Origin of the sequence: Pseudanabaena sp. UWO310 (assembly GCF_006861605.1) — a bacterium.
GTDB lineage: Bacteria > Cyanobacteriota > Cyanobacteriia > Pseudanabaenales > Pseudanabaenaceae > Pseudanabaena.
The window spans coordinates 1-86937 of the sequence record NZ_SELU01000012.1; the positions used below are offsets into that span (position 1 = coordinate 1).

The 86937-nt window shown below is 42.0% G+C and carries 63 protein-coding genes and 3 pseudogenes; 10 read left to right on the plus strand and 56 right to left on the minus strand.

The genetic code is table 11. From position 1 onward, the window contains the following. Window positions 1-1630: pseudogene (locus tag PseudUWO310_RS05670) on the minus strand (hypothetical protein); the annotation flags it as partial. 671 nt (window positions 1631-2301) lie between these two features. Here PseudUWO310_RS05670 and PseudUWO310_RS05685 point away from each other — a divergent pair. Next, window positions 2302-2493: a transposase gene (locus PseudUWO310_RS05685; RefSeq protein ID WP_142599783.1), complete on the plus strand. Its 192-nt coding sequence runs from the start codon at window positions 2302-2304 to the stop codon at window positions 2491-2493. A gap of 45 nt (window positions 2494-2538) precedes the next feature. Then, complete coding sequence (locus tag PseudUWO310_RS05690; RefSeq protein WP_142599784.1) at window positions 2539-3030, plus strand: hypothetical protein; 492 nt, start codon at window positions 2539-2541, stop codon at window positions 3028-3030. Between the two features lie 309 nt (window positions 3031-3339). Here PseudUWO310_RS05690 and PseudUWO310_RS05695 read toward each other — a convergent pair whose 3' ends face one another. The 4 genes from PseudUWO310_RS05695 to PseudUWO310_RS05710 form a co-directional block, all read right to left on the minus strand. Continuing rightward, window positions 3340-4767: an amidase gene (locus tag PseudUWO310_RS05695; RefSeq protein WP_142599785.1), complete on the minus strand. Its 1428-nt coding sequence runs from the start codon at window positions 4765-4767 to the stop codon at window positions 3340-3342. A gap of 54 nt (window positions 4768-4821) precedes the next feature. After that, window positions 4822-6648 carry a vanadium-dependent haloperoxidase gene (locus tag PseudUWO310_RS05700; RefSeq protein ID WP_142599786.1) on the minus strand — a complete coding sequence of 609 codons (1827 nt, stop codon included), beginning with the start codon at window positions 6646-6648 and terminating at the stop codon, window positions 4822-4824. A gap of 350 nt (window positions 6649-6998) precedes the next feature. Continuing rightward, entirely contained in the window at window positions 6999-8327 is a 1329-nt protein-coding gene (locus PseudUWO310_RS05705) for an LLM class flavin-dependent oxidoreductase (protein WP_142599787.1), read from the minus strand. Window positions 8328-8532: 205 nt separating this feature from the next. Further along, window positions 8533-9192: a dienelactone hydrolase family protein gene (locus PseudUWO310_RS05710; protein ID WP_142599788.1), complete on the minus strand. Its 660-nt coding sequence runs from the start codon at window positions 9190-9192 to the stop codon at window positions 8533-8535. A gap of 232 nt (window positions 9193-9424) precedes the next feature. Here PseudUWO310_RS05710 and PseudUWO310_RS05715 point away from each other — a divergent pair, with 232 nt between their 5' ends. Then, window positions 9425-10393, plus strand: coding sequence for a TauD/TfdA dioxygenase family protein (locus PseudUWO310_RS05715; protein ID WP_190315919.1), 969 nt, complete (start codon window positions 9425-9427; stop codon window positions 10391-10393). A 108-nt stretch (window positions 10394-10501) separates the two neighbouring features. Here PseudUWO310_RS05715 and PseudUWO310_RS05720 read toward each other — a convergent pair whose 3' ends face one another. From PseudUWO310_RS05720 to PseudUWO310_RS05730, 3 genes are all read right to left on the minus strand, one after another. Continuing rightward, complete coding sequence (locus PseudUWO310_RS05720; protein ID WP_142599790.1) at window positions 10502-10951, minus strand: GNAT family N-acetyltransferase; 450 nt, start codon at window positions 10949-10951, stop codon at window positions 10502-10504. 258 nt (window positions 10952-11209) lie between these two features. Further along, the gene (locus PseudUWO310_RS05725) at window positions 11210-12247 is read right to left on the minus strand and encodes a hypothetical protein (RefSeq protein ID WP_142599791.1); all 1038 of its coding nucleotides are present in this window, start codon (window positions 12245-12247) and stop codon (window positions 11210-11212) included. Window positions 12248-12750: 503 nt separating this feature from the next. Further along, a complete protein-coding gene (locus PseudUWO310_RS05730; protein WP_142599792.1) occupies window positions 12751-13476 on the minus strand; it encodes a GNAT family N-acetyltransferase in 726 nt (241 codons plus the stop codon). Window positions 13477-13770: 294 nt separating this feature from the next. On the opposite strand from PseudUWO310_RS05730, the gene PseudUWO310_RS05735 reads away from it, so the two are divergent. Beyond that, a complete protein-coding gene (locus PseudUWO310_RS05735) occupies window positions 13771-14646 on the plus strand; it encodes an NAD(P)-dependent oxidoreductase (RefSeq protein ID WP_142599793.1) in 876 nt (291 codons plus the stop codon). Window positions 14647-14913: 267 nt separating this feature from the next. Here the strand turns inward: PseudUWO310_RS05735 and PseudUWO310_RS05740 are convergent, their stop codons facing one another. The 28 genes and pseudogenes from PseudUWO310_RS05740 to PseudUWO310_RS05870 all read right to left on the minus strand — a co-directional run bounded on the left by PseudUWO310_RS05740 (window position 14914) and on the right by PseudUWO310_RS05870 (window position 59265). Further along, a complete protein-coding gene (locus PseudUWO310_RS05740) occupies window positions 14914-16500 on the minus strand; it encodes a cryptochrome/photolyase family protein (RefSeq protein ID WP_142599794.1) in 1587 nt (528 codons plus the stop codon). A gap of 13 nt (window positions 16501-16513) precedes the next feature. Then, complete coding sequence (gene modA, locus PseudUWO310_RS05745; RefSeq protein WP_142599795.1) at window positions 16514-17350, minus strand: molybdate ABC transporter substrate-binding protein; 837 nt, start codon at window positions 17348-17350, stop codon at window positions 16514-16516. Window positions 17351-17372: 22 nt separating this feature from the next. Continuing rightward, a pseudogene (locus tag PseudUWO310_RS23875) lies at window positions 17373-17581 on the minus strand (TOBE domain-containing protein). A gap of 72 nt (window positions 17582-17653) precedes the next feature. Further along, the gene (locus PseudUWO310_RS05755; protein ID WP_142599796.1) at window positions 17654-18289 is read right to left on the minus strand and encodes a class I SAM-dependent methyltransferase; all 636 of its coding nucleotides are present in this window, start codon (window positions 18287-18289) and stop codon (window positions 17654-17656) included. Between the two features lie 802 nt (window positions 18290-19091). Beyond that, the gene (locus PseudUWO310_RS05760; protein WP_142599797.1) at window positions 19092-21233 is read right to left on the minus strand and encodes an ATP-binding protein; all 2142 of its coding nucleotides are present in this window, start codon (window positions 21231-21233) and stop codon (window positions 19092-19094) included. A 13-nt stretch (window positions 21234-21246) separates the two neighbouring features. Continuing rightward, entirely contained in the window at window positions 21247-28395 is a 7149-nt protein-coding gene (locus PseudUWO310_RS05765; RefSeq protein WP_142599798.1) for a DUF4157 domain-containing protein, read from the minus strand. Window positions 28396-28506: 111 nt separating this feature from the next. After that, window positions 28507-28935: a hypothetical protein gene (locus tag PseudUWO310_RS05770; RefSeq protein ID WP_142599799.1), complete on the minus strand. Its 429-nt coding sequence runs from the start codon at window positions 28933-28935 to the stop codon at window positions 28507-28509. A 69-nt stretch (window positions 28936-29004) separates the two neighbouring features. Further along, on the minus strand, window positions 29005-30891 hold the full coding sequence (locus tag PseudUWO310_RS05775; RefSeq protein ID WP_142599800.1) for a phage tail protein: 1887 nt from the start codon (window positions 30889-30891) through the stop codon (window positions 29005-29007). Continuing rightward, window positions 30873-31859 (minus strand): baseplate protein J, encoded by a 987-nt coding sequence (locus tag PseudUWO310_RS05780; protein WP_142599801.1) that lies wholly within the window; start codon window positions 31857-31859, stop codon window positions 30873-30875. Before PseudUWO310_RS05780 ends, PseudUWO310_RS05775 begins: the two co-directional genes overlap by 19 nt. Before the next feature lie 3 nt (window positions 31860-31862). Further along, a complete protein-coding gene (locus PseudUWO310_RS05785; protein ID WP_142599802.1) occupies window positions 31863-35462 on the minus strand; it encodes a putative baseplate assembly protein in 3600 nt (1199 codons plus the stop codon). A gap of 48 nt (window positions 35463-35510) precedes the next feature. Further along, window positions 35511-35897: a GPW/gp25 family protein gene (locus PseudUWO310_RS05790; protein ID WP_009625249.1), complete on the minus strand. Its 387-nt coding sequence runs from the start codon at window positions 35895-35897 to the stop codon at window positions 35511-35513. After that, window positions 35897-36604, minus strand: a complete 708-nt coding sequence (locus PseudUWO310_RS05795; protein ID WP_142599803.1) for a phage baseplate assembly protein V — start codon at window positions 36602-36604, stop codon at window positions 35897-35899. The genes PseudUWO310_RS05790 and PseudUWO310_RS05795 overlap by 1 nt, the downstream gene beginning before the upstream one ends. Then, window positions 36601-37668 carry a phage late control D family protein gene (locus tag PseudUWO310_RS05800; RefSeq protein WP_142599804.1) on the minus strand — a complete coding sequence of 356 codons (1068 nt, stop codon included), beginning with the start codon at window positions 37666-37668 and terminating at the stop codon, window positions 36601-36603. The genes PseudUWO310_RS05795 and PseudUWO310_RS05800 overlap by 4 nt, the downstream gene beginning before the upstream one ends. 58 nt (window positions 37669-37726) lie before the next feature. Beyond that, window positions 37727-38374: a LysM peptidoglycan-binding domain-containing protein gene (locus tag PseudUWO310_RS05805; protein ID WP_009625246.1), complete on the minus strand. Its 648-nt coding sequence runs from the start codon at window positions 38372-38374 to the stop codon at window positions 37727-37729. After that, entirely contained in the window at window positions 38365-41406 is a 3042-nt protein-coding gene (locus tag PseudUWO310_RS05810) for a hypothetical protein (protein WP_142599805.1), read from the minus strand. The genes PseudUWO310_RS05805 and PseudUWO310_RS05810 overlap by 10 nt, the downstream gene beginning before the upstream one ends. A gap of 96 nt (window positions 41407-41502) precedes the next feature. Further along, window positions 41503-41961, minus strand: a complete 459-nt coding sequence (locus PseudUWO310_RS05815) for a phage tail protein (protein WP_142599806.1) — start codon at window positions 41959-41961, stop codon at window positions 41503-41505. 78 nt (window positions 41962-42039) lie between these two features. Next, window positions 42040-42216 (minus strand): DUF6760 family protein, encoded by a 177-nt coding sequence (locus PseudUWO310_RS23880; protein WP_411729016.1) that lies wholly within the window; start codon window positions 42214-42216, stop codon window positions 42040-42042. Beyond that, the gene (locus tag PseudUWO310_RS05820; RefSeq protein WP_142599807.1) at window positions 42213-42575 is read right to left on the minus strand and encodes a phage tail assembly protein; all 363 of its coding nucleotides are present in this window, start codon (window positions 42573-42575) and stop codon (window positions 42213-42215) included. Before PseudUWO310_RS05820 ends, PseudUWO310_RS23880 begins: the two co-directional genes overlap by 4 nt. A gap of 11 nt (window positions 42576-42586) precedes the next feature. Further along, on the minus strand, window positions 42587-43027 hold the full coding sequence (locus tag PseudUWO310_RS05825) for a phage tail protein (protein WP_142599808.1): 441 nt from the start codon (window positions 43025-43027) through the stop codon (window positions 42587-42589). 90 nt (window positions 43028-43117) lie between these two features. Next, window positions 43118-44302: a phage tail sheath family protein gene (locus PseudUWO310_RS05830; protein ID WP_142599809.1), complete on the minus strand. Its 1185-nt coding sequence runs from the start codon at window positions 44300-44302 to the stop codon at window positions 43118-43120. 82 nt (window positions 44303-44384) lie between these two features. Next, on the minus strand, window positions 44385-45707 hold the full coding sequence (locus PseudUWO310_RS05835; protein WP_142599810.1) for a phage tail sheath family protein: 1323 nt from the start codon (window positions 45705-45707) through the stop codon (window positions 44385-44387). A 70-nt stretch (window positions 45708-45777) separates the two neighbouring features. Further along, a complete protein-coding gene (locus PseudUWO310_RS05840) occupies window positions 45778-46665 on the minus strand; it encodes a carboxypeptidase-like regulatory domain-containing protein (protein WP_142599811.1) in 888 nt (295 codons plus the stop codon). 51 nt (window positions 46666-46716) lie between these two features. Next, window positions 46717-47298, minus strand: a complete 582-nt coding sequence (locus PseudUWO310_RS05845; protein WP_009625238.1) for a DUF4255 domain-containing protein — start codon at window positions 47296-47298, stop codon at window positions 46717-46719. Window positions 47299-47302: 4 nt separating this feature from the next. After that, window positions 47303-47515, minus strand: a complete 213-nt coding sequence (locus PseudUWO310_RS05850; protein WP_142599812.1) for a hypothetical protein — start codon at window positions 47513-47515, stop codon at window positions 47303-47305. A 389-nt stretch (window positions 47516-47904) separates the two neighbouring features. After that, window positions 47905-49866, minus strand: coding sequence for a hypothetical protein (locus PseudUWO310_RS05855; protein ID WP_142599813.1), 1962 nt, complete (start codon window positions 49864-49866; stop codon window positions 47905-47907). A 354-nt stretch (window positions 49867-50220) separates the two neighbouring features. Beyond that, window positions 50221-56103: an ATP-binding sensor histidine kinase gene (locus PseudUWO310_RS05860; protein WP_142599814.1), complete on the minus strand. Its 5883-nt coding sequence runs from the start codon at window positions 56101-56103 to the stop codon at window positions 50221-50223. Between the two features lie 169 nt (window positions 56104-56272). Further along, window positions 56273-58372, minus strand: a complete 2100-nt coding sequence (locus PseudUWO310_RS05865) for a PAS domain S-box protein (protein ID WP_223805552.1) — start codon at window positions 58370-58372, stop codon at window positions 56273-56275. A 314-nt stretch (window positions 58373-58686) separates the two neighbouring features. Then, the gene (locus tag PseudUWO310_RS05870; protein WP_142599816.1) at window positions 58687-59265 is read right to left on the minus strand and encodes a hypothetical protein; all 579 of its coding nucleotides are present in this window, start codon (window positions 59263-59265) and stop codon (window positions 58687-58689) included. Window positions 59266-59555: 290 nt separating this feature from the next. Between PseudUWO310_RS05870 and PseudUWO310_RS05875 the strand changes: the two genes are divergently transcribed. From PseudUWO310_RS05875 to PseudUWO310_RS05890, 4 genes are all read left to right on the plus strand, one after another. Next, window positions 59556-61367 carry a hypothetical protein gene (locus PseudUWO310_RS05875; protein WP_142599817.1) on the plus strand — a complete coding sequence of 604 codons (1812 nt, stop codon included), beginning with the start codon at window positions 59556-59558 and terminating at the stop codon, window positions 61365-61367. Between the two features lie 301 nt (window positions 61368-61668). Next, window positions 61669-62271: a Uma2 family endonuclease gene (locus PseudUWO310_RS05880; protein WP_190315921.1), complete on the plus strand. Its 603-nt coding sequence runs from the start codon at window positions 61669-61671 to the stop codon at window positions 62269-62271. 11 nt (window positions 62272-62282) lie between these two features. Next, window positions 62283-62897 carry a Uma2 family endonuclease gene (locus PseudUWO310_RS05885; RefSeq protein WP_142599818.1) on the plus strand — a complete coding sequence of 205 codons (615 nt, stop codon included), beginning with the start codon at window positions 62283-62285 and terminating at the stop codon, window positions 62895-62897. A 395-nt stretch (window positions 62898-63292) separates the two neighbouring features. Further along, window positions 63293-64771 (plus strand): HD domain-containing protein, encoded by a 1479-nt coding sequence (locus PseudUWO310_RS05890; protein ID WP_142599819.1) that lies wholly within the window; start codon window positions 63293-63295, stop codon window positions 64769-64771. Window positions 64772-65072: 301 nt separating this feature from the next. Here the strand turns inward: PseudUWO310_RS05890 and PseudUWO310_RS05895 are convergent, their stop codons facing one another. Together PseudUWO310_RS05895 and PseudUWO310_RS05900 are read right to left on the minus strand one after the other, a co-directional pair. Then, window positions 65073-65417 carry an HAD family hydrolase gene (locus PseudUWO310_RS05895; protein WP_263363394.1) on the minus strand — a complete coding sequence of 115 codons (345 nt, stop codon included), beginning with the start codon at window positions 65415-65417 and terminating at the stop codon, window positions 65073-65075. Beyond that, window positions 65407-66711, minus strand: coding sequence for an MFS transporter (locus tag PseudUWO310_RS05900; protein ID WP_142599820.1), 1305 nt, complete (start codon window positions 66709-66711; stop codon window positions 65407-65409). Before PseudUWO310_RS05900 ends, PseudUWO310_RS05895 begins: the two co-directional genes overlap by 11 nt. Window positions 66712-67101: 390 nt before the next feature. Here PseudUWO310_RS05900 and PseudUWO310_RS05905 point away from each other — a divergent pair, with 390 nt between their 5' ends. Next, window positions 67102-67800, plus strand: a complete 699-nt coding sequence (locus PseudUWO310_RS05905) for an SDR family NAD(P)-dependent oxidoreductase (protein WP_142599821.1) — start codon at window positions 67102-67104, stop codon at window positions 67798-67800. A 193-nt stretch (window positions 67801-67993) separates the two neighbouring features. Here the strand turns inward: PseudUWO310_RS05905 and PseudUWO310_RS23885 are convergent. From PseudUWO310_RS23885 to PseudUWO310_RS05925, 4 genes and pseudogenes are all read right to left on the minus strand, one after another. Then, window positions 67994-68098: pseudogene (locus tag PseudUWO310_RS23885) on the minus strand (2OG-Fe(II) oxygenase family protein); the annotation flags it as partial. A gap of 20 nt (window positions 68099-68118) precedes the next feature. Further along, on the minus strand, window positions 68119-68982 hold the full coding sequence (locus PseudUWO310_RS05915; protein WP_142599822.1) for a class I SAM-dependent methyltransferase: 864 nt from the start codon (window positions 68980-68982) through the stop codon (window positions 68119-68121). A gap of 24 nt (window positions 68983-69006) precedes the next feature. After that, window positions 69007-70794, minus strand: coding sequence for a SulP family inorganic anion transporter (locus PseudUWO310_RS05920; protein ID WP_142599823.1), 1788 nt, complete (start codon window positions 70792-70794; stop codon window positions 69007-69009). Between the two features lie 54 nt (window positions 70795-70848). Further along, the gene (locus PseudUWO310_RS05925) at window positions 70849-71922 is read right to left on the minus strand and encodes a sulfate ABC transporter substrate-binding protein (RefSeq protein WP_142599824.1); all 1074 of its coding nucleotides are present in this window, start codon (window positions 71920-71922) and stop codon (window positions 70849-70851) included. 162 nt (window positions 71923-72084) lie between these two features. On the opposite strand from PseudUWO310_RS05925, the gene PseudUWO310_RS05930 reads away from it, so the two are divergent. Next, window positions 72085-72294: a hypothetical protein gene (locus tag PseudUWO310_RS05930; RefSeq protein ID WP_142599825.1), complete on the plus strand. Its 210-nt coding sequence runs from the start codon at window positions 72085-72087 to the stop codon at window positions 72292-72294. Window positions 72295-72329: 35 nt separating this feature from the next. On the opposite strand, the gene PseudUWO310_RS05935 is transcribed toward PseudUWO310_RS05930, so the two are convergent. The 14 genes from PseudUWO310_RS05935 to PseudUWO310_RS05995 all read right to left on the minus strand — a co-directional run bounded on the left by PseudUWO310_RS05935 (window position 72330) and on the right by PseudUWO310_RS05995 (window position 86818). Then, on the minus strand, window positions 72330-73013 hold the full coding sequence (locus tag PseudUWO310_RS05935) for an SMI1/KNR4 family protein (protein ID WP_142599826.1): 684 nt from the start codon (window positions 73011-73013) through the stop codon (window positions 72330-72332). 282 nt (window positions 73014-73295) lie between these two features. Then, a complete protein-coding gene (locus tag PseudUWO310_RS05940) occupies window positions 73296-73775 on the minus strand; it encodes a hypothetical protein (RefSeq protein ID WP_142599827.1) in 480 nt (159 codons plus the stop codon). Between the two features lie 397 nt (window positions 73776-74172). Beyond that, the gene (locus PseudUWO310_RS23565; RefSeq protein WP_263363395.1) at window positions 74173-74301 is read right to left on the minus strand and encodes a hypothetical protein; all 129 of its coding nucleotides are present in this window, start codon (window positions 74299-74301) and stop codon (window positions 74173-74175) included. A 187-nt stretch (window positions 74302-74488) separates the two neighbouring features. Continuing rightward, window positions 74489-74836 (minus strand): type II toxin-antitoxin system RelE family toxin, encoded by a 348-nt coding sequence (locus tag PseudUWO310_RS05945; RefSeq protein ID WP_142599828.1) that lies wholly within the window; start codon window positions 74834-74836, stop codon window positions 74489-74491. Then, window positions 74826-75053, minus strand: coding sequence for a hypothetical protein (locus PseudUWO310_RS05950; protein ID WP_142599829.1), 228 nt, complete (start codon window positions 75051-75053; stop codon window positions 74826-74828). Before PseudUWO310_RS05950 ends, PseudUWO310_RS05945 begins: the two co-directional genes overlap by 11 nt. A gap of 201 nt (window positions 75054-75254) precedes the next feature. Continuing rightward, entirely contained in the window at window positions 75255-75596 is a 342-nt protein-coding gene (locus tag PseudUWO310_RS05955) for a 4Fe-4S binding protein (RefSeq protein ID WP_142599830.1), read from the minus strand. Next, window positions 75593-77245: an FAD-binding protein gene (locus tag PseudUWO310_RS05960; RefSeq protein WP_142599831.1), complete on the minus strand. Its 1653-nt coding sequence runs from the start codon at window positions 77243-77245 to the stop codon at window positions 75593-75595. Before PseudUWO310_RS05960 ends, PseudUWO310_RS05955 begins: the two co-directional genes overlap by 4 nt. 199 nt (window positions 77246-77444) lie before the next feature. Continuing rightward, entirely contained in the window at window positions 77445-78119 is a 675-nt protein-coding gene (locus tag PseudUWO310_RS05965) for a class I SAM-dependent methyltransferase family protein (protein WP_142599832.1), read from the minus strand. 138 nt (window positions 78120-78257) lie between these two features. Further along, entirely contained in the window at window positions 78258-79658 is a 1401-nt protein-coding gene (locus PseudUWO310_RS05970; RefSeq protein WP_142599833.1) for an MFS transporter, read from the minus strand. A gap of 12 nt (window positions 79659-79670) precedes the next feature. Next, window positions 79671-80954 carry an MFS transporter gene (locus tag PseudUWO310_RS05975; RefSeq protein ID WP_223805554.1) on the minus strand — a complete coding sequence of 428 codons (1284 nt, stop codon included), beginning with the start codon at window positions 80952-80954 and terminating at the stop codon, window positions 79671-79673. 271 nt (window positions 80955-81225) lie between these two features. After that, complete coding sequence (locus PseudUWO310_RS05980; protein ID WP_142599834.1) at window positions 81226-82062, minus strand: Rpn family recombination-promoting nuclease/putative transposase; 837 nt, start codon at window positions 82060-82062, stop codon at window positions 81226-81228. 78 nt (window positions 82063-82140) lie between these two features. Continuing rightward, complete coding sequence (locus tag PseudUWO310_RS05985) at window positions 82141-82338, minus strand: hypothetical protein (RefSeq protein ID WP_142599835.1); 198 nt, start codon at window positions 82336-82338, stop codon at window positions 82141-82143. Continuing rightward, window positions 82335-82892: a class I SAM-dependent methyltransferase gene (locus PseudUWO310_RS05990; RefSeq protein WP_142599836.1), complete on the minus strand. Its 558-nt coding sequence runs from the start codon at window positions 82890-82892 to the stop codon at window positions 82335-82337. The genes PseudUWO310_RS05985 and PseudUWO310_RS05990 overlap by 4 nt, the downstream gene beginning before the upstream one ends. A 170-nt stretch (window positions 82893-83062) precedes the next feature. Beyond that, complete coding sequence (locus tag PseudUWO310_RS05995) at window positions 83063-86818, minus strand: hypothetical protein (protein ID WP_142599837.1); 3756 nt, start codon at window positions 86816-86818, stop codon at window positions 83063-83065. Between the last annotated feature and the right edge of the window lie 119 nt (window positions 86819-86937).

Consider the following 86937-nt stretch of genomic DNA (forward strand, 5'->3'; position numbering starts at 1 on the left):
CAAACTCATTAGGACTAGGCAAACTAGCAGGATGAGAACGCAGGATTTTAGAATTAAAAGCGATCGCTCGTTTATGCTTAAAGCCAAACCCATCACCCGAACTACCACGGCAAGCATTGAGCAAAGGACAAGTCTCACAAATAATTTTCGTGTCAGCGATCGCCTTATCGCGCAGAGCAGCGATTGCCCCCGTCCGCGAGCAATTTGCCTGAGTATCTAAAGACTCACCCGATTTAGCACGACGTAACTTACCTGATTTATTAGTCAAGCCATTGTGACGAGCAGGCAAAATCGCCCAATCCTGCAAAGTGGAAGTCGTGACATTGCGCGAATCATTAGATATATAGATGATCCTTTCAACACCATCAAACATTTCAGGACGCAAGCGCCCCGCATCATAGCTTTTGCCCGTACCTGTTGCTGAAGCATCAAGGACATGTTTGTGAGTTAATAATGAATCACGCCAAGTTTCCAGCCTTGTCCCTGACTCATATTCCAATTGGGAGACTGGGGATTGAGGCGATCGCCTAACTTGAGATTTATTAGTAAACCCCTTAGCAGTCTTCTTCGGAAAAAGCTTGTCTTTCAACCATTGAAACGGTGAAAACTTTGGCTTAGGCTGGTAATTAGCAATTTGGAAAAACTGCTCGACCGTCAAAAGCTGAATTGCTGTCCCACTGGATAGCTCATCAATATCATTATCAGTTTTAGCAACCTGACCCCACCAGAGGATATCTACCGTAAAATCTAGCTCAGCCAGAAAAGCCAAATTCTTCTCATGGCGGCGCATTACGGAGGGGTTACCCACATCACCCGCATCGATCGCATATTCCAAACGAGTTAACTCAGGTTTAGCCCCAATTGCATCAAGGTAACTTTGTAAATTTTTTTTACTAGCCACAAACTGACCGCCCGAAGCACCGATCGCTATACAGCCACGCAGCTTAGAAGCAAGATAAGGCTTAACGCCAGTACCTTCAACCAAGACCACACGCTGACGATCGACCTGAATATCACCATGAAAAGCAAGGGGTAGCTCCCCATTTTGTTGTTGAGCCGAGATACCAAAAGGCTTATGCCACCGATAGCGCCCAGAACTAGCATCACGTAAACGGATTTGAAAACCGAGGATTTGACCATCAGGATTCTTAATGGGCAGAATATAGCCAGAATTAGTTGATTTAGCTCCCAGATTTTTGATTTCAGCATCAGATAAGCCACGACTAACTAAATCGGCTCTATCTAAATTGTCTAGATCCAGTTTCTGTAAATAACCTTGATAAAGGCGATCGCGTTGGGCATTATCAGGCAACTTCGCCAAACCATCCCGCTTTGCCTTTTGTTGAGCTAGCCGCAGTTTTAAATTGCGATCGCGACGCTCTTGGCGCTCCAATTCAGACTCAGGACGTTTGCGGACATATTTACCTGCAAAGTAACTGCCATTGGTTTCGCCCAGATATTTCCAATCCGCCAGACCGACATCGCTGGGATGGGTCATGCACAGCACAAAATCTTGGTTATCGGAGGCAATTCGACATTTACCTTTGATGTCATCACAGATTGGACAAGAATTATTTGCCTTAGTTGGTGAAAACTTTCTGGAAGAATACTGGTTATTTAAGGAAGTCATTATTTTTGACCTCCTTGGTGCTTGCCAAAGGAGATCTCAACAAAGAGAAGATCCTGCAAGAGATGAAAAATTAAAAACATCTAGATTGTCCTGATTGTAGGGTTTGTGGCGACTTCAATCAGAAAACAGACAGACTTTTTGAATTCAGTTCAATAATTAATTATTGGTTCTTGCAAAAAAATTAAAAAATTTGCAGCAAAAACTATTGCTAAACCTATATCTTGCGTTAAGATATAAGGAAGCACTGAACAAAATTGCGTTTCCAAAGCAACATCTGTCCATTTTCGGATATTAAATTTAAAAACCTTCGGGTTTACAAGAAAGCTGGTGAGGTGGAAGTCACTGGCTTTTTTGTGTTTGAAGGGAAAAACGAACTAAGTAATCTCCTAGATATAAAAAACTTCAATTTAAGCATACATCGATCGCTCTAGATCTGATCTATAAAAGATCAAAAAAAGATCAAAATTTTATTGAATTTATCCTGCATAGGATCGTCTCTTTTTCATACTGTCATCTGCGACACAATTTTTAAGCAATAGCATGGCTAATTCAGTGAAGGAAGAGAAGCAACACCTAGTGCAGGATGTATTGATAGTCAATCAACCAAAGTGGATTGTGGTTATAGTGGTAAAGCTTTCATTCTGGCGATTCTACATATTTTTTACTGATGTTTGCAGGTTGTCGTTCCTCCTGTGGGGCGAAAAGGCTTTGTTGTCCCACAAAAGCGCTGGGTAGTTGAAAGTACTTTTGCTTGGTTTTCTCGCTTTCGACGTTTGACAAAAGAGTACGAACTTTTACCTGAAACTGCTGAGGCTTTTTTCTATGTCGGCATGATTCACATTCTCCTCGAACGTCTCGCTTAACTTCTCAAACACGCTCTCAGTCAAAAATGCTTTGGAAGAAAATCAATGAAAATACATTCAGATTTAAAATATTTGCTAATTATCATTGGTAAAAAGTTGAATAAAACTTCATCTCTTAATTACTATTGTGATGAAGAACCAAATTCATTTTCAATTCAGGAAATCCAACTAGAGTTTGATGGATTAAAGTCGTTAAGGATATTCTGTGGAACTGATGGTTCATCAATTTGTTGGGATAATGGAGATCTTAAACCGATAAATATGGGAGAATATGGGAAAGTAGTAATTTCTAGCCTGTCTAAATATCATGAGGAGTTGAAAAATTTAGTTGATAAAAAACTTGAAAAAGTTTATTTAGTTACGTCAGAGATAGAAAAATGTATATTTGCAATTAAATTTGTCTTTAGTTATAACTTTGAATTAGTTGTCGCAAATGTTGGTGACGATTTGAAATTGCAAAAAAAACTTACACCAGAAATTATTAAAGAAGAAAAATCCCTATTTCTAGATATACAAGAAACTAGTCACCGACAATAGAATACAAAAAAAGAATACAAAAAAATTATCAGTATTAATCCCCATTCCTTTGAGTATTTCAGTAAGTGATTGGGAATGCCTCGTTTGATAGTGATTCAGTATTGTGGAAATATTTTCTTTTGCATTGATAAGCAATCGGTGTTTTAGAGATATGGAGGTGCTCGGAGATTTTGAATTGTAGTCTAACCACTGCTTGATCGTGTCAGCATCAACTGTTTATAAGCTTACAAGCGAGAATTAGGAATTTGCTTGTTCATAATTTGTTCGTAATATTGTCAACCTCTTTACTGTTGTGCTAGAAAGTAGGCGCTATTTTGCATAAAGATGTTTATTAGATTGTAATGGTAGAGCAAAAGGAGCAATATTTTCATAAGCTTTTGCTGCTTGCAATACTAATGCATCATTATATTTAGCCGCGACAATTTGGAGACCTACAGGTAATCCATCCTTGGTAAAACCAATGGGGATAGAAGCCGCAGGTTGTTGCGTGAGATTAAAAATATAGGTAAAAGGTGACCATTCTCTTTGTGAATCGGGAACATTGGCAGGAATTGAGGGTGGTTTGTTTAGTCCCACAGGGAAGGCGGCGATCGCTAAGGTTGGAGTTAATAGCAAATCATAATTTTGGTGGAACTTTTGTAAATGTCTTCCTAAGGCTTCACGGGCATCTTGGGCATTAATATATTCTGCAAGAGTGAGGCGATCGCCTGCTGCTGCTGTTGCTCGTAAACCTTCCTCAACTACCGCACGTTGTTCTGGGGTGAAGCTCCGTAATAATTTAGCTGCACCTGCTTGCCATAGGGTTTGAGAAATCTTACGCGGATTCGGAAAATTTGGATCAACCTCTTCGACGATCGCTCCTAACTGAGCAAATACTGCCACAGCTTTTTTTACTAAATCCGCAACCTCAGGATCAACATCGGCATAGCCCAAATTAGCGCTAAAAGCAATGCGTAAACCTGTGATGCTCTGATCTAGATTTGCGGTGTAGTCCAAATTTTGATCAGGTAAAGCATACCAATCGCGCACATCAGGATGGGCGATCGCATTTAAGGTCAGCGCCGCATCGGCAACAGTGCGTGAGAGAACCCCGACATGAAAAACCGTTCCCGTATGGGCGATCGGATAACCCGCCACTCTGCCAAACGTTGGTTTAATTCCGAATACTCCTGTTAAAGATGCAGGCGCTCTTACCGAGCCACCACCATCGGTTCCTAAATGGAGGATGCCAAATCCTAAAGCCGCTGCCACGGCTGCACCGCCACTACTTCCCCCTGGAGTAAGGTTGATATTCCAAGGATTGCGGGTAATTCCTGTCAAGGGGCTATCGGTGACCCCTTTATAGCCAAATTCGGAAGTCGTAGTTTTACCGAGCAGGATCGCACCTTGTTCGCGGAGTCGAGCGACGGCAGGAGCATCTTCATCCCATGCTTGATCGGGATTGATGGCTTTACTGCCACGTCTTGTCGGTAATCCTTTACTTAAAAGTAAATCCTTCGCCGTAAAGGGAATTCCATCTAAGGTTCCAAGGGGATTGCCCTCGCGCCAACGAGTTTCGGAGGCTTTTGCTTCAGCGATCGCAATTTCAGGATCAACGGCGATCGCAAAGGCATTCACCAAATCGTTGTAGTCCTCAATCCGTTGTAGAGATGCTTTAGTGACTTCCACTGGTGACAGTTCACCTTGGCGATATTGCGCTCCAATCTCTGCTGCTGATAAATCTGCTATTTCTGACATATGATTAAGTGATGATTAAAATCCCCCTCTCTCTTAGGAGAGGGGCAATAAACTCTAGATTGTCACCTTAGTTCCATCAAACTTAGTGAATGTGAAACCGCTAAACTTTTCACGGAAGGTTGAGCCTTCATCTCGGAGAATGGCGATCGCCACCGCTTCACCCAACGCCAACGAAGCCGAAGCATCAGTACGCCAGTGAATACCCGCACTATTGCGACCTAAGCCAATATTTGCCGCCAATTTATTCAACTCACCTTCTACGGTTAGCGGTGCGCCTTGATAGGGAATCAATTTCGTAGGATCTTTGGGATCGGGAATCACAGGATTAGGAATCACATAGCTACCATCAAATAGAGCTTTTAAAATGGTTACACTTGCTCCTGCGGCTACCGATGCGCCTCCTGGATAAGAGGAATGGGTTGGAGAGCCTTCGGGGAAGAACTGAGGCAATAGATAGCTCTTATTATTGCTATAGAGGCGATCGAGGATTTCGGAATTGAATACATCAGGATGAATGGGATAGTCAGTTTTCTTCACTTTGTTATTGTGAACCAAACCGCCAAAGGCTTCCGATCGCAGACGGCGATGGACATAATATTTCTGCCAATAGGCTGCCCGAATTGCATGGGCACTCACCGCAGCAATTAAGCCCTGAACATAGCCAGGTCCAAAAGTTCCTGAACCACCCACTTGAGTTTTCGATTTATTGTAGGGATTGCTAGGGTTATAAGGAGCACCCACACCACCTGCTAGAGGATTATCCTTAGCTGGTTTACCCAACAAAATTAGAGCTGCGTTAGTATATACGGGTGGCGGATTATGGGCGATTTCTCCTTGATCGCGTCCATTAATAAAGTAGCGGCGCACGGGATCAAATTTGATTTCGCGCCCAGAACTGCCTCCATTCTGGACAAGTAGCCACTCATCATAATTAACTTGGAAGCTATTGTCTGGAGTGGCAAGAGGGACACGATGAAGCTGAGCATAGGACTGAGTTCCTGCGGGAATAGGACGCAGTAGGAACTGTGACACATAGGGACCAGTATCGGCTCCTGACAGCGTGAAGTAAATAGTCCGTCCAGTCCCATCGGTATAGAAAGCGGAACCTCTAAATAGAAGTTCGGGTGTAATCCGACCATTTTCCTTAGGACTTTTAAATCCAGACAGGCGATTGAGATCCTGAACTGCGGCTAAGATCAGGGGATTATTCGTGTCATTGCGATATTCGCTAAAGGGAACATCCTGCAATAGCCCTTGCCAAGCAATTTCTACATATTCAGCGGCTTGTTCGGCACTATCGAGGGTAGGAGGAATTGGAATTGGGAATAGCGCAGGATTCAGCCCAGTCAAACTGACTGCTAAAGGGGTTAATGGTTGTACCAATTTGCGACCGCCGCCAAGAATGATCTGCTCATATTTGTCTGGATCACCCGATCGCAAAGCATTGATGAGAGATTGATAAGCCTTGAGATCAACTTCACCTAATTGATTATGTGGCAAGCCTCTAGTATCGGTAGCGATTTTGTTAGGATACTTGGCTTCATCGCCATTGGTGGGATGGTTAGGAATGGGTTGCTTGAGATGCTCTGCACATTTAATCCGCACTTGATAAGCCCTAGCAGGGAAGTCATTGCCTGTAAATTTTGAAATGGGCTCGGCTTGAGCAGTATTCTCTTGATTTTTGAATAGAGATGGTGTGATAACTCCTGCGACGGCTGTGGAAGCGGTGAAGAGTCCGACGCGACCGAGAAATTTGCGTCTACTTGCACCAAGACGTTCTTTGGGCGATCGCACTTTTTTTATTGATTCTGGATTAGATTCTGGGTTGAACTCGTGAACATAATCAGATGGTAGCGATGCATCTTGAGGATCATCCGACATAAATATCTCCTAAATATATCCTAAATGGCTTCTAAACTAATGAACAAGAGAAAAATCTAATCTACGGCAACTCGATAGGTTTTTAGTAGTTTTATGCATAGGCAAAACTATCTCATGAAGTAACCCAAAAAATTGGTATTCCACGATTCCAAAATCAATGATTTCAGATCGTTACCCCTAGCACATCTCCCTTGTTGGGAGATGTGAATAAGAAAATCTATAAAAAATCTCTTCTATAGCAATGAAGGTTTTGCTTAGAGCCTAAAACCCAAATAGACAAAGGCGGTGCTTCGCGCCGCCTTTGTCTATTTGGGTTTTGATTTTTCCTAACTATCTCTTGCATTGCTATATTAGCTCTGAAAAAATTGGTTAGGAGGTCGGGAAAGTCCCAGATTTTCGCGAAGGGTTTTGCCCTCGTACTCCTTCCGAAAAATTCCCCGTCGTTGCAGTTCAGGAACTACCTTTTCCACAAAATCATTTAGTCCTTCAGGCACAAACGGGAACATAATATTAAAACCATCGGAGCCCTCTTCAAATAGCCATTGCTCCATTTGATCGGCGATCGCTTTGGCAGTACCGACAAAGGCTAAGCCGCCATAACTACCAATCCGTTGCGCCAACTGGCGAATGGTGAGGTTTTCCCGCTGGGCGAGGGAGACGATGCGATCGCGGGCGCTACGGCTGCCATTAGACTGGGGAATTTCGGGTAAAGCACCATCGGGATCGAAACCTGAAACATCATAACCAAGGGCGCTATTTAGGCTGGCAATACCGCTATCGTAATGGACAAGACTATCTAAATGAGCGCGTTTAGCGATCGCTTCTTCGATAGTTTCACCCACAATTACCAAAACTCCTGGCAGAATTTTGATTGAATCAGGATCGCGTCCGATCGCCTTAGCCCTTCCCTTAATATCCGCAAAAAGCGCCTTACCCGCTTCCAAATTACTAGCAGGTGCAAATACAACTTCCGCTGTTTCCGCCGCCAACTGTCGCCCCGCATCCGATGCTCCCGCCTGAACGATTACGGGATAGCCCTGTACAGGTCGAGCAATATTTAAAGGACCTCTCACGGAGAGATATTTGCCCTTATGCCCAAGCACATGGAGTTTATCAGGATCGAAATAAATACCTGATTCCACATCACGAATGAAAGCATCATCCGCAAAGGAATCCCATAGCCCCGTCACCACATCATAGAATTCCCGCGCTCTGCGATAGCGTTCATCATGTTCTAGTTCTTCTTCTAATCCAAAGTTTAGCGCTGCATCGGGATTAGAAGTAGTGACAATATTCCATCCTGCCCGCCCCTCACTAATATGGTCAAGGGAAGCAAACCGACGAGCTATATGGAAAGGTGCATCATAGGTTGTCGAAGCTGTGGCAACTAAGCCAATATGTTCGGTAGCAGTAGCAAGGGCTGAAAGTAGGGTGAAGGGTTCAAAGGAGGTAACAGTGTGACTACGTTGCAAAGCGGCGATCGGCATATTCAATACAGCCAAGTGATCCGCCATAAAAAACGCATCGAACTTTCCCTGTTCTAATTTTTGAATAAGTTTTTTAATCGTGGGAAAGTTGAAATTAGCATCAGGCAAAGCATTGGGATAGCGCCATGCTCCTGTATGGATGCTGATGGGACGCATAAATGCGCCCAATTTTAATTGTTTCGTTTTGGTCATTGTCTCTTGTTTGCTGGCTGGCTAATATCCAATAATTCCAATTCCCAAAATGGCAACGTCATTGTGGGAATCTCAAAACCTTATAGGGTTTGCTTTTTAATTCACGAGAGTGTTGTCACACTTTCGTGAATTGGTATAAATCTTGGGAGATTCCTGAAGAGTGGAACTTTCCCAAGATTTATTTTTGTCAAGGTGATTTGCTTTCTTAAGCAGCGATCGCTAATTCACGACGAGTTTGCGAGATAAACCATTGCTGCAAATCTGGAGCGCTATATACCTGATCGGCAATAAAGTGATCGCCTTCGGGGAACACCGTCAAATTAACTGATACGCCCAGACCGCGCAAAGTCTCCACAAACTTTTCCACATCGGCAATGGGGATATTCGCGTCCTGTCCACCTTGGAACACCTGTACAGGAATATCCTTGAGTTTGGCTAGATCTTTCTCCGCGATCGCTTGAGGTACACGACCTGATACCGCAACCACACCCGCAAAGCGATCGGTATAGGCTGTGGCAATATGCCATGTACCTGCTGTACCGAGGCTAAACCCTGCGATGATCACCTGTGCTGGATTAATTGGATTATTGGCTAGCAAATGATCGAGAAACGCAATCACATCTTCAGCCCGTTCGACCCAAGTTTGATCCGCAGGCAGTTGAGGTGCAGCAAAAAAGTAGGGTAATGACTGCGATTCATTTACAAATAGTGGCAAGCCCCACTTCAGCAAAACATTCAAATCGTTACCGCGATCGCGAGCGCCATGCAGAAATAGCACCAAGGGGGCAGATTCACTCGCCGCAGGTGAAAACAAGTAGGGAAAAGTTCCGTGGGCAGTATCAAAAGAGCGTTGTTCGACGGTCATAGTCTTAACTCCTATAGGGTTGCTGGTGATTGCAGATATTGCGAACAAGGGGCTTAAGCCCTTTGTTTGTTTATCTAATTTGTTCATCTAATTTTATGAAATACAAATATTTAGTATCACTAATTACTTGACTCTAAAAATATGATAACTCTATACTACGGCTTGTCGATAGATTTACCGTAGTATTTTTAATCATCGACCAAATTTAGAGACATAACTCTGGAGAATTTACATGAGCAATCAGTCCATTGTCGTTAAGCCCACATCTACCTTCACTGGCGCAGAAATTGAAGGTGTAGATTTGTCTCAGCCTCTATCCGATGAAATCATCAAAGATATTCGTAATGCGCTTTTAAAATGGAAAGTCATTTTCTTCCGCAATCAAAATCTTGATCATGCAGGTCAAGTTGCTTTCACTTCCCGCTTTGGTGAAGTGACCTATGCCCATCCTCACGAAGATGAACCGATCACCGATCATCCTGAAATTCTCCCCATCGATCGCAGCCGCTACGAACGCCGCAATGGGTTACAACGCTCTAGTTATGAAAGCCGTTGGCACACCGATGTCACCGCCGCCGTTAATCCTCCCGCAGGTTCGATTTTGCGGGCGGTGAATGTTCCTAGTGTTGGTGGTGATACCACTTGGACTAATTTGGTTGCTGCCTATGAAGGATTATCGGAACCCATCCGCGAACTCGCCGATAAGCTCAAAGCGCAACATCATTTCAATGCAGGTTTGAATATTCCTGCCAATAGCAAACTTGCTCAACGTATTGCTGAGAATCCAATTGTTTCGATCCATCCTGTTGTGCGTGTGCATCCTGAAACTGGCGAAAAGGCTCTATTCGTCAATCCTGGATTCACCTCCCACATTATTGGTCTTTCTCGCAAAGAAAGTAAGCTCTTGCTAGAGTTATTCTTCAACCAAATCAAGAAACCCGCCTACACCACTCGCTTCCGTTGGAACAATGGCGATATTGCCTTCTGGGATAACCGTGCCACTGCTCACCTCGCGCCTCAAGATCTCGATCATCTAGATGTTGAGCGCATTCTCTATCGTACTACCATTACTGGTGATGTTCCCGTCGGTGCTGATGGATTCCGTTCCGAAATTGTTGAAGGTGAAGTATTTAACAGTAATTTGCCGAGCGTTTTGCAGCAAAAATCTGAAGAGCTGAAAGCAGAACCAGTTCTTGTCTAGAATCCTAACTAATTCAAATAGAGAGTTGCGGCGCTTCGCACCGCAACTCTCTATTGGGTTTGATGTCCTGACTTAAGTGACTATAGCTATAACATCAGACCTATAAGTTTATTGACTTTGCGATCGCCGATAGATGTTAGGATCATGCTTCTCCATAAATCTTTCAGGGTTGCCTAACGATACAAATCCGTATTGATGATACAGACCCTGTGCGTCAGCAGTGGCTAACATCCAACGTCGTAACCCTTGAAGCTGCGGATGTTTGATGATACATTCAATCAACCACTTCCCAAGTCCCTTTTTTCGATACTCTTCAACGACAAAGACATCTGCAAGGTAAGCAAAAGTAGCATAGTCTGTTACAACGCGACCAAAGCCAATTTGTTTGTTGCCTTGAAAGAGACCAAAACATAGAGAATTATCTAAAGATTTAACGACAACTTCTCTAGGTATATCTTTTGCCCAGTACGATAGACTGTTCAAGAAGTGGTAGATCAACTCAAAGTCTAAATTCTCTCGACAATCACTAACCGTAAATTTTTCCTGTTTCCATTCCATAAAGCAGTTTCTCCGAACTCAACAATCAAGTAGATTTATTATGTCCCGATCGCTTTTCAATTACTTGTACTTTGCGATCGCCAATAACTTCTCCGAACTCAGCAACGAAGTCAACCATTTGGAGTGCCTAATCTTGGCTAAAAATAAACAACTTTAATGGATGTATCACTTCGGGATAAAGGTTTGTGGTTCACAAGATAGCGATCTGTTCTGCGGGTAGCCGCTTGTTATAGAAGCGACTATTTATTTTTACATATTTTAATCTCCGCGTACTTGACCAAAATCGACTAATTCATATCGAAAATTTGTGCATCCATGTTTGGCTAGATAATTTACTATTGATGGAAATCCGTAAATGAAAGTATCAAAGGTAATCCAACCAAGGCTTAAGGTTTGGTCTTCAAAACATATGTCCATAGTGTTAGTAGATATTGGGATTTCTTCTGGAGCAATTCGCCAATTTTCATCTTGTTTCACAACTTGAAGTTGCCCAACGTGGGAACCGATATCAATGCCCCATGCACTAGCACTAGTGAAAGAAGATCGTTGCTTCAACTTTTTAGCAACTTCGGGATGATCATCAGGATGTTCTGCATCTCCTCCGTTAGAAAGTCTATTGAAAGTTTCTCTCGCTCGAACTTGATCAGGAGATATCCCTTTAGGATGCCAAGGAGGAAGAGCATACAGATTATAATCAAGGCAATTATATTGCCATAATTCCCTTTCTAAATGATTTCCTACCAGATCGCTACAAGAGCAGGTTAAGTCAGCTACAATCCCGTCATGTCCATTACAGTCGCCTTCTCCTAAAAACTCCGCTCCAAATTCTTCAAAAAAAACTACTAATGGATGATGTACATCATATTCTGCATCATAATAAAATTCTTGACCATTCGATAATTTTTTAAAGCAGGGTTTTAACCTATGTACACATAAAGAACTTCCAATTCTCACTACCGTATCCTTAGCTTCGGCTTCTTTTCCTAACCAGCCAATACCTACTGGAGGAATAGCTAGATTTCTTGCGGTTAGCCAATCGGCTATGGGTGGTTCTAAAGGTACTTCTACCTCCAAATCTGCATCTAACAATTGTGCTTGAGCTGATGACTCCGATGCATACCAAGCCGCGCATCGAGCAAGTATCTCTTGCAGTTCCTTAGCAGCATCCATCATCTTGTCTAAGTCGGCAAAAGTACCAACAATAGTCATGCTAAAGCGATCTTCAGGGATATAATTTGGGATCAAAAGGCTTTCAGTGTCAAGTGGAAATGTCGGTGGACGTTCCAATGCAAACATGAAATTATCCATAATTTTTGATTAAGCCCCTAGGAGGTAGCCCGACTATTTTGGCATAAGTGGTCAAACTTAATAGAAATTGCTCACCTTTGGAAGCATAACTTAAAGTTTTAACGCAATTGCGCTTTAATTACTTTACTAAGGGCAAAATACCGCAGGTTTCTACTTTAAGTCAAGTGCGATCACGGCTCTTGTAATGCTGTAGGTAATTTAATAAAAATGACCGACATTGCACGTATTTATAACGAAATGATAAAAGATATGACAATATTCTATTACGATTAGGGATTGAATTCGATCGCTTCCCACATTGCGATCGAGAAGAAAACGCATAAACTAAGCGGGAATAGCATATATTTTCTCAGACTTGATCGTACTAAATAGCTTGCTGTAAGCGATCGCATTTCAATTACTTGTACTTTGCGATCGCCAATAACTTCTCCGAACTCAACAACTAGGTATATTTTTTAGTCTCCGATCGCTTTTCATTTTGCCAATAGTGGTTAAGTTCCAATGCGATACCAGTAGTGGTAAGCATAACGAAACCCCAAACTCTCATAAAGACTGATAGCTGACGAATTTGCGGCAACAACTTGCACAAAAGCTACCTTCGCTCCCATCTGACCGCCCCATTGTAGTAGCCCTTCACATAGCTCTCTTGCAAGTCCCCTACGGCGATAATCAGGAGATGTAGCTACATCAAACAGTCCTAGTTGCCCTTGCTCCAATACACCCAGCCCACAGCTAGTAGGTACTCCATCTTGAGACTTCTTAATGGCGAAGGCACAGGGACTCTTAATGGATTGAAGCATCTTGAGGTGAATTGCTTGGGATGCTTCCAACTTGCCAGATATCTGCTGAAATATATTTAGCCACGACTCTGGGCTTGCAGCACAAGTTGGTAATTCAGCTTGACGTTGGATATCAAGAGATGTGGTCATCACCAATGACATATCTACAAACCGATAGCGTTTTTCTGCAAGTAAGCTATCAATTTGCGGTGGAGCAGATATGGATGTTAATCGAAATATTGGTTGTAGTCCACGATTCTGATAAATTTGCTTAATATGATCTACTTGGGATTCTGATAGTTCTTCCGAGTCTTGCGTACAATTAGCTGAGTTAGCTCGCTTGGTATAGCCATCGGCAAAACGTAGATGCCAACCATATAAATCTTGGCTATCAAGCGCAGGCCATGCTGAGAAAGCAGCAGATTCGATGGATTCCATATCTGAGCGCCCAACTTATTGTTTGAATAATGCAATTGCGATTAATTACTGGACAAACTATCGCAGAGTCCTAATTTAAGTCAAGTAAGTCAAGTGCGATCGCTACTCTTGTACTGTAGGTGCGCTTTCGATCGCTTCCCATAGGGCAACGCCATTTTGGGCATTGTTATGATTTGGGGCTTGCTTCAGGACGGGATCTAGTGGTAGGCTCATGGCAAGATAATCTACGATAATTTACAGTATTTACCGTAAATTAAATGCTGATCACTTAAACTCGCTTCTGCGGATTAATATATGACCATTCAAAAGGTTGGAATTTTGAGTCCAGGGGATATGGGACAGGCGATCGCCACAGTGCTTTCTCAACACGGATTGCATACCTTGGCAGCCCTAGACAGTCGCAGCGATCGCACTCGCCAGTTAGCGACTGAGGCAAAGATTGAGGATGTGGGTTCGCTCAAAAATCTGGTAATCGAAGCCGATCTGATCCTGTCGGTGCTGGTTCCAGCCGCCGCCACAGAAGCCGCAGAGCAAATTGCGCCGATAATTCGCGCTGTCGGTAAACCATTGCTCTATGTCGATGCCAATGCGATCGCCCCCGACCGTGTTAAACGAATTGGGCAAATTATCACCGCAGCAGGGGGGCAGTTTGTGGATGCATCGATTATTGGACCACCACCACGGGTTCCCGACCAGACCCGCATTTATGCCTCTGGCACTCAGGCAAATCAACTGCTTGCTCTCCGAGACTATGGACTGGATATTCGCGTCATTGGCGATGAAATTGGACAGGCTTCAGGACTCAAGATGTGTTATGCCGCCCTAACCAAGGGGTTAACCGCGATTGGAACCGAATTGCTAATTGCGGCGCATCAATTGGGCTTAGATGCTTCCCTAGAAGCGGAACTAACCAATAGTCAATCAGGATTGTTGAACCATTTAAGCCGATCGATTCCGAGCATGACACCAAAGGCGCATCGCTGGATTGGGGAAATGGAAGAGATTGCCGATACATTTAAAGCATTGGGATTAACGGAACAGATCTTCCAAGGTGCGGCGGATATCTATCGCCTAGTCAAAGATACCTCCCTCGGCAAAGAAACTCCTGAGGAACGCGATCGCGATCGCTCCCTTTCTCAAGTGATTACCACTCTTGCAAACGAAATATAGTGGGTTTCATGTTGCCTGCGGCAAAATAAAAACCGCAAATCCTGAGTGTGATTGTTTTTCGTTTTTCAAATGAGTATGCACTCGTTTGAAAAACGCTATGAAAAAATAAGGCTCAATAGGTGTTTCGGGGAGGTGCTTTATCTTAAATGACTGAAATGGTTGATGCACAATGGTTTTAGCATCGGAGGTATTCGATATCTGAAACACCCATCATGAAAAGCATTGGGCCGTTTATGATGTTTGACCTCCCCGAAACACCTATTGAGTCTACTTTATTTCATTAATAAACTTGGTTGCAGATAGATAAATTTCTTGCTTTTCATCTTCTGTCTTTTTATCATAGGCGTTAACCATGAGTGAGACTCTTCCATTATCAGTAAAGCTTTCACGATTCTTATCGACAAAGTGCCAATATAAATAGTTAAATGGACAAGCAGTTTCACCCGTTTTTTCCTTCACATTGTATCTGCACTGTGAGCAACAGTTGCTCATTTTATTGATATAGTTGCCAGCGGAGACATAGGGCTTAGATGCTAATATGCCTCCATCTGCAAAGGTAGACATTCCTAGTACATTCGGTAGTTCAACCCATTCATAGGCATCCACATAGGCGAGCCAAAACCAGCGGTTTAGATGGCGAGGATCGACGTTGATGAGATTGCTGAAATTGCTTAAAACCATCAAGCGTTGAATGTGATGGGAATAGCCATAATTTAAAACTTGAGCGATCGCATCTTTGAGACATAGCAGATCTGTATTTGCATCCCAATATAGCTGGGGCAGATTGTTATCAAATCCGAAATAGTTACTCTCGCGGACATCTGGCATTTTTGCTTCGTAATAAACGCGAATATACTCCCGCCATCCGAGGATCTGGCGGACAAATCCTTCAACGGAATTCAGCGGCGCTAATTCTTTTTCATAGGCAGCGAGCGCCATTTCACAAATCTCCCTTGGTAAGAGCAATCCATTATTTAGATATATCGATAACACTGAATGAAATAGAAATGGTTCGCCTACCTTGATTGCGTCTTCGTAAGCTCCAAATCTGGATAAGCGGGTTTCGACAAATAATTGAGCTAGCTCTAGGGCGCGATCGCGGGTGACAGCATAAATAAATTTATCTAATTTCCCAAATGTATTGGGTAGATATTTTTGGACTAGTGCAATTACTTCTTGAGTAATGGGATCGGGTTTAATTTCTGGGATCTCTGGAATTATTATTTGTTTAGGCAATGCCTTGCGGTTCTCTTTGTCGTAGTTCCAATTACCGCCAATGGGTTTACCTTCTTGCATCAGATAGCCTGTCTGTTTTCGTAATTCTCGGTAAAAAGTTTCTAGGCGATAACCTTTTTTGATTTTAGGTTTAAATTTCTCAACATCGGCAATGAAAAATTGATTGGGTAAAGCTTTAATGCGCTTACCAAATATATTTGGTAACTTTGCCATTTGCGATCGCGTGTTCCATTCAGAAGGCTGCATATAGGTTAATTCTATATGGGGATAACGCGTGAGAAATTCTTCTAAAGCATCGACATAAAACCCTTCGGTAAATAGATTGACAATGGGAAAACCCTTCTGATGGCAGCTAATTGCAAAGTGGCGCTGAGCGCTCAGCATATAAACCAATTTCTGTTTGTGATGCGGGATGGCGATCGCGTAGGCTAAAGATTCGACAAAGATTAAAATTGGCTTACGATCGAGCACCTCCTTAGGAAAGACATCAAGATTCAATTGGTCGTGGAGAATAAATAAAGCACGATCGCTATTTGCTATCTGTTTCTCTAGTCTTGATGCGATCGGATAATTCTCAATCTGAGAAAGAAACTCACGGGCATTCTCAATCATAATCATATTAGACCTCTTATCAGAGGGGGCTGAATCCATGTTTCTCGAAGATTGTTTTGGCTGGTTCGCTGGATAAGAATTCTAGATAGGATTTGGCGCTTGTTGGGTTGGCGCTTTTTTGTAAAACGGCGATCGGATAGACAATGGGTTTGTGAAGTTTAGCATCAATGACTTGTACTACTTTAACTTTAGTGGAAGTTTTGGCATCTGTTGCATAGACGATTCCTGCTTGAGCATTGCCCGATTCCACAAATTGCAGTACTTGACGCACGTTATTCACTAAGACAAGTTTTGATTGCACATCTTGCAATAGCTCTAATTTTGTCAAAACCTGCTCGGCATATTGCCCTGCGGGAACGCTGCGAGGATCGCCGATCGCAATTCGAGCAATACTGGCACTGGTTAAATCTTTTAATTCTTTAGCATCATCTTTATCCGCAGGCACAATTAGTACTAAACGATTGCTCAATAAATCGCGGCGGGTATCAGCAATGATTAAGTCCTTTTTCTGCAATTCATCCATTTGCTTGGCGGCGGCGGAAATGAAGATATCAACGGGAGCACCATTAATGATTTGTTGTTGTAAGTCGCCCGAACTTCCAAAGTTATTGCGAAGGGCGATATTCGATTGGGCTTTGCTATACAAAGGTGTGATTTCACCTAATGCGTCCTTGAGACTAGCTGCTGCTGAAACTGTTAATTGGATATTCTCCTGTTTGACTGGGGGAATTGCTGATGTACTAGCTATAGGTTTAATGCTTGGTTCGACTGTTGGAGAGAAGAAGCTACATCCTGCGATCGCGCATAGGGTAATGACAATCAGAGAAAGGAAAGTGATGACTTTTTTGAGGTTCATGTTAATAGAATTAAAAGTGGTACTAATCGATTGCAACAATCACATCTGAATCCTTAATCACAGCATAGGCTTCGCTACTCTCTTTCAATCCCAATGCTTAAGCAGATAATTTAGTGATGATTGATGTGATCTCAACACCAGCAGAAATCTCTATGGAGATTTCAACATTGACTGCACCAGTTCTGATTTTTTTAATACACCCTTGATGGAATTTCGAGTGCTAATTTTCATTTTTTTGCTTTGAGAATTGAAGATAAATATATTCTGACAAACGGTTTATATTTTGTCTCTAAGTATAGAGCCTTATCTTTCTTTTTTACAAGCTACGATATGGAAAATATGCCAGTATTTCTGTTCACCAATAGTAGTTTCACCATGATGTTCTTCTTCTTCAAAATATTCCACCTTAAAAGATTGAAGTAATTCCTCAACCTTTTCCTTGGGATAATGGGTCATATTGGGATAGGTTGTCGCCCAAGTATCGCGATCGCCAAATAATTGACCGCAAAATCTACCACCATTGCGCAAGGATGAAATTATTTTGTTCCACAAGTTAGGAAAGTCCTCAGGATGGCAAAAGGGTAAGGCAAAACTAGAATTAATTAGATCTACAGAATTTGGTAGAGCGATTGACTCAAAGCACATCACCTGAGTTTCTAGCCATGTCGAATCGATGTCCTTGCGATCGTATAGTTTAGCGATCGCTTGTTCATTGCCATCGATCGCTAAGACTTGCCATCTGCGCTTGAGCAATTCCACCGTATCGCGTCCATCGCCACAACCGAGATCGATCGCAAATCTCGGTGATTTTGACGAGTTCTCTAGATCAAAGAGATCTAGCGCTTTAAGCAAAGTATCGCGAGGCGGACGACCTGCCACAGCTTGATAATATGCTGACCAATCACGGTTAACTGTACTTTTTTCGGGAGAATCAATCATGAATTTAGCCTATGGTAATAACTACGCTACTTGTTGCAGAACCATGTGTGAGAACGATCTCTTGAGTCATGATATAAGATGTTTTCAACATAAAAGCTGACCTTTACTATCGACATCATTTAGCTTAATTCTTCTGAAGTAAATTTTGCATTTTCTACTGTATTTCTTAACTATATTCTGTATTAAAAATGGCAATAAATATAATAATTAAAAAACTTTGAAAGTAAGCAAAAAATAAGCGACTTAATCCCCTTAAATAATTAATTATGAATTACAAGTTAAATTTTGCAATTCGTAATTCGTAATTTGTAATTTGTAATTTGTAATTGTTTCACTAACTCCCTTGCTACATGGATTAAAAATTTTGCTGCATCCTGATTGTCATGGTGAGCATAATATAGCTACAGTCACTTGAATTAGGACAAATCAAACTCCAAGAATTGACTGGCGGCGCTTCGCGCCGCCAGTCAATTCTTGGAGTTTACGTCCTAGTAAATTTGGCGATCGCTATAAGTAGCCGTTTTATACCAATTCCCAAAATGGCAACGTCATTTTGGGAATCTCAAAACCTTACTGGGTTTGGTGTTTAATTCACAAAAGTGTTGTCACATTTTCGTGAATTGGTATTAATCAGCATTTTGACCAAACCTTCATCAAGAAGATTGCTATGGGAATTAAGTACTTCAGGCTCTCCTCCAGAGGGGCATAGCAATAATTTGTCAATTAAAGCGACCTACAAATTTTCACGATCTGATTGTTCTTTGGTTTGTTCTGTTTAGTTGATGAGCAGCTTCACCAATTTCTAGAGATATCCATGCTCGATGTTATCTTTTAAAATTTTACCCATTTTTTGATATTCTCGTCGAATTGATTGGATGATGTGTCGTCTTTCAACTATATTGCCTTCTCTCACAGCAAAAAATGCAGATCTTAAGGCAATATTACGAATATTGGCTCCTGTTAATTCAAAATTATGGGACAAGAAACTAAATCCCAGATCATCTTCACAGGGAGTATCTTTAGGAAATGCTTTTTGCCAAATTTGATATCTTTGCTTTTCATTTGGCAATGAAAAATCAATAATAAACTGTAGCCGTCTTGTGAAAGCTTCATCCATATTATTACGCAGATTTGTTGTTAAGATGGCTAGTCCTTCGTATTCTTCCATTTTTTGGAGAAGGTAGCTTACTTCAAGGTTTGCATAGCGATCGTGGGCATCTTTCACATTACTTCGTTTGCCAAATAAAGCATCTGCTTCATCAAAGAGTAAAATAGCATTTGCATTGGTCGCTGCCGTGAAAATCTGATTGAGATTCTTTTCTGTTTCACCAATATATTTATTGACAATTTGAGATAGATCGATTTTGTATAAATCCAGTTGCAATTCTTGAGCAATGATTTCGGCTGACATGGTTTTACCTGTGCCCGATATACCTGAAAATAGTACATTTAAGCCTTTGCCTAATGAATGTTTTTTATTAAATCCCCAGTTATTCCAAACTAAATTTTGGTATTTAATCTGATCACAAATCTCCCTAAGCTGAGCCTCTTGGTGATTGGCTAAAACGATATCGTCCCACACATATTTTGGTTGAATTTGTTGCGAAAGAGATTTAAGATTCTGACTTGATAAGCCTCTGGCTGCATTAAAAAGATGACTGACTTGGATTCTTTGAGTGGATAATGCAGATATTTTTTCTTGGTCTAAGTTATGCCATTGTTGATGATTTATTGCGATCGCTACAGCATTGGCTATTTGATCAGAAGTTAGGCGGAGGCGATCGCTCAGGTTTATGAGATCGTCACTATCCAAATGAATTTGAGCGGCTTGAAGATGTTTTTCCCAAAAATGCTGACGCTGTTCAACATTGAGCATGGGGAAAGAAATATTAACTACACCTTGAAGCCGAGTATTAATATTTTTCCATCCAGTAGCTCCACTGAGGATAGTTATTCCATTTTGATCAGCCAATAGATTAAGGATATCTTGATACTGATGCTCACAATCTGGCTGTTGTAGCCGATCTAATCCTTCTATATAAAGTAATATATTTTGAAATTTAGCTTGCCTCACAAGAATATTCAATGTTGATGGTAATTCTGATTTCATATCTGAAATATTGTTCAGATTAGCAATTATAATTGGCACATTTAGTGCATAAGCGATCGCTTCGCCTACGTCCTGTTTAATTGATTGATCTGCGCCATGAAAATACATTGTTAATGGAGTATGAGCCTCCCAATGATATTGGACAAGTTTGGGCAATGTGTGCTTAATTTTGTCGGCTAATGGTAAATGCTGCCCATTCTGTTTAGGTATAATTAACTTACAAAAATGACTCAGTCGTTCGTCTAAACTATGTTGTCCTAATAGTAAATTAACAACTAACGGATCGAGTTTAATGATATGGGATAGTAGCGAAGGGAATGATTGATAAGGATCGGCAATTAGCTGAATTAAACCATGACGAATAAGTGGAGAATCTGGACTAAAATGAATTCGTTGTGTAAGTTTTTCTAGGGCAGAATCGCATAATAAATTGAGACTTAAATCAACAGTTGGACGCTTTGCCCGCACATCATCTTGTAGGTATGCATATAGACGTTCATAGCGGCGATCGAGTTCGGGCGCTAAGGTGATCGCCAAAATACCCAGATCAAAGTGATCTAACCCAAATTGTTCCTGAAGCCAAATAAGTTTAGAAGTCTCCGCAGTACCCGACAATTCAAAGCGAAAATTATTCTGTACCGATGGTGAACCTGATGATGAAAAAAGAGGTTCAGAAGGGGCTTGTTTTAATAACCGTTCTACTTCTGGCTCTCCGATCTGAATACCCCGATAAGGATCAGCATCTATCCCCCCAGCAAATAATGTTTGAGCCGCTATAAATGCTGCCTCTAAACGTTGATCTAACTGATGTAAGAAATTAAGTAACTCATCCATATAAATTCTCAGACTAGCCTAAAGCCGCAGCTACCTCTTTTTCAATATCATCAATTTGCTTCATGAGATCATCCTCAAGTTTAACTTCTTCTTTATGTAATTCGTTTTTAGCATTCATAAATGCTTTTTCTTGCTCAGTCATCTCTGTAAGCTTGCTCATGCTTGTGCCTTCCTCTAGCTGTTGAGGATTAGCGATCGCTGCTTCTACATCCTTCAAGACTTTTTCCGCCTTAATCTTAGCCTCTATAGCGCTCTTAAGAAAATTGGAGTGCATCTCATGTTTTTTAGAATATTTGATTTGCAACTCTGTTAATTGCCCAATACGTTTTACAAAGCTTTGTGAATCTTTGATGCCAAGCTCTGTCAATTTAATCAAAGTTTTTTCTTTGATACTTTCCTTTATCTCAGCTTTCAAACTAGATGCTTTCTTAGTCAAAGCTGATGCGTTAGATTTTATTGTTGATGCCTTATCTGCAATCTTAGGAAAATGTTCTCTCGCCTCATTTTTTAGAGAAGCAAAAGACTCTTTCTTTTCATTCTTAAAGGCATCATACTTTATTCTCATTGAATCTCGCTTGGTATTAATAGCTTCTTTGACTTTGAGTTTTTTCTTCTCATACTTATCATCAATCTCATGATATTTGTCGCGTACTACATTAGGGATCAATTTATTTTTTAAGGTCTCTTTACCTTCTCTCACTGCCTGAGCAGCACTTTTTAACCCACTAAAAAATCCACGTTTATGCTCTGACTTTTCTTTATGAGTTTTGTCTTCATTTACTAAAGTTTCAACTTCAGTTTCCAATTGCCCATCCAACTTCGTCTCTTCATTCTCTAATTCGTTATTTAAGTCTGTTTCTTGACTATTTACAGAATCTTCTTCTTGCTCAAGATCCTTAGCAAGCTTAATCAATTCATTGTAACGAGCTATTTTTATGCTTATCTTTTCGAGGTTTTTAATGTATTTTTCGCTCTTTTCAGTTTCTTTATTAATCACTTGCTTGGCTTCATCGAGTGATCTGATATACCCAGCTTTAACTGCATTAATAATTTCCTCGCGTTTTTTTCCACTACCAGCAATCTTTTGTGCGGCATCCTTTAAAATTGCGTCAGCGTCTGCATCCTTAATTAATTCATAGGATTGTTCTTCTAATTTGATAGAAGTCTTATCAAATGTTCCTCCAATTACACCGCTAAACTTGGGTGGTTCTATACGAAATCCACCATTTTCGTCAAACACTAGCTTCCCTTCTAATTTGCCCGCACCCAAGCTACACTTTGCCCTGATTCGGTATAAATCTTTGCTGAAGAAGTAGAGGGCTTGAGCTTGGACTCCTGCGGAAAGCGATGCTTTAAACTCAGCATTTGCATAGTATTTTGATGTTAATTTAGTTGCGTCAACTTTCTTGGTTTCCTCGTCATATTTTAATGAGCCATTAAGTTCTAATCCACCATTAAAAGCAGCATCACAGCCACCAGAAACAAATGCTTGAATTGCAGCAATGTACGCGCTTCCTACACCCACCTTTGCTTTTAAATCAACTCCTAAAAAGCCATGGATCTCTGGGTTGACACCTAAATCCCAATCCTGCGCCGCTTGCTTAGCGATCGTGCCCTGTAAACTAGCGCCAATGCCTCCTTTTATGCCGAGTTCAAGCCCAGCTTCTACCCCCGGCACAATGGGATAGTCGAAACTAATATTTGGCCAAGAGAAGAAATCCCCAGGAAAAGTAATATCTCCTTTAGCTGCAAGCTTTGCTTCTTCAACTTGAATTTTGCCCTTGCCACTACCCTGACTGCGATCGAGTTTAATCTTTCCGCTACCTTCAGCAGTTAGATATTTACCAAAATTCAATCCCACACCACCACTTACTGTCGTGCTATATCTGCTCGTAGCTCCTTCAACAATGAGAGCAGGTTTCTTAATTGATAAAACTGTTCCTAGAGAAATATCGCCCGTTTGAGCTTTGATCGTGTCCCAATCAAGTCCATTGCTATCAATTCTTGCATTATCAATGCTGGCTTTAGTGTCGTTTAGCTGTTGAATGGTGATGCTGGCTTGACCGATAGTCACCTTTTTATCGGCATGGTGATATTGAATCTTGCTTGCTTCAAATTTTAGAACGTCAGCTATAGTTCCTTTAAGACTGACACTATTATTGGGACAACTCCACTGACCCTTCACGTTTTTGATAGTGAGTTGCCCCTCAGCATTAACTTCAGCTAGGTTGGATGTTCCAAGATTTACGCCCAAAGCGCCACTAAACTCAGATGCGTAATCCTGTTTTGCTCCACCAATAGTTGCAGAAACTGCATTGATTTTGGCATATTGTCCTAAAGCAATATCGGTGACACTGAGTTTAACTTTATCCCAATCTAATCCTTGACTGTCGATTCTTGCATTCTCGACAGTGGCGGTTGCATTATAAAGTTCAGGGATTGTGATGCCAGCTTGACCGATGGATACTCTGGTATTTTCGTGGTCGTATTGAATATCACTGGCATTGAAATCAAGGATATTAGCGATCGCGCCATTAAGTTTGACACCTTTCTGTGTGCTACCCCATTTGCCATCTTTATAGGTGACGGTGAGAGTGCCCTCTCCATTTACATTGATGATATCGCTTTTCCCAAGATTGACTTTAAAGTCTCCTGTGAACATGGAGCTATATTTGTCCTTTGCACCACTGATGACTGCTTTAGGTTTGTCGATATTTACATAACTGCCAAGGGCAATATGTTCAGCACTAAGATTAACTTTGTCCCAATCAAGTCCATTACTATCAATTCTTGCTTTTTCAACTGTGGCAGTGGCATCATTTAGTTTGGGAACAACGACACTAGCTTGACCGATTGATACTTTAGTATTTTCATGGTCGTATTGAATATCTCTGGCATTGAAATCAAGGATATTAGCGATCGCCCCATTTATGGTCACATCTTTATGCTCACTGCCCCAATTTCCATCTTGATAAGTGAGTGTGAGATGACCTTTCCCTTCTACCTTGACTAGTTCAGAGGAGCCAAGATTTACTCCAAAATCCCCATCAAATCTTGAGTTGTATTTGTCAGTTGCTCCTGCAATCTTAGTTTTAACATTCGAGATAGAAGCATATTCGCCTAGTTTGAGTTTAGGAACATCAAGAGTTACTTTGTCCCAATCAAGTCCCTTATTATCAATTCTTGCATTTTCGACTGTGGCTTTTGCCTTATTAAGTTTCGGAATAGTTATACTAGCTTCACCAATAGATACCTTAGTATTGTTATGGTCATATTGAATATTGCTGGCATTGAAATCAAGGATATTAGCGATCGCCCCATTTATGCCTACATCTTTATGCTCACTGCCCCAATTTCCATCTTGATAAGTGAGTGTGAGATGACCTTTCCCTTCTACCTTGACTAGTTCAGAGGAGCCAAGATTTACTCCAAAATCTCCATCAAATCTTGAGTTGTATTTGTCAGCTACTCCTGCAATCTTAGTTTTAACATTCGAGATAGAAGCATATTCGCCTAGTTTGAGTTTAGGAACATCAAGAGTTACTTTGTCCCAATCAAGTCCATTACTATCAATTCTTGCATTCTCGACTGTGGCTTTTGCCTTATTAAGTTTCGGAATAGTGATACTAGCTTCACCAATAGATACCTTAGTATTGTTATGGTCATATTGAATATTGCTGGCATTGAAATCAAGGATATTAGCGATCGCACCATTTATGCCTACATCTTTATGCTCACAGCCCCAATTTCCATCTTGATAAGTGAGTGTGAGATGACCTTTCCCTTCTACCTTGACTAGCTCAGAGGAGTCAAGATTTACTCCAAAATCTCCATCAAATCTTGAGTTGTATTTGTCAGTTGCTCCTGCAATCTTGGTTTTAACATTCGAGATAGAAGCATATTCGCCTAGTTTGAGTTTAGGAACATCAAGAGTTACTTTGTCCCAATCAAGTCCCTTACTATCAATTCTTGCATTCTCGACTGTGGCTTTTGCCTTATCAAGTTTCGGAATAGTGATACTAGCTTCACCAATAGATACCTTAGTGTTGTTATGGTCGTATTGAATATTGCTGGCATTGAAATCAAGGATATTAGCGATCGCACCATTTAGTTTTACATCTTGCTGTGTGCTACCCCATTTGCCATCTTGATACAGGACAGTGAGCTTGCCACTGCCGTTGACTTTGACAATGTCACTTTGTCCAAGGTTAACGCTAAAGTCGCCTGTGAACTTGGAGTTATATTTATCTTTTGCGCCACTGATAACTGCTTCGGGTTTGCTGATGTTGACATAGCTACCGAGAGCAATTTGGGTTGTGCTGAGGGTGACTTTATCCCAGTCAAGTCCATTACTATCAATTCTTGCATTTTCGACTGTGGCTTTTGCCTTATTAAGTTTCGGAATAGTGATACTAGCTTGACCGATTGATACCTTAGTGTTGTTATGGTCATATTGAATATTGCTGGCATTGAAATCAAGGATATTAGCGATCGCCCCATTTATGGTCACATCTTTATGCTCACAGCCCCAATTTCCATCTTGATAAGTGAGTGTGAGATGACCTTTCCCTTCTACCTTGACTAGTTCAGAGGAGCCAAGATTTACTCCAAAATCTCCATCAAATCTTGAGTTGTATTTGTCAGTTGCTCCTGCAATTTTGGTTTTAACATTCGAGATAGAAGCATATTCGCCTAGTTTGAGTTTAGGAACATCAAGAGTTACTTTGTCCCAATCAAGTCCCTTATTATCAATTCTTGCATTTTCGACTGTGGCTTTTGCTTTATCAAGTTTTGGAATAGTGATACTAGCTTCACCAATAGATATCTTAGTATTTTCATAGTCGTACTTAATGTTATTTGCGTCAAAGTTGAGGATATTGGCGATCGCGCCATTTAGCTTTACATCTTTTTGAGTACTACCCCATTTGCCATCTTTATAGGTGACGGTGAGAGTGCCCTCTCCATTTACATTGACGATATCGCTTTTCCCAAGATTGACTTTAAAGTCTCCTGTGAACATGGAGTTATATTTGTCCTTGGCTCCATTGATGACGGCTTTAGGTTTGTCGATATTTACATAACTACCAAGGGCAATATGTTCAGCACTAAGATTAACTTTGTCCCAATCAAGTCCATTGCTATCAATTCTTGCCTTTTCAACTGTGGCAGTAGCGTTACTCAACTGCGGAATGATGAGAGATGCTTGACCGATAGTGACCTTTTTATCGGCATGATGATACTGGATATTGCTTGCATCGAAGTTTAGAACTTTTGCTATAGTTCCTCCAAGACTGACTGTATTGTCAGGACAACTCCACTGACCTTTTTTATACTTGACGGTAAGTTGACCCTGAGCTTTAACTTCGACTAGGTTATCTGTTCCTAGGTTTGCGCCAAAATTACCCTTAAACTCGGATGCGTATTCCTGAGATGCTCCACCAATGGTTGCGGAAACTGCATTGATGTTGGCATATTGTCCTAAAGGAATATCTGTGGCATTAAGGGTTACGTTATCCCAATCAAGTCCATTACCATCAATTCTTGCCTTCTCAACTGTGGCATTGGCATTGTAAAGTTCAGGGATTGTGATGTCAGCTTTGCCAATTGACACCTTGGTATTCTCGTGGTCGTATTGAATATCACTGGCGCTGAAGTTTAGCGTGTTGGCGATCGCGCCATTTAGCTTTACATCTTTCTGAGTACTACCCCATTTGCCATCTTTATAGGTGACGGTGAGAGTGCCCTCTCCATTTACATTGACGATATCGCTTTTCCCAAGATTGACTTTAAAGTCTCCTGTGAACATGGAGCTATATTTATCCTTGGCTCCATTGATGACTGCTTTAGGTTTGTTGATATTTACATAACTACCAAGGGCAATATGTTCAGCACTAAGATTAACCTTGTCCCAATCAAGTCCATTGCTATCAATTCTTGCTTTCTCAACTGTGGCATTGGCATTACTCAATTGGGGAATAAGAAGATTTGCTTGTTTAATATTGAGCGCTTTATCAGCGCGACTATATTGAAGATCATCTGCCTTGAACTGGAAGATTTCGGCAAGCGTGACATCTAAATCAATATTTTCGCTCTTGTAATCCCATTTCTTAGATTGGCTTTGGTAATTGATCTTGAAGCTTCCCTTGGGCTGAATATTACCCAAATCAGAGCCAAAATTCAGTTCTGCCCTCCCTTGAATATCGAGACTGCAATTATCTGTTGTTTGCTCCATCTTGATAGTTGGGTTGACGATCTTAAACCAAGGAAATATTTCGATTTCTGATGGAGGAGAGTTAAGCCATGTATCTGAAAAGGATTGAATCTCTTGAGTAACGTCTTGAACAAAAATCGCAATTTCTGGAAACGGCTCATTACTAAACTGGATTTTCCCCGCTCCTTTCCGTTGAATGGCAGTTTTTTGAGAATTTTGTTGAACCACATGGGTCAATTCATGGGCGAGGAGTTCTTGCCCTTGACGGCTGCGGGGCTGGTATGCACCCTGCTTAAAAAAGATGTCGGTTCCTGTGGTAAAAGCGATCGCCTGAATTGAGTGGTTTAACTGATGGGATTGTTCATTGGTATGGACGCGCACATGTCTGAAATCGGCATTAAAGGCTTCCTCAAGGGGTTCGCGCACATCCTCTGGAATTGCTTGCCCCTGCCCCCTTTGCTGCTGAAGCGTGGTTTCAAACTGGGGAGTTACGGCTGTACCAGTGGGTGCAGATGTCGGAGCAGCAGCTTTGGGCATAATGCGATCGCCCTTTGTTGCCTCAGTTTTGCGGATAGGATCTGTGTTGATGCGCTTGACGACCTGAGCTGCTACTAGATCCGCTTCTCGTTCATGGCGATCGCCTGCCTTAGTCAGCTTCAACTTGGGTTGTACTACTAGCCCCTGTGATCCTCCCTGTGATCTTCCCTGTGCCAACTCCTGTGATAAACCGCGAAAGCCAGATGAACGTAGACTTTGCCTCTGGAGCCTATCTATTGGCAGAGGGGATACCTGTGGCAATTTTCTCTGAGCTTGCAAAACGCGTCCCAAAGCCTGATTAGTCAAAAGTTCCTGCGGCTCTTCACGCAGCAGAGCAGACTCTTGCTTACTAGCTGTATTTGTTGAAGAAGCTGCTTTTACTGTTTGATGTTGACCTTGTCGCGAATTGCCCATGATTATTTCATCCTTAACTTTCTGAAGTTTTGGTCAACATCAAATCAACCCATAAATTGCTTAAATAGAACTATGATATAGAACTATGATGTTGCACTCATTATCTGCGATTTATGTACCTTTAACTCGCATATTTGTAGTCATAAAAGTGCCAGTACCCGAATATTGCGGCGTAGCATCAGGAACTGGTCCCGCAGGTGTCGGCTGTTGAGCTGGCACAAGCACTTGAAACTTAGCATTAAAAGTTCCACCCTTCAGCAAAACTGGCTTATTATTTGATTTGGTGCGGAGAGCTTTTTGGTTCGGGGCGAGGGAAGCAATACTGAGCATCCCGACTCCAGGAATGGGGTGCGATGCGGTGATATAGGGACAACCAGGAACCATAACTGTTTTTTCATCTCCATCAATACAAACCATTTTTTTATTAATCATCATTTTGCCTGTTCCCGTTAAATTTCCTGGAATCACCGTGACGATCGCTGCCCCAAAGGCAGGATTAAACATTGCTAAATCACCCATGGTTAAAATAAAATCAGCCATCACTGTGGAACCTCAAATCTTTAGCAAACCTATCTCTTTCGGGGATTCAAATTAATCAATTTAATCAATTTAATCAATCCAATCATCTTCCTGTATATTCGCTCGGAGCATCGCGGGAGTGACTCGACCGAGAATAGTGTTTCCACCCATTGTGCCATCGGTATTCTGATGACAAATTTCCAGAGCGTTAACCCTTGGGCTGAGTTCAAAATTCTCCACCAACACAACCAAAGAAGTAGGTCGCTGATTGAGATTAAAATTAATCCTAATTGTCACTGTCCCCGTCACAGTCCGATTATTGAGATTCTGAATAACTATATAAAATCCCTGAATATTCTTAAGAAATCGCTCATAGGGCATATGGTGAGTAACCCGAATGCCCTGATCTACAAATTCCAATTCAGGAGTATAGGGTGGGAAAGGAGCCGTTTGGGACTGCATTCGGACTACTAAAAGATGACTGATTTTTGGTAATTCCTCTGGGCTGATAGATTGGGGCTCGATCAAAGCTTCAATTTCGATCCGACGTTTATCGGGCGGATCAAAGAGATGAAATCGATAAATTCGTTCCAGCCATTGGGAATTGGGAACAATGCGTAAGGTATCGCCGATCGCTGAACCTAGAAGCGTATTGCCGATTTTATACTCGGCGCGACGGGTATACACCTGAAGCGTCAAGTTCTCTGGGTCACGGGGCAATTGCATAGTTTGATCTGGGCTGGAGCCAAGGCGCGTACTGCCCTGCATCTGATCCCAGCGGGTTCTGGGTTTATAGATGCGAAGCCGCGCATCATGGACAAGGCGCATAGTCTGATCTCGGCGGGTTCTAAGGTGTGTATTCCCGTCGATGTAATGGGTTTGAGCTTGATGGAGGCGAGGGGGAGAAGCACTCTGTAGTCTTAGAGTAGTCTGAGGATCATCGGTGAGGCGGCTAGTACCAGACATCTCCTCGACTGGTCGCCAAGGTCGATAAATTCTGAGGTTTGGTTCTAGACGAAAGGGAGCAGTCAAGAGGACGACAGAAACATGTTGATGGTTTAGGGTGAAGTTGAGTTGGACGGTCATAGTGCCGCTGAGACGGCGATCGCTCAGATTTGCCAAAGCCACAAAATAACCATTGGGATTCGCCAACATCTTTTCATAGAAGACGGTCTGCCTGACCACTGGTCCCATTTGACTGCCGTTCGGCTCTAATACTTCTGTTTTGCCCTGAATGCGGATTAAAATCTGCTCTGCTAATGCTGGTTCAAACATTGTTGGATCAAGTTCAACAGACACTTCCACCTGTACCCTCTGCCCTAAGGGTGCTTCAAACATCGCAAAAGGATAACAACAACCCCAAGTTTGGGTCAGTTGCATCGTCAGCGTTAAAATTCGGAGAGCATAGAAGGTATGGGCGGGTTTCTCTTCGTTGATGATGGCTTGAGCTGCGCGGCATTCTCGCCAGTAGCGATCGGGCTGAATCACCTGATTGCTGGGCAGGGCTAATTGCACTTGAAAATAATGGGGGCGATCGGCAAACTCAAAGACGGAAATAGTCCGTTCGGGATAGCTCAAACCCGAATTTTCAAGGTAGATCGTGAGCATTTTTTTGAGGCCGGGAATAGTCCCCCGCAGGCGATACAGTGGCACGATCTGGCTGATAAACTGCCGTTTTACCGCCTCATCCCAATCTTCCCGCAAACTCAGGGCTACCCACCCTGCTAACCAAGGCAAAAAGTCAGCAGGGGTTTGTTGAGGATCGAGATAGGTATGAATTTGGGAAATAATAGTTTCGAGCCCCACAGGGGATTCTGAGTCTGGAGTCAGAATATGGGGGCGAAAGGGAACTGGTTCAAGGGCGGGAATTCCACTCAAGCCCTGCTCAAAGGCAAGCAGAAATCGACCCAAAAATGGATCGCTTTGCAGATAGGCGGGGAGGTATTCTAAATAACTGCTTAGATGTTTGGTTTCCATGTTGTTCCGAAGCGTTGCAAGGTTTGAATTTTGCCAATCTTGATCTTCACTAATTCGTGTTCGCGAATTGCTAGCCCAATTAGTTGATTTTGCTCGTTGAATTTTTGGCGATCGCTTTCCACCCCATCCAGTTCTATGGCTTCCACATAGTCAACCCCAGCCAACCCATCGAGGAGTTGATACAGTTCTGAAAGGTATATATCATTGCCGAAGGGGTAACCTTGCCCATCCCAAAATTCATGGGAATCAAGGGGGGCAAAGAAATGTTGAATCCTTTGTTCCGTTTGATTTAGGACTACCCTGAAGTTGGCACTGTCTTCTAGATAGAGAGTCGCGGACAGCGTAACATTAACGTAATGAGGCTCAACGACATGGAGATGGGTGGTAATCAAGCGGCGTTGATTTAGGAAGCGTTTGAGGGTGTGCCTTAGTAGAGTGGTATCCTCTTGGGGATGGCGCGGTAGAACGACAAGGCTGATGTGAGCTTCGACAACCCGATCAATGTCAGCATTATCTAAATCTCTCTCAGGAAGACAATGGACACGGGCAATTTCAGCATTTGCCCCAAATTCCCTTGGGGCAGTTTTAGTTTGTAGCCAGTCGTGGAAAATGAGTTGTGTAAAATCGGTCGCAGTGACGGCGCGGTAGGGTTGGCGCAGTTGGGCAAGGGTCTTTTGGATTTCGCTTTGGAGTCGGTTAGCTTGGTCAGTGGTGGAGAGTCCAGTCGGGATTGTCCAAGGTTGTCCCTTGAGTAGGGAAAGAAAGATGGCTTGGTTGGAGTAGGGAATTTGGTTGAGACGGTACAAAACCATCTCGGTCAACCAAGCCAGTAATTCAATGAGCACAATACCTGTATCGGCAGGATTGTAATCTGTCCATTCGGGAGCTTCGAGGGGGATGCGCCCGATCGCCTCTTCCACAAGGTCAGCGTAGGTGCGATCGTCTAGATTTGAGAGAGGGATAGGCATAGCTTAGGTACTAATTTCAGGTAGTTTTAGCTCAATTTGGTGGGTTCCCGAATAGATCAAGGTTTGCTGGTCAATGATTACATTAGCGGGTTGGATATCGAGGGCATGAACATAGCGCACTCCCGGGACAGCTTCGAGGACGGCGTAGACATCGGAATGGTGAGGACGACGACCAAATTGCCAACCACTGCCCTGCTGTCCTCCTGTTAAGGGATGAAAAAATTGTTGGAGTGCTTTCAGTACATCGGCTTTCACGGTTCCCGCATTAGCGACGCTCTGAGGAACGATTTCGGTGTTAACGCGGATTTCCTGCCATTTAGGTCCCGAAACGCGGAGTTGCAGAGTGGGAACATAGCGAGCTTTGAGGAATTGGGTAACACGGTTTAGGAGAGCTAGATTGGGGGTGGGTTGGTGGTCGGGGCTATGGGGAACAACGATTACTTGCACCCAGCCAGCGCGAAGTTCATTTTTGAAGACATCGATCTCGTTGCCAGCGATCGCCTGATGATTGGGGTCGGGGTGAGGGTCGATCCAGAGTTCTTCAAGGAGGGGACTAAAGTCGGGAGCCATCATGTCAGGGGTGATCACTTGCACACGGGCGATATCAATGGAGGCTTCATAGGTGAGATCGGCAAAGTCTTGGGCGGTCACAGCTCGATCGCCATGACGGAGATGTTTGGGCGATCGCTCCTTCAACCGCTCTAGGGATTCTTGATTATTGCCGCCTTGGGCTGATTCCCAGTTGATCGCTTGGGCAATATAGGGAATCGTTGTCTTCAGTTCCGTAATGCTTTGAGCGGCTTGATTACCGCGTATGCCGCCACCCGTGCAGTAGGTATTTAGGCGAATATTATTGCGCCCACGGGGGGGGATTTTTCCTGCTTGCCCATCTCCAAAGCGAATTTGTCCCAGTTGGCGATCAATCACATAGTGGCGATCGTGGGGCATAGAGCTGTGAAAATCTGGGACTTCTTGCCAACGCACCCAAACAGTTTCCAGACGACCTGTTTCATCGTAGTGGGCAGCGATCGCCTCATCGCCAAAGTGCTGGCGTAAATATTGTTGGTCGGACTCCGATGGCAAGCGCCCCTCTTCAATCGCTAAGGATTCGCCCCATAAAATCGGAAACTGACTCGCCTTTAGTACTTGATTCGGTTCATGGTTGCTCGATCCCAGCACTTCTCCATTCAGAGTGATGGATTGATTTGCCCAAGTCGTATTCGTTCGTACCGCACAGAGTCGTGGTGGCACGGGCAAATCTACCGATCGAGCCACCAGACGCGCAAAGTAACGCATCATGCTGTAGAGATTGTATAGCTCAAAGGTGATCGCCCATTTCCAAAGATAAAACAAAACCATAGGCAAGGATTGCCAATCCAACGGCTGTTGGCGTACCCGTAACCAATAGCATTGCTGTCCAAAATGGGGCGAAGTAATCCAATCGGTCGGGCCCACAAACTGGATCAACCCCTTTTCTAAAAATCCTTGGGTTTCATCCACTACGGTCAAGGGGAGCCATCCCTTTGGGCTGGGATATTCCCATACTAAGCGCTGGGCGTGACTAAGATGAGCCATCTGATTTACCCCTGGAGCAACATCTTCAGGTTGGGGCGCTTGGATTTGCAGATAAAGCGTATTGGCGCGATTGGGAAAAGGACGGTTAAACCCAAGATAAAGAGAAGAATCGCGATGGATTTGGGGCGTAAGCGGATGGAACGATCGCCATACCCTTGTCGCATTGAGATGGTCGTAATCTAAGGGTTTAACTAAAATTACCCGTTGGCGATCGCGATCGATCAGTTCAATCTGCCCCAGCTCGACCGTCTGCCCCGTAAACTTAATAATTTCCCCAACCGCCAACGCACTGACATCGTTTAACTCGACGATCCGTTCACCAGCGCATATAGAACGATGGAGAAATAGCTCTAGGGCATCACTATCCGCAAAAATAAAATCGTTGTACGACTTTATCGTGGCTTTTCTTTCAAGAAAAAAGCGATAGGTCAGAGTGATTGATTGCAAAATCGGGGGCGCAAATATATCCGATGTTTGGTCGGTGATGGCAAATTTGCTGAGAATACGACTGCCAGCAGTATAAGCATTACGGGTGGCTCGGTTTAGAACGACAACGGATGTCGCAGGACGAACGGCGACAATTTTAGCCTCCTCTTGGCGGGTCGGGTCTAGTCCTGACTGGATGCGGATCGTATCCTCGACAGCCAAAGCCTCAATGTTATCGACCACAATTTCAGTTTGACCAATGGCGATCGCGGTCGAGAGCATGGTCACATCGTTATACATCACATACTGACGGGTACGCCCTCGGCTCCCGTATAGCCCCTGCACAATCCGCGCCCTCAGCCAGTAGTTTTTCTCCCCCAGCGGCAATGGTGGCAAGGTGGCAGGAAACTGAAATATCCCTGTCACACTTTCCTCTACTAAACGCAAAGGAGCAGAATCCGATTGCCATCGAAATTTTTCGACATCCTCGGTACTTTCGATGGTTTGCCATTGCTGTCCACAGCCCACTTCCCACAGTAATTCCAAATCATCGGTATAACGGGGTACTTGGCTTAATTGCGCCTGTATTTCGATCGCCATACTGGGTTGGATCAGATGCGGATCTAACGCCATCAGAAACGTGTCGTTATATTGTGGTGTTGTTCCGAAGGGATAAAAATCCTTACTCAGATCCAGCCTAATCGTATTAAAAAAGCACTCTTCGGGGAGAGCTGGGCGATCGATATGGGTGGTGATCAGGCTGGAAACCAGTTCGGGCAAATTTTGCCGATTATGAGGGTCTAAACTCACCCTTAGCCATTTGGCGGCAAGACCATTCACCTCAACCTCTTTCAGCTTCGGTAATTGCGAAAGCGTGACTTGCACCTGCGATCGCGCTGATTCACATTCAACAGCCGTCAAAGGCTGCCAAAACTTTCCATCCCACATCATCCAATCGCGTAACCGAAATGCTAGCTGTTCGGCACTCTCTGGAGAGTCCGTCTCAAAGGTTACCGTGATTGTCTCCAGTTTTGGCAAATCAAACAGATCCTTGCCATGTAAATAAAGGTAATGTTCGACGGTCGTATCACCATGGAACACATGGAATGGCTCATGGACAGCATCAACCACTGCTGCGCTATGGCGATCGCTATAGTAATCACGATCTTCAATTACAAAAATTGCATTGAGCTGGGTGTCAGTGACCAGTAACTCCCGCTCTGTCTCAAACACAATTTCTTCGTCATCCCCTTCCTGTGGTGGAGCCGCAATTCTCGTTTGCTTTGGCACTAAGGCTTCCACAGGACTGCCTGCCGCCAAATTGAACGTGACTGGAACCCGTGATGGCTGTGGTGGAATCAACTCCGTACCAATCAGATTCATAAACGCGAGCTGATTGCGGCTGGGAACCTGATTGAGGCGATCTTGTACCACCGTCATCATGTGACCGAAAATGCGTACCAATGCCAGCCCCACATCGACAGATGGGGGAGATTTAGACTCGGGCGATCGCCAATCCGTATAGGATTCCGCCAGCTTTACACTATGCTGAACAATATCTTCATAACTGCGTTGATCTAGCTTCGGCGGTTCCAAGGACATATCTTTCTACTGGAGATAAATTACTGGAGATAAATTACTGGAGATAAATTACTGGAGATAAAAGGGATAGACAAGGTTGAACTCGTTTGTCGTCGTTCGGACTTGATAATTAATCGAAATTTGTAACAAGTTCGGGTGAGTAAATTGCGGTAATAACTCAATATCTAAGACATCAATACGAGGTTCCCATTCAATTAAGGCGGCTCTCACATCACTAATAATTTGCCCTACCGTTCCAGCCGTATTCGGCGCAAAAATATGATCGTGAATTCGACAGCCAAAATCAGGACGCATTAGCCTTTCTCCTCGCGCAGTACTGAGAATAGCCCAAATAGATTGGCGCACCGCCGCTTCATATTTTGCCGTCTGGATCTGCTGTGTTTGATCTAGTTGGATTGGCAATGACCAACCAACCCCTAAAAAATCAATATCCATTACATCACCTCCAACGCCCCGTTATTTACCTTTACCCCTGCCGAACAGTTCAATTCAAGCCCAGATTTGGAACTAAATTCTCCCTTCATCTTTGCTTGAATATTACAATTAGAACCAGCATTAATCTTGACATCCTGTTCGGTTTTAAGCTCTAAATTTTTACATTCTAGTACTATATCATCGTCACTACTTTTAATAGAAATTTTGCCCTTAGCCTTAATAATTAAGTCTTTTTCAACTTCAATCTGCATTGAGTCCTCTTCGCAATCAATCGTAATTTTATTCTTGCCACTTTTATCCTGAATAATGAATTTTTCTTTATCCTTAGTGTCATCAAAAATAATCATATGACCACTGCGCGATTTAATGAAACGCTTATTATTTTTACCATCATCATTCTTTTCGGGCGGTTTATCCTTGCCATTCCATAAGCTTCCTAAAATATAGGGAAAAGCCATATCCCCATGTTCAAAGGCAACTAGCACTTCATCATCTACTTCAGGTAAAAAATAAAAGCCCCGATCATCCCCTGCCATCGGTGTCATCACCCTTGCCCAAGGACTTTCATCATCATCTGTCAACCAAGGAAATTTAACCTTTACCCGACCTAGCCCATCATCATCTTTAATATTTGTAACTACAGCGATCGTAACACCATAAAATCGTGCCGTGCGATCGTCAGGAATCAATAAATCCAATCCCATCATGATGCGGTTCTCCTTGCGGTAAATGATGTTTGATAACCTGATTTATGGCTATAGTGGTGCTCCGTTGAAGTCACATAGTAGAGTCCACTAAACCGTTTGCCTACCTCTTGAATATCGATGACTTTGGCAATTTGTAAAGTAGGATTGCCTGCACAGGTTCCTTCAGCGGTGATATAGGCAAGAGCCATATCTTTAAACTGTCCTAGAGCAATTTGATCTGCTTCTGCTTTGGTTTTAATCGGTTGATGCACAATCGTAGCAGTCGAAGAGCCAAAACTATCGACCACTTGTGGTCCCGTTTTTTTACCAGACATTTTACTGCCCTCTTTTCCTGCGGCGGCTTTCCCTAAAGTCTCCTTTTTATCATCTGGTAGCCACCCCCGCACCTCTACCTTTTCAACTTGATTCATCGTACTCAAACGAGGGAAAAACTCACTTAAACCCTCTTTGAATTTTAGGGTTAATACTTTTTGACTATCAATCTGAGGAGGTTGGAAAGAAATATTTTTTTTCTCAATGACTATTTCATAACCAATCCGTTCTGCTCGACTTTTTAAAAAATCCCAATCCGTTTGATTATGTTGCAAAACATAATCATGCTTAACTTCACTATCTTTAGCTTTGGGGGTTAAATTTCTCGCTCTGGCAATATCACTGAAAATATCGCTATCTTTCATTTTGGTAAATGATTTAGTCTTTGAGCCGCGCAAAAGTCGATGTCTTAGATCATGTCCTCGTACTACTAGTCTAGGAGTAGCTCCTTGACTAAATTCTGGCTCTAATCCTGTAATTTCACCAAAAATAACAGTTTTAAGTGTATTTTGATAACCCATTTTTATTTCAACTTCATTCCCAATATCAAATAAGCTGTCATCAATCCATGTAAACTTACTTTTGGCTAGATCCCAGCTTAGAAACTCCAAGGTGAACATGCTAGGAGCATCAATATCTTCAAATACTGTTACTTCCAGCAGATCGGCATCGGATTTCGTCGATAATTTTTGTCCTTGAATTAGGACTTCGACATTGGGAGATAGCGTTTTAACACCAGAATATTCAGACATTGATTATTGATTATTGGTTAATATTGGTTAATTTTTTATGGTTTTGATAGGTAAACTTTTAGTAGGAAATCCTCAATGGTGGAATAGTTAAGACCATTCCTGGAGGTAAGGAACGGGGATTTATGAGGTTATTTTCATTGGCAATAATGCGCCATAATGCAGGATCGCCATATTCTTCATTGGCAATACTGCTTAATGTTTCACCTCGGCGGACAATGCGGACGGGGTCGTCAATTAGATTGGCTTCCTTTCTCCGTTTTTCTAAATCTGCCCATTCTCGAAAAGTACAATTTAAGGTAGCCCTGACTGGGGTTCCGTCTTCTAGAAAATGAGTTAAGGTTTTACTCACTCTTTCTAAAAAGCCATCGGGCAATAAGACACTGTCATTGCCACCAATTTTCCCCCAAATCAATTTACAACGAGGGGGACGTTTTGTATCTGTACCAATTTTAGGATGGGTTAAATTGAAGATCTTTTTCGTATGCTTTTGGACGTTTTCTGGAGGTGATCCGCTTAGAGTCGTATCAAAAAATAGATTAATGGTTAAAGTTGCTAGTTCATTAGCAGCAACAGGATAGCCATCACCTAATCGCCAACCTGTTTTGTCAATTTGGAGCTGGTTGGGATTAAAAAGCACTTCGATTTCCTCAGCGAAATCACCCTCTTGATCTCTTTCAGCCTTAATTTTTAATTTCTCTAGAGCCATTTTCGTTTTCCTCTTCGTTCACCTTCAACAATGAGGCGCTTGATTATTTTTCGTTCTACTTGTGCTACTAATAAATCCATGTTTACATCCATGTTAATTGTGTTTGCGCTGTTTGCTTCCTTTAATTCTGGGATATTTTGAGGTCTTATCAGGGTGGGGGAATCTGGATTAAAGTTATTGGTGGTAGCGGTGGACTGTACTGGGGGTAATTGTGTAGATGGATTATTCTGGGTTGACGAGTTTGAAGTAGGGTAAGTAGATCTATTACTAGAGTTAGCGATCGCCCTTGCATTAGGGGCACTCTGATTTGAATAATTTCCTATCATTTCTGATGCTGAACTAGAAATGTTATGACGGGATAAAAGTAGAGGTTCAAAGGCTTGTTCAGAGATTTCTACTATTGCTTGAACTGTTGGGAAAGTAGGGGATTGGGTAGAGGATGCGACGGAAGATGGCGCAACAAAATTGTTAGTAGTAGAAGTCACAATGGGCGGAGAAATCTGATTATTCTCCCTTGCTAAAGATAATGCAAAATTAGAAGTAGAAACTTTTTCTCTAACTATTTGAGTTTTCAGAGTAGGAGAGTTTGGTTGCTTTTGAGGATCGTTGCTTGGTTTTGCATCAGGGGATTTTGGGGTATTGGGATTAATGGAGATAGTAACTATTTTATTTGCTTCATTCGCTTGATTTGCATTCACTGGAGTGGGATTTGATGCTGTAAATATCAAGCTATCCAAGCTATCTTGAGATGAATAGTCTGTTTGTGGAGAGGTCAGTGTAGCATTTTCAATCGTGGAATTGTCTCCATTTTGAGTTGTAAAACTAGGATGAACTGTAGATAATTCTGCGTTTGTTTGTTCAAAAAAGCTTGGCTCCTGCATAATTCTAGGAACTAGAGCATCGGGTGAATTTTGAGTAGTCTGCGTATCAATCTTGTTAACCTTAAAGAGAGTTGAAGGCTCAAAGGTAGAACCTGTAATGCTTGGGACTATTGACGGTAGTGATGGGACAATGGGGGCAGCGTTAACTATGGGCATTGAATTCTGGGAATCGTCTGGGGATGTCCATGGAATTTCTGCGACTTCAGGCAAACTGGCTAACAAAGGTTGAGCATTGATGATACTGGGAGCTGCGCTATCATAACGAGCCTGAATAACATCCTCACTGACAGGTTGCATAACCAAGGGTTGAAAAGTTTCAGGTGGGGCTTCAGAGGCTACCTGCACAATTGTTGGAGGATGATCTACAGGCTCAGTATTAGCAGTATTGATTTGTTGGACTTGTGAGGATGATATTTGTTGCTCCGATCGCTCTGAGTTTATATCTAAGTCTATGTTTGCAGGAAATCGCAAAGGCTCTGATGATAACGTAGGAGGCGGATTTGATATCGTAACGATCGGGATCTGGGGAAGATCGGGAATCGGGATTAACGTCTGTTGGGTTGGTGGGGCTTCTGTAGATAAATCTGTAGGCAAACTAGATGTTTTTGGTAAGGGTTCCGAGGCTATAGGTAACCTTTGCCCCATCAACGTAGAATCTGAGTTTTGGGGAAACTGTACCAAGGATAATTCTTGGGATGGTTCTTGTCCTGAAGGTGCGATCGCTGAATTAAAACTAATTGGCTCTGGAGTTAGCCCTGAAATTAGCCCTGAAATTGACTCTGCAATTGGTTCGGCAATTGGCTTTGATAAGGGAACAATTGGGGATCTTGCCTTTGCCCTCAAATCCTCCTTAGCTTGAATTACAGGTTCACTTACCGCATTGATTGTGATTGGTGTAGTCTCCGCGATCGCTTTAGTCGCATTTGATGAGATTTCCTGCATTACGAGACTTGCATCTAATGCAGAATTACTCCCAGTAGCGATCGCGGTAACTACATTTTTTAAACTGTTCGAGTCAAGCGATCGCCTCTGGCTTTTAGTTGACTGCGACTTAGTTGTTTTAGTTGTAGTGAAATCTTTTGGGCTTTCTGATTCTGAACTTATCTTACTTGTTACTGACTCAGATTCCCGTAGTGCTGGAATTATTGGCATATCCACAACACCAATCATGGCAGGCGCGATCTCCGCGATCGCGGGAATTAGAGTTACAGATGTTTCCCCTGCGTCGATTGGGCTTGATGAGATCTCCTGCTGAACTATGATCCCTGCGTCTGATGCGGCATCAACCTTAGTAGCGATTGACGTAGTGATAGGATTAGCGATCGCTAATCCTATCGTATCTGTGCTGTCTTCTGTTGCGTGGCTGATACTTGGAGAGGGATCATAACGAGCTTGAATAACATTCTCACTGACAGTTTGAATACCCAAGGGTTGAATAGAGGGCTGAACTAAAGCTTGAACTGAGTCTTGAATAGAGTCTTGAATAGAGGGTTGAACTAAAGCTTGAATTGGGGCTTGGATTGAGTCTTGAGCGATTTCGGGCAGCGCATTAGAAACGACCTGTACGATAGGAATGCTCGGAATCTTTGGCGCGGTTGGTATTGCTTCAGTAGAAATATCTGTAGGCAAATTTGTAGGCAAATCTGTAGGCAAACTAGATACTTTTGGTAAGGAGGGTTCTGAAGGTATGGGCAAACCTCGCTCCATTGTTGATTGAGCATCTGAGTTTTGTGGAAGCTGCACAAAAGATAATTCTGAGGATAATTCGGGTGCTGATGATGCGATCGCAGGGACAAATCCAGCCGCTTCCCCTGCGTCGATTGTACTTGATGAGATTTGCTTGGGCAAATCGGCATTTTTTACATTTTTTTGAGCAGGCGATCGCACCTCTTGTTTTTTTCCTCCTAAAGTCTCCTGTAGATCCTCTACTTCCCGATCAACTTCAAAACTTTGAGCATAAACAATGGGCACTTGTTCGGCATCCAATTCCACAACCGTTGACCAGCGGCTCATTTGACGATCCAATAATGGCAAACGATTTGCTAAAGCTTGAAAACGTTCAAGCAAACCCTCAGCCATCCGATGATTAGTTACACCAGGATGTTTTAAGGGTCGAGTCAAACGTTGTACAAGCCGAGGATCAAAATTCATACATTTTCAAAATTCATATATTGCATATATTGATTGATGCCAAGTGATATCAAGTAATGTCAAGAAAACACACAACAAAATTAAAACTCTAAAATTCTAAGCTTTATAAATACCTCGATGGACTAATTCCATCCGCTCAAAAGCCACTTCGGTCGCATTTGTGGCATTTAGTTGTGGTCCTTCCCATGCTATGGGATAGGCTTTTTTGAAATTCCAAGCCATCACTTTTGATTGCTGACTATCTTTTAAGATAATCGTGCCATTTTGCAAACGAATTTTCCCTCTCGTTACATCCTCATACCATTTCCAAAGATCGTCTCTTTCCGTCAAACCTCGAACTAACACTAAATTCGGATAATCCATTTGCTTAGGAAAGCGGTGAATGTGATGATTGACTCCACCTTCGACATAGGACTCAAGCTCCAACTTACCACTTAAGCCAATCACCTCAGAGAACCCACCAACTGTTAAGCCTTCAATTTCAACCGCAAAGTTGAAAGCCATATAAGGATCGCGAGGTTTTTCTTTTCCTCCTTTTTTTTGAGAGTTTCCCATTATCTAACCCAATATACAAACAGTAAGTAAAAAACAATCTGCAATCTCAAAAAGCAATCTCAAAAAGCAACCTCAAATTCATGGGCGACCTTGATGCGATTGCTGGTTAATCTGTTGATTAATCTGTGCAACTTGAGAAACCCATTGTTGTCGCTCCCAATGCTCCATGTTGAGAACGTTGTCGTAAGACCAATGAAAATGATAGGAAAGATATGCTACCTCCTCTAGCAAACGCTTGTGGGGGTAGCATGTCACTCCCCCACGGGGGCAGTTTCCACCTCAAATTCACCATTGCAATGGGGACAGGCCACTCGAAAGCGCGTATGACCGCTTCGATTGATTCGTTGGTAAAAGTCTTGAAGATAGGCTAGGTCACCTGAGAACAACTCCTCGATAATTTTAGTGTTGAGTTGATCGATCGTACCTAATCTAGTGATTACCCTTGCTAACAGAATAATCACTAGATACCCTGAATTTTTCTGTACTCTAGGATCGCGGAGTGGCGTAATTTCATCTGTGGCTCTGGAGAGTCGCATGACCCCCTCTCGATGCAAGCATCCTTCAGCGTCAATATAGCCATGCGGCAAAGTAAATGGAAATTCAGTTTGATACATTTTTTATTTCATTAACCAACAGTCACGCCTTCATGAACTAGCTCTAATGACTCGATCGCCACTTCACTACCAGTCGCATTAAATTCAGGACCATTCCAATTAGTGGGCCAGCATTTCTCCAAATTCCAACGAATTTTTTCCTCGCCTTTATCATTGGCCAAAATAATCGAAACATTTTTTCTCTCTGTTTCACCATCAAGGAGTTTCCGATGCCACTTCCACAGCTCATCATTATCTGTGAAGCCCCGTTTCAAGCTGATGTTGCCGAAGCTATTCAATCCTGGTAGTTGACGTTGAGCCAAGTTTTTATCGGTTCCTTCACGATAGGTACTAGCAGCGCGAGTTCCCGTTAAACCACTGCACTCACGAAATCCAGCATGGACGATGCCATCCCATTCCACCCAAAAATTATAACTGTTATAAGGATCGTGGGTATCTTTAATATTCGGCATGGAATCTATTCTCCCTTAGTAAAACAAGTGAATAATTAATAACATTCTAGATCAAGACTAGATCAAGGCTAGATAGAGACTAGACAAAGGCTAGGCAAAGGTGATACCGCTACTTCCATGAACTAGGGAAATAACAATAAACTCTGAGGGTGTTGTGGGCGATAGCCCCACTTCAGCCACCACTTGCCCTGCATTGCGAACCTCTAAAGGGTTTGTTTCTTCGTCGCATTTGACATAGAAGGCTTCTTCTGGTTCTTGACCTTGAAGTGCGCCTTTTTGCCAAAGTGATTCACAGTAAACGGTGAGTTCCCTTGCAATTCGCGTCCATAATGTTGTGTCATTGGGTTCAAAACCAATTCCCATCAGATTATGTTCAGCCCATCGCAAAACGGTAATGATTAAGCGACGAACATTCACATATTGCCAGCCAGAAATCTGACTGACAGTTCTCGCTCCCCAAACCCGAATGCCGCGACTCTTAAAACTATGAATCCAATTCACTCCAGCACCATGTTCCATATTAAGGCTTTGCCAATCTGAAGCTGATAAGGCAAGACTAATGTCTAGAACACCCTTGAGGACATAGTTGGCTGGGGCACGATGCACTCCACTTTCGCGATCGTTTTGGGCATAAATCCCAGCGATATGTCCACAGGGTGGAATAGGATAGGAAACTGTTTCAACCATAATCCAAGACCCGTAAATTGCGCCGTTATTGCCAATGAGCTGTTGTCGCTGTTGATTGATCTCTTCCAGATTAGCGGTGTTAAGGCTGTCTAGGATCGCAAAGCGATCGCTCATGCGATCGCAGTGTTCGAGCACTAAGGCTTGTAACTGCGCGATCTCACGGCTTGAAGTCAATTGCATGATATCAGGCACGCAAACGAGATCAATCGTATTCAGAGTTTCAATGGTTTGTAAGCCCTGACCGAGGGTATCCATTGTTAAGGAGAAAGCAGTAGCGTTTGGGGAAGCATTCGGTAAAAGCAGGACATAACATAAGCGTCCACCATTTTCAAAAAAGCCCCTGACCGCATGGGTCAAATAATCACTCACTGGATATCTTCCAAATAGCTGTAAGAATTGCGGCCAGAGAGTGAGCATTTGGGGGATTGCAGGAAATTCCAGCAGTTGATTGCTTGGATGATTGCTTTGAGCGTCCGTGACACCTAAAAATACTGGAACACCAGTCATTAAGTCATCTCTCGGAATTAAGGCAATATCCTGAAGGATGACCCCTGGTGCTGTTAGATAAGGCGAATTAAAGGGACTCACTCGACAATCTTTCCCGTGGTAGTTATGGGCGTTTTGCTTAGGTGTTTTGCTTGCTTGGTTTGCTTAGGTGTTTTGCTTAGGCTTAAGCTTTTTCTTCGGTCACAATTTGGGTAATACGGAAAATCACAAATTCCGCAGGTTCAATGACAGAAACGCCAATTTCTGTTACTACCTGTCCCAACTTCCGTACATCAATGGGATTGGTTTCCGCATCACATTTAACAAAAAATGCCTCTTGGGCAGTTGTGCCAAATAAAGCTCCTTTACGCCATTCATTGGTGAGAAATGCCGAAATATTACGGCGAATTCTCGCCCACAGTTCGGGGGTATTGGGTTCAAAGACTGTCCACTGTGTCCCTTCATCAATCGACTCACGGATATAGTTGAACTGTCGTCGAATATTGACGTATTTGAAGTCGGGATTATCTTTCCCAGCCCCTAGGGTTCTTGCTCCCCAAACACGGATGTTTCCGTTAAGATTGCGAATGCAATTAATCCCCACTTCGTTGAGGGGTTCTTGTTTGATTTTACTAATTTCTTGCTTCAAGCCCGTTGCACCCAAAATAGGCTCATTGGCTGGGGCTTTGTGGACTCCGCGTTGATTATCGACACGGGCATAAATCCCAGCGATATAACCACTAGGAGGCATAAATTTGGGGGCATTACTGATGGGATCGAAGACTTGAATCCAAGGGAAATATACGGCGGCGTAGTCCGAGTTTCCTAGGATTTTCGCACCTCCAGGTTGGAGTTGGTCTAGGGCAATTTCTTCCTCTGTGTCCAAAATAGCAAAGCGATCGCCTAATAGACGACAGTGAATATCAATCTTGGCAAGGGTCGATTTTGCGGTTACCCCTGGAGCGGCTACGATCGCAATCTCATCAATCGCTTCAAATTTTTCTAGAGCCAAATCAATATCTTTTTCGGCTTTAACCCAAGTGACAAAACAGCGTGTTCCACCGTTTCTAAAAAAGCCATAAACCGCATGGGCTAGGGTATTATGACCAGAGTCAGTGGAGAAATCTCCAAAATATTTCTTGAATTCACTAAAATTAGTGCAAAGCTGGACTTCCCCCACCTTGACAGATTTTGTAGTTGCCAGTGCATCCTCAGCTTTCTTCTGATCTTGCGATACGACCGAATACTGATCGTCTCCAATAATAAAATCGCCTTTTTTGGCAAGAGTACTGGTTTCAACCGTTGATGGTGCAGTTGATGATGCAGAGGCAGGATCTTCGGCATCCGCATCTTTTTTCGGCTTTGTTTTAGTCGATGAAATAGGGGCTGGAACTGCAAGGGAAATAATTCCAATAAATCCAGCGGTGCTTGTCCCAACTCCTGTAATCGGAGCCAGTCCAGAAGCAACTTCTTCAACGTAGACACCAGGTGATAAATAGGTAGGCATTCTTATTTAGTCCTTTACCTGCAATTGGTAATGATTGATTACATAAACTAAATCAACGATCGCGCAACGATCATTGAGAAACCAACTGAAAATCGAGTTGTTTGATATCTCCTGTTTGCAAATAAACTTGGTGCTGTTGGGTTACATAGCCCTGAGCCGATACGGTTAAAGTTGTAAAAGGCTGGCTTGGCGATAAAGCAACTAAGCGATAATTCCATTCACTATGTCCATTTTGATGAACAGATCTTGAACTCATGGCATAGTCTTCATTTTCATGAATTTTGACTTTCGCCATGTCAATGATTTCCTTGGTTTCTGAATCAATGACTTTGCCAAGAAGTGTTGTGGGGTTAAGCTTTAGAATTAATTTCAGTCTATCAGAAAAAGAAGTGTTTAGATCCAATTCAATATTATTTTTTGTTTCAGGCACTTCCACCTCAATGGAAGTATTGGTATAACGCATTTCGCTAAGCGGAAGCGATGCTTCTAATTGATAGGAACCTGTTGGTAGATCGGTAAAATAAAACCAACCATCTGAAGTTGAATAGGTTCGTTCTGGATATTTGGTATTTATAATTTGATCGGATTGCCAACAATCGAGAATAATCTGTAGCGCTCGAAACTTTTGATAATTATTTAGAGAAGAATCTCCTATTAGTGTTTTGAATAATTCTAGTTTCTCTTTTTTACTTATCTGGGGGTTGATCAGTTGTTCATGAAACTCTTGCGTTTTTGGTAATAAATACTCAAGGGGAGGATTCGGAATTCTTGAGTATGATTGATTCATCCATAAACTTTCGGGTAATCCAAAGAGTTGGGTTTTGAAAATCACAACATCCATAAATTTATCTGGAGCCTGAACGATTTTGATTCTTGCCCCAGCGATCGCTTCACCAGTCAAATTATTGATTACTTGTCCTGCCAATGTGACTTGATGGCGACGTTTTTGGTTTGACATTTGGGCTTGATGATTATGGAAATATGATTGAAATCATGAGCTAGGGTGAAATTAGGACAAACGGGACAGTTGAGGTCGATTTTCCAAGACTAGCGGATATTCTCCAGTGTCTTTTTCAACTGGTACAGCAATGGTGACGGTGCAATGTAAGGAAACTTTAGCTTTACCGCCCATTACTTGCCAAAATTCGCTGGGACTTTGCAAATAGCCAGACTGCATGGAGGTTAACACCACGGGCAATTCTTGATTCTGTAAACTACCCTGCAACATTTCGGGAGGAATAACTGAATGCGAAAACAGCAGTTTCATGATTTTGCTCAAGATGTGATGTTCTTGTTGCGGATCGTCAGCATTTACCCAGACCGTAATTAGATAGGAACAATCTACCCTTGCTGGTGGCTGTGTTTTAACGGCAGTGCCATTACCACGACGTTGCATTGTCCATTCGCGACTCCGCAAGTCTAAATTTTCTCGCACATCATAGAGAAAAAGATTAATGGCGGGTTTTTGCTGCATTCCTCCCTCTGTGGGCAGTTCAAAACTAATGGAAACACTGGTTTCCTCTGAGTTTTGTAAGTCAGGTAATCCGTGAATCAGAAATTTTTTGAGGGTGCTATCCAAGTCGTCTAACATTTGACTATTCCTCCTTGGCTAGTGCTGCGGTGGATCGATCGCTTCCGTCCTCATTGGCGATCGCTAGTTCTTCTTCCAATACCTGAATCGCGCCACTAATCCGTATCAAAGTCTCGCGCAAGCCCGCTTTCTTAGCTTCTAAATTTGCCAAGACTTGCTGCCCCGCTTCATATTCAGCCTTTAGGGCTTGGAGTCGTTTTTGCAGTTGTTCTTGCATAGGAAAATACTTAGCATAATGAAAATCAAGCGGAAGCGATCGTTTGGAAACTATTTAAGAATTATCTAGATCCCCCCCAGCCCCCCTTGTGAAGGGGGGAGAATGTTCTTCTTCCCCCTTCACAAGGGGGATTGAGGGGGATCATTAGTAACTCACGATTAGCTGATGACTTGTTTGTACAAGGTAGCTTGTGAAGGGGGGAGAATTTTCTTCTTCCCCCTTCACAAGGGGGGGCTGGGGGGATCATTAGTAACTCACGATTAGCTGATGACTTGTTTGTACAAGGTAGCTTGTGAAGGGGGGAGAATTTTCTTCTTCCCCCTTCACAAGGGGGATTGAGGGGGATCTCTTAGGATTTTTAACACTAGAAACTGATTCTTAAATGATTTTTAGAGATAATAGGGAAGCTCTAAATCATGAGTGCCAATTTCTCGGAAAAATATCTTATCCTCAAAATTATTTTTTTCCTCACCTTGCTTGGTTAGATCGACCTTAATGCTGATCAATTGGGTCATACGGTCATTGGAGTTGGTAAGGTTTAAAGCCTTGGTAATCATATCGGCGGGAATACGCGCCGCAATATAACGGTTATAAAACCTACTACTCCAATGCCGCGCAAAAGGATTGTCATAGGTGGCAAGAAAGCGTTCAATCGGCTGATAGGTGTCCCCAATCTTAATCGAAAGCCCTGTATGTAACACTCCATTCCAATAGTCATTATGGTTAATGAGATATAACAACTTATCGCGACCAGACGGAACAACGGGAACGCGAATTTCATACGTCATGAGATTATCGAAGTAAGCTAGAATATCGCCATTCCAATTATCGTTGTCCCACATAGCGGCATCTCCTTGGTTCACTCGATCTGCCCAGTGATAGCCTAATGCCGATTGAGCCGCATGACCCCACGGATTCTTGCTAAAGGCAACCCCTGATAGCATCAACCACGATTGATCACATTTATGAATTAGCTTCACCAGCCCCGACTGCCCTACGGGAATTGGTAACCATTGGTGATAGGGTCGAGATGAGTCACCCAAAGAGCCATCGGGACAGTAACAATTGCCATTTCTTTTTCCTGCCGTCCAATTTCCCAAATCTCGGAATATTTTACCATCTGTGGAAAATTGGGCATTGACAACATGCCACTCGTTGGTATTGCCAATTCTGACCCACGCTGTATCATAGCCAGAAGGCAGTGTAATGATTGCACCTCCTTTATCTTCTTTGCCTTTGCCATAACAAATTGCCTCGCGCCAAAAATAACTCCCTTTTGCACTCCAATTTGTTCGGTCATAGGAGTTTTTAGGGAGATCGTCTGACTTAACGATCACGCCTGCCTTTTCTGCCTCAAAAATATCGTCATATATCGTCGGATTTTGCGGATCGGTGGAGCCCGCAGGATACATCCGATGGCGCATGGGGTTGATTACTTCCAGATGCTTAGCTCTTAGCGTTTCATGGACAATGACTAAGCCAGTGTCACGCTCAATGCTCAGGCGGGGCTTCTCAACCCCATTTTCTGAAGCAAGCAATCGCAAAGAAGCAGTGGGATCATTTGCATCTTCCGATCCCTTGATCTTCCAGCCCACCATCTTGCCATCTTTTTGATCAAGACGCACCGCAGGAGCCTCTCCCGTAGGTTTACCCGCATTAGATAACGCCGCCGCGATATGATCTTTGACCGCCTTTTCGGAGGGGATCACATTAGGGCGATCTATGGCAGGAATACTCTGGGAAATTTCTTGAATAAGAGTGCCACCCAATTGCAATGCACCTGATACTGTCAAATTCCCTTGAATGCTCAAATCCTGTCCATCACTGCGGAGTTCGATATCTTGCTTAGCACTAGGAAGACGCACCCCAGAATATTGCCGAACACTGGCATCGATGATTACTTGGTCATGTTGCAGCAATACCTTCGCCAAGGTGATCGTTATGGCATCGTTAGATTGAATTGCCTCTAAGGTGATGATGGGTGTTTCTTCAAAACGAGTATAACTGTCAAGGATTTCTGGCTGTTGTAATATTTTGGGTTCTTGGTGATAGCGGAGACATAACCAGCCCAAGCTGTTGATTTTTCTAGTCACAGCTTCGGTGAGGATGATTAAATTGCCCTCTCCGTCGATCGCAGTTCCCGACTTAATGATCACCTCAGGCTGACCTACGATCGCTTCTACCTCAAGCCCCTCGACAATACCCGCTAAATGTAGGTGACTGTTAAGGTATTTTTGGCGATCATTAAGATAGCGATGGGCAAGTTCAAAGTCTTCATCAAGTAAATACTGCCCAGCGAAATAGTTAGGACGTTGTAGAGCGAAATTAACCCAATCTTTTTTTGATGGCATAGTTAGAGTTTCCTTGCTTTGATTCTCTGTAAAAAACCAAAGAAATCTAATACAGTTGGATAGATGTATTTTTTCTGCTTTGGATAATACAATACATAAAAGTTGCAAATGAGCAACTTAAGAATTTAAGTAAATTCAAGTGATTTTTAATTCCCAACTATAGATATACTTCAGTTCATATAATTTGACAAGAAATCTTAAATCTACTTTAGACATTTCTTAACAAAAGAATTAGAGCTATTGCCCCATCAAGTTGAGCCAATAGTTCGCGATGGAACTATTGGTTCTAGAATTTATACCAAAGCTCAAAATGGCAACGCCATTTTAAGCTTTGGTATTACTTGACATTCTCGTTTATTCTGCACTGCTCGATTCTGTACTGATTGGTAGGGTAATGAGCATTTCCGTACCTTCGCCAAATAGAGAGTTGACTTGAATCGTACCGCAATGTTTTTCAGTGACAATTTGTCGTGCGATCGCCAATCCCAATCCCGTCCCTTTACCAACGGATTTGGTCGTAAATAAATGATCGAATACCTTTTGTTTAACTTCTTCCTTCATGCCCTTACCATTATCGGTAATCACAATCTTAACGAGATTATTCTCTAAATCTAAGGAAGTTGTAATGGTAATACGGTTAGGATGGGCTTTAATTTGCTCGAAGCTCTTTCCCTGATTAGATTCTTCTAATGCATCGATCGCATTTGCCAAGATATTCATAAATACTTGGTTCAATTGTCCTGGAAAACATGCAATTTGAGGTAAGTTGCCGTAGTTAGTGACAACCTCAATCGCAGGATGCTGATCAGAAGCCTTCAGCCGATGTTTGAGAATGAGAATCGTACTATCAATACCCTGATGGATATCAAAAAGCACTTTGTAGTCTTGATCGGCACGGGAAAATGTTCTTAAACTCGTGCTGATATTTTTTAGGCGATCACAGGCGATCGTCATCGAATCAATCATCTTCGGTAAGTCCTCTAAACTATATTCCAAGTCAATTTCTTCGGCATGGGCTTTGATCTCATCACTCGGATTGGGTAGGTTCTCTTGATAGAGTTTTAAATGTTCAACGATATCGGCTAAGGTCGGTTCAGCTTGTTTGAGACTGACAGCAATAAACCCAAGGGGATTGTTCATTTCATGCGCTACTCCTGCAACTAGGTTGCCTAGGGCAGACATTTTCTCACTTTGCACCATTTGCAATTGGGCATTTTGCAGATCGGTAAGCACTTGTTGTAAGACCTGTGATTTTTGCTCCAAGGCAATTTCAGCAAGTTTACGTTCATGCAGAGCAGCTTGCTGTTTACTAATATCCAACACTAGCCCATCCCAAACTAGAGTTCCATCATCAAGTTGTTGGACTCGAGTTTTTATTTCAATCCACTTGATAATTCCCGATGGAGTCACAATTCGTCCTGACCACTCCAAAGGAGCTAAAGTTTGCCTAGAGTTGGTCAAAGATTGCTGGTAACTTGCCACATCCTCTGGATGGATTGCTTCTATGAGAAAGTGGATATTGGCGATCGCTTGTTCTTGGGTGATTTCAAACAAGTAGGAACATTCGGCACTAACATAGGATAGATATCTGTCCCCATCACTAGTCGAGCGAGCCTGATAAACAACTCCTGGCACATTATCTACAAGTTTCTCAAACCTAGAGTTACTTGCACTCAAGTTTTCGAGCGATCGTTCTAACTGTTGCGCATATTCTAGCGATCGCTCATAAAGTCGAGCATTTTCCAAAGAAATCGCCGCTTGAGCGCAAAGTAAATTTAGAATTTCCACACGATCCCTTGTGAAGGCTCCCGCTGCTAAACTATTTTCCAAATACAAAATGCCCTTCAATTTCCCCTGTTGCAAAATTGGACTGCATAAGATACTCTTCGGCTGCTGACGTATGATATAAGCGTCGCTGGCTAAGGTCGGATCGGCTGTCGCATCAATCAGCACCGCAGTTTGCCTGCTGTGCTGCACTTTGTAAATCAGCTTCAGAGGAACGTCCTGACTGTCTTCAACAGGAATTTTTTGCAACACAACAGGCTCTGCGCCCTCGATAATTGAGCCTTTGATCAATAGGCGATCGTCTCGCAAGAGCATAAATATACATTTATCAGCTCCCGCATTTTCGATAACGATAGAAAGTAAAGCTGAAAGCAGTTTCTCTAATTCGATTTCACCAGAAAGAGTTTGAGAGGCTTTGAGAATGGTAGCTAAATCTAGAGCTACAGAAGCACTGCTATGGGAAGTGTCGGAACTGGTGGAAGTACTTCCCACAGCGAAGATGGTTTCGCTCGTGGAGAGTAGGGAACGGGGTTGCTCTAAGATAAAGGCAAGGAGTTGGGGATAGCGTCTTTCCAAGTCCGCAACCTTAGCCTTTGCACCCCAACGGGCATAGCCATAATAGGCTTCGGTCATATATTCTTGAGCAATCCGTTCTTTATCCCAATCGAGATAGAACTTTGCCGCCAGTTCATTGGCAATTGCTTCTTCTTGAATGTAGCCGTTTTCTCTAGCACCAAGGATGGCACGATCATACAAATCTACTGCTTGAATGCGATCGCCACTAAGACGCGCCAGTTCCGCCGAAATCAACTGATGCTTATGAAGAAAATTATCAGGACAGGCTTTAGCCCATTTCTTAAGCATTTGCTGCTGTTCTTGAATTTGCTGATAATAAACAGCTTGAGTTTCCGAATCTGCTTGGGTATAAGCCGCAGCCAGACTAAGGGGATAATAAATGTGATAGGCAATGATCGGGAAAAATCCCATATTTGCAGGCAGTGCATCTTGTAGCGCGGGGGATATCGCCAATACCTGTGCGTAATCACCTCTAAAATAAGCCCGTTGTAAAACTAAAAAGCCATACCAACTAATGGCAACATCGAAATGGCTTTGCTTCCAAAGCAAAAAGAATGGGTGTTCAAAATAACCAGTTGCTGTTAGCTCCTGACCTTCAATAGTATCATCCATCAGTTCTTTCACAAATTGTTGCTGAAGTTGAAACACACACAGCATATTTTGGTCATTTGCCTGCTGCACATAGCCAAGATATTTTTGGATTTCCTCCTGCACTGACGGTAAAGGACTGCCTTTAAAGAGATGAGACCAGATTAAAAATACAATTGCCCATACCCCAAAGACTAAATCACCAAACTCCATACATAGTTCAATAGATTGCTCGTATAGAGGCACATTCTCTGATAGAGGACGCGAGAATGGATTAATACTATGGGCGAAGTGGTTATTATTTTTGGCGATGAACTGAGTGTTGTTAAAGGTGCGATCAAGATCCAAAGCAATCTTGCCAAACTGATAAGCATCTTGATAGTCACCCTGAAGTGCCAACATCATGCCATAGGAGCAATAGGCAAAGCTCGAACTTTCTGCACGTCCGTATTTTAGGGATATATTCACCATGCGGAGAGTTGTCAGCAGATTGAGCAGTTGGTTGCCTGCTAGGTAAGAAGCCGAATACAAGATCACTAGGATCTTCATGCAACTCTGCTGCACTGGGTCACTCATTGGAGGTAAATCTAGTAGAGCCTGAGCCGATATTTGAGCAACAGTTTCCTGTACTTGTCGTCGTTCTACTTCTACTAATGCCTGTAACTCATTTTGATCTGTTGGCAGTGTTATTCCCAAAACAGATAAACCTTTAATCCCATCTTCAACGCTAGCCATCATATTTGTTCCTTGAGTCATCCGTTGCGTCATGCGAATGCCATAAATATGTGCCATATCTAGAGGATCTTTGACGTGCTTTAAAATATGGGCAAGTAGAGATTCAGATGATTCAAACTGACCAACAAGATAGCTACATTCTGCTTTTTCGCGATGTAGATCAAGCATGAGGCGATAGTGAGTTTGCCAAGCAGATTGAGGTAGTCGTTTGAGTCCGATAGAGAAGTAGCCAATGGCTGCTTGATATGCAACTGAGAGCTTGGCTTTCATGCCAGCTAAGACCGACAATTCTGCTAGCTGAATTGTCGGTATAGCAGATGGATCAGCATCAATACCTACTGCCAAATGATTCACAATATCAAAAATTTTGTCTTCTAACACAGTGGATGATCGATGTGCTAGTAGTAATTGTCCGATTTGGAGGTGGACAAATTGCTTTTGCTCTTCGGCAATGAGAGAATAGGCTGATTGTTGGACGCGATCATGCAGAAACTTATAAGTCGCATTAGCAGAAACTTGATTTGCGGATAGAGCACTGGTTGGGGCGAAGAATTTATAGACATCGGAGATGGGAATAATTAGACCTTCTTGTAGGGCTCTCCATAACGCTGTTGCGGTATCTTCTGGAGATCTTTTAGAAACGATCGCCAGTGTCTGCAAATCAAAATGCGCCCCAATACAAGCTGCTAATTTCAACACCTCCTGAGTTTCGATAGGTAACTTCTGTAATTGCAGAGCCATAAATTCCACTACGTCATCAGTAATTGCCAAAGATCTAACTTGATTGATATCACACCGCCAATGTTGAATATCCCAATCAAAGGTAATCTGTCCATCTTCATACAAGGTTTTCAGAAATTGAGTTGTAAAAAATGGATTGCCGTTAGTTTTTTGATAGATTAATTCGGTTAAGGCTTGGGCAAGAAATAATTCACAATTTAGCGTATCAGCTACTAATTGATTTACATTTAGCAAGCTCAATGCTTTGAGAGTAATCGTGTTGACTAACGCACCAGATTTGATAATCTCATCAATAGTTATCATAAAGGGATGAGCAGGCGACACCTCATTATCTCGATAGGCTCCTATGATCAATAAATATTGAGTGTCTTCTATCAACAATTTCAGTAAATTTAGAGAGGCGGAATCTGCCCATTGTAAATCATCTAAAAACATCACCAAGGGATGCTCTGGGCTGGTAAAGATCTGCACAAACTTTTGCATCAGCAGATTAAAGCGATTTTGAGTCGCAGTCCCTGATAGTACTGTGGCTACTGGCTGCTGACCGATAATCAGTTCTAGTTCAGGAATCACCTCAATTAAAACTTGTCCATTCTCGCCCACAACTTTGAGGATTTTGTTTTTCCATCCGTTGATTTGACTATCTGATTCTGAGAGTAGTTGTCCCATTAGGTCGCGGAAAGCTTGGACAAAGGCAAAAAAGGGAATATTGCGCTGAAATTGATCGTATTTCCCTTTAATGAAGTAGCCCCGTTGTCTAACGATTGGTTTATGCACTTCATTAACGACGGCTGTTTTGCCAATTCCTGAAAAACCTGCAACAAGCATCATTTCTGTTGCGCCTTGGCTCACTCGCTCAAAGGAATTCAGGAGTATTTCTACTTCGGTGGCGCGACCATAGAGTTTTTCGGGGATAATAAAGCGATCGCTAATATCTCTCTGTCCAATTTCAAAAGGTGCAATATTTCCTGTAGCTTGCAATTGTTCTAGACAAATCTCTAAATCATGCTTAATTCCCAAAGCACTCTGATAGCGATCTTCAGCATTTTTAGCCATTAGTTTGCTGATGATTGTTGATAAAACTAGGGGAATACTAGGATTGATCTGATGAACTGGTGTAGGATTTTTTGCTAAATGACAATGGACTAATTCCACGGGATCATTGGATTGAAAAGGTAACTTTCCTGCCAATAACTCGTAGAAAGTCACCCCCAATGAGTAGAAGTCGCTGCGATAGTCAACCCCACGATTCATCCGTCCAGTTTGCTCTGGCGAAAGATAGGCAAGAGTTCCTTCTAGGGCGTTAGCATTTTGGATCTCTTGGGTTTCCCTTGGTAATAGTGAGGCAATACTAAAGTCAATTAATTTAACTTGGTTGGTTTCGGGGTTAATTAATATATTGCTGGGTTTGATATCCTTATGAATAACTCGATCTCGATATAATATATCTAAGCCATTACAGAGCGCGATCGCTATTTCCAAAAATTCTTTTAAAGAGAGCCTATTTCTCCCTTTTACCGCATACTCTCTCAAGGAAATCCCCCCGAAGTCTTCCATCACTAGCGCATAGCTATTTTGATATGGTTCTAAGCTGTAGGTTTGGATGATTAGTGGTGAGTTGAAATTTTGGGAAATATTATACTGATTGCGAAACTGAACTAATTCGTTAAAGGTGGGATAGTCATTTTTCAGGAGTTTGATCACTACAGGGAGTTGATCCGAGGTACGGATTGCCCGATAGACGACAGTCCGCGAACCCATGTAAAGATTTTCAGATAGAGAATAGCCGAGGATTGTGAATGTATCTACCATTGTTTTTGTCCTGTTATTTGCTTTATTATTTGCTTTATTAAGTAGCTAGGCATAAGTAAACTTAAAACCCAGAAGGGCATACCGCCCGCGCAGCAGGCGGTATGCCCTCTGGTTTTGGTTTTTAATTATACCTAGCTACTTATTTATCTTGTCAGAGTTATGGCATAACTTAATGCTGGTGAATGGGAATCGTAACGATAAAGGTAGAACCTTGTTCTACTCCAGAAACACATTCCAACTTACCACCATGTTTATCTACCACAATTTGATAGCTAATCGAAAGTCCCATCCCAGTCCCTTTGCCTACGGGCTTTGTGGTAAAAAACGGATCGAACAGCCTATGCTGAATTTCTGCTGGAATACCAATCCCATTATCGGAAATTTGAATCATCACTTCCTTAGCATTGACCAATGCAGTGCTAATTGTAATCCTTGGACTATGGATTTGACCAATTTCCAAAGATTCTTCTAGAGCATCAATTGCGTTACTGAGTAGATTCATAAAGACCTGATTGAGTTGTCCTGCGTAGCACTCGACTAGCGGTAACTCTCCATAGGCTTTGATAATTTCAATGATGGAAGCATCAGACCTTGCTTTTAGGCGATGTTGCAAAATCATCAGAGTACTATCGATCCCATCGTGGATATTCACGGATTTCATATCAGCTTCGTCCATGCGCGAGAAGGTACGCAATGACACGACAATTTTTTGGATACGTTCTGCGCCAACTTGCATAGAAGCGAGAAGATTGTGCATATCTTCCAGTAAAAAATTTAACTCGATCTCTTCGATTTGTTCTTGAATCTCGGCATGGGGGTCGGGATAATGTTTTTGGTAAAGCTCTAGGAGTTGCCCCAAATCTTTGGCATAGTTGTGAGCATGGATTAAGTTACCGTAAATGAAATTGACTGGGTTATTAATTTCATGGGCGACTCCTGCGACGAGTTGTCCCAGCCCCGACATTTTCTCCGATTGCACCATCTTGGTTTGAGTATTCTTGAGTTCTTTTAGGGTTTGTTCTAGCTCCGCAGTGCGCTGATTTAGCTCAGCTTCGGCACGTTTGCGATCGCTGATATCGCGGATAATTGCAGCAATATATGAAGGTTGACCTGTATTGGGGTCTTTGATTGTAAATATGTTCCATTCCACGGGAATTTGTACTTGGGTAATCAAGTGCTGCAAGTGCAGTTCCGCACTTGCATAACCATATTGTCGCAAATGAGGCATCAGGGTTTCTTGAATTTTAGCCCTGTCCTCCCGACTGTGGAAATCGCTTAGGTGTAAATTTTTAACTGTATCGGTGATACCAAGTCCCACTAATTGCCGTCCCCCTGCATTCAAATAAAGCATTTGTCCATCGTCAATGTTAGCAATGCTGATAAAGTCTGTAGTATTTTCGACTACAGAAGCAAGTTTTTGGACTTCTATTTCCGCCAGTTTGCGATCGCTAATATCTTCTAGTGTAACTAGAACTCCAATAACATTACCATCAAGATCGCGTAGGGGAGTTTTACGGGTATCAAGCCATCGTGTACTGCCATCTGAGCGCTGGTGGATCATAGTATGAAGATCTGATTGCCCAGACTCCATGACTCGACGATCGCGTTCCACATTCTGGGCTGCGGATTCAACCGTAAAGGGCAAAGTATAGTCAGTTTGCCCAACAATCATATCAGGTGATTCTAAACCCACAAGCTTAGCACCATTTGTGTTGCAGCCCATAAAATTAGATTCGCGGTCTTTCCAAAAGACTAATTGCGGAATGTTATCGAGTAACAGACGTAAAAACTGCTGTGATTGCTGAAGTTCCTGTTCCGCCTGCTTGCGATCGGTAATATCTAAGATGATGCTATCCCAAATAGTCGAACCATCAGCTTGCCGTTCTGGTTGAGAAGTGACCTGTACCCATTTTAGATTGCCCGAAGGGGTAATAATCCGAAATTCTTCCTTAAAAAGCATCAGTTTTTCAGATGCATAGATTCCAGCTTGCTGAATTCTTGGACGATCATCTGGATGTTGCAAGTCTTCAAATTGAATGACTCCAGACAAAAAGTCTTCAACTGAAACTTCGCAAATGTCAATACAACCTGAACTAACATAGAGTGTTGACGGAGAACCATCCACAGTAGTGCGAAACTGAGTAATCATGCCAGGGAGATTATTAGCCAACTTCTGAAATCTTGCCTCACTAGCTTGCAAATCTGCTAACTCTTGTTGAGACCTCAATATATCCATAGCCTGTTTCGCCCCACCTTTATAGGTTGACAATTACTTTAAGTACCTCAGCATAATTAATACCAAATCACAAAATGGCGTAGCCATTTTGTGATTTGATATAAAATCCAAATCTAAAACCTGCGACGTGTGCGCCGCTTGCGTCGCAGGTTTTAGGGTTTTATATTTAATTAAGCCCACTTACTTATTATATGGCTTGGCTAAAGGAAAGTATGAATTAGAAAAATTGCAGAAATCAGGTATTAAACTAAATCTGATTCCTTAGAAATAATATTGTGTATTGACGACAATCACTCCTGTTCAAGGGTTTGCAGTATAGCGATCGTCTCTTCATCCACTGGAAGGGATTACCTGATATCGAAGCGACTGATGCCGTAGCTCTCCTCGACAAGGAGAGCTACAGTCCCATCACAGAAGGGTAATCTCTTCCCCTTGATAATCTGTTTTTGATCCCACAGTTGCCTGATTTCAGCTTCCATAACAGGTATTTCATCCTCATGACCTTGATCCTTCAACCTCTGATTCTCAAGTTCGAGATGTCGAGCTAATCCATCTGGACGAAACAACGCCGCTTCCCAATCCTCAGGTTCTCCTTCTACTAATATCCAACCTGAGTTCCACACATCATCGGGCAAGGTAAACCACACCAGTTTTCGGAGCAGTCTACCATCACTGGCGTGCTCATAAACAAACCAATCCACGGAGTTATCTCCATAGACAAAAAAGATTTCTCCCAATTGTCCCGATTTAGCTTCAGTGAGAGACTCTTCGCCGAATAGCACTTCATCATCAGGAAGCTCATCATCGGGCTGATAATCGCAAAGTAGCCAAGGGGAATCAGGAAGAGGTTCAACTCTTTTACCAAATATCTTCTGGGCATTCTCAATCGCTTCGTTACGAACAAAATAGGCTGAGTAGGATTTCATACTTTATTTACCCTAGATTTTGATAGCTTAAGCTGGCTGGAAACAGTAATAGCTGTATGTTATGATGCATTCTATTAAGATTCAGATTGTAAAAATAAGAGACTGGCACTATAGGTGTTTCGGGAAACTCAACCTTAATAAATAGCAATAAGCAGCGCAAGGCACTGCAAACGTAATACTCGAAGGATTTTCGCATTGCTAATCGTAGAAGATCGCTACCCATTGACGGGGTTCTTTTTGTAGTCGAAGATAGGGATAAGGGGAGATTGGTATTGATAATCTCAAAAAAAATGAATCCACAAAATTCGGCAAATCTTAGTTTTAATTCTCTAGAAATATTAAAAGACTATCTTAATCAAGATTACGACCTTATCTCTGAAAAACTGATTTATATCCTAGAACATTTTGAAAGAACTACTTATTTAGAACTTGCACCAGATGCACAGCACTTTATCAATGCCTTTGTCAAAAACTTCTTATACATCTTTACTCAGCCTGATTATTGCCTGAGCGATCGCTATGCAATCAGATTTATTCAACTAAACCTGACTATATCTAACCTAGTGGCAATTTCTTGCTTTAAAACTACAGATGACTATCTAGATTTGTTAACAGCCCAGCCTCAAGATCTCGCCAAAGTCCTAACCCTATGCTCCGCTAGAAATAGTTGGCAAGGCGATCGCCAAGCATTTTTTGATATTAATCCAGCACTGACTAGTCTATGGTATTCCCATTATCTAGAAATTTATCGCTCAGGATTAGTAAATGTGATCGCATACAACAATCTCCGTGAACATATTCTTTATGAAGACGCGCGTCTAACGGGCTTCTATAAAATTGATGATGTCTACTTTGGCGCAACCTATATTGATGGCGATGATGACCGCATACTCAAAGCCAGAATTAACAAATTAGTTCAAAATAGCCAACTAGTTAAAAATATTACTATTGTCAATCAGCCCAACCCTCAGAAAATCGCTATCATTTCGGGCTTTTGGTATCCCCAGCATTCTATTTATCGGATTTTGTCTGGATGTGTGGCGGCGCTTAAGGATAGTTACGAGTTGACCTTAATTCACATAGGCGATCAGAAATTAGCGATCGATACGCAATACTTTAAAGAAGTTAAATATTTGCGATTTGATAACGGTTTTTCTGATCTGAGTGTCATTAAGCAAAATGAATTTGCTGCTATCTACTATCCAGACATAGGTATGATGAGCGAAAGCATTATATTGTCCAACCTGCGGATTGCTCCCATTCAAATTTGCGGGTTAGGACATCCCGTCAGTACCTTTGGTAGTGAGATTGATTATTTTATTAGTGGAGCCGATGCTGAGATTGCTTGCCATGCCGAAGACAACTATTCTGAACGTTTAGTTTTAGTAACTGGATTGGGGGCAGTTAATAATTGTCCTGACTATCAGTTATCAAAGGATGTTAATCCTGAAAATGCTGCACAAGCTTCTATCAAAAGCAGTGATAAATTCATTATTAACTGCCCTTGGTACGGTCAGAAAGTCAATTATCCATTATTGCTGACTCTCAAGCAAATTATCAAAAATGCTAAATCACCCGTTCTTTTTCGTCTTTTTTCGGGTGGAGCCTTAACACGCAAAAATGATTTTCTCCCCTTCGTCAAAGATGTCGAAGAGGTTTTAGGCTCTGAGCATGTCCATGTCTATCCATATATGCCCTATGCCGAATATATGGCAATTATGGAAGAAGGTGATATCTGTCTTGATTCCTATCATTTTGGTGGCTTTAATGTACTCATCGATGGTTTGTATCTCCAAAAGCCCTCGGTAGTCTTTGAGGGGAAACGCTGGTATAGTCGCTCAGGAGCGGCTTTGATGAGGAAATTAGGGCTGAGCAAACTTGTCGTCAAAACGCCATCAGCATATTCTCAGTTAACTCTTAAGCTCATGGGTGATCGCCTTTTTTATGAGTCAATGCAGGACAAGGTGAGGCAAATCGATTTGCAAAATATCGCTTTTCAGCCAATGAATGGTCAATATTTTAAAAAAGCGATCGACTTTCTCATTCAAAATCACGATCGCCTAAAATCAGAATCCTCGAAAAAAGCTATTCGGATTTCTTAGCGATCGCTGTCATATAGCTGCCGCCAACTGGATCAGGACATAAAACCCCAAAGAGAGTTGCCGCGAGGAGCGCGGCAACTCTCTTTGGGGTTTTGATTTTGGGCACTGGTCAGCTAATGGGGGGGATTCTGAAATGCCCATTTCATGCCAACAAAAAAGGCGCAAATATGTCGATCACGCTTTAGCTGACCAGTACCTAGCTTTACTGCATATCTCGCTTATTAGAACTTATTTAAATGATATATTTAGCTATATAAATCCTGTAGGAATCCCATTAGTTTAATCTGTGGACTTAAATCTAATGAGCCAAGCGATCGCAACAAATGATCTAGACCTAACTCAGCCGTTAGCTAATTCAAGAGCTTTGACTGATGAGCAGTTCATGTCATTACCTGAAGATGGCAATCGTTATGAGTATGTGGATGGAGAGTTAGTCATTGTGGCAAATTCAGGTGTAGAGCATGGATATTTGGCTCTTACTCTCGGATATTTTTTGACAGGTTTTGTGCGGACGCATAAGCTTGGGGTGACTTGTGATTCGAGTACGGCTTTTAAAATGAAGACTGGTAATAAGCGATCGCCCGATCTTGCTTTTATTGCTAAAGAAAGGTTGCAAGGGCTAAAGCGTTTACCGAAGGGATTTTTTGATGGCGCTCCTGATCTGGCTGTAGAAATTATTTCTCCCAATAATACTTTTGAGGAAATCCATAATAAGTTAGTGGAGTATTTTGAGAATGGAACTCGCTTAGTATGGGTGATTTTGCCTGATGAGGAATGTGTGTTGGTTTATCACAAACCTAAGCCTTCTAGGCTTTTGCAGTTAGAAGATAGCCTTGATGGTGAAGATGTAATTCCCAATTTTAATCTTCCTTTATCGGAGTTATTTCAAGAGTTATCTTTTTAAATATTAAAAAAATGGTGCAGACGATACCTAAGCAGTTACTAAGTTTTGACGATTTTATCGCCCGATATGGTGACAGTAACCGCTACGAATTGATTGATGGCGAGGCGTTTGATTTGGAACCAACAGGCTACCACGAAGAAGTTTCAGCTTTTATTACTACAAAGGTCTGTGCCCAAATTGATGCGATCGCTTTAAATTGGTTTGTCCTTCAGCGAGGATTGCTACGTCCTTCTAACCTTGGTATGACTGCATTTCGACCTGATGTGATGGTTGTCGATCGCAATGAACTTACAAAGGAACTACTTTGGTATGACCAATCAATCCTGACGCTGGGTAGTTCGATTAAGTTTGTGGTGGAGGTGGTTAGTAGCAACTGGCAAAACGATTATGCGCGTAAAGTTGAAGACTACGCAATTTTAGGTATTCCTGAATATTGGATTGCGGATTATGCGGGTTTAGGTGGAACTCGACATATTGGAAAACCGAAACAACCGACTCTTTCTATTTGTACGTTAGTGAATGGAGAGTATGAAATTCATCAGTTTCGCGGCAATCAACCGATTACTTCTCTCACATTCCCAAATCTCAAACTGACAGCAGAACAAGTTTTAAAGGCTGGTAGATAAATCGCATAGTTTTCTGGGCGGTGGCTCAACTTGATCGGTTGTGGTCGGGATAGGCGGATTATTTATCAGCATAGGTTAGGAATGCTATGCTGCATTTTGCTAAATAAAACTTTATTCAGATTTATTACGCTACAAACATCTTGATATTACACTTAATTGATGGCTTTGTCTGACAAGTTATGTATTATCTATCCTATTCAAGTATTTATCCTGCAACTTACAAGATAATATAGTTAGGCAACCTTTGTGATTTGAGTTTTTAGAATACTTTTCGTTAGTCTTCAGCGAAAAATTAAAACTTCTTACAGCAAGGGGTTTGAAGTTTATCCAATTCAGTTTTTCTGAGAACAATAAAATGGCAAAGAGCAAGAGTACAAAAATAAATTGGTGTCACCATGCTTGAATTAGATTTACCATCAGCAGGAATGCAAAGCTATGCATGTGTAATTCATGGACCTATTACTTTTCCTGGGAGTAATCCTCATGAAGGCTTCACGTTAGGTCTTAACGATTTTATAAAAGCTCTTATTAACACTGATGCTGTACAACGCTTACGCTGGATTCGCCAGAACGGTCTAAGCCACTTTGTGTTTAACACAATGGAACATTCACGATTTACCCATAGTTTGGGAGTAGCTTTTGTAGCTCGGCGTATGATTGATAGAATAACACTTAACAGTGAGGTGGATAGTAAATTAGCTTGGAATTGGAAGTATGAGACAATTGCAGCCGCACTTCTACATGATATTGGGCATGGTCCCTTCAGTCATAGTTTAGAAGAAATTCTTCAGGTGATTAATCCTGAGCTTTCAAAGGATGAGCGATTTGATCATGAGTATATGACTTCGAGACTTATTCGAGAAGATACTCAAGTAAATAAAGTCTTGAAGTCTTGCAGTGAAGATTTGCCAGAGCAAGTAGCTCAGTTTTTTCTAAAAAAGGAAGAGAGAACTAAGGATCACTGGCGCTACCGAATTGTTTCAAGTCAACTAGATGCTGACCGATTAGACTATATCCTACGAGATTCTCGTATGGCTGGTCTTATGGGAGTAGGCTATGATTTAGATCGTATTGTGCAACACCTTTACGTTAGAAAACCTGATGATCCTTATTTCATTCTAGACCGCAAGGCTATAGAGGCTTTGGAATCAGCACTACTGGCAAATGATCAACTTTATCGTGCAGTTTATTACCACCGTAAGGTTAGGGCTGCAACTGCAATGTTGCAGGCTTTACTTTTGCGAGTAGCCGATTTAGCTAAAGAGAATCAGAAAAATTCTAAGGAACTATTCAAACGAGAAAATCATCCCTTGTTGAAACTCATAAAATGTGGGAGAAATATCGATTTGAAAGATTATTTAAGCCTAACTGAGAACCATATCTGGGCATTGATTGAAGAGTGGAGAGAACATCCAGATTCTATCGTCAAGGATTATGCTAATCGGTTGTGGTATCGTAACTTACATGCTACTGTTGACATTAGTGGGCATGATGATGGTAATCGAGAAGAAAAAAATGCCCTACAGAAACTGACTGACGAAGACTATCTAAATCTAGGACAAGAAAAAGAGAAACTTTTAAAAAAATACTACGTGCTTTCAGATACCTCTCGACGCAAGACCTATAAAGAAGGTGATAGCATCTATTTAGGTAATCAGAAAAAGCCTAGCGATAGTCCCAGTACTCTTGAATTCGATCAATCTAGTCGAATTATTTCTATGCTGCGTGAACAACACAAGATAGAGTATGTAATCTATCCACATAACGATAAAAATAAACAGGATGCTGATGTTGAAAATGTTAAGCTGGATGAAGATTTAGCTGTGGGGAACGGTATTTCTTCTCTATCACTCTTAGAAACTGTATCAAGCTGAACTTATTCTCTAAAGTGTAGGGATAAACGTTTATGACATGTCTAAACAAGCGCTTGCAAAGGAAACGGTGACATGAGCTTTTAGTTTTGTAGCAAACTCCATTACTGTCCGATGAAGCTCATTCCTTTATACCTAAAACGATGCGCTTGTTAAGGCTATCTATATTTTAGCCAAGATTGAGCCATCAAGAATGATTGATTTCGTTTATAAGTTCCGAGAAGTTATTGGCGATTCCTCTCAAGATGTGTCTCACCGCAAAGACAAATAATTGATAAGCGATCGCACATTCTGCTTGTGGTTTCTAAGCTTTCAATAAATCTAGCAATTGACGCATATCATCAAAAACTAACTTTGCACCTGCGGCAAGTAGCGACTCATGATGAGAAGAATGGCGATCGCTTGGCGCATACCCCAACACCCGCATCCCTGCCGCCGATCCTGCCTTTACACCCGCTACCGAATCCTCAATCACCACACAATTCTCTGGCGCATAGCCCATCTGACTAGCAGCATGGAGATAAACATCAGGAAAAGGCTTAGGGCGATCGACATGGTGACAGCTATATAGCTTTCCATCGAAATGATCTAACAATCCTGTCAATCCTAAAACTAATTCGATATGCCGAGGACTACTATTAGGGGACAACGGGAATTTGTGCTGATTTTGTTTCGTGGGCAATCCAACGACTGACGGATGGTAACTGTGCCGAAAACCATACTGCACCGAAAATGCTCAAAATACCACAGATAATCAAAGCGTTAGTTGCACCAAAGCTATTGGCTAACGTGCCTGCAAATAGATTACCAAAAGGCATCATTCCCACCATCGCCAGAGCATAGAAACTCATTACCCTACCGCGTTTATCTTCCGCAACTAGGGTTTGGATAATCATATTACTACTGGTAATTTGGAGAATTGTGAAGCCACCCGTAAAGACGAGAATCACGATTGATAGCCAAACTTCCCTAGATAGAGAGAAGGAAATCAAACTTATGCCGATCGCAACTTGAGCAACTACAATCAAACGTTCTAGCCCCGCAATTCCCCGTCTAACACTGAGGTATAAACAGGCAAATAGGGAACCAATCGGAGCAGAAGTGCTAAGATGCGCCATCGTTGTGGCATCTCCATTTAAAATTTCGGCAGCAAAAACAGGCATGAGCGCAATATGCGCCATTCCCACTAGCCCTTTTAAGGCAATCATCAACAGGATTGCACGGATTGGCTGTGTTTGGGAAACATACACAAAGCCTTCTCGTAATTTCTGAAAAGTTTCTCCTAAGCTAGTACGGATATTGGCATGGATTGCAGGAAGCCGCATCGCTTGCAGAGTCAAAATTGCAGGGATATAGCTAATTGTGTCGTAGAGAAAACAATATTTCACCCCTAACGTTGCCACCAAAATCCCACCCACAGCAGGTCCTAGGACGAGAGAAGAACTTAACATCACTGAGTTTAAGGCGATCGCATTACTACTATCAGCGCGATCGTCTACGGTTTCCGTGACGATCGTATGGCGCACGGGCATATCTAGCCCTTTGATCATGCCGTTAAGAACACTCAGGACTAACAGGATAGGGAAGGTAATTAGATTTGTAAAGGTGAGAATCGTTAAAGTGAGAGATACAGCAATTCCCACAATCTGCACGAACATCAATAAATCGCGCCGACTCCAGCGATCGCTTAATACGCCCGAAAAGGGAATCACGATTAAGGTGGGCAAAAATTGTACAAATCCTGCTACCCCCAACATCCATGCCGATTTGGTCAAATCATAAACTAGCCAAGGAATTGTTAACTGCTGGGTCATAAATGTCCCAGACATCGATAGCAACTGTCCGCCAAAAAACAGGCGGAAATTCTGCCAACGCATCGCAGGCAAATAATGATAAATGATGTTGATTAGGCGATCGCCTAATGATCTACTCTGATTTCCCATGTAGCTTATTCGTTATGGTCTACTAATAATTAGTTTGACTAACAATTTTACAATAATAGCAATTGTTTAACTGTGCTAGCTAACACGTTTAACGATTGGTTCCCAATCAAACACCTCTCCATCAATTTGGGCGGCGCTTGCATCATTTATAGCTACAGTCACTTGACTTAGGACAAATAACCCCCAAGAATTGACTGGCGGCGCGAAGCGCCGCCAGTCAATTCTTGGGGGTTATTTAATCAGCGAGATATGCAGCAAAGCTAAGTTATTGGAATGCTTGTAAGCGATCGCTCTGATTGAAGTATTGCAAAGGCTTAGTTTTGTGTCCTAGCATCCTTGACCTTTGAGCTAGATTTAGCACCATAATTCTATTTTGTAGATATTTAAACTATGACAGCGATCGCTTTAATTATTGGTGCAGGGAGCGGATTGAGTGCTTCCCTTGCGCGTTTATTTGCCAAAGAAGGAATAACCGTTGCCCTTGCCGCACGACAGATTGATAAACTTGCTGGTTTAGCAGAAGAAATTGGAGCTTTAAGAGCTTTAAGATTTACTGTGGATGCTTCCAAGCCCGATCAAGTCGAGAAGCTATTCAATCAAGTGGAACAGCAATTAGGAATACCCACAATTGTGATTTATAACCCCAGCGCCAGAATTTCAGGCGCAATTGTCGATTTAGATCCCGTTGAAGTTCTGCGAACTTTAGAAATTACTGCCTATGGCGGATTTCTGGTAGCTCAGGCGGCGGCAAAACGGTTACTAAAAGTAGGTGAGGGCGCAATTTTCTTTACAGGTGCTTCTGCTAGTGTCAAAGGCTATGCCCGATCTGCTCCCTTTGCCATGGGAAAATTTGCGCTGCGTGGTTTAGCTCAAAGTCTTGCCCGTGAATTAGCCCCTCAAAATATCCATGTTGCCCATTTTATCATTGATGGTGGTATTCGTTCAGATAGACGACCTGAACCAGTTGATCAGCCCGATAGTTTGCGCGATCCTGATGCGATCGCGCAGACCTATCTGAGTATTCTGCGCCAGCCTCGTAGCGCATGGACATGGGAAGTGGAATTACGTCCTTGGGTTGAGACATTTTAAAATCAAATTTTAAAATCAAAAAGAAGGCGATGCTTTGCATCGCCTTCTTTTTGATTGATGGAGTACAAATTACTATGCCAACTGTTAGGCAGCATTGCTCGCTGTAGCTGGTTCGGCAGTGGGGGCAGCAGCTACTTCTACTTCTGGCTGAGTACCCCCAAGTCCATCAAGAGCTTTTTCTACTCGTTTGAAATCAAAAAAAAGGGAATGATACGCGATCGCACCCTGATAAATTTTTGACTCGATGGGGAGTGGATCGATAAAATCCACCCGTGAGGCGATCAAGCATATCGCTAATATAGTAATTAAAGTTAATTGCTAGGACGGTTTAATGAATTTCAAGGTCATGCGATCGCTTTCACCAATGGCAAGATAGCGATCCTTATTCTTCTCTCCTAGCCTTAAGGTTGGGGGCAATGTCCAAACTCCATCAGGATAGTCCTTGGTATCTTTGGGATTAGCATTAATTTCTGACTTGCCAAGGAACTTAAACCCTGCTTTCTCAACCTCGGCAATTATTCCATCTTCGTCAATATATCCTGTCTTGGCACTCTCTTGTAATTTGGTTCCAGCCTTGGCGCGATGCTCTTCTACGCCTAAAATGCCATTGGGTTTCAGTGCCTGAAATGCGGCGGTATAGACGCGATCGGCATAACCGCCAATTATCCAGTTGTGGATATTGCGGAATGTTAGCACCACATCAACGGAATTATCGGGAGCGAGAATTAATTGCTGAGGTGGATCGATCGTGGCAACCTTTACCTTACCAAAAATCGCTGAATTAGCCGCTAACTTAGCTTGCAAAGCTTTAGCTGGCTTGCTTTTGGTCGGATCAAGATTGGTGACAATTAGCTGACCGCGATCGCGCAAAAATGGAGCGAGGATTTCCGTATACCAGCCGTTCCCTGGCCATAGCTCAACTACGGTTTGAGTGGGGCTTACACCAAAAAATTCTAGGGTTTCAAGGGGATGGCGATCGCGATCGCGGGCGCGATTTTTGGCGGAACGATGGGAACTGGCAAGTACTTTTTGCAAAGTAGGATTGTGGAGGGAACTGTCGTTTTGAATCGCATTTGCGAAGTCCCAAGAGGTTGTTAAACTGACTGAGATCAGAAAGACGATTGTTAAAACCTTCAACAATGTAGGTCGAAATAAGGATGGCAAAAACTGTTTTACTTTCATAGAGAACTCCTATTTAATTTGATATCAAACCAGATAATAAAGCGACGCTCTTCGATCTTCTTGAGTTTTGATCGCGGCGCAATGTTCGCAATTGTTAGCGTCATCACCTAGCAGTTCATAGGCATACCGCACGGCTTTCAGAGTTGCCGAATCCGTATCATCATTCTCTTGTTCTATAAAAACCTGATTTTCAGGGAACCACTCTTTAAATCCAGCCCGACTCAAGGCTTGATCCAATTCAGGACGGACACCTGCAAGTAATACTGTGATGCCGCGTTTGTGAGCTTGGTGCAGAAAATGTTCGATACGCTCAATGCAGACAATATCGGAGTTGCGAACTCGCTTGAGGCGGAGCACGATAAAACGAATATCAGAACTGACAGCTCTATTGGTGAGTTCTTCAAGATAGCGATCTAAGTCGGGTGCTGCTCCAAAGAAAATCTCTCCTTCGAGGTCAAAGAGCAGAACGGAAGTGCAGGGCGGATCGATCGAAAGCTTCTCACGCACGATTCCCTCATTATTAATGACCAGTTCTGCTCCCTTGAGTTTGGCGGCACGGGGGACAAATAGGAGAATCGAAAGAGCAACTCCCGTCAAAATTGAGTATTCAATATCTACAAAAATGGCTGTAAAGACGGTGATTAGCACCAAACCAGCATCAAATAGGGAAGCTTTAAAGGTATAGCGCAACCGCTTCAAGTCGATCAAACGGGCTGCTGTAATAATCAATAAACCCGATAGGGCTGCTTTGGGAATAAATTTTGTTAAAGGAGCTAGGGTCAGAATTGCCACTGCTACAACTATTGCAGCAATTACACCCGAAAAGCGCGTCTTTGCGCCTGCTTGGAAATTGATCGCGGAACGGCTCAAGGAGCCTGATCCTGGCAAACTTTGCAGGAATCCGCCGCCTAGATTGGCAAATCCTTCCGCAAGACATTGACGGTTGTAGTCGAGAACTTGTCCAGTTTGATTGGCAATGGCTTTAGCGATCGCTAATGCTTCTAATAAACCAAGAAAGGCGATCGCAAAAGCGCCACGGGAGAGTTGACCAACCCAAGCGAACTTAATTTCAGGAATATGGGGTAGAGGCAAACTAGCAGGCACAGAAGCCGATACTGCTACCAAAGTTTTGCCACCATTGGGAACAGTCCAGCCCAAGAGATAAGCGCCAACGGATACGAAGATCAGCACGAATAACATATCAAATTGCGGCAGTCCGTATTTACGCACCAATTGGCGTAAAGCGAGTGCTAACACAATCGTGACGACCGTTATTCCCACAGCTTGATAGTTGGGACTACCTCCTGTCAGGGTGAGCCAGAGGCGATAGAAAACTTGATCGTGGGCAGTTCCTTTTTCGCGGATGCCAAGAGCATTTCCTATTTGTCCGATCGCTAATAGTACCGAGGCTCCTGTCATAAATCCCAAAATCACCGACTCAGAAATGTAGCGTGTCAAATCACCCAGTTTGAACACAGCAATCAAAATCTGAATACTGCCGACCATGATCCCTAGCAGAAACATCCCCTCATAGGCATCAAGACGAGCATCGGGTTCAAAAAATCCCAAAGTACTAAATACCACAAGGGAAATGGCGCTGGTTGGACCATTGATCAAATGAGAAGATGAGCCGAAGATTGAAGCGATCGCCGTAACAAAAATCGCAGAATACAGTCCAAAGCGAGGATCTACACCAGCAATGAGGGCATAGGCGATGCCCTGAGGTAAGGCGATCGCCGCAACGGTTAGGGCGGCAATCACATCTGCACGACCCTTACCCAAGTTGTAGTTTAAATATTTTAAATTACTCATGTTAGTTCCATTAAGCAAGCTACGCTTTGCCTTTCTTTTAATTGTTAATATTCTCTATTTAGCCTTTGGCTTATAAACGCGATCAATGATGCCGTTATCACCAAAAAACTTTTGTTTCGCATCGTCCCAATCCTTAGCAATAAGGGTGATCGGGAATAGCTCAATCTGACCAAACTGACTACTATATTTATTCAGAATTTCTTGATTAATTGGACGATAGCCAAACTTAGCGATCGTTTCCTGAGCCTGATCCGTAAATAGAAATTCTAAATAAGCTTTCGCTTCCGCAGCATTCTTATGCTGTGCAGTATTCTGATCAACCCATGCCACGTAAGGCTGAGCGAGAATACTGGCAGATGGATAAACAATTTGCAATTCACCCTTGGATTCGGCAACTTCTCGAATCGCCTCGTTCTCCCAAGTCAAATGCACATCACCGATTTTTTCGACAGAAAAGTTGATCGCCGAAGTCCGTGCGCCCGCAGCCAGTGTCGTTGTATGTTCGTAAAAAGCCTTGAGAAAGGCAAGTGCGTCAGCTTCACTACCGCCACGCTTAATTACTGAACCCCAAGCCGATAATGCGCTTAATTTGCCATTGCCAGAGGTCTTAGGATCAGGAGTGACAATTTCCACATTAGGCTGAATCAGATCTTGCCAATCTTGAATATTTTTGGGATTGCCTTTGCGGACAACAAAAACGATTGTGGAAGAATAGGGTTGGGAATCGTTGGGTAGTCTTTTTGACCAAGCTTCAGGAATGAGGCTCTGTTTACGGAGTGCGTCAACATCCGTATAGAGTCCTAAAGTCACCACATCCGCAGGTGCACTTCCATCGATAACCGATCGGCTTTGATAGGAAGAACCTGCATGGGATTGCTTAATCTTCAGATGCTTACCAGTTTCCTTCTCATATTTGGCAATAAATTGCTCATTTAAACTAACGTAAAGCTCTCTAGTGGGGTCATAGGATACGTTAAATAATTGACTTGACGTATTACCACTTTCTACATTTTTGACAACAACCAAAGTAACGGAAAGAATAACTGCTGCTACTGCCGCTAGATTAGTCCAAGAGATTCGCTGTATTTTTAGTTTGCCAAGATGCAAATAGTTTTTACTTTGGGACATCAGCACACCATTATTGCAAGGAAAGTTAAAACTTCTTGGCATTATACATTAAATCTACTTTAAACCTATCGATTTACCGTAGATTAGGATTAATTATGTTGCGTTATATGAAGTTAAGTAAATCTGTCCCTCCTCGCAAAGGTTGCCCCAGCACATTCACAAATGGATAATCGAGAAATACTGCTTTATCGGCTCTTTCCCAAACAAGATCACGCACTTTGCTGTAATTGCCATCAACTACCCAGCGATCGCCTTTTAAAGCTGCTGATAGGCGATCGCTGGGCAGTTGATCGGAAGCCTCAGTCTAATTTGACTCCTGTGGTAGCTTGTTCTACACTTCATTTGCTAATTGTTATTTCTCAAAAATTTTAATCCTGCTAAAACCATTTTTCTTGATGTTTTTAAGACTAAAATTTCTGTTTATACAATTCCTGCATCATATCCCAGAAGGAATGATATCTAAAAGCACCAGGATTTTTATTCCCGAAGTCCCAAGCTTCCCATTCATTTCTAGCATCCTTAATTATAGGATTGAGTAGAAATACATCACCATCTCTTGTAGAGCTAATCTGTAAAGCTGTTTTCATGTATTGGCTTCTTGTTAGAAGGGGATCGTCTCCATACTGGATGTATTCTTCGTCACTAATATCATCTTCATCAATATCATCCTCATCGCTATCAATTCCCCAGATTTCAGCCCAATCCTCATCTATCCTATCTTCATCACCATTCCAGATTTCGACCCATTCTTTATTTTCCTCGATGAACCATTTGATTTGATCTGTGCCATATAGCTCACAGTATCGATTTAGAATAGTAAATCCATTTGAGGCAAGCAAAAAATTCTTATAACCTAATGGTAGTTTAGTTCTTAGCCGTTCTTCCAATTTGGAAATATCATCCTCGGTTGCACCTTCCCAAAGACAACACTCATTCTCTAAAACCTCTGAAAATTCGTATGAGTACTGCTCTATAAATTTTGCATTTAGGTTCTCAAAAATTTCTGTATTCCAGTTTTCTAAAAAAATATTCCAATCTTCCACTGTGGGAATAAATCCATACTCCAAATAATTGCCTTTATCCAAAACCATATTAGTTGACCTAATCTTTAATAAACTGAAAAACTAAAACATATTTATTCTAGATCTAATGACATATAGCTTTAATGCAATTACTGTTTAACTATTCTGATGAAGATAAACTAATGTAATTCCTAGTTTAAGTCAAGTATGATCGCATCAACAATCTATCTCCAAAAGGTGATCTCTAGTAATGTAAGTAGTGATTGTTTGGGCGATCGCTTTTAACCATAGTTTCTATTCAGAAACCTTTGCTATTTGAAAATGTTCGATCCACTCAGGCTGATCGACATGTTATATACCCGCTTCATCGGTAACGGAAATACCTGCAACTTGAAGTCCGTGATCCAAACCGAGGCTCGGAAGTTTTGAATTAAGAATAGATGCAAGATGGTATTGGAAAGGTGTAATTCGTAAATCAAAGGCTGACTTGGGATACGGAATCAAATAGCGGCTCCCATCAACACCCACGAACCAGTAGGTCTCAATTCGATAGCCGTTGTACTCTAGATAGACTTCCTGTTGATACGCTTGTGTGTCCGCAAATTTTCTCACCCAAGGTTCGGTGAATTTCTGTATTTTGTCAGGGCGATTTAGTCTCAGGCGGATCGCAACGTCGTTTCGATGTAAGTATTGTCCAATTGCATCGTTATATTCAAAATCATCTGGAATAGATTGGAGCAGAAAATCGACAAGATCATTCTTTGATGTGCTTGAGCGAAACCATCGAGGAAAATGTTTCTTTAATAACTCGTCAAACTCGCATAAGTACAAAGAAATATCTTCCCAGAACAGAATTTCAACTCGCGGAATTGCCCATTTTGTTTTGCGAACGAACTCCTGAAGATTTGCATCTCGCTTCAGCGTGGTAAGAATAATGTATTCTTCTGGCAGTGGAACAAAGTTCTCAGCATTTTCAATCTCGTGCGTGAGTTCCTTTGCTGTAAGCGATTCGACTCGCTTGCATTGACCAGCAGCAATTTGTGTTCCTTGTCCTCGAAGATGAACGGGGCGACCATAGATATCGACACCAAACTGTTTCTGACCCGACCGACCATTGCGGATTAGACTTTATCGGAAATAAAACGGCTAAAATGCCATCAAAGCTTTATACAGCAAGCATTTTACTGGTCTTTTGGCGATTTCTTGAAAGCCTTATCTAGCAAGGCTTTCATTTATTTTCGATTAAGTCTATTGTATAAGGATCACGCCACTTGCGTTTGAGAATATCCGAGCAGATATCCTCAAACTCGTCCCAAGATTTCGGAATGGGGAGATCTGTTGTTGTTGGTGTTGGCATAGAATCGTTACCTAGGACACAACTTAAATTTGTAATGCATTTGCGATTTAACTCTTTTACTAAGGATAAACTAACGCAGATCCTACCCTAAGTCAAACGAGATCGCCCCAATTATCTATCCGCTAAAGGGTTTGCGGTATTGCGATCGCTTATCAACTACTTAACTTTGCCCTCTAACCAACCTTACCTATTCATCTGCAAATTCTTTAATGATTTTTTCGATCGCATTATTCTCTATATCTGATGTGTCGGACTTAGAATAAATTGTCACCAAAACCACACTAGTTTCAGTTTTCACATAATAAATAACCCGATAACCTGCGCTTTTTCCTTTTTGAATATTGCTATTTTTGAGACGGACTTTAAATACTTGATTATTCAAACCAAAAATTTGATCACCTAAAACTTCTCCTGATTTTAGCTGCTCAACTAGAGGTTCTATATCCTTACGGATTGAACGATAACGTTTAGCTAATTGACTAAGATCTTTTTTAAAACGGGCAGTCAGAAAAATTTCGATAGAACTACTCGACATCAATTCCCTCCCACATCTGAGATAGGGGAATAGTTTGCCCACTTAGCGCTTCTTTAAGTCCTTGTTTAATACCCTCAATAACAATATCATCAGGTGTATCATCAAGATCTTCACGAGTTTTTTCGACTAAATATTGTAGAACTTCTTTTTGTTCATTAAGTGAAAGTTGATCAATTAAATTGAAAACCTGATCTTTTGTAATTTGTAAAGTTAGCATAAGTATCAAATTCCTTAAGTATTATGCATAAATTTAGCAGAGTAGTATTTGCCATTGCCTAAATTATAACCATACATCAATCCCCAACTCCCCACAAACTCCCCAAATCAGACGCTCACATCAACAATCAATCCCCTGAAAGCGATCGCCTAGATATTGAAATTTAAAATCTAAAGCGATCGCCCTAAAGCCAATCAAACCCTAACTTTGATAAGGACGGGGAAGTAAACGTAACCGATGCGCCATATCCTGTTCGCTATTGTTCTTCCGACCATAGCCCCAGCCAAGAGTACGCCGATATTCACCCATGATACCGCGATCAATTAACTCATCCTCATTTACCGCCACATTGGTATGGGACTCTGGCGCAACATAGAGCGCATCCGCAGGACAATATGCCTCACACATAAAACAGGTTTGGCAATCTTGCTGACGGGCGATCGCAGGCGGTTGATTGGGAACTGCATCAAAGACATTGGTGGGACAGACTTGAACGCAGACATTGCAATTGATGCAGAGTTTATGGCTGACAAGTTCGATCATGATGCGACTCCTGAAGGGATTTTGGTGGTGGCAATGGGGGTTGAATTGGGTGGTGAGGCGATCGCTTCCGTAATCCAGTCACGTCTGACCCAGAGACGATCTAAACCGCCCGTAGCTTGGTAATAGCGCTGATTGGGATCGGTTTCCGTATAGTCGGTGCGAATATGTCCGCCACGAGTTTCCTTGCGATGTAAAGCGCTGAAATAGCCCCATCGTGCCACTGCGGTGAGAGAAGCAGCCCGACGCGAAAATTCCACATCGCGCACCGTATCCTGTTGGGGATTGGCTTGCACCTGTTCCCATAGCTTCTCTAATTTTGAGAGAGAATCTAAAAGTCCTTGTTCGGAACGGAAGAAGTTTTTATCGAGGGGAAATACTTCATCCTGCACACCCTTAACGATCGCCTCGCTATCGAATTTTTCGGAGGATGGTAGGTGCGATCGCAGTCCCGCTTGTCCCGCAGGGTGAGCTTTTCGTTCATTGGCATGAGCGCCCAAACTCAGCGCAAAGGCGGCGGCTCCTGCTCCAGCCCATTGCCCTGTGGAAATAGCCCAAGCTGCGTTGGGTCCACCACCACCAGAGGCTAATCCTGCCAGAAATTCACGTGAAGCGGCATCGCCTGCGGCGTAGAGTCCCACGACTGTGGTGGCACAGGTTTCATCTACGAGTCGGATGCCCCCTGTACCGCGTACTGTTCCTTCCAATAGCAAGGTCACAGGTACTCTTTCCGTATAGGGATCGATGTTTGCCTTTTTGTAGGGTAAATAGGCGATGAAATGGGATTTTTCGATAACTGCTTTTACTTCATCGGTAGCGCGATCGAGTCTTGCGTAAACAGGTCCTTTCAAGAGCGCCGTAGGCAGAAAGAGAGGATCGCGGCGACCATTGATATAACCGCCTAAATCATTACCTGCCTCGTCGGTAAAGCTTGCCCAACCAAAGGGAACGCCTCTCGTGACAGTGGCATTAAAGGCGGTAGAAATTGCATAGTGACTGGATGCTTCCATACTAGAGAGTTCGCCGCCAGCTTCCACTGCCATTAATAAGCCATCACCTGTATTGGTATTGCAGCCGAGTACTTTGCTCAAGTAAGCGCAACCACCATTAGCGAGAACAACTGCTCCTGCGCGAACGGTATAATGACGATTGTGCTGACGTTGTACACCTCTCGCTCCTGCAACGGAACCATCTTCTGCTAATAGTAGTTCTAAGGTAGGGCTTTGATCGAGAATCTGTACGCCTACTTTCAGTAGATTTTTGCGAAGGACGCGCATATATTCGGGACCATAATAGCTCTGGCGCACCGATTCGCCATTCTCTTTAGGAAAGTTATAACCCCATTCTTCAACGAGGGGCATACTCAGCCATGCTTTCTCTATCACGCGCTCGATCCAGTTAATGTTACCTAAAGTTTGGGTGGAGCGATAACGATCCCATTTAGCCTTTTCCCAGTTGTCGGGCGTAGGAGCCATCACGCCATTACCACTAGCGGCGGCGGCTCCACTGGTTCCTAGGAATCCTTTGTCGGCAATAATTACCTTTGCGCCATGCACGGCGGCTGACCATGCCGACCATGCGGCGGCGGGTCCTCCACCAATCACTAAGACATCAGCCGTTAACTGAAGTTCTGCTTCTCTCTCAATACACATTGTTTCTTTCCTTGTGGGTTTTAAATTTAAGAACTGATGCTATTTAGAATCTTCGCTATCTATCTATGTTTCAAGGCTTAGATCCCCCTCAATCCCCCTTAAAAAGGGGGAAGAAGAAAATTTTCTCTTTTCTATAAAGACATAAGAAATCTTGAAATATTCTCCCCCCTTTACAAGGAGGGCTGGGGGGATCGTTAGTCTAGGGCGTAGAGACGAGCAATCCAGCCTTTTCAGGAGTTCCTGTAAACTCAAAGAAATGTTTGTCAAGAGGTTGTGAAATGGTTTGTCCGTCAAAACGATGTCTACCCACTGCCATATTGCCTGTGGCGGTAAATTGGAAGTCAACTTCAGAAAAACTATTTTCTTGAAAGATTGCCCTTACTCGTTCTGAATAGTTAAAGCCATCGCGATGTCCTCTAGTCCAGATTGCGAAAGCACCCGTTTTGGCAAAGTAGGCAAGATTGCGAATTAATTTTTGGAGGACTTCTTCATTAGGTAAATTACCGAAAATACCCGCGACAATGATCACATCGGCAGGGACATGATCCGCAAAATTGGCGGTAAGCGTTGCATCACCATTGATGAATTCAATTTGGTCAGTGAGTCCTAATTTAGCGATCGCCTCTTTGCCTCGCTCTACCAATTTAGGATCGAGTTCTACTAATCGCGCCCTGACATCCTTAGCACGGGGATGGGTTTCCAAAACTCCCAATAAATCGCGTCCATCGCCTGAACAAGCACTGACAACTTGAATTGTGCCTGCGGGAGAAGCATCAAGGCTGTTAGAGATATATTTCTGAACGATCGCTAATCGTTGTTGTAAAAGCTCCTGAGAGTTGTAAAGATCGTGCCATGCAAACCAGTCTTTAGCCATGATATTAGTTCCGTTAATTTTGAAATTTGGTGTAAAAGTTAGAGATTTTAGATCCCCCCCAGCCCCCCCTTGTAAAGGGGGGAGAATATTCTTCTCTTCCTGCCCCTTTTTAAGGGGGATTGAGGGGGATCTCTTCGATTAAGCCGTAGCTTTCTCTGCTCGATTAATCGAATGCATTGCATTCAGAATCGACTTGGAAATTAGCGGTAACTGTCGCCAAAACCAAGCCGAAGCCAGAACACAGATACTGCCAGTGACTAGCAAAGTATTGGGCGCACCGAGCCAATGGGCGAGAGTTCCTGTAAATAGATTACAGATGGGCAACATCCCAATTAGGGAAAGAGAATAGAAACTCATCACGCGACCGCGTTTACTGTCATCGACAATGGTTTGAATCACAGTGTTGCTACAGGAAATATGCAAAGTGGAAATACCTCCCATGATTACGAGTAAAGGTAGAGAAATCCAGAGAACGGTCGAGAAGGCATAGGCGATCGCTGCTACCCCAATAGAAAATGGACAAAGGGCAATCAATCGCTCTAAACCTGCCACTTGGCGACGTTGGCTGAGATAAATTGAGGAAAGAATTGCGCCAAAAGCAGGAGCTGCACTTAACCAGCCCAAAATCTTTTCGCCACCTTGGAGAATTTCGGCAGCGTAGATCGGTAATAGCACCACATGGGCAAATCCGAAGATGCCTTGCAACGCTAAGAGCAAGATAATCGCCTTCACAGGCAGAAAGTCGGCAACATAATTAAATCCTTCCTGCAAACGCTTCCAAGTGCTAATCTTCTGTGAGATTTGCATCGGTTTGCTAGCGGGAAGGGTCATCACCGCTAACGCCCAAATTGCGGCGACATAACTGATGGTGTCATAGAGAAAACAGAACTTCACACCCACAGTCGCTAGTAGGATTCCACCGATCGCAGGTCCCATTAAGCGCGAACAGGCAAGCATTGTCGAATTAATAGCGATCGCATTGCTTAAATCCTGTCGATTCTCCACCATTTCTACGACAAAGGCATGGCGCACAGGCATATCTAGCCCCTTTAGCACGCCACCGAGAATACTGAGAATTAATAATGACCAGAATTCGGCTAAATTCAAAACGGTAACTAGGGTCAGGGTTGCCGATACGCTAATACCGAGAATCTGCACTAATTTTAAAAGGTCTTTACGATCCCAGCGATCGCTAAGTACTCCTGAAAAGGGAATCAGAATTAAGGATGGCAGAAACCCTAAAAAGCCTGATAGCCCCAGTAACCAAGGCGATTTGGTTAGATCATAAATCAACCAAGGGATCGCCATCTGGGTCATGAAAGTTCCCGATAAGGAGAACACCTGACCGATGATATAGAGGCGAAAATTGCGGGATTTAAAAGCAGGAAAGCTTTTGTAAATATTACTAGTGATGCTATTGGTGATGGAATTGGTAAGAGGATGCTGTGATGCTTCGCCTAATTCTGGAGGTAATTGATTTACCTGATGCAAATTCACCTTATGTGGGTGCGATCGCCGTTTGGGATTTTCCATATCCATCTGTTGTCTCTCCTACTGCGCCTGTACGGAAACTGAATGATGATCCTGTACGCCTGCTGTCACCCATGCAGCGATCACAGGTAAAAATCGCACAAACAGAAGCGAGCCGACAATGCAAACTGTACCGCCAATGATCAGTGTGTTTTGCGCCCCGATCGCATTTGCGGAAGTACCCAAAATTAAGTTTCCAAAGGGTGACATACCCATAAAGCACATCGTATAGAAGCTCATCACTCTTCCCCGCTTTGATTCTTCCACCCCATGCTGAATGACCGTGTTACTAGCAGCAACCTGAAGCGTAGAGCTAAATCCCACCACGGTTAATGCTGCTACTGAGAGCCAAAATACATGGGAAAGTGAGAAGACAATCATAGCAATTCCTAAACTGGCTGGGCAGAAAGCAATTAATCGATGTAGCCCCTGAATTCCTTTCCGAAAGCTGAGATAAAGACAGGCAAAGACTGCGCCTAAAGCCGAAGCTGCGGTTAAAAATCCCATAGTCGCAGCATCACCTTGAAAAACCTGTACTGAAAAAATCGGTAACAAGGTCGCATAGGACATATTGATCAGACTCGCCAAAGCTAGCAGCAGCAATAGAGAGCGAATGGGGACAACCTTGTAGGCATATTTAAATCCTTCCTTCAGATTTTGCCAAGGATGCTTTTTGTGGGATTCGATTTTACGGGTCGCGATCCGCATGGCGAATAGGGCGACTAATACGGCAATGTAACTGACGCTATCGTAGAGAAAACAGAAACCTGCACCAATTGAAGCGATCGCAATTCCTCCCATCGCAGGACCTAATAGCCTTGCCGTATTCAGAAACGCATAGTTGAGCGAAATGGCGCTATTCATTTCTTCGCGATTGACAATATCCGTCACAAAAGCATGGCGAATCGGCACATCTAAGCCCTTGAGAACTCCGCCAAGGGTTCCTAATAATAGCAATACCCAGAAATTCGCCCATCCCAAAAAGCTCGTAACCATCAGGGCAAGTGAGATCGAAATCCCAAATATCTGCAACAAAATCATCAAGTATTTGCGATCGTAGCGATCGGCGAGAATACCTGAGATGGGAGCGAGGAGAAATACGGGCAACTGACCCAAAAATCCTGCGATACCCAACAACAGGGCTGAATCTGTGACCTTATAAATCAGCCAGAGAACGGCTACTTGGGTCATAAAGCTACCCGTCATCGATAAGCTTTGACCAGCAAAGTAGAGTCGATAGTTACGCGATCTAAATGCTGGCAGATCCACATTAAAATTGAACCAGCCCATTGATGTTTTTGCCATGCGGATAGTTTTTATGAGACTAATTGTTAGACAATCTAAATAATAGATAGACAAATATCTTCTGTCATGACTATAGATTTAGTCAAGTTAGCTACGTTACAAATATTTGGGAATAAGGGATTAATTAGGGATTAATTCATGAGATTAGCGATCGCTATCGCTTGCCCGTCTAGCAGTTCAGATGCAGAGATCGTGTTATGGCAATGGTAAGTAGGAAATGCGATCGCGAATGGGGATATGGCTATGAAAGAGGATATGAAAAAAGCTTGGCTTAAATCCTATTAATAGTTTCGTAGGATAACCCAGTCGATTCGGCAATAATTTCTATGGCTACATTTTGCTCTTTCAATGCTTTGGCAACTCTCTCAATACCTTTCTCAATACCAATCTTTTCACCTTCTTCAAAAGCTGCGTCAAATACGTTTTTCACTTCTAAATACTGGACTAAACTCTTTTTATATTGTTCATACTGCTCTAGATTTAAGTGCGATATTTCGGCGATTTCAAATCCTTTTTGAAAGATTGGTTCATTGAGTATTGCTGGTATGTGATTAAAACTTTCTAAGTTCTTTAAAAAATACAGCCATTTATCGAAATGAGTTACCAGTTCGTTTTCTTGTTTATTGAATAGAGGCATTTGTAAAAACTTAAAATTTAATTTATCGAAAAATATATCTCCATCTTGGTCTTTGAGACATACATCGCGCCTAAACTTGGATGTGGTATTTTCATCGTACTCAAAATCTAATATGGCAATAAAATAGATTGGTAATAAATAGAAGTTCCAATCTCCTTTTTCTGATTGTTCTCGAATTGGGAATGTGGAATAGAATAAGGCTCTATCTTTGAAATGCTTGATTTTCGCTTTTTGCATTTCCACAATAAACTTATCGCCAGTTTTGCTTTCGCAGTAAATATCAAAAATGGCTCTGCGCTCTGTTACTGTGTCGGCAAGATTTTCAGAATTTTTAAATGTTAATTGTTGAATTTGATGATGTATTGGTAAAAGTTGATTGAGAAAATCGATGAGCAAATCCTTACTGCCTTCTTCGCCGAACAGTTTCTTAAAGCCAAAATCAGTATAGGGATTAAAGTATCTCGCAACCATAATTATTTCTCAAAGTATGTGCGTATTTAGATGTGAAGACTTTGTGTAATACTTCTTATATAGCACAAAAAATGGTCTCTATGCAGACTTTCTGCTGGCTTTTAAAAACAAAGGCATTTGCCCTAATTTAGTTTTATCAGGCTCATTCCAGATTGTTTTCAATTTTATCTCTAGTTTCTCAACTGGGTCGTTGCCAAGTTCTGCTAAATAGCGTTTCACCGCAGACCAAGTACGGTAATACTCTAATAATTGCTTTAAATTCCATTCTACCTTCATTGAAAATTTCTTTGGGTGTTAATTGCGTCAAATGGAAGGACTAAATCACGATAGCCATTCCTCACTTGTCGATTGCCGCTTGCCCAAAATCGGTCGATCGGCTCAAGTAAATTTTTAGTAATAATTTCATCAATTTCGGGTTCAATTTCTAACCGACCATAACCCCAAACAGCTAAAATACCTTTTGGTTTGAGTACTCGTTCCACTTCTTGAAAAAACTTTTCTTGGTCAAACCAATGTATCGCCAAAGCTACTGTAACCAAATCAAATGACTGGTTTTCAAATGGGGTATGTTCAGCAGGAGAAACACTGTAGTTTATCTTAGGATGTGCGATGCAGTTTTGAATTTGCTCGACACTAATATCAGTAGCTTCGACCTGTGAAAAAAATTTTGCACAGGAAATGGCGGCTTGCCCATTTCCTGTGGCACAATCCCAGACGCGATCGCGATGTTCGCAAATTTCGCTCAAATATAAAAAAAGCTCATCGGGGTATTGAGGTCTATGTTTGGCATATTGTTCCGAATTGACCGAAAAGCTTTGAATGTTGTTCATTGTTACTCCGATTTTATTAGCGAGGAAATATTAAGGTAAGAAATAAACGCAACGTTGGGTTTTGTCACCTTAACCCAACCTACAAGATCGGCGATCGCACTCTTTGCCAAGTTTTGGTTGCAGGTTGGTTGGTGCGACTTGGCAATGTGTGTAGCTGTGAAATGTGGTTGTCACACGTATATCTTATCTATGTTGAAAATCTCTCTTGTCATTAGAGTTGAATCCTCATATTTAGTTCTTACTAATTTCTTTTGTAAAAACAAGTTTTGTTCTATTGAGTTAATCTGCTGATATGCATTTTCTGAAACAACCACAAACCATCCTTCTCCAACTTCTGCATCTTTTCTGGGTGTCATTTGTGCATTTCCATTTGACCAATAAATAGATTCCGCCATTAGCTCACCTTTTGAATTTTTCCAAGCAAATAATTTATTTGTTTCTGGTACCCATTCTAAACATCTTGCCAAGGTAGGATTAATTGCAATCCAGTTTGATTTTATGTCAAATCTATCAAACCAATGGTCTCTTATTACAATGATAAAATGTCCACCTGTGCTTATGCTATGGTAATCACAACTTAATTGGTGAAAAACAGAACCAAAAATATAATTTTTATTCTTATTCAAGTTCTCATTAACTGCAATTTGATACATGTATTCTTCCGAAGGAGAACCCCAATCTAAGTTTTTAACTAGATTATATTCTGCAATAATTTTGAAACTTTCATTATAGTTCAATAATGATTCATTCAATCTTTTTGATTCATCAATTTTGTCCAACCAATCGTTGCCAACCCCACCAAAATCTCTTTCTTTAATTGTTTGAATGAAGTCTGGTTTTTCAATTTCTTTAAAATGAGAAACTGAGTAATCTTGTGAAATGAAAACATCTCGAAGTTTTTCTTCATCAATCGTGCCTGAATCAATTAATTCATTAGTGACGTACATAATTGCTCTTCGGGCAACAATAACTCTCGGTCTTGGATAAGAATATTTTAAAGAAACTTCTTCTAAATGATTTCTAAGTTTCTTTTCATATTCAATCGTCCATTCCTCTTTGCTTCCAATTTCTTTCATTATTGAGTAAACCCTGTAAATAAGATTAGATTCGTCAATACCAGATTCTTTTGATAATACTCTGACTAAAGATTCAAATGGTTGAATTAGGTCTCTCGGATTGGTAATATCAACATTTGGATAATATGGATCAATCTCTTTATTTAACTCTAATGTTTGTGGTTTGGGAAGGTGTAAAGAATATACACTTGGCAAGTCAATATTTTTAGCAACAGGAATATCTTCACCTAACTCATTTAAAATTTGTTTTGCGTTCTCTCGCAGCAAATAGTCTTTTGATAAAGCTACGTTTTGAATTATTGGTTTTATCTCTTTAATCCTTGAAGAATTAAGCTCTCTTAATGTCATTATCACATCCATAGAAGTGTAATCATTCATTCTCCCGTTTAGTAATTGAGCTAATGCGTAGTCATTATTTTGATTAATATATTTTGCTAACAGCAGAATAGATTCTTCTCGAATTAATGAAACTGGATTCTTTGACAGATACAATAAGTAGTCCACTAGCGTTTCAGAGATTGGCTTTTCCATTGATTGAAGTAAAGGTAGGTTTACGGCAGGTTTACTATTAGACATCAATCTTTGTAGATAACCAAATATCTCAACCCAAATTTCTTCTTCAACATAGTTTTCCGTTAGCAATGGAACTATATAGTCAAGATGCTCAATATATAAACTTGGATAATTACCACTTGAAATATCATGAGCAAAAACTTCAAATGCTTTAGCAGAGGCAAGAGCAGGGTTTACTTTTCTCAAAGCATTAAAAGAATTTATTCTTGTCCCACCATCGTAGAATTTTACCCAACCAGAAGAACTCGACAATTCAAGACTTTTATTAGCTAAACTTTCAGCCAATTCGCTATGCCCATTTTCAAAAGCAACTTCACTCAGTTTTGCATAAAAATCAGATTGTCTACTGCCAATTCTAACAATATTTGCAACTTCGTTAATTTGCATTGAAGTTAGTGTCGAAGCTATTTTGCCAATGACATTTGACCAATTAAAGTATGAATTGCCTTGGTCTTCTTCTTCAACAATTTTTTTGAAGTCGTCAAAATTTTCAACTCGTTTTAAAACTTCACTTTCATCAATACTTTTGTGATTATCTTTTAGGGTTAATGAGTTTGAGGATGATGAAGAATAGTCCTTTCTGGTTTTTTCGGGAACTTTGAAATCTGAATAATAATCATCTATTCTTATTCCATTTCCTGAACAGAAGGTTTCAATCTCAAAAAGTAAATAATACCTATTTTCTTCGTATGACTTGATTTTTATAGCTGTAATGATTGCAGGCAAGTATTTTTCTAAAAATATTTCTTGCAAGATTTCATGTCCTTTGTTTAAAATTGCTTTCAGTAAAGAAGTGTTGGCTGATTCAGCTAGAAGCATATACAAACCATTATATAGTTGAACTATGCTTCTGAATTCATCGTCACTTTTTATTCGATTGACAAAGTGTTTGATGAACAAAGTAATTGAATCTTTAAAATCAACTAAATCGTTTTCCAATTGCCAAATAGTTTGTTCAAGTCCATCATTCAAATTATATTCATATGATACATCCAGTAATTCTTCAGAAGAGTTCCAATACGCTCTTCCTTCGGTGGTTTCCTTTATGTGATTCAGATGTGATAAGAACCATTTGATTCTTTCAGTAGCTTGTGACGGGTCTTGAAGATTGATTTTTCTTAACCATTCAATCCATGTACTAAACTGATAATCTTTTCTATATCCAACTCCAATAGATTCCAGAATCGCTTGTTTAAGCCACTTTTCACTAATTTCAAATTCTCTTAAATTGAGATGCACTTTTGAATGAGCTACACATTCGGTAACACGACCATCTATATCACGGTTTTCTAACATAGAAGATTCTAAGTTCTTCAACTGTGTTTTTGCTTTGTTGGAATTGAATCCATTATTTATTAATGACTTTATGATTTTTCGTTGATCGCTTGTGCTCCAGTATTTAGGGTTAACGGAAAACTCATTGAATAAAAAATCGCCAAATTCTTCTAGGCTTTCTTTGCCATTTTGTGATACTGCCGAAATTAAAAAGTCAAAATATTTCCCTTTAGCTTGTGTAAGTTTATACCAATAAATATTTCGGTGAGAAACATCTTTGTAGTAAAATCGAAGAATAGGGAGTGCTCTTTTCGTAACGCTTCCAAATGCTTGATTCTTAAGAATTCCATCAGCTAAAATTTGAGTTGTAATACACAACATTCGTCCAAATTCAACTAATACTTCTTCATCAGAACCTTTTACAGCAGAAGGAATTGCAGAGGTTATTGTAATACCTTTTCCGCACAAGTTTAGTAGCTTGTTGAGTTTGATTATTGGAATAAAAGGATCTAAAGAGCCATCAAAATCCATACGATGTTTGTCAATATTCAAAGGCTGCTCAATACTATTAATCCAACTAAATGTTTCGTCAATGTTTTGGGTGACTTTATAAACCAGATCAGCAATGTAAATTTTGTCAATTGGTTTACTTTCTTCTTTTGTGAAATGGTTTGTCAATATTGACAGATATTCATTCGCTCGGTTATTGTCATTTAATTCTAAGCATTGTTCAATGGCATATTGAATAAGCTGAAATAGTGTATTTCTTTCTCTCGGTTCAGTTTTTCCTGTTTTTTCTAAAACGGTTTTTACATCACCCCATTTGTTTTGGTCAATTAAACTATAACCAAGGTTGGCGATTAACCTCAATTGTAAATCCGCTTCTTTTTCCTCAAATATATTTGAACGTGTATTTTCTGAGAATTCGATATTCTCAATTTTTGACAAAATGTTTTCCGTTGTTTCAAAATGCGGAGCAGTATAAATCCATTCTGGGAGCATCCCAATTAGGCACTAAGTATAAATACTTAAGGGAAAAGAGCTGTAAAATAGTAACAAATTAACCCGTCCAAGCAAATGACACCAGAAGAAAAAGGAAGACTTGAAGCCTGCACCAGAGA

Excerpts from the sequence above, each read along its gene's own strand:
- PseudUWO310_RS05990 (WP_142599836.1), bottom strand. The coding sequence starts at position 82,892 with ATGAACAACATTCAAAGCTTTTCGGTCAATTCGGAACAATATGCCAAA.
- PseudUWO310_RS05820 (WP_142599807.1), bottom strand. The coding sequence starts at position 42,575 with ATGTATCAAACTGAATTTCCATTTACTTTGCCGCATGGCTATATTGAC.
- PseudUWO310_RS05755 (WP_142599796.1), bottom strand. The coding sequence starts at position 18,289 with ATGATTGATTCTCCCGAAAAAAGTACAGTTAACCGTGATTGGTCAGCA.
- PseudUWO310_RS05720 (WP_142599790.1), bottom strand. The coding sequence starts at position 10,951 with ATGGAATGGAAACAGGAAAAATTTACGGTTAGTGATTGTCGAGAGAAT.
- PseudUWO310_RS05900 (WP_142599820.1), bottom strand. The coding sequence starts at position 66,711 with ATGGGAAATCAGAGTAGATCATTAGGCGATCGCCTAATCAACATCATT.
- PseudUWO310_RS05985 (WP_142599835.1), bottom strand. The coding sequence starts at position 82,338 with ATGAAGGTAGAATGGAATTTAAAGCAATTATTAGAGTATTACCGTACT.
- PseudUWO310_RS05845 (WP_009625238.1), bottom strand. The coding sequence starts at position 47,298 with ATGTTAGACGACTTGGATAGCACCCTCAAAAAATTTCTGATTCACGGA.
- PseudUWO310_RS05690 (WP_142599784.1), top strand. The coding sequence starts at position 2,539 with ATGAAAATACATTCAGATTTAAAATATTTGCTAATTATCATTGGTAAA.
- PseudUWO310_RS05880 (WP_190315921.1), top strand. The coding sequence starts at position 61,669 with ATGAGCCAAGCGATCGCAACAAATGATCTAGACCTAACTCAGCCGTTA.
- PseudUWO310_RS05740 (WP_142599794.1), bottom strand. The coding sequence starts at position 16,500 with ATGATTATGATTGAGAATGCCCGTGAGTTTCTTTCTCAGATTGAGAAT.
- PseudUWO310_RS05815 (WP_142599806.1), bottom strand. The coding sequence starts at position 41,961 with ATGGGAAACTCTCAAAAAAAAGGAGGAAAAGAAAAACCTCGCGATCCT.
- PseudUWO310_RS05945 (WP_142599828.1), bottom strand. The coding sequence starts at position 74,836 with ATGTCGAGTAGTTCTATCGAAATTTTTCTGACTGCCCGTTTTAAAAAA.
- PseudUWO310_RS05725 (WP_142599791.1), bottom strand. The coding sequence starts at position 12,247 with ATGTTTGCATTGGAACGTCCACCGACATTTCCACTTGACACTGAAAGC.
- PseudUWO310_RS05925 (WP_142599824.1), bottom strand. The coding sequence starts at position 71,922 with ATGTCCCAAAGTAAAAACTATTTGCATCTTGGCAAACTAAAAATACAG.
- PseudUWO310_RS05995 (WP_142599837.1), bottom strand. The coding sequence starts at position 86,818 with ATGCTCCCAGAATGGATTTATACTGCTCCGCATTTTGAAACAACGGAA.
- PseudUWO310_RS05825 (WP_142599808.1), bottom strand. The coding sequence starts at position 43,027 with ATGCCGAATATTAAAGATACCCACGATCCTTATAACAGTTATAATTTT.
- modA (WP_142599795.1), bottom strand. The coding sequence starts at position 17,350 with ATGAACCTCAAAAAAGTCATCACTTTCCTTTCTCTGATTGTCATTACC.
- PseudUWO310_RS05840 (WP_142599811.1), bottom strand. The coding sequence starts at position 46,665 with ATGTCAAACCAAAAACGTCGCCATCAAGTCACATTGGCAGGACAAGTA.
- PseudUWO310_RS05920 (WP_142599823.1), bottom strand. The coding sequence starts at position 70,794 with ATGAGTAATTTAAAATATTTAAACTACAACTTGGGTAAGGGTCGTGCA.
- PseudUWO310_RS05905 (WP_142599821.1), top strand. The coding sequence starts at position 67,102 with ATGACAGCGATCGCTTTAATTATTGGTGCAGGGAGCGGATTGAGTGCT.
- PseudUWO310_RS05715 (WP_190315919.1), top strand. The coding sequence starts at position 9,425 with ATGAGCAATCAGTCCATTGTCGTTAAGCCCACATCTACCTTCACTGGC.
- PseudUWO310_RS05735 (WP_142599793.1), top strand. The coding sequence starts at position 13,771 with ATGACCATTCAAAAGGTTGGAATTTTGAGTCCAGGGGATATGGGACAG.
- PseudUWO310_RS05870 (WP_142599816.1), bottom strand. The coding sequence starts at position 59,265 with ATGAAATCCTACTCAGCCTATTTTGTTCGTAACGAAGCGATTGAGAAT.
- PseudUWO310_RS05965 (WP_142599832.1), bottom strand. The coding sequence starts at position 78,119 with ATGGCTAAAGACTGGTTTGCATGGCACGATCTTTACAACTCTCAGGAG.
- PseudUWO310_RS05960 (WP_142599831.1), bottom strand. The coding sequence starts at position 77,245 with ATGTGTATTGAGAGAGAAGCAGAACTTCAGTTAACGGCTGATGTCTTA.
- PseudUWO310_RS05835 (WP_142599810.1), bottom strand. The coding sequence starts at position 45,707 with ATGCCTACCTATTTATCACCTGGTGTCTACGTTGAAGAAGTTGCTTCT.
- PseudUWO310_RS05955 (WP_142599830.1), bottom strand. The coding sequence starts at position 75,596 with ATGATCGAACTTGTCAGCCATAAACTCTGCATCAATTGCAATGTCTGC.
- PseudUWO310_RS05775 (WP_142599800.1), bottom strand. The coding sequence starts at position 30,891 with ATGGAAACCAAACATCTAAGCAGTTATTTAGAATACCTCCCCGCCTAT.
- PseudUWO310_RS05875 (WP_142599817.1), top strand. The coding sequence starts at position 59,556 with ATGAATCCACAAAATTCGGCAAATCTTAGTTTTAATTCTCTAGAAATA.
- PseudUWO310_RS05700 (WP_142599786.1), bottom strand. The coding sequence starts at position 6,648 with ATGTCGGATGATCCTCAAGATGCATCGCTACCATCTGATTATGTTCAC.
- PseudUWO310_RS05860 (WP_142599814.1), bottom strand. The coding sequence starts at position 56,103 with ATGGTAGATACATTCACAATCCTCGGCTATTCTCTATCTGAAAATCTT.
- PseudUWO310_RS05705 (WP_142599787.1), bottom strand. The coding sequence starts at position 8,327 with ATGACCAAAACGAAACAATTAAAATTGGGCGCATTTATGCGTCCCATC.
- PseudUWO310_RS05710 (WP_142599788.1), bottom strand. The coding sequence starts at position 9,192 with ATGACCGTCGAACAACGCTCTTTTGATACTGCCCACGGAACTTTTCCC.
- PseudUWO310_RS05850 (WP_142599812.1), bottom strand. The coding sequence starts at position 47,515 with ATGCAAGAACAACTGCAAAAACGACTCCAAGCCCTAAAGGCTGAATAT.
- PseudUWO310_RS05765 (WP_142599798.1), bottom strand. The coding sequence starts at position 28,395 with ATGGGCAATTCGCGACAAGGTCAACATCAAACAGTAAAAGCAGCTTCT.
- PseudUWO310_RS05915 (WP_142599822.1), bottom strand. The coding sequence starts at position 68,982 with ATGAAAGTAAAACAGTTTTTGCCATCCTTATTTCGACCTACATTGTTG.
- PseudUWO310_RS05950 (WP_142599829.1), bottom strand. The coding sequence starts at position 75,053 with ATGCTAACTTTACAAATTACAAAAGATCAGGTTTTCAATTTAATTGAT.
- PseudUWO310_RS05730 (WP_142599792.1), bottom strand. The coding sequence starts at position 13,476 with ATGGAATCCATCGAATCTGCTGCTTTCTCAGCATGGCCTGCGCTTGAT.
- PseudUWO310_RS05975 (WP_223805554.1), bottom strand. The coding sequence starts at position 80,954 with ATGGCAAAAACATCAATGGGCTGGTTCAATTTTAATGTGGATCTGCCA.
- PseudUWO310_RS23565 (WP_263363395.1), bottom strand. The coding sequence starts at position 74,301 with ATGCCAACACCAACAACAACAGATCTCCCCATTCCGAAATCTTGGGAC.
- PseudUWO310_RS05695 (WP_142599785.1), bottom strand. The coding sequence starts at position 4,767 with ATGTCAGAAATAGCAGATTTATCAGCAGCAGAGATTGGAGCGCAATAT.
- PseudUWO310_RS05770 (WP_142599799.1), bottom strand. The coding sequence starts at position 28,935 with ATGGCTGATTTTATTTTAACCATGGGTGATTTAGCAATGTTTAATCCT.
- PseudUWO310_RS05890 (WP_142599819.1), top strand. The coding sequence starts at position 63,293 with ATGCTTGAATTAGATTTACCATCAGCAGGAATGCAAAGCTATGCATGT.
- PseudUWO310_RS05760 (WP_142599797.1), bottom strand. The coding sequence starts at position 21,233 with ATGGATGAGTTACTTAATTTCTTACATCAGTTAGATCAACGTTTAGAG.
- PseudUWO310_RS05810 (WP_142599805.1), bottom strand. The coding sequence starts at position 41,406 with ATGAATTTTGATCCTCGGCTTGTACAACGTTTGACTCGACCCTTAAAA.
- PseudUWO310_RS05800 (WP_142599804.1), bottom strand. The coding sequence starts at position 37,668 with ATGTCTGAATATTCTGGTGTTAAAACGCTATCTCCCAATGTCGAAGTC.
- PseudUWO310_RS05805 (WP_009625246.1), bottom strand. The coding sequence starts at position 38,374 with ATGGCTCTAGAGAAATTAAAAATTAAGGCTGAAAGAGATCAAGAGGGT.
- PseudUWO310_RS05855 (WP_142599813.1), bottom strand. The coding sequence starts at position 49,866 with ATGCCATCAAAAAAAGATTGGGTTAATTTCGCTCTACAACGTCCTAAC.
- PseudUWO310_RS05795 (WP_142599803.1), bottom strand. The coding sequence starts at position 36,604 with ATGATGGGATTGGATTTATTGATTCCTGACGATCGCACGGCACGATTT.
- PseudUWO310_RS05935 (WP_142599826.1), bottom strand. The coding sequence starts at position 73,013 with ATGGTTTTGGATAAAGGCAATTATTTGGAGTATGGATTTATTCCCACA.
- PseudUWO310_RS05930 (WP_142599825.1), top strand. The coding sequence starts at position 72,085 with ATGGATAATCGAGAAATACTGCTTTATCGGCTCTTTCCCAAACAAGAT.
- PseudUWO310_RS05970 (WP_142599833.1), bottom strand. The coding sequence starts at position 79,658 with ATGGATATGGAAAATCCCAAACGGCGATCGCACCCACATAAGGTGAAT.
- PseudUWO310_RS05785 (WP_142599802.1), bottom strand. The coding sequence starts at position 35,462 with ATGTCCTTGGAACCGCCGAAGCTAGATCAACGCAGTTATGAAGATATT.
- PseudUWO310_RS05980 (WP_142599834.1), bottom strand. The coding sequence starts at position 82,062 with ATGGTTGCGAGATACTTTAATCCCTATACTGATTTTGGCTTTAAGAAA.
- PseudUWO310_RS05885 (WP_142599818.1), top strand. The coding sequence starts at position 62,283 with ATGGTGCAGACGATACCTAAGCAGTTACTAAGTTTTGACGATTTTATC.
- PseudUWO310_RS05790 (WP_009625249.1), bottom strand. The coding sequence starts at position 35,897 with ATGGATATTGATTTTTTAGGGGTTGGTTGGTCATTGCCAATCCAACTA.
- PseudUWO310_RS05780 (WP_142599801.1), bottom strand. The coding sequence starts at position 31,859 with ATGCCTATCCCTCTCTCAAATCTAGACGATCGCACCTACGCTGACCTT.